Origin of the sequence: Halorussus aquaticus, from assembly GCF_024218795.1 — an archaeon.
GTDB lineage: Archaea > Halobacteriota > Halobacteria > Halobacteriales > Haladaptataceae > Halorussus > Halorussus aquaticus.
The window spans coordinates 1,161,644-1,272,135 of the sequence record NZ_CP100400.1 but is presented as its reverse complement, the minus strand read 5'-3'; the positions used below and the strand labels follow the sequence as shown (position 1 = coordinate 1,272,135).

Annotated in this window: 113 protein-coding genes, 2 tRNA genes, 1 other RNA gene and 1 pseudogene (2 of these 117 running past the window's edge); 66 read left to right on the top strand and 51 right to left on the bottom strand. The window is 67.0% G+C overall.

All coding sequences use genetic code 11. The features are described 5' to 3' along the window. Positions 1-323, top strand: partial view of a carbohydrate kinase family protein gene (locus tag NGM06_RS06610; RefSeq protein ID WP_254269516.1) — the 3' portion only. It extends 649 nt beyond the left edge of the window; 323 of the gene's 972 nt are visible here — the last part of the coding sequence; the start codon falls outside the window, past its left edge; its stop codon occupies positions 321-323. Here NGM06_RS06610 and NGM06_RS06605 read toward each other — a convergent pair. From NGM06_RS06605 to NGM06_RS06595, 3 genes are all read right to left on the bottom strand, one after another. Further along, positions 320-1,138, bottom strand: a complete 819-nt coding sequence (locus tag NGM06_RS06605) for a BtpA/SgcQ family protein (protein ID WP_254269515.1) — start codon at positions 1,136-1,138, stop codon at positions 320-322. The two genes, NGM06_RS06610 and NGM06_RS06605, sit on opposite strands and share 4 nt — an antisense overlap. Continuing rightward, positions 1,135-2,268: a DHH family phosphoesterase gene (locus tag NGM06_RS06600; RefSeq protein ID WP_254269514.1), complete on the bottom strand. Its 1,134-nt coding sequence runs from the start codon at positions 2,266-2,268 to the stop codon at positions 1,135-1,137. The genes NGM06_RS06605 and NGM06_RS06600 overlap by 4 nt, the downstream gene beginning before the upstream one ends. A gap of 67 nt (positions 2,269-2,335) precedes the next feature. Continuing rightward, entirely contained in the window at positions 2,336-2,767 is a 432-nt protein-coding gene (locus NGM06_RS06595; protein WP_254269513.1) for a universal stress protein, read from the bottom strand. Positions 2,768-2,986: 219 nt separating this feature from the next. On the opposite strand from NGM06_RS06595, the gene NGM06_RS06590 reads away from it, so the two are divergent. After that, positions 2,987-3,199 (top strand): hypothetical protein, encoded by a 213-nt coding sequence (locus NGM06_RS06590; protein ID WP_254269512.1) that lies wholly within the window; start codon positions 2,987-2,989, stop codon positions 3,197-3,199. Between the two features lie 122 nt (positions 3,200-3,321). On the opposite strand, the gene NGM06_RS06585 is transcribed toward NGM06_RS06590, so the two are convergent. Next, positions 3,322-3,789 (bottom strand): DUF5518 domain-containing protein, encoded by a 468-nt coding sequence (locus tag NGM06_RS06585; protein WP_254269511.1) that lies wholly within the window; start codon positions 3,787-3,789, stop codon positions 3,322-3,324. Positions 3,790-3,975: 186 nt separating this feature from the next. Here NGM06_RS06585 and NGM06_RS06580 point away from each other — a divergent pair, with 186 nt between their 5' ends. The 8 genes from NGM06_RS06580 (at position 3,976) to NGM06_RS24125 (ending at position 13,109) form a co-directional block, all read left to right on the top strand. Then, positions 3,976-6,471 (top strand): ABC transporter ATP-binding protein, encoded by a 2,496-nt coding sequence (locus NGM06_RS06580; protein WP_254269510.1) that lies wholly within the window; start codon positions 3,976-3,978, stop codon positions 6,469-6,471. A gap of 231 nt (positions 6,472-6,702) precedes the next feature. Next, entirely contained in the window at positions 6,703-8,469 is a 1,767-nt protein-coding gene (locus NGM06_RS06575; protein ID WP_254269509.1) for an ABC transporter substrate-binding protein, read from the top strand. Between the two features lie 124 nt (positions 8,470-8,593). Continuing rightward, on the top strand, positions 8,594-10,309 hold the full coding sequence (locus NGM06_RS06570) for an ABC transporter substrate-binding protein (RefSeq protein ID WP_254269508.1): 1,716 nt from the start codon (positions 8,594-8,596) through the stop codon (positions 10,307-10,309). A 98-nt stretch (positions 10,310-10,407) separates the two neighbouring features. Further along, entirely contained in the window at positions 10,408-11,421 is a 1,014-nt protein-coding gene (locus NGM06_RS06565) for an ABC transporter permease (protein WP_254269507.1), read from the top strand. Beyond that, positions 11,418-12,374, top strand: coding sequence for an ABC transporter permease (locus NGM06_RS06560; protein ID WP_254269506.1), 957 nt, complete (start codon positions 11,418-11,420; stop codon positions 12,372-12,374). Before NGM06_RS06565 ends, NGM06_RS06560 begins: the two co-directional genes overlap by 4 nt. 3 nt (positions 12,375-12,377) lie before the next feature. Next, positions 12,378-12,758 carry a DUF7268 family protein gene (locus NGM06_RS06555; protein ID WP_254269505.1) on the top strand — a complete coding sequence of 127 codons (381 nt, stop codon included), beginning with the start codon at positions 12,378-12,380 and terminating at the stop codon, positions 12,756-12,758. Positions 12,759-12,828: 70 nt separating this feature from the next. Beyond that, on the top strand, positions 12,829-12,987 hold the full coding sequence (locus tag NGM06_RS06550; RefSeq protein ID WP_254269504.1) for a hypothetical protein: 159 nt from the start codon (positions 12,829-12,831) through the stop codon (positions 12,985-12,987). After that, on the top strand, positions 12,984-13,109 hold the full coding sequence (locus NGM06_RS24125) for a hypothetical protein (protein WP_256568000.1): 126 nt from the start codon (positions 12,984-12,986) through the stop codon (positions 13,107-13,109). The genes NGM06_RS06550 and NGM06_RS24125 overlap by 4 nt, the downstream gene beginning before the upstream one ends. Positions 13,110-13,488: 379 nt before the next feature. Here the strand turns inward: NGM06_RS24125 and NGM06_RS06545 are convergent, their stop codons facing one another. The 3 genes from NGM06_RS06545 to NGM06_RS06535 all read right to left on the bottom strand — a co-directional run bounded on the left by NGM06_RS06545 (position 13,489) and on the right by NGM06_RS06535 (position 15,998). Beyond that, on the bottom strand, positions 13,489-14,814 hold the full coding sequence (locus NGM06_RS06545) for a dihydroorotase (RefSeq protein ID WP_254269503.1): 1,326 nt from the start codon (positions 14,812-14,814) through the stop codon (positions 13,489-13,491). 144 nt (positions 14,815-14,958) lie between these two features. Continuing rightward, positions 14,959-15,219 carry a hypothetical protein gene (locus NGM06_RS06540; RefSeq protein WP_254269502.1) on the bottom strand — a complete coding sequence of 87 codons (261 nt, stop codon included), beginning with the start codon at positions 15,217-15,219 and terminating at the stop codon, positions 14,959-14,961. A 74-nt stretch (positions 15,220-15,293) separates the two neighbouring features. After that, complete coding sequence (locus NGM06_RS06535; protein ID WP_254269501.1) at positions 15,294-15,998, bottom strand: lipoate--protein ligase family protein; 705 nt, start codon at positions 15,996-15,998, stop codon at positions 15,294-15,296. On the opposite strand from NGM06_RS06535, the gene NGM06_RS06530 reads away from it, so the two are divergent. Beyond that, entirely contained in the window at positions 15,997-16,917 is a 921-nt protein-coding gene (locus tag NGM06_RS06530) for a DUF8155 domain-containing protein (RefSeq protein WP_379793319.1), read from the top strand. The two genes, NGM06_RS06535 and NGM06_RS06530, sit on opposite strands and share 2 nt — an antisense overlap. Here NGM06_RS06530 and NGM06_RS06525 read toward each other — a convergent pair whose 3' ends face one another. Continuing rightward, complete coding sequence (locus NGM06_RS06525; RefSeq protein WP_254269500.1) at positions 16,918-17,490, bottom strand: cysteine hydrolase family protein; 573 nt, start codon at positions 17,488-17,490, stop codon at positions 16,918-16,920. Positions 17,491-17,638: 148 nt separating this feature from the next. Between NGM06_RS06525 and NGM06_RS06520 the strand changes: the two genes are divergently transcribed. Both NGM06_RS06520 and NGM06_RS06515 read left to right on the top strand, forming a co-directional pair. Next, on the top strand, positions 17,639-19,147 hold the full coding sequence (locus NGM06_RS06520; protein WP_254269499.1) for an Hvo_1808 family surface protein: 1,509 nt from the start codon (positions 17,639-17,641) through the stop codon (positions 19,145-19,147). Positions 19,148-19,252: 105 nt separating this feature from the next. After that, entirely contained in the window at positions 19,253-20,398 is a 1,146-nt protein-coding gene (locus NGM06_RS06515) for a nicotinate phosphoribosyltransferase (protein WP_254269498.1), read from the top strand. A gap of 96 nt (positions 20,399-20,494) precedes the next feature. Here the strand turns inward: NGM06_RS06515 and NGM06_RS06510 are convergent, their stop codons facing one another. Continuing rightward, the gene (locus NGM06_RS06510) at positions 20,495-21,097 is read right to left on the bottom strand and encodes a TIGR00296 family protein (protein ID WP_163523704.1); all 603 of its coding nucleotides are present in this window, start codon (positions 21,095-21,097) and stop codon (positions 20,495-20,497) included. A 195-nt stretch (positions 21,098-21,292) separates the two neighbouring features. Between NGM06_RS06510 and rnpB the strand changes: the two genes are divergently transcribed. Beyond that, positions 21,293-21,697: RNase P RNA component (gene rnpB, locus NGM06_RS06505), an RNA gene on the top strand. Between the two features lie 421 nt (positions 21,698-22,118). Next, positions 22,119-24,680 carry a heavy metal translocating P-type ATPase gene (locus tag NGM06_RS06500; protein ID WP_254269497.1) on the top strand — a complete coding sequence of 854 codons (2,562 nt, stop codon included), beginning with the start codon at positions 22,119-22,121 and terminating at the stop codon, positions 24,678-24,680. Between the two features lie 10 nt (positions 24,681-24,690). Here the strand turns inward: NGM06_RS06500 and NGM06_RS06495 are convergent, their stop codons facing one another. From NGM06_RS06495 to NGM06_RS06480, 4 genes are all read right to left on the bottom strand, one after another. Then, on the bottom strand, positions 24,691-25,710 hold the full coding sequence (locus NGM06_RS06495; protein ID WP_254269496.1) for a histone deacetylase family protein: 1,020 nt from the start codon (positions 25,708-25,710) through the stop codon (positions 24,691-24,693). Between the two features lie 137 nt (positions 25,711-25,847). Further along, the gene (locus tag NGM06_RS06490) at positions 25,848-26,279 is read right to left on the bottom strand and encodes a histone (protein WP_254269495.1); all 432 of its coding nucleotides are present in this window, start codon (positions 26,277-26,279) and stop codon (positions 25,848-25,850) included. A gap of 254 nt (positions 26,280-26,533) precedes the next feature. After that, a complete protein-coding gene (locus tag NGM06_RS06485) occupies positions 26,534-27,973 on the bottom strand; it encodes a single-stranded DNA binding protein (RefSeq protein ID WP_254269494.1) in 1,440 nt (479 codons plus the stop codon). Between the two features lie 234 nt (positions 27,974-28,207). Then, positions 28,208-28,750, bottom strand: a complete 543-nt coding sequence (locus tag NGM06_RS06480) for a hypothetical protein (RefSeq protein ID WP_254269493.1) — start codon at positions 28,748-28,750, stop codon at positions 28,208-28,210. 130 nt (positions 28,751-28,880) lie between these two features. Here NGM06_RS06480 and NGM06_RS06475 point away from each other — a divergent pair. After that, positions 28,881-28,953: transfer RNA gene (locus NGM06_RS06475), tRNA-Arg, on the top strand. A 284-nt stretch (positions 28,954-29,237) separates the two neighbouring features. Then, positions 29,238-29,855, top strand: a complete 618-nt coding sequence (locus NGM06_RS06470; protein WP_254269492.1) for a DUF309 domain-containing protein — start codon at positions 29,238-29,240, stop codon at positions 29,853-29,855. A 7-nt stretch (positions 29,856-29,862) separates the two neighbouring features. Here NGM06_RS06470 and azf read toward each other — a convergent pair whose 3' ends face one another. The 3 genes from azf to NGM06_RS06455 all read right to left on the bottom strand — a co-directional run bounded on the left by azf (position 29,863) and on the right by NGM06_RS06455 (position 31,817). Beyond that, positions 29,863-30,684, bottom strand: coding sequence for an NAD-dependent glucose-6-phosphate dehydrogenase Azf (gene azf / locus NGM06_RS06465; RefSeq protein ID WP_254269491.1), 822 nt, complete (start codon positions 30,682-30,684; stop codon positions 29,863-29,865). An 88-nt stretch (positions 30,685-30,772) separates the two neighbouring features. After that, positions 30,773-31,009: a DUF8151 family protein gene (locus NGM06_RS06460; protein WP_254269490.1), complete on the bottom strand. Its 237-nt coding sequence runs from the start codon at positions 31,007-31,009 to the stop codon at positions 30,773-30,775. A gap of 199 nt (positions 31,010-31,208) precedes the next feature. Then, complete coding sequence (locus NGM06_RS06455; protein ID WP_254269489.1) at positions 31,209-31,817, bottom strand: translation initiation factor IF-2 subunit beta; 609 nt, start codon at positions 31,815-31,817, stop codon at positions 31,209-31,211. A gap of 93 nt (positions 31,818-31,910) precedes the next feature. On the opposite strand from NGM06_RS06455, the gene NGM06_RS06450 reads away from it, so the two are divergent. Then, a complete protein-coding gene (locus NGM06_RS06450; protein ID WP_254269488.1) occupies positions 31,911-32,297 on the top strand; it encodes a dihydroneopterin aldolase family protein in 387 nt (128 codons plus the stop codon). A 115-nt stretch (positions 32,298-32,412) separates the two neighbouring features. Here NGM06_RS06450 and NGM06_RS06445 read toward each other — a convergent pair whose 3' ends face one another. Together NGM06_RS06445 and NGM06_RS06440 are read right to left on the bottom strand one after the other, a co-directional pair. Then, positions 32,413-32,817 (bottom strand): CBS domain-containing protein, encoded by a 405-nt coding sequence (locus NGM06_RS06445; protein WP_254269487.1) that lies wholly within the window; start codon positions 32,815-32,817, stop codon positions 32,413-32,415. Between the two features lie 131 nt (positions 32,818-32,948). Beyond that, a tRNA-Lys gene (locus NGM06_RS06440) sits at positions 32,949-33,022 on the bottom strand. An 82-nt stretch (positions 33,023-33,104) separates the two neighbouring features. Here NGM06_RS06440 and NGM06_RS06435 point away from each other — a divergent pair. Beyond that, positions 33,105-34,373 carry a M20/M25/M40 family metallo-hydrolase gene (locus tag NGM06_RS06435; RefSeq protein WP_254269486.1) on the top strand — a complete coding sequence of 423 codons (1,269 nt, stop codon included), beginning with the start codon at positions 33,105-33,107 and terminating at the stop codon, positions 34,371-34,373. A 10-nt stretch (positions 34,374-34,383) separates the two neighbouring features. Here NGM06_RS06435 and NGM06_RS06430 read toward each other — a convergent pair whose 3' ends face one another. Further along, positions 34,384-35,052, bottom strand: coding sequence for a DUF7119 family protein (locus tag NGM06_RS06430; RefSeq protein ID WP_254269485.1), 669 nt, complete (start codon positions 35,050-35,052; stop codon positions 34,384-34,386). 137 nt (positions 35,053-35,189) lie between these two features. On the opposite strand from NGM06_RS06430, the gene NGM06_RS06425 reads away from it, so the two are divergent. Then, complete coding sequence (locus NGM06_RS06425) at positions 35,190-35,336, top strand: hypothetical protein (RefSeq protein ID WP_254269484.1); 147 nt, start codon at positions 35,190-35,192, stop codon at positions 35,334-35,336. 4 nt (positions 35,337-35,340) lie between these two features. Here the strand turns inward: NGM06_RS06425 and NGM06_RS06420 are convergent, their stop codons facing one another. After that, positions 35,341-35,793 carry a hypothetical protein gene (locus NGM06_RS06420; RefSeq protein ID WP_254269483.1) on the bottom strand — a complete coding sequence of 151 codons (453 nt, stop codon included), beginning with the start codon at positions 35,791-35,793 and terminating at the stop codon, positions 35,341-35,343. An 84-nt stretch (positions 35,794-35,877) separates the two neighbouring features. On the opposite strand from NGM06_RS06420, the gene NGM06_RS06415 reads away from it, so the two are divergent. From NGM06_RS06415 to NGM06_RS06405, 3 genes are all read left to right on the top strand, one after another. Next, entirely contained in the window at positions 35,878-36,852 is a 975-nt protein-coding gene (locus NGM06_RS06415) for an oxidoreductase (RefSeq protein WP_254269482.1), read from the top strand. Between the two features lie 143 nt (positions 36,853-36,995). Further along, positions 36,996-37,748, top strand: coding sequence for a glycosyltransferase (locus NGM06_RS06410; protein WP_254269481.1), 753 nt, complete (start codon positions 36,996-36,998; stop codon positions 37,746-37,748). Continuing rightward, positions 37,741-38,172 (top strand): GtrA family protein, encoded by a 432-nt coding sequence (locus NGM06_RS06405; RefSeq protein ID WP_254269480.1) that lies wholly within the window; start codon positions 37,741-37,743, stop codon positions 38,170-38,172. The genes NGM06_RS06410 and NGM06_RS06405 overlap by 8 nt, the downstream gene beginning before the upstream one ends. A 48-nt stretch (positions 38,173-38,220) precedes the next feature. Here the strand turns inward: NGM06_RS06405 and NGM06_RS06400 are convergent, their stop codons facing one another. Continuing rightward, a complete protein-coding gene (locus NGM06_RS06400) occupies positions 38,221-39,363 on the bottom strand; it encodes a glycosyltransferase family 87 protein (RefSeq protein ID WP_254269479.1) in 1,143 nt (380 codons plus the stop codon). Between the two features lie 375 nt (positions 39,364-39,738). Between NGM06_RS06400 and NGM06_RS06395 the strand changes: the two genes are divergently transcribed. The 5 genes from NGM06_RS06395 (at position 39,739) to NGM06_RS06375 (ending at position 45,028) form a co-directional block, all read left to right on the top strand. Beyond that, entirely contained in the window at positions 39,739-41,040 is a 1,302-nt protein-coding gene (locus tag NGM06_RS06395) for a 5'-deoxyadenosine deaminase (protein WP_254269478.1), read from the top strand. A 348-nt stretch (positions 41,041-41,388) separates the two neighbouring features. Continuing rightward, positions 41,389-42,666 (top strand): COG1361 family protein, encoded by a 1,278-nt coding sequence (locus NGM06_RS06390; protein WP_254269477.1) that lies wholly within the window; start codon positions 41,389-41,391, stop codon positions 42,664-42,666. 142 nt (positions 42,667-42,808) lie between these two features. Further along, entirely contained in the window at positions 42,809-43,462 is a 654-nt protein-coding gene (locus tag NGM06_RS06385; RefSeq protein ID WP_254269998.1) for an ABC transporter ATP-binding protein, read from the top strand. Continuing rightward, positions 43,459-44,598 (top strand): ABC transporter permease, encoded by a 1,140-nt coding sequence (locus NGM06_RS06380; protein ID WP_254269476.1) that lies wholly within the window; start codon positions 43,459-43,461, stop codon positions 44,596-44,598. The genes NGM06_RS06385 and NGM06_RS06380 overlap by 4 nt, the downstream gene beginning before the upstream one ends. Before the next feature lie 151 nt (positions 44,599-44,749). Further along, the gene (locus NGM06_RS06375; RefSeq protein ID WP_254269475.1) at positions 44,750-45,028 is read left to right on the top strand and encodes a hypothetical protein; all 279 of its coding nucleotides are present in this window, start codon (positions 44,750-44,752) and stop codon (positions 45,026-45,028) included. Between the two features lie 47 nt (positions 45,029-45,075). Here NGM06_RS06375 and NGM06_RS06370 read toward each other — a convergent pair whose 3' ends face one another. Beyond that, on the bottom strand, positions 45,076-46,356 hold the full coding sequence (locus NGM06_RS06370) for an MBL fold metallo-hydrolase (protein ID WP_254269474.1): 1,281 nt from the start codon (positions 46,354-46,356) through the stop codon (positions 45,076-45,078). Between the two features lie 237 nt (positions 46,357-46,593). Here NGM06_RS06370 and NGM06_RS06365 point away from each other — a divergent pair, with 237 nt between their 5' ends. The 3 genes from NGM06_RS06365 to NGM06_RS06355 all read left to right on the top strand — a co-directional run bounded on the left by NGM06_RS06365 (position 46,594) and on the right by NGM06_RS06355 (position 48,967). Continuing rightward, complete coding sequence (locus tag NGM06_RS06365; protein ID WP_254269473.1) at positions 46,594-47,505, top strand: ABC transporter ATP-binding protein; 912 nt, start codon at positions 46,594-46,596, stop codon at positions 47,503-47,505. After that, complete coding sequence (locus NGM06_RS06360; RefSeq protein ID WP_254269472.1) at positions 47,502-48,482, top strand: ABC transporter permease subunit; 981 nt, start codon at positions 47,502-47,504, stop codon at positions 48,480-48,482. Before NGM06_RS06365 ends, NGM06_RS06360 begins: the two co-directional genes overlap by 4 nt. A 104-nt stretch (positions 48,483-48,586) precedes the next feature. Next, positions 48,587-48,967 carry a hypothetical protein gene (locus NGM06_RS06355; RefSeq protein WP_254269471.1) on the top strand — a complete coding sequence of 127 codons (381 nt, stop codon included), beginning with the start codon at positions 48,587-48,589 and terminating at the stop codon, positions 48,965-48,967. A gap of 15 nt (positions 48,968-48,982) precedes the next feature. Here the strand turns inward: NGM06_RS06355 and NGM06_RS06350 are convergent, their stop codons facing one another. The 3 genes from NGM06_RS06350 to NGM06_RS06340 all read right to left on the bottom strand — a co-directional run bounded on the left by NGM06_RS06350 (position 48,983) and on the right by NGM06_RS06340 (position 51,843). Next, complete coding sequence (locus tag NGM06_RS06350) at positions 48,983-49,882, bottom strand: RNA ligase family protein (RefSeq protein ID WP_254269470.1); 900 nt, start codon at positions 49,880-49,882, stop codon at positions 48,983-48,985. 112 nt (positions 49,883-49,994) lie between these two features. Then, the gene (locus tag NGM06_RS06345) at positions 49,995-50,948 is read right to left on the bottom strand and encodes a LolA family protein (RefSeq protein WP_254269469.1); all 954 of its coding nucleotides are present in this window, start codon (positions 50,946-50,948) and stop codon (positions 49,995-49,997) included. Positions 50,949-51,105: 157 nt separating this feature from the next. Next, the gene (locus tag NGM06_RS06340; protein WP_254269468.1) at positions 51,106-51,843 is read right to left on the bottom strand and encodes a sporulation protein; all 738 of its coding nucleotides are present in this window, start codon (positions 51,841-51,843) and stop codon (positions 51,106-51,108) included. A gap of 140 nt (positions 51,844-51,983) precedes the next feature. Between NGM06_RS06340 and NGM06_RS06335 the strand changes: the two genes are divergently transcribed. Next, the gene (locus NGM06_RS06335) at positions 51,984-53,456 is read left to right on the top strand and encodes an aldehyde dehydrogenase family protein (RefSeq protein ID WP_254269467.1); all 1,473 of its coding nucleotides are present in this window, start codon (positions 51,984-51,986) and stop codon (positions 53,454-53,456) included. Between the two features lie 39 nt (positions 53,457-53,495). Here the strand turns inward: NGM06_RS06335 and NGM06_RS06330 are convergent, their stop codons facing one another. Next, a complete protein-coding gene (locus NGM06_RS06330) occupies positions 53,496-53,690 on the bottom strand; it encodes a hypothetical protein (RefSeq protein ID WP_254269466.1) in 195 nt (64 codons plus the stop codon). 151 nt (positions 53,691-53,841) lie between these two features. Between NGM06_RS06330 and NGM06_RS06325 the strand changes: the two genes are divergently transcribed. After that, the gene (locus NGM06_RS06325; protein ID WP_254269465.1) at positions 53,842-54,594 is read left to right on the top strand and encodes a DUF8081 domain-containing protein; all 753 of its coding nucleotides are present in this window, start codon (positions 53,842-53,844) and stop codon (positions 54,592-54,594) included. Between the two features lie 18 nt (positions 54,595-54,612). On the opposite strand, the gene NGM06_RS06320 is transcribed toward NGM06_RS06325, so the two are convergent. Further along, positions 54,613-55,311 carry an SOUL family heme-binding protein gene (locus NGM06_RS06320; RefSeq protein WP_254269464.1) on the bottom strand — a complete coding sequence of 233 codons (699 nt, stop codon included), beginning with the start codon at positions 55,309-55,311 and terminating at the stop codon, positions 54,613-54,615. A gap of 171 nt (positions 55,312-55,482) precedes the next feature. Here NGM06_RS06320 and NGM06_RS06315 point away from each other — a divergent pair, with 171 nt between their 5' ends. The 3 genes from NGM06_RS06315 to NGM06_RS06305 all read left to right on the top strand — a co-directional run bounded on the left by NGM06_RS06315 (position 55,483) and on the right by NGM06_RS06305 (position 57,169). Beyond that, positions 55,483-55,887 carry a 30S ribosomal protein S6e gene (locus NGM06_RS06315; RefSeq protein WP_254269463.1) on the top strand — a complete coding sequence of 135 codons (405 nt, stop codon included), beginning with the start codon at positions 55,483-55,485 and terminating at the stop codon, positions 55,885-55,887. 60 nt (positions 55,888-55,947) lie between these two features. Further along, on the top strand, positions 55,948-56,391 hold the full coding sequence (locus tag NGM06_RS06310; RefSeq protein ID WP_254269462.1) for a DUF7112 family protein: 444 nt from the start codon (positions 55,948-55,950) through the stop codon (positions 56,389-56,391). A 151-nt stretch (positions 56,392-56,542) separates the two neighbouring features. After that, complete coding sequence (locus tag NGM06_RS06305) at positions 56,543-57,169, top strand: DUF7529 family protein (protein ID WP_254269461.1); 627 nt, start codon at positions 56,543-56,545, stop codon at positions 57,167-57,169. Positions 57,170-57,190: 21 nt separating this feature from the next. Here NGM06_RS06305 and NGM06_RS06300 read toward each other — a convergent pair. Further along, positions 57,191-58,140, bottom strand: a pseudogene (locus tag NGM06_RS06300) (NAD(P)/FAD-dependent oxidoreductase). Positions 58,141-58,362: 222 nt separating this feature from the next. Further along, the gene (locus tag NGM06_RS06295) at positions 58,363-59,202 is read right to left on the bottom strand and encodes a DUF5806 family protein (protein ID WP_254269460.1); all 840 of its coding nucleotides are present in this window, start codon (positions 59,200-59,202) and stop codon (positions 58,363-58,365) included. Between the two features lie 105 nt (positions 59,203-59,307). On the opposite strand from NGM06_RS06295, the gene NGM06_RS06290 reads away from it, so the two are divergent. Continuing rightward, a complete protein-coding gene (locus NGM06_RS06290; protein WP_254269459.1) occupies positions 59,308-59,676 on the top strand; it encodes a universal stress protein in 369 nt (122 codons plus the stop codon). Next, entirely contained in the window at positions 59,673-60,194 is a 522-nt protein-coding gene (locus tag NGM06_RS06285; protein WP_254269458.1) for a GNAT family N-acetyltransferase, read from the top strand. Before NGM06_RS06290 ends, NGM06_RS06285 begins: the two co-directional genes overlap by 4 nt. A 76-nt stretch (positions 60,195-60,270) precedes the next feature. Here NGM06_RS06285 and NGM06_RS06280 read toward each other — a convergent pair whose 3' ends face one another. Beyond that, a complete protein-coding gene (locus NGM06_RS06280; protein ID WP_254269457.1) occupies positions 60,271-60,726 on the bottom strand; it encodes a universal stress protein in 456 nt (151 codons plus the stop codon). A gap of 236 nt (positions 60,727-60,962) precedes the next feature. Here NGM06_RS06280 and NGM06_RS06275 point away from each other — a divergent pair, with 236 nt between their 5' ends. From NGM06_RS06275 to NGM06_RS06265, 3 genes are all read left to right on the top strand, one after another. Then, positions 60,963-63,320, top strand: coding sequence for an ATP-dependent DNA helicase (locus tag NGM06_RS06275; protein ID WP_254269456.1), 2,358 nt, complete (start codon positions 60,963-60,965; stop codon positions 63,318-63,320). Between the two features lie 139 nt (positions 63,321-63,459). After that, positions 63,460-63,627 carry a hypothetical protein gene (locus NGM06_RS06270; RefSeq protein WP_254269455.1) on the top strand — a complete coding sequence of 56 codons (168 nt, stop codon included), beginning with the start codon at positions 63,460-63,462 and terminating at the stop codon, positions 63,625-63,627. After that, positions 63,624-63,863: a hypothetical protein gene (locus tag NGM06_RS06265; protein WP_254269454.1), complete on the top strand. Its 240-nt coding sequence runs from the start codon at positions 63,624-63,626 to the stop codon at positions 63,861-63,863. Before NGM06_RS06270 ends, NGM06_RS06265 begins: the two co-directional genes overlap by 4 nt. 17 nt (positions 63,864-63,880) lie before the next feature. Here the strand turns inward: NGM06_RS06265 and NGM06_RS06260 are convergent, their stop codons facing one another. The 4 genes from NGM06_RS06260 to NGM06_RS06245 all read right to left on the bottom strand — a co-directional run bounded on the left by NGM06_RS06260 (position 63,881) and on the right by NGM06_RS06245 (position 69,215). Next, positions 63,881-64,858 carry a methyl-accepting chemotaxis protein gene (locus NGM06_RS06260; RefSeq protein WP_254269453.1) on the bottom strand — a complete coding sequence of 326 codons (978 nt, stop codon included), beginning with the start codon at positions 64,856-64,858 and terminating at the stop codon, positions 63,881-63,883. A gap of 62 nt (positions 64,859-64,920) precedes the next feature. Next, on the bottom strand, positions 64,921-65,997 hold the full coding sequence (locus NGM06_RS06255; protein ID WP_254269452.1) for an ABC transporter ATP-binding protein: 1,077 nt from the start codon (positions 65,995-65,997) through the stop codon (positions 64,921-64,923). Between the two features lie 121 nt (positions 65,998-66,118). Then, on the bottom strand, positions 66,119-67,999 hold the full coding sequence (locus NGM06_RS06250) for an ABC transporter permease (protein WP_379793584.1): 1,881 nt from the start codon (positions 67,997-67,999) through the stop codon (positions 66,119-66,121). Positions 68,000-68,069: 70 nt separating this feature from the next. Next, positions 68,070-69,215 (bottom strand): thiamine ABC transporter substrate-binding protein, encoded by a 1,146-nt coding sequence (locus NGM06_RS06245; RefSeq protein ID WP_254269451.1) that lies wholly within the window; start codon positions 69,213-69,215, stop codon positions 68,070-68,072. A gap of 103 nt (positions 69,216-69,318) precedes the next feature. Here NGM06_RS06245 and NGM06_RS06240 point away from each other — a divergent pair, with 103 nt between their 5' ends. Together NGM06_RS06240 and NGM06_RS06235 are read left to right on the top strand one after the other, a co-directional pair. Next, the gene (locus tag NGM06_RS06240; protein ID WP_254269450.1) at positions 69,319-70,323 is read left to right on the top strand and encodes an AI-2E family transporter; all 1,005 of its coding nucleotides are present in this window, start codon (positions 69,319-69,321) and stop codon (positions 70,321-70,323) included. Positions 70,324-70,394: 71 nt separating this feature from the next. After that, complete coding sequence (locus NGM06_RS06235) at positions 70,395-73,067, top strand: PAS domain S-box protein (RefSeq protein WP_254269449.1); 2,673 nt, start codon at positions 70,395-70,397, stop codon at positions 73,065-73,067. Between the two features lie 6 nt (positions 73,068-73,073). Here the strand turns inward: NGM06_RS06235 and NGM06_RS06230 are convergent, their stop codons facing one another. Then, a complete protein-coding gene (locus NGM06_RS06230) occupies positions 73,074-73,856 on the bottom strand; it encodes a sulfurtransferase (RefSeq protein ID WP_254269448.1) in 783 nt (260 codons plus the stop codon). 254 nt (positions 73,857-74,110) lie between these two features. Between NGM06_RS06230 and NGM06_RS06225 the strand changes: the two genes are divergently transcribed. The 4 genes from NGM06_RS06225 (at position 74,111) to uvrB (ending at position 78,641) form a co-directional block, all read left to right on the top strand. Then, positions 74,111-74,977, top strand: coding sequence for a sulfurtransferase (locus NGM06_RS06225; RefSeq protein ID WP_254269447.1), 867 nt, complete (start codon positions 74,111-74,113; stop codon positions 74,975-74,977). Between the two features lie 366 nt (positions 74,978-75,343). Next, the gene (locus NGM06_RS06220) at positions 75,344-75,976 is read left to right on the top strand and encodes a rubrerythrin family protein (RefSeq protein WP_254269446.1); all 633 of its coding nucleotides are present in this window, start codon (positions 75,344-75,346) and stop codon (positions 75,974-75,976) included. Positions 75,977-76,106: 130 nt separating this feature from the next. Then, the gene (locus tag NGM06_RS06215; RefSeq protein ID WP_254269445.1) at positions 76,107-76,472 is read left to right on the top strand and encodes a hypothetical protein; all 366 of its coding nucleotides are present in this window, start codon (positions 76,107-76,109) and stop codon (positions 76,470-76,472) included. Positions 76,473-76,577: 105 nt separating this feature from the next. Further along, positions 76,578-78,641, top strand: coding sequence for an excinuclease ABC subunit UvrB (gene uvrB, locus NGM06_RS06210; protein ID WP_254269444.1), 2,064 nt, complete (start codon positions 76,578-76,580; stop codon positions 78,639-78,641). Positions 78,642-78,714: 73 nt separating this feature from the next. Here uvrB and NGM06_RS06205 read toward each other — a convergent pair whose 3' ends face one another. Then, the gene (locus tag NGM06_RS06205; protein WP_254269443.1) at positions 78,715-79,860 is read right to left on the bottom strand and encodes an SPFH domain-containing protein; all 1,146 of its coding nucleotides are present in this window, start codon (positions 79,858-79,860) and stop codon (positions 78,715-78,717) included. 67 nt (positions 79,861-79,927) lie between these two features. Here NGM06_RS06205 and NGM06_RS06200 point away from each other — a divergent pair, with 67 nt between their 5' ends. Continuing rightward, on the top strand, positions 79,928-80,254 hold the full coding sequence (locus NGM06_RS06200; protein ID WP_254269442.1) for a hypothetical protein: 327 nt from the start codon (positions 79,928-79,930) through the stop codon (positions 80,252-80,254). Between the two features lie 12 nt (positions 80,255-80,266). Here the strand turns inward: NGM06_RS06200 and NGM06_RS06195 are convergent, their stop codons facing one another. Both NGM06_RS06195 and NGM06_RS06190 read right to left on the bottom strand, forming a co-directional pair. After that, positions 80,267-82,081 (bottom strand): excinuclease ABC subunit C, encoded by a 1,815-nt coding sequence (locus tag NGM06_RS06195; protein ID WP_254269441.1) that lies wholly within the window; start codon positions 82,079-82,081, stop codon positions 80,267-80,269. Between the two features lie 9 nt (positions 82,082-82,090). Further along, positions 82,091-82,699, bottom strand: a complete 609-nt coding sequence (locus tag NGM06_RS06190) for a hypothetical protein (RefSeq protein WP_254269440.1) — start codon at positions 82,697-82,699, stop codon at positions 82,091-82,093. A 210-nt stretch (positions 82,700-82,909) separates the two neighbouring features. On the opposite strand from NGM06_RS06190, the gene NGM06_RS06185 reads away from it, so the two are divergent. After that, on the top strand, positions 82,910-83,173 hold the full coding sequence (locus tag NGM06_RS06185) for a DUF7967 family protein (protein ID WP_254269439.1): 264 nt from the start codon (positions 82,910-82,912) through the stop codon (positions 83,171-83,173). 51 nt (positions 83,174-83,224) lie between these two features. Here the strand turns inward: NGM06_RS06185 and NGM06_RS06180 are convergent, their stop codons facing one another. Then, positions 83,225-84,151: a lamin tail domain-containing protein gene (locus NGM06_RS06180; RefSeq protein WP_254269438.1), complete on the bottom strand. Its 927-nt coding sequence runs from the start codon at positions 84,149-84,151 to the stop codon at positions 83,225-83,227. A 153-nt stretch (positions 84,152-84,304) separates the two neighbouring features. Between NGM06_RS06180 and NGM06_RS06175 the strand changes: the two genes are divergently transcribed. Together NGM06_RS06175 and NGM06_RS06170 are read left to right on the top strand one after the other, a co-directional pair. Then, positions 84,305-85,231 (top strand): ABC transporter ATP-binding protein, encoded by a 927-nt coding sequence (locus NGM06_RS06175; protein ID WP_254269437.1) that lies wholly within the window; start codon positions 84,305-84,307, stop codon positions 85,229-85,231. After that, entirely contained in the window at positions 85,228-86,106 is an 879-nt protein-coding gene (locus NGM06_RS06170; RefSeq protein ID WP_254269436.1) for an ABC transporter permease subunit, read from the top strand. Before NGM06_RS06175 ends, NGM06_RS06170 begins: the two co-directional genes overlap by 4 nt. A gap of 33 nt (positions 86,107-86,139) precedes the next feature. Here the strand turns inward: NGM06_RS06170 and ligA are convergent, their stop codons facing one another. Then, positions 86,140-88,215, bottom strand: a complete 2,076-nt coding sequence (gene ligA / locus NGM06_RS06165; RefSeq protein WP_254269435.1) for an NAD-dependent DNA ligase LigA — start codon at positions 88,213-88,215, stop codon at positions 86,140-86,142. Positions 88,216-88,354: 139 nt separating this feature from the next. Here ligA and NGM06_RS06160 point away from each other — a divergent pair, with 139 nt between their 5' ends. Continuing rightward, positions 88,355-89,155: a TraB/GumN family protein gene (locus tag NGM06_RS06160; protein WP_254269434.1), complete on the top strand. Its 801-nt coding sequence runs from the start codon at positions 88,355-88,357 to the stop codon at positions 89,153-89,155. 69 nt (positions 89,156-89,224) lie between these two features. On the opposite strand, the gene NGM06_RS06155 is transcribed toward NGM06_RS06160, so the two are convergent. Further along, complete coding sequence (locus NGM06_RS06155) at positions 89,225-89,461, bottom strand: DUF8593 domain-containing protein (protein WP_254269433.1); 237 nt, start codon at positions 89,459-89,461, stop codon at positions 89,225-89,227. 149 nt (positions 89,462-89,610) lie between these two features. On the opposite strand from NGM06_RS06155, the gene NGM06_RS06150 reads away from it, so the two are divergent. After that, positions 89,611-90,780 carry a pyridoxal-phosphate-dependent aminotransferase family protein gene (locus tag NGM06_RS06150; protein WP_254269432.1) on the top strand — a complete coding sequence of 390 codons (1,170 nt, stop codon included), beginning with the start codon at positions 89,611-89,613 and terminating at the stop codon, positions 90,778-90,780. A 59-nt stretch (positions 90,781-90,839) separates the two neighbouring features. Continuing rightward, entirely contained in the window at positions 90,840-91,013 is a 174-nt protein-coding gene (locus NGM06_RS06145) for a hypothetical protein (RefSeq protein ID WP_254269431.1), read from the top strand. Between the two features lie 54 nt (positions 91,014-91,067). Here the strand turns inward: NGM06_RS06145 and NGM06_RS06140 are convergent, their stop codons facing one another. After that, positions 91,068-92,276: an MFS transporter gene (locus NGM06_RS06140; RefSeq protein ID WP_254269430.1), complete on the bottom strand. Its 1,209-nt coding sequence runs from the start codon at positions 92,274-92,276 to the stop codon at positions 91,068-91,070. Between the two features lie 55 nt (positions 92,277-92,331). After that, entirely contained in the window at positions 92,332-93,396 is a 1,065-nt protein-coding gene (locus NGM06_RS06135; RefSeq protein WP_254269429.1) for a S66 family peptidase, read from the bottom strand. 92 nt (positions 93,397-93,488) lie between these two features. On the opposite strand from NGM06_RS06135, the gene NGM06_RS06130 reads away from it, so the two are divergent. Then, a complete protein-coding gene (locus NGM06_RS06130) occupies positions 93,489-93,728 on the top strand; it encodes a hypothetical protein (RefSeq protein WP_254269428.1) in 240 nt (79 codons plus the stop codon). 3 nt (positions 93,729-93,731) lie between these two features. Continuing rightward, the gene (locus NGM06_RS06125) at positions 93,732-93,941 is read left to right on the top strand and encodes a hypothetical protein (protein WP_254269427.1); all 210 of its coding nucleotides are present in this window, start codon (positions 93,732-93,734) and stop codon (positions 93,939-93,941) included. Here the strand turns inward: NGM06_RS06125 and NGM06_RS06120 are convergent. Continuing rightward, positions 93,938-94,990, bottom strand: coding sequence for a family 43 glycosylhydrolase (locus NGM06_RS06120; RefSeq protein ID WP_254269426.1), 1,053 nt, complete (start codon positions 94,988-94,990; stop codon positions 93,938-93,940). The genes NGM06_RS06125 and NGM06_RS06120 overlap by 4 nt on opposite strands. 60 nt (positions 94,991-95,050) lie before the next feature. Then, complete coding sequence (locus NGM06_RS06115) at positions 95,051-95,581, bottom strand: GrpB family protein (RefSeq protein WP_254269425.1); 531 nt, start codon at positions 95,579-95,581, stop codon at positions 95,051-95,053. 169 nt (positions 95,582-95,750) lie between these two features. On the opposite strand from NGM06_RS06115, the gene NGM06_RS06110 reads away from it, so the two are divergent. From NGM06_RS06110 to NGM06_RS06100, 3 genes are read left to right on the top strand one after another with little or no spacing between them, the layout of a single operon-like run. Next, complete coding sequence (locus NGM06_RS06110; protein WP_254269424.1) at positions 95,751-97,076, top strand: O-acetylhomoserine aminocarboxypropyltransferase/cysteine synthase family protein; 1,326 nt, start codon at positions 95,751-95,753, stop codon at positions 97,074-97,076. After that, the gene (metX, locus tag NGM06_RS06105; protein WP_254269423.1) at positions 97,073-98,335 is read left to right on the top strand and encodes a homoserine O-acetyltransferase MetX; all 1,263 of its coding nucleotides are present in this window, start codon (positions 97,073-97,075) and stop codon (positions 98,333-98,335) included. Before NGM06_RS06110 ends, metX begins: the two co-directional genes overlap by 4 nt. A gap of 54 nt (positions 98,336-98,389) precedes the next feature. Further along, positions 98,390-99,718, top strand: coding sequence for a S1C family serine protease (locus tag NGM06_RS06100; RefSeq protein WP_254269422.1), 1,329 nt, complete (start codon positions 98,390-98,392; stop codon positions 99,716-99,718). A 33-nt stretch (positions 99,719-99,751) separates the two neighbouring features. Here the strand turns inward: NGM06_RS06100 and NGM06_RS06095 are convergent, their stop codons facing one another. From NGM06_RS06095 to NGM06_RS06080, 4 genes are all read right to left on the bottom strand, one after another. After that, entirely contained in the window at positions 99,752-100,033 is a 282-nt protein-coding gene (locus tag NGM06_RS06095; protein ID WP_254269421.1) for a DUF7964 domain-containing protein, read from the bottom strand. An 80-nt stretch (positions 100,034-100,113) separates the two neighbouring features. Then, positions 100,114-101,160, bottom strand: coding sequence for an NAD(P)/FAD-dependent oxidoreductase (locus NGM06_RS06090; protein WP_254269420.1), 1,047 nt, complete (start codon positions 101,158-101,160; stop codon positions 100,114-100,116). 139 nt (positions 101,161-101,299) lie between these two features. After that, a complete protein-coding gene (locus tag NGM06_RS06085; protein ID WP_254269419.1) occupies positions 101,300-101,674 on the bottom strand; it encodes a hypothetical protein in 375 nt (124 codons plus the stop codon). 78 nt (positions 101,675-101,752) lie between these two features. Then, the gene (locus NGM06_RS06080; protein WP_254269418.1) at positions 101,753-102,442 is read right to left on the bottom strand and encodes an HAD family hydrolase; all 690 of its coding nucleotides are present in this window, start codon (positions 102,440-102,442) and stop codon (positions 101,753-101,755) included. 142 nt (positions 102,443-102,584) lie between these two features. Here NGM06_RS06080 and hisA point away from each other — a divergent pair, with 142 nt between their 5' ends. Beyond that, a complete protein-coding gene (hisA, locus tag NGM06_RS06075; protein ID WP_254269417.1) occupies positions 102,585-103,313 on the top strand; it encodes a 1-(5-phosphoribosyl)-5-[(5-phosphoribosylamino)methylideneamino]imidazole-4-carboxamide isomerase in 729 nt (242 codons plus the stop codon). On the opposite strand, the gene NGM06_RS06070 is transcribed toward hisA, so the two are convergent. Next, complete coding sequence (locus NGM06_RS06070) at positions 103,310-103,489, bottom strand: hypothetical protein (RefSeq protein ID WP_254269416.1); 180 nt, start codon at positions 103,487-103,489, stop codon at positions 103,310-103,312. The two genes, hisA and NGM06_RS06070, sit on opposite strands and share 4 nt — an antisense overlap. 110 nt (positions 103,490-103,599) lie before the next feature. Here NGM06_RS06070 and hisB point away from each other — a divergent pair, with 110 nt between their 5' ends. From hisB to NGM06_RS06040, 6 genes are all read left to right on the top strand, one after another. Continuing rightward, positions 103,600-104,187: an imidazoleglycerol-phosphate dehydratase HisB gene (gene hisB / locus NGM06_RS06065; RefSeq protein WP_254269415.1), complete on the top strand. Its 588-nt coding sequence runs from the start codon at positions 103,600-103,602 to the stop codon at positions 104,185-104,187. Positions 104,188-104,486: 299 nt separating this feature from the next. Next, positions 104,487-104,990 (top strand): TrpY family transcription regulator, encoded by a 504-nt coding sequence (gene trpY, locus NGM06_RS06060; protein ID WP_254269414.1) that lies wholly within the window; start codon positions 104,487-104,489, stop codon positions 104,988-104,990. Positions 104,991-105,502: 512 nt separating this feature from the next. Then, complete coding sequence (locus NGM06_RS06055) at positions 105,503-106,903, top strand: PQQ-dependent sugar dehydrogenase (protein ID WP_254269413.1); 1,401 nt, start codon at positions 105,503-105,505, stop codon at positions 106,901-106,903. Positions 106,904-107,029: 126 nt separating this feature from the next. Beyond that, on the top strand, positions 107,030-108,211 hold the full coding sequence (locus NGM06_RS06050) for an AI-2E family transporter (RefSeq protein ID WP_254269412.1): 1,182 nt from the start codon (positions 107,030-107,032) through the stop codon (positions 108,209-108,211). Continuing rightward, a complete protein-coding gene (locus NGM06_RS06045; RefSeq protein WP_254269411.1) occupies positions 108,204-108,848 on the top strand; it encodes an IMPACT family protein in 645 nt (214 codons plus the stop codon). Before NGM06_RS06050 ends, NGM06_RS06045 begins: the two co-directional genes overlap by 8 nt. 87 nt (positions 108,849-108,935) lie before the next feature. Beyond that, positions 108,936-110,138 carry a hypothetical protein gene (locus NGM06_RS06040; RefSeq protein WP_254269410.1) on the top strand — a complete coding sequence of 401 codons (1,203 nt, stop codon included), beginning with the start codon at positions 108,936-108,938 and terminating at the stop codon, positions 110,136-110,138. A gap of 63 nt (positions 110,139-110,201) precedes the next feature. Here NGM06_RS06040 and NGM06_RS06035 read toward each other — a convergent pair whose 3' ends face one another. After that, positions 110,202-110,492, bottom strand: partial view of a sodium:calcium antiporter gene (locus tag NGM06_RS06035; RefSeq protein ID WP_254269409.1) — the end only. Its footprint extends 1,026 nt past the window's final position; 291 of the gene's 1,317 nt are visible here — the last part of the coding sequence; its start codon lies beyond the right edge, outside the window; its stop codon occupies positions 110,202-110,204.

Here is a 110,492-nt window from a genome sequence, read left to right as displayed (position 1 = left end):
CTGACCCCCGGAACGCGATAGAGACGCTCCGCGAGCGGGGCGTCCGCCGGGCCGCGGTCACCCGCGGGACGGACGGCGCACTCCTGCTCGACGGCGAGACAATCGTAGAAATTCCGGCGTTCGAGGTCGAGACGGTGGACACCACGGGCGCGGGCGACGCCTTCACCGCGGGCCTCGTCCACGGGTGGCTTCTCGACGACCGAACGCCCGAGGACGCCGGACGCTTCGCGGCCGCGACCGCGGCGCTGAACTGCACCGCCGAGAACGCCCGGGGCGGTCTCCCGACCGAACCCGAGGTCGAGGCGTTTCTGAACGACCGCTAGCGCGTCTCGTCGGCGGCCTCGACGAGTTTCCGGACGCGCTCCTCGGAGACCGGGTTCGTCGTCTCGCCGCCCTCCTTCAGCGCCGTCCCGACGATGGCCCCGTCCGCGACGCCGAGTATCTCGGCGACGTTCTCCACGGTCGTCCCACTGCCGACGAAAATGGGCGCGTCCAGTCCGGCCTCGTCGCGGGCAGAGACGGCCGCGCGGAGGTGGTCGCCAGAGACCTCGTGGCCGGTCCCCGCGCCGGAGACGACGACGCCCTCGGCGAACCCGCGTTCGACGGGTTCGGCGACCGCTTCGGCGTCGAGCGGACGTTCGGCGAGCGGGGCCGAGTGCTTCACGTCCAAATCAGCGAGGATAGCCACGTCGCTGTCGAGGCGCTCGCGCAGGCGGACCGTCTCGTGGGCCCGCCCCTCGATGACGCCTTGGTCGGTCACGCGCGCACCCACGTGAACGTTCACGCGGACGAGCGCGGCCTCGACCGCGGCCGCGACCGAGAGCGCGGCGTCGGCGTCGTTCCGGAGGACGTTGATTCCCATCGGGAGGTCCACCGCCTCGCGAATCGCCGCGGCGACTCGGGTCATCGACGCGACGACGTGCTTGGGCACGTCCTCGGGGTAGAACGGCGCGTCCCCGAAGTTTTCGAGCATCAGCGCGTCCACGCCGCCGTCTTCGAGTCGGCGGGCGTCGCGCAGCGCGGCCTCCAGCACCTCCTCGAAGTTCCCGGAGAACTTCGGTGCGCCGGGGAGCGGCGGGAGGTGGACCATCCCGACGATGGGCTTCTCGGCGTCGATTGGGGCGTCTGCGGTCGTCATTCGTCGGTTCCGGCCGCTGTATCGTCGTCCGCCTCCGCTTCGGCGTCGCCTTCTGCCTCCGCTTCGTCCCACTCTAGATTCCAGAACGCCTCCAGAATCACCTGCTTGGTCGCGGCACCGCGGGTCGTCCAGTGGTGGGCGTAGTCGAGCATGTCGTCGTAGATGCTCGGCTTGCACCCCGCGGCCTTGGGGTGGCCGCCGCCGTTGACCTGCCGGGCGACCTCGTGAGCGCGCTCGAAGTTGTCCGTGCCCCGAATCGAGGCGCTTCCGGAGGGCTTGACGATGACCGCGGCGTCGGTGCCCTGCTGGCGGAGCGCCTCGGCCACCTCGTTCTGCGAACACCGGCCGTAGGTCACGCCGACCGTCCACGGGCCGATCTCCTCGATGTCGGCGCGGGCGACCGCCTTCTCGATGAGCGCCTCCTTCTCGACGCGCATCTCCGCGAGGAACTCCTCGATCTCCTCGGGCAGGTCCGCGCCGTGTTCGGCGACCGCCTCGATGTACTCCTCGGGTTCGGCCCAGTAGGAGAAGTCCGCGAGGTCGTCGCTCCGCGGGTCGTCTCGAATCCAGAGGTCGTGGTCGCGGGTGACCGCCGCGAGTTCCACCAGATACGCCGGGAAGTCGTAGTCTATCGCTCGGGCCGCCACGTCGGCGGTACACTCCTCCTCGCTGTCGCCGACGACGAGGTCCACGCCCGCGTCCCGGACCGCGTCGGCCACGGTGTCGGTCCACTGGTGGTGGTCGAACCACCTGACCGCGCCCGCCTGCTCGACGAGGGTTTCGAGGGCCTCGCCGACCTCGTCGTAGGTGTCCGGACAGAGGTCGCAGACGAAGATTCGCGCGCCGGGTTCGCTGTAGTCGGCGACGCGCTCCAGCGCGTCTTCGAGGTCGTGAGGCCCGGCGTCGATGAGCGCGCCCTCGCCGTAGGCCTCCCGGACGAGCGCGGTGCAGGCCAGACCGTCGGCGTCGGGGTCAGCCACGACCGCGACGTCCGCGCCGGTCAGCGTCGCTTCGGCCTCGGCTTCCTCCTTCGCCTCCTCCACGGAATCGGGCACGAAAAAGCCCTCTCCGGGTAGAATGGACTTGCGCTCGACAGAGAGAGTATCGTCGTCGATGACCCAGTCTTGCATACCCGTTCGTCCGGGTGCAGCGGGGAAGTAATCCCCGATTGTCGGTCGGTCTGGTCCTCGCGGAGTCTCACTCGTCGCCTTCGAGTTGCCGAACCGTCAGCACGGGGACGGGACACGACCGGACGACGCGCTCGGCCACGCTGCCGATGAGGAATCGGTTCTCACCGTGGCGGCCTCGCGTCCCGGTCGCAACGACGTCGGCGTCCTGTTCGCGGGCGTACTCGGTGATTTCGGCCGCCGGACGGCCCTCGCGGACGGCCGTCACCAACTCGCGGTCGGCGTGGTCTCGCACGGCGTCGAGCGCGTCCTCGCCCTGCGACTCCAGCGCGTCGCGGAGTTCGCCGCGGAGTTCGTCCGGCGAAGATTCGACTTCGCCGGTGTCCACGACGTAGAGGGCGTGAACGGCGGCGTCGAAGCGCTCGGCGAGGTCGAGGGCGATCTGCACGGCGCGAGTGACGCTCTCGGACCCGTCCGTGGCGATGACGACGGTGTCTATCATAGCCACCCCTACTGTCGGACGCCTCTTAAACTTCGGTGGGACGTTCGGTGGCGAGGCGAAAGCGGACGAGACGCGAGGTGGGAGAGCGCAAGGACGGACGGGCGGGAGAAAACGGTGTTAGCTGTGAAGAGCGGAGAAACGGGACGGCGTTGGCTACAGGTCCGAGATGGTGTCATCGGAAGAATACTTTTACCATCTGTCCCTGCGAACAACGAAAAGATGAGAAAGGACACGATACTTCTCCTACTGTTCGGCGGCACCGTGGTCGTTCAGTCCGCGTGGTTCCTCTCGTCCTCTGCGGAGTTGACGACGTTCGTCATGGGCGTGAATCTGGGCGTGGTACTCGTCGGGACCGGCCTGTCGGCTCTCAAGTTGCTTCGGCCCGGTACGTACCGGTTCCAATACGAGTCGGACCCGAGCGAAGAAACGTAGCCCGGTCCGTCTGCTTTGAGGGAACTCCGGAGCGTACCGAGTAAACGAGGACTACGACGCGGAGAAGGTCGAGAGCAAGGAGACGCGAACGCCCGCGACACCGATATCAAACGTGCGAGCCGTCAGTCTGGCTGCTGGCCGCTCCCAATCACGACTTTCGACGCGTAGCCGACGAGCGCACCGAGCGCGCCGCCCACGGCACCGAAGAGGACGAGCGCCGGATAGATGAGGAGGACGCTCCCGACAGCCCAAATCAGTACCCCACCGTCGATTGCGAGGGTGGGCAGGAACTCCACCAATCCGAACAGGTACGCGAGCGGTGCGAGAACGAGTATCGGGATGGCTCCGGCGAAGGCACCGACTTCTGTGGCGGCCCGCCAAGAGTCCGCGTAGAGCAGTCCCGCGACCGCGCCGGCGACGAGGAGTCCGTACTGGACGGTGTGACCGTCCGAGAGCATTTGGGACAGGTTGTACTCCACGATGACGGCGAGACAACCGACGACAGTGCCCCACAGTACGGACAGGGCGAACTCTCCGCTGCCGATCGAGCGTGCGATGGACTGCCTGAGCGAGACGTGGGGGTCAGCCATTATTTGACATCATACGTTCTTGTTGATATTTAAACCTTTTACTCGGTCCCGGAACTCTCGGAGTTGTCGGGATACGGTCAGGTGTCCAACGGGGCAACACGGCAGATATCACGACAGAGCTCCGCGAATCGGCGACCCGGAAAGTGGAAAGGTATTTGCCCGCGGACCTTCCACTTTCGACTAATTGTGAGTGACTTACTGTCAATCTCGAATCTGCGGACGCAGTTCAACACGGAGCGCGGTGTGGTCGAGGCGGTGGACGATTTCGATCTGTCGATCCGCGAGGGTGAGACTGTCGGTCTCGTGGGCGAGTCGGGGTCCGGCAAGAGCGTCAGCGCGCTGTCGTTGATGCAGTTGGTGGACGACCCCGGCGAAGTTGTGAGTGGCGAGGCCGCGTTCCGCCACGAGGAACTGACCGCCGAGTTCGCGGAGCGATACCCGGCGGGCGTCGGCGACTTCGTCTTCCCCGACGAAGGGTACATCGACCTGCTCGCAACGCCCGAGAACGCGATGCGCGAGATTCGCGGCGGGGAGATGAGCATGATCTTCCAAGACCCGATGACCTCGCTCAACCCCGCGCTGACCGTGGGCGAGCAGGTCGCCGAGAGCCTGCGACTCCACCAGTACGGCGGCCAGCGAAAGGACTCGTGGTGGAACGCGGTCCGGGAAATCGCACCGAGCCTCGGCGGGAAGGACATCGACGAGGAGGTCCTGCAGGACACCATCGACATTCTGGAGGAGGTGGGCATCCCCGAACCGACCGAGCGCGTCGAGGAGTACCCCCACGAGTTCTCCGGCGGGATGCGCCAGCGCGTCCTCATCGCCATCGCGCTGGCCTGCCAGCCGAAACTCCTCGTCGCCGACGAACCGACCACCGCGCTCGACGTGACGATTCAGGCCCAGATTCTCGACCTCATCAACGACCTGCAGGACGAACTCGGCATGTCCGTCTTCTTCATCACTCACGACCTCGGCGTGGTGGCCGAGACCTGCGACCGCGTGGCCGTGATGTACGCCGGAGACATCGTGGAGTTCGGCCCGGTCGACGAAATCTTCCACAACCCGAGCCACCCCTACACCTACGCGCTGCTGGAGTCCATCCCGCAGGAGGACAAGGAGCGACTCACGCCCATCGAGGGCAACGTTCCGGACCTCATCGACATGCCCGAGGGCTGTCACTTCGCGCCGCGGTGTCCGTGGTCCCAACCCGAGTGTACCGAGGGCGAGATTCCGAACCTCCAGCACGGTCCCGACGACGTTGACCACCGCGCGAAGTGCGTCCTCGAAGAGTTCGACGAGAGCCAGTACGGGTCGGACCTCGACGGCATCACCACCACCGACCACGACATCGGCGACCGAATCCTCGAAGTCGACGGGATGAAGAAGCACTTCTCGCGGGCCGACGGCCTGCTCGACGAGTGGCTGGCCGACGAGATAGAGAGCGTCAAAGCCGTGGACGGCGTGAGCTTCGACATCTACGAGGGCGAGACGGTCGGTCTCGTGGGCGAGTCCGGGTGCGGGAAGTCCACCGCGGGCCGGACCCTGCTCCACCTCGAAGAACCGACCGAGGGCCGCATCGTGTTCCAAGGCACCGACCTCTCGGAACTCGACCGCGAGGGACTGCGCGACAAGCGCAAGGACATGCAGATGATATTCCAGGACCCGCTGTCGAGTCTCGACCCGCGGATGACGGTGGGCCAGACAATCGCCGAACCCCTCAAGATTCACAACCTGCCCGAGGAGGCCCCCGAGGGCGACACGTCCAAGAAACAACAGCGCCGTAACCGCGTCGCCGAACTCATGGAGGCGGTCGGTCTCGAACCCGGCCAGTACGACCGGTATCCCCACGAAATCTCCGGCGGCCAGCGCCAGCGCGTCGGCATCGCACGAGCGCTCGCCGTGGACCCGGACTTCATCGTGGCCGACGAACCGGTGTCGGCGCTGGACGTGTCGGTGCAGGCCCAGATTCTCAACCTGCTGGAAGACCTGCAGGAGGAGTTCGGCCTGACGTACCTGTTCATCGCCCACGACCTGAGCGTCGTCCGGCACATCTCCGACCGCATTGCGGTGATGTACTTGGGCGAAATCGTGGAGATAGCCGACACCGACGAGTTGTTCGACGACCCGAAGCATCCCTACACGCAGGCCCTGCTATCGGCGATTCCCGAACCCGACCCCCGAATCGACACCGACGACCGCGTCATCCTCGAAGGCGACGTTCCCTCGCCCATCGACCCGCCGTCGGGGTGTCACTTCCGGACGCGGTGTCCCCAGATAATCCCGCCCGAGGAGATGGACATCGAGCAGGACGCCTATCGGGCGGTGATGGACTACCGCGAGCGCGTGGAGGACCGCGCCATCGACCTCGACGCCGCGTGGGAGAAGGCCGCGGGCGACGACGCGGCCCAGACGGAGACGGCGACCGCAGCGGACGGCGGTCGTCCCGACGCCACTACCTCGGCGTTCGAGGCCGTCCTCTGGGACGACCTCTTCGACGCGGAACCCTCGGGGCATCCCCGCGAAGTCGTCGCGGAGTCGTTCGAGCACCTCGCGAAGGAGGACTGGGAGGCCGCCGAGTCGCTGCTCCGCGACCACTTCGAGAGCGTCTGCGAGCGGAACGGCCCGGTCCTGCAAGACGAGGCCCACCCCGCGGCCTGTCACCTCTACGACCAGCCAGAATAACGACGGCTACGTCTCGTCTGGGTGAGGAGTCCCGCCTACCGCACCGTCGCTCCGAGAACTCCTGCCGGTCTCGTTCTTTCGGTCCCGTTCGCGCCGGGCGTCTCGACAGTCGGGCAGCGGCGGCGGTTCCCGCCAACTGGTTACACGCCGATTCGAGAATTGAACTAACGCGGCCGATGTTCAATGCGGTCCCGTAGCCTTATACTCTAAATGATTGATTGGTATCGTTGGATGACTTCAAACGACACATCCGTTTCGAGGCGGAGTCTGTTGAAAGCGGCCGGTGGGGCGGCGGCGTCGGCCTCGGTCGCCGGGTACGTCGAGACGGGCGAGGCGAACGACGTACAACAGCAAGGGAGCGGAACTGTCACCTACGCTCGGGGGAACGACTCGGGCACGCTCGACCCGCAGAACACCACCAGCGGGGAGGACGTGAAGGTCACTAACCAACTGTACGACACCCTCATCGAGTTCGAACCGAACAAGACCACACTGCAGGAGGGGCTGGCGACTCAGTACTCGATGGACGGGACCACGGTGACCCTCACGCTGCGAGAGGGCGTCACCTTCCACAACGGCGACGAGTTCACTGCCGAGGACTTCGTGGCGACCTATCGGCGGTTCACCGACTCGGACTACCAGTTCTATCCGGGCGACTCGTACGTCTCGGCCTACGGTCCGTTCACGCTGGGCAACTGGGTGGAGAGCGTCAGCACGGGCGGTTCCGCGTCGGCAACGACGACTGACGGCGGTCAGGCCAACGAGACCGACGCGGAGACCACGACGGCGCAGGGTGGCGGCGGACAGGGGAGCTACACGCTCACCATCGAACTCGACGAACCGTACGCGCCGTTCCTGCGGAATCTGGCGATGTTCGCGTCGAGCGTGCTGTCGCGGCGCGCCATCGAGCGCCACGCGCAGGACCAGAACTTCTCGCTCAGCAACCAACCCGTCGGGACCGGCGCGTTCCAGTTCGAGAGTTGGGACACGGGCAACCAGCGCATCCGCCTGAGCAGGAACCCCGACTACTGGGGCGAGGGACCGTACGTGAACGAAGTGGTGTTCACGGCTATCGGGTCGAACACGACCCGCGCGCAGACGCTCATCTCCGGCGGCGCGGACATCATCGACGGCATCGGCGCGCAGGCGTCTCAAATCGTGCGGAACGCCGACGCGGCCGAACTGGTGGAGACGCAGGGCATCAACGTCGGCTATCTGGCGATGAACATGGCTCGGCGCGAGGAGTTCCGCAGCAAGAAGGTCCGGCAGGCCATCAGCTACGCGGTGAACACCGAGGCCATCGTCAACACCATCTTCAGGGGCATCGCCGAGCAGGCCAGCCAACCGATTCCACAGAAGGTACTCGGGTACAACGAGAGCATCGACCCCTATCCGCACGACCCGGACCGGGCCCAGCAACTGCTCGAAGAGGCGGGGTACGGGAACGGTTTCGAGTTCGAACTGGCGACGTTCAAGAACCCGCGGACGTACAACCCGTCGCCGATTCAGGCGGCCCAGACGGTCAAGTCGAACCTGAACGAGGTGGGTATCACGGTCAACATCAACCAGCAGCCGTTCAACCCCTTCCTGACCTACACGGAACAGGGGAAACACGACGCGTGTTTCCTCGGGTGGATGACCGACAACGCCGACCCGGACAACTTCTACTACGCCCTGCTCCACCCGCAGGTCTCGGAAGACAAGCTTCAACAGGGCCAAGACTGGGTTAGCTGGGACACCGAGGGCTTCAACACCCTCGACGTGGCGGCGTGGGCGAACCGCGAGTTCATGCAGTTGACCGAGCAGGCCCAGTCGACGCTCGACCGGAACGAGCGGGCCGAACTCTACAAGCAGGCCGGTCAACTCGCGCACGACGAGGCCCCGTGGGTGTTCATCGACCACGCGAAGGAACTCCGCGGCGTCGCCAACCGGGTTCAGGACTTCCAGATAGCGCCCATCAGCGGGCCGCTTCTCAACCGGGTCAAGGTCGAGGGCTGACCGCGCCCTCGCTCCTCGACGCTCGGTGTGACTCCGAGAAGGTACTCAATATCGAGTGGTTGTTTTATTTTCCCATAGTTTCAGGTCCGGCATACTTATATAGACTGTATGAGCATGCTTGTCTATGGCGATAGACGATAGTCTCAAACGACGTAACTTCCTGAAGGCAGCTGGCGGTGCGACGGCCGCGGCCACGCTCGCCGGGTGTACCGGCGGTAACGGTGAAGGCGAGGCCACGACCACCGAAGACACGGGTGGAACGACCGAGGAGACCACCGAATCCCAGAGTTCGGGCGGGACGCTGACCTTCGCTCGCGGGAACGACTCGGGCAGCCTCGACTTCCAGAACACCACCAGCGGCGAGGACGCCAAGGTCACCAACCAGATTTACGACGGTCTCATCGAGTTCGAGCCGGGCAAGACCTCGCTCAAGGCCGGACTGGCGACCGACTGGAGCGTCGACGGCAAGACGGTCACCCTCACGCTCCGCGAGGGCGTCACGTTCCACAACGGCGACGAGTTCACCGCCGAGGACTACGTGGCGACCTATCGCCGCTTCGTCGACAAGGACTACAAGCACTACCCCGGTCAGGAGTACGCCTCGTCGTACGGTCCCTACGCGCTGGGCGACTGGATCGAGACGGTCGAGAAGAACGGCGAGTACGAGGTGTCCATCACGCTCAAAAAGCCGTACGCGCCCATCCTGAAGAACCTCGCGATGTTCTGTTCGAAGGTCCACTCGCTCTCGGCCATCGAGGAGTACGGCAAGGACCTCTCGAAGAACCCGGTCGGGACCGGCCCGTTCGAGTTCGATAGCTGGGACACGGGCAACCAGCGCATCCGCCTCACCAAGAACGAGAACTACTGGGGCGAGGAGAAGGCCAAGGTGGACGAAGTTGTGTTCACCGCGGTCGGGTCGAACACCTCCCGCGCCCAGACCCTGCTCTCGGGCGGCGCGGACATCATCGACGGCATCGGCGCACAGTCGTCCAAGATTATCGAAAACTCCGATAAGGCCGAACTCCTCGAAATCCCCGGCATCAACGTCGGGTACATGGCCTTCAACATGTCCAAGCGGAAGGAGTTCCGCAACCGGAAGGTCCGCCGGGCGATCAACTACGCGGTGAACACGAAGGCCATCGTGGAGACCATCTTCAAGGGCATCGCCTCTGAAGCCAGCCAGCCCATCCCCCCGAGCGTGATGGGGTACAACGAGAACATCGACCCCTACTCCTACGACAAGGAGAAAGCCAAGAAGCTCCTCGAAGAGGCGGGCTACGGCGACGGCTTCGAGTTCGAACTGGCGACGTTCAAGAACCCCCGAGCGTACAACCCGTCGCCGCTTCAGGCGGCCCAGACGGTCAAGTCGAACCTGAACGAGGTGGGCATCACGGTCAACATCAACCAGCAGCCGTTCAACCCCTTCCTCGACTACACTGACAGCTACAAGCACGACGCGTGTTTCCTCGGGTGGATGACCGACAACGGCGACCCGGACAACTTCTACTACGCCCTGCTGCACCCCGGCGTGGACCGCAGCGAAGTGCCGGACGGGAAAGACTGGATCAACCCGGACAACTTCGACAGCGTCAACACGCTCAACGTGGCGGCGTGGGCGAACACCGACTTCATGAAGCTCACCGAGGAGGCGCAGGCCTCCTACGAGACCAGCAAGCGCAAGCCCAAGTACCAGAAGGCCGGGCAGATATTCCACGACGAGGCTCCGTGGGTGGCGCTCAACCACGCGAAGGCCCTGCGCGGCGTCAGCAACGACGTCGAAGGCTTCACGGTGCCGCCCATCGGCGGCCCGTTCCTCAACCTCGTCTCGCTGAACCGATAGCCCCGATTCGCCGACCGCCCGTAGTCGCTCCTAAACGACCGACTGCGGGACGACGGTAGCGAGCCTTTTTTGACCCCTGCCGTTTTTTCTCCGAGTGAATGATTTCCAAGCGGTTCGTTGTCAAACGACTCCTCCTACTGGTCCCGGTGTTGTTCGGGGTGGCGACGTTCGTCTTCGCCATCCTGCACCTCGCGCCGGGTGACCCTGCACGGGTCATCGCGGGCCAGCGGGCGTCCGAAGAGTTCGTCCGACAGATTCGGGCGGACCTCGGGTTGAACGACCCTATCTGGGTACAGTACGGCCGGTTCCTGCTGGAGGCAGTCCAGTTGGACTTCGGCAACTCCTACCAGATTCAGAAGAACACCCCGGTCAAGCAGATTCTGCGGTACAAGCTTCCGGTCACGCTGGAGATGGCTATCTACGGCCAGTTCCTCGGCATCCTCTTCGGCATCCCCGTGGGACTCATCGGTGCCGTCAAGCAGGACTCCATCAGCGACCACGCGACCCGAATCGGCGCGCTGACCGGCATCAGCGTGCCCATCTACTACAGCGGTCCGCTCGTGATCCTACTGTTCGCCCAGATTCTCGGCTGGTTCCCGGCGAGCGGTCGCATCGCCTCGCGGTTCGACATCCAACCGATAACGGGCGTCATCACCTTCGACACCCTCGTCAGGGGTAACTTCGCGGCGTTCCAGTCGGCGGCGCTACACCTGTTCCTCCCCGCGGTCGTCATCGGTATCTACTCGATGGCGCTGCTCTCCCGGATGATGCGGTCGTCGATGCTGGAAGTCATCCGGCAGGACTACATGCGCACCGCCCGCGCGAAGGGGCAAGGGGCGAAGATAACCGTGCTGAAACACGGTTTCCGCAACGCCCTCATCCCCGTGGTGACCGTCATCGGCATCCAGTTCGGGACGCTGCTTGGCGGTGCGGTCCTGACCGAGACCGTGTTCGGCATCGCCGGTATCGGTACCCTACTGGTGGACGCGATCGAGGTCGGCGACTACCCGGTCGTGCAGGGCACCGTACTGATGTTCGCGTTCCTGTTCACGATGGTGAACCTGCTCGTGGACGTGACCTACTCGTACCTCGACCCGAGGATAGAACAATGAGTACCGAAACCCAAACCGAGGACGTGGGCCAGCGCGGAATCGTCGAGCGACTCCGCGCGTCCCCGTTTCTCACCGAACTGCTGTCGAACAGACTCGCCCTCGCGGGCCTGAGCATGATATTCGCCATGGTGGCCGTCGCCCTCTACGCGCGACTGTTCATCGACCTCGCGTCGGTCACCCAGAGCCAGATCGGGACGAACCCCAATCTCGCGCCGCCGAGTTGGTTGAGCAAGAAGACCGCCGTCGTCGGCGAGTACGGCACGTTCGCGTTCCCGTTCGGCACCGACATCCAATCGCGGGACATCTTCCAACGCGTCCTCTACGGGGCGTGGCTTGCGATGAAGTACGGCACCATCACGGTCGGTGCCTCGACGGTGCTGGGCGTCGGACTGGGCATCCTCGCGGCCTACAAGGGAGACATCACGGACAACGTCATCATGCGCACGATGGACGTGCTGCTGGCGTTCCCGAGCCTCCTGCTCGCGCTGGCGCTGGTCGCCATCTTCGGCACCGGTCTCTGGAAGGTCGTCATCGCGCTGACGCTGGTCTACACGCCGCGGTTCGCCCGCGTCGTCCGCGGCGCGGCCCTGAAGGTGCTGGAGGACGAGTACATCGAGGCCACCGAGGCGCTCGGGGCGAAGGACCCACGTGTCATCGTTAGACACATCCTGCCCAACTGCCTCGCACCGATTACCGTCCAGTCCACGCTCAACTTCGGTCTCGCTATCATCGACATCGCGGCCCTCTCGTTCCTCGGGTTCGGTGCCGAGGCGGGGACGCCGTCGTGGGGTCTGATGCTGGCTAACGGCGTCGATCAGGGACTGCTGACCGGCGACTGGTGGTGGTCGTTCTTCCCCGGTCTGTTCCTCGCGATAACCGTCCTCGGGTTCAACCTGCTCGGCGACGGGATGCGCGACGCGCTCGACCCGCGGATGCGCGAGACCGTGGACTGACCGATGTCCTCGGCTGAACCGTCCGACGGCGACAGCTCGTCGGGGCTTCGCGAGCGCGCCCGCGAGGTCTGGCGTGCGGCGCTGTTGGGTGCCGCCCTCGGCGCGTTCGGCCTCGTGGCCGTCGTCGTCGCTGGCGAGACGCTGCAGTTCGCCAGCGAGAAGTTGTTCGCGCTCGCGGCGCTCGTCTTCGGCTTCTCGCTGCTCGGGTGGTCGGGGTCGATGTTCGCCGGGCGAGGGATGGAGAACTTCCAGAAGCACCTCGGCGGGCGCTCGGACTGGTCGGCGGCCGACTCTCGGCAGGCGATGGCGGTCCTGGGCGGCGTCGGCGTCGGCGGGATGGTCGGCGTCAGCGTCGGGACGGCGGTGCTGGCGAACGTCGTCTGACGATCATTTCTTCGCCGTAGCAGCAATAATAACCGTTCGACCTTAGACCCGGGCGGTCGTCGCTTCTGCCGTGAACGAGACGACTCGCCAAGCCGTCGCCGTCGCACTCGGCGTCGGGGTGGTCGCGTGGCAGGCCTCCGTGGAACCGGGCCGGGCGTTCGCCGCGGTTCTGCTACTCAGCGCGCTCGGGTACGCGTTCGCGCCGGTCGTCCGCGACGGCGTGGTGTGACGCGGCCGCCAGACCCCCGGCTACAGGGCGCGATGCAGAAAGCCCCCGAACAGGTGTTCGCCGTGTCGAGAGTCAGCGATAGCTCCGCGGCCGCATCCAGCGGTGAGAGGTCGTCGGTCTGACTCTCGGAGACCCGACAGCGCTTGGGCGTGCCCGAGCGTATCAGACCGGCAGATACCATGGTGGTGGCCGAACGAGTCGGCCGAAAAGCGACGACGGGAGATGCCGAGCAAGCGTCCCCGTCGCAGGTTCCGTTGGCGGACGAGTACCCTTCGGTTGCGTTCGAGTAGCGGTGCATCAGTCGGCGGGGGTCCGCCGACAACACATTCTATGCCGGATTTCAATATAATGGCGACTGTGTAGGCAACTATTTCCATTCTTCGCCATAAAAATAGACGTTCGTATCGAATTCGAGTGGAAAGTTAGACGGGCGGCAACAATCCATTCAATATTCCCCGGTCAGTTTGAGAATCGTCTGCTTCCGACGGACGCGAGTCGCACTCACCCCCGGACGTTCCGTCCGACCGGGTCGCCGAACTCGCCGTCGGCGGACTCGTCGGTTCCGCCGGGCGGGACCAGTGGCGACTCCTCGTCGGCCCAGACCACGCTTCCGCGGACCATCGTCAACTCGGGGAAGACGCCGGCCATTCCCTCGAACGGCGTCCACCCGCACTTCGAGTGGAGGTCCTCGCCGCGAATCTCGCTGGAGTCGTCGGGGTCCACCAACACGAGGTCGGCTATCAGTCCCTGCTCGACCGCTCCCTTCCGGGTCAGGCCGAACACGTCGGCGGGGTTGGCCGCGGTCAGGTCCCGGACGCGCTCGTAACTCAGGTTCTCTTTTCGAGCTTCTTCGAGCAGGAGCGGCAAGGCCGTCTCGACGCCGGGCACCCCGCTCGGTGCGTCCCAGACGCTCGCGTCCTTCTCCTCGCGGGTGTGGGGCGCGTGGTCGGTGGCGACCATATCGACCGTCCCGTCGGCGACGCGCTCGAACAGGGCCTCCCGGCGGTCCTCGCTCCGGAGCGGCGGGTTCATCCGGCCGAAGGTGCCCAACTCGTCGTAGTCCTCGCGCGAGAGGAAGAGGTGGTGGGGCGTCACCTCGCAGGTCGCGCCGCCCGCCGTCGCGGCGTCCACGCCCTCGGGCGTACTGGTGTGTGCGACGTGGATACTGGCGTCGGCCTCCGCGCCGATTTCGACCGCGCGCTCGACCGCGGCGGCCTCGGCCTCCGCGGTCCGGTAGGCGCTCCACGCGTCGTAGTCGTCGCCGTCGCGCTCTCTGGCCGCCTCCGAGAACAGGTCGGCGTCCTCGGCGTGGACCGTCACGACCCGGTACTCGTCTGTCGCGCGCTCGACGGCCTCCCGGAACAGGTCCTCCTCGATGCCCATCTCGCCGGTCGAGTCCGCGAGGAACACCTCGCCGAGCGCCAGCACGGGCCGGTCGAACAGTTCGTCGGGGTCCCAGTCGGGCGTCACGCCGCCGTTGATGCCGTAATCGACGTAGGAGTCTGCCGCGAGGTCGGCCTTCCGGTCGAAGGCGTCGCCGTCCACGGTCGGCGGGTCGGTGTTCGGTTGGTCCACCACGGTGGTCACGCCGCCCGCCGCGGCCGACCTGCTTCCGGTCTCCCACGTCTCCTTGTGGTCGAAGCCGGGTTGTCGGAAGTGGACGTGCGCGTCTATCATCCCCGGGAGGAGGAGTTTGCCGGTGGCGTCGATGGAGTCGCCGGACTCCGTGAGCGTCGAACCGACGCCCGCGATGCGGCCCGCGGACGTGTCGATGCGCACGTCTACCTGTCGGCCGTCCGCGAGCGTCGCGTTCCGTATAGTGAGCATTAGTCGTCGGGCAGTTCGAGGGTGGGCGTCCTAAGCGTCCCGATTACGAGTCCCCGGACCGCGGGTTCTCGGGCCGGGAGTCGGTAGTCCCCCAGTTCGGTCTGGCAGTCGGTAGTCCCGCTCTCCGTTCCGCGGTTCGAGGAGTCACGCGCGGTACGACCAGACGGCCATGAACGTGAAGAAGACGCTGCTGACGAGCATCGAAACCGCGCCGACGAACCAGAACGCCCGGCGGGCGACGGTGCTGTCGTACAAGCCCACGAATCTGAACAACGGTCGGAACCGCCAGCCCGGGTCGAGGGCCTCGTGGCTCCCTCGCGCGGTTAGCCACAGTCCGTAACAGCCAGAAATCAGCAAGGTAACGCCGAAGAAGCCGAAGAGGGCCGTTCCGAGCATGCGAGTCACCCGCTCCCGATTCGAATCGGCCTCCGATAAACGTTCTCCTGTCTCCAGTCGACGAACCGCGTCTGAGAATCGCGTCAGTCGGCAGTCTCGGCGTCTGCGACGTCGGGAACCGACACGACTTCGGTCTCGGCGTCGCCGACCAGCAGTTCCTCGACGGTCCGGGCCACCTCGTCGGGGTCGCCGTTGCCGCCCGCGTCGGCGACGCTCCCGACCGACTCCGGGTCGAAGGGCATGTCGAGGCCGTCGTACACCGGGTCGAGAACGTCGGCGATTTCCTCGCGGTCACACGCGATGACGACGCCCGAGACCAGCGCGGCGTTCTTCCGGACGCGCTGGGCCACGCCGACGAGTTTCCCGTCGCGCTGGAGCGAGTAGTCGCCCGGACAGAAACTCGCCTCGGGTTCGCCGCGGGACGCCGGGACGCCGAGGTGCCACAGCGCGCGCTGGACCGCCCGCGTCACTCGCTCGTAGCGTTCGTCCATCCCGACGCGCATGTCCTCCAAGGGGAGGACCTTGGCGAACGCGACGGTGTTCCCGGTGTAGGCGACCGCTCGGCCGCCGACGGACCGCTCGACCGGGGGGAAGTCGTGGTCGGCGGCCACCGCCGTGGCCGCCTCGTAGCCGTCGGCCCGGGAGTCGCGTCGGCCGAACGCGAGTTGGCGGTGGGGGCGCCACGCCCGGACCGCCGCTTCACCGTCCTCGGCCACCTGTTCGAGCAGTCGGGCGACGACTTCGCGGTCGGCGTCCCGGTCGGCCGCCCGGCCGCGGAGTACGCGCATGCCCGCCCTTTCACATCCGGAGTACCTAAACCCTCGCGTCTCCGAGACGCGGACGATGGTCACGGTCGGTCCCGAGACGCTAGAACGGTTCCCGCGGTTCTCGCTCTACAACTCGCCCTACGCCGCCCACGACGAGGGGTGCGCTATCGACCTCTACCCGCACGAGGGCGACTGGCGTGAGACCGGAGACGACCACGAGACCCGTGAAACCGCCGCGCCGAGTCCCGTCGCGGGCGAAGTCGTGACGACGCGGACGGTCTCCGCGCCGCCGAAGGACTACGCCGTGGAACACGACCACCTCGTCGTCATAGAGACTGGCGAGTACCTCGCCCGAATCCTCCACGTCGAACCAACGGTCGAACCCGGCGACGAGGTGGCGGTGGGCGACTCGCTCGGCGAGATGGTGCGCTCGGGGTTCTTCGCGCCGTGGGTGGACAACCACATCCACCTCGGCTTTCGGTCGCTCGACGCGAACCCCTACCGGGCGTCGGGGTCGCTCCCGGTCGAGATAGCGCCGGAAGTCGAACTCGCGGGCGTCGCGTGGGACGGCCGGGGGACGGTCGTCGCGGCGGGCGACACCTTCGCCGTCCTCGACGCGCCCGACCACCCAGCGCCGGGCGAGCGGTTCGCGGGAATCTCCGCAGAAAGCGGTGGGATTCTCGACGGCGGACTCCCCCACTACGACGGCGGCGGGATTCTCCGCGGAACGGGCGGCGACGGGCCGGTCTCGCTCGCGGGTCGGCAGGTCGGCACCGCCGAGGGCCGGACGATTGCGTGGGACGACGTGACGGTGTTGGCGAACGGAACCCCGATTACCGGTCTCTCGCTGTTCGTCGCTCGGGAGGCGCTCGGCGCGAAACTCGTCTGCCCCGACACCGAGTTCGAGGTGGGAGAAACGGTGGACGTCGAAGTTCGCTGATTACTCGAACTCGATTTCGTCTTTCGTCGTCAGTTCGCCGAACAGGAAGTCCGAGTGTTCGACCGCGTACTCCTTGTGGTCTTCTTCGATGTAGCCCAGCGCGTCCTCGACGACGACGGGCCGGTAGTCCCGAAGCCCCGCGCTCCCCGCGGTGTGGAGGACGCAGACGTTCGCCAGCGTCCCGCAGAGCAGCAGGTCGTCGATTCCGTGCGCGTCGAGGTGTCCTTCGAGGTCCGTGCGGTAGAAGGCGTCGTACGTGTGCTTCGTCACGACGTGGTCCTCGTCGCGGACGTCGAGGTCCGCGACCAGTTCGGCGTCCCACGAGTCTTCGAGGACGTGTTCGCCCCAGCGCTCGAACTCGTCGTAGTAGTGGTTGCCCTCGAACTGCTCGGGCGGGTGGACGTCGCGGGTGTAGACGACCGACGCGCCCGCGTCGCGCGCGGCGGAGACCACGTCGGTCACGTCGGCGATTGCGTCCTCGCTGGCGGGTGCGTGGAGGCTCCCGTCGGGGTGACAGAAGCCGTTCTGCATGTCCACGACCACGACGGCGGTCGAATCCGGGTCGAAGCTCATGTCCGATAGTAGTCACTCGTCGCCGAAAACGTTTGCTGACAGTCCGGTCGCGTTTCACCGGCAATCGACGCCGCTCGGCGCGCAGGTTCGTTTCACCGTTTCATCAAGAGGTTTTTGTCGGTGTAGACCCACGTCACGGTCACAGGAAATGCGTACGACTATCGCAATCGCGGTCGCTCTGATGCTCGTCGTCGCGGGGTGTTCGCAGGCTCCCGGCGCGGGAACGACGACCGATACGACGGACGACGTGACGGGAGCGACGACCCAGCCCGGTTCGGGGACGGACGACCAATCGGGCCAGCAGGTCGTCAAGCCCGACGACCCAGAGTCCGACGTGCTGGGGTGGGAGGCGGGCTACTGGTACAACGAGACCATCGACGTGAACCCCGACGACGGGTTGAACGCGACCGAACTCAACGAGACGGTCGCCCGCTCGATGGCCCGCGTCGAACGAGTCCGCGAACTCGAATTCGAAGCGCAGGTCCCCGTGGACATCGTGACCCGCGACGAGTTCCGGTCGCGCCAGTCCAACGGTTCGACGCCCGACGACCGGCGGCTGCTCGACAACGTGAAGTACGAATCGCTGTTCATGATCAACGAATCGACCGACTCCCTCGCGGTCCAGAACAGCAACTCCGGGTCGTCGGTCGGCGGATTCTACAGTCCGGGCGAGGAGAAAATCGTCGTCATCTCCGAGAACGCGACGACGCCCAAACTCGACGAGATTACGCTCTCGCAGGAACTGTTCCACGCGCTTCAGGACCAGAAGTTCGACCTCTCGGGGTTCAACCAGTCCACGCGCGAACTCCACAACGCGAAGGACGGCATCATCGAAGGCGACGGTAACTACGTGGACCACCTCTACTCCCAGCGTTGCAAGAACGAGTGGAACGGCGACTGCCTGACCCCCGAATCGACCGCCGGGTCGGGGAGCGGTCTCGCCAACATCGGACCGTACCTCATCAAGTACCAACCCTACAGCGACGGTCCGCCGTTCGTTCGCGGCGTCCACAGGAGAGGTGGCTGGGAGGCGGTCAACGACCTCTACGAGAACCCGCCGGAGAGTACCGAGCAGGTCATCCACCCCGACAAGTACGGCACGGACGCCCCCGCGGAGTTCACCGTGGAGAACCGGGCCAGTAACGGCTGGGAGCGATTGAAAGTGCAGAACCGCCCCAACTACGGTAGCGTCGGCGAGGCCGGTATCTTCGCGATGTTCGTCTATCCCTACTACGCGAGTCAGGGCCGGACGCAGGTCGTCCCGGCCACGCAGTTCTTCAACATGAAGCAGGGCAGCGACCAGATTCGTGAGTTCGACCCGCTGAACTACAACAGCACCTACTCGACCGGGTGGGACGGCGACAAACTCGCCGTCTACACCAACGACGCCGCGGCGGTCAACGAGACCGGGTACGTCTGGAAGTCCGTCTGGGACTCCGAGCAGGACGCTCGGGAGTTCGCGGAGGGCTACCGAAAGGTGCTGAAGTACAACGACGCGACGAAGGTGGACGGTCGCGCGAACACGTGGCGCATCGAGGGCAACGAGTTCGCCGACGCCTTCTACGTCCGCCAGCAGGGCGACACGGTCGTCGTCGTGAACGCGCCGTCGGTCTCGGACCTCTCGGACGTTCGGCGGGGCGCAGCACCGACGCAGTAAGCGACCCGTACTGACCGCGGTTCCTCCTTTTCGACGGCCAGTAAACGGGACCTTTTTCGCTTCGGCGCGGGTACGTCCGCCCATGACTCACCCGAGGTGGTGGCGATGAGCGGTGGATTCGACGTTGTCTCGGAGTCGGCCATCCGTGACGGGACGGCGACCGACGCCTACTTCCTGCGGACCGAGGAGACGCTGGAGGCCGCCGACCGGAACCCCCGCGTCGTGGCGGAAGTGACGCAGGACCAGTTCCCATCCGGCGAGTTCGACCTGTTGGCGGGCGTGAAAGACGCCGCCAACCTGCTCGAAGGAATCCCCGTGGACGTGGACGCCGTGCGCGAGGGCCGATTGTTCGACGGCGGTCCGGTGATGCGAATCGAAGGCGACTACCTCGACTTCGCGCGGTACGAGACTTCGCTGCTGGGACTGCTCTCCCACCAGAGCGGAATCGCCACCGCGGCGCTGGAGGCCCGCCGGGCCGCCCCGGACTCGTCGGTGCTGAGTTTCGGCGCGCGCCACGTCCACCCGTCGCTCGCGGCCGTCGTGGAGCGGGGGGCGCTCGTCGCCGGACTCGACGGCTTCTCGCACGTCGCGGCGGGCGAGGTTCTGGGCCGAGAGGCCAGCGGGACGATGCCCCACGCGCTGGTCATCGCCTTCGGCGACCAAGAGACCGCGTGGGAGGCGTTCGACGAGTCGGTGGACCCCGACGTCCCCCGCATCGCCATCTGCGACACCTACTCCGACGAGAAAGACGAGAGCATCCGCGCCGCGGAGGCGCTGGGCGAGGCCCTCGACGGGGTGCGCCTCGACACGACGAGTTCCCGGCGCGGCGACTTCCGACACATCGTTCGGGAGGTGCGGTGGGAACTCGACGCCCGCGGCCACGAGGACGTGGAGATATTCGTCAGCGGCGGACTCGGTCCCGAGAATCTCCGGACCCTCCGGGACGTCGCCGACGGGTTCGGCGTCGGCGGCCACGTCAGCAACGCCGACCCGCTGGACTTCGCGCTCGACATCGTGAAACTCGACGGCGAACTCGCCTCCAAGCGCGGCAAACTCTCCGGGACGAAGCAGGTGTTCCGGACGCCCGACGGCGGCCACCACGTCGGACTCGCGGACCGCGCGGACCCCGAAGACGGCGAACCGCTGCTGGAACCCCTGATTCGGGACGGCGAAATCGTCCGAGAGTTCGACGTGGACGAGGCCGCCGAGCGCGCGCTGGAGGACGCCGAACTGGTCGGGTTCCGGGAGTAACTGGACGGTTCTCTCTGCCGACCGCTTCCGTCGTGAGGTTCAGACGGGTCTGCAGACGAGAGGCCAACGAGACGTAAGTATGGGAAAGGACGGCTTCTACAGTTCTTCGACCGTTCCTTCGGGTTCGCGCTCGCTGAAGACCTGCCCGTCGAACAGCGTCACCATCACGTCGTCGTCTTCCCACGCGCCCTTCGGGAGTCCGGCTTTCCGGCAGGTCCGGTCGAGGTACTCGAAGACGCTCCACTCGTTCTCGATGGGGAGCGTCGGGTACATCCACGCCTGCTCGCCCCGACCTTCGATTGCGACGCCGTGCGTGCCGAGTTCGATGTCCTCCACCGGGTCCTCCGAGAACTGGGTATCACGGACGACGCAGACCGAGATTTTCAGGTTGGGAAGTTCGGCTTCCTCCACTTCGGAACCGCACGAGGTGTCGCTCGCGGCGCTGATGGCCGAGTCCACGATGAGGTGGCCGAGTTGGTCGGTGCCTTCGTACGCACCGTCGCATCCTCGGAGACGGCCGCGTCCCCGCGTCGAGGAGAGACGGACGAACACTCCGGTTCGAGCGTAGAACGCTTCGCGCATGCTACCGGGCTGTTCGCGTTGCCCGTTGATAACGTAGGATTCGACGGATTCGCGTGCGAGTTCTACGGCCCGCGTACCATCCTCGTAGGAAAGAGTCACTGCCTGAGCCTGTGCCATACACAAATTCATTAGGCAGGAAGTACCTTCAAGTCTTCCCTTCAATACTAAACGCAGAAACGTCCCACTACGTTTCATGTGGGAGCGGTTATCAGGGCGTAACGACAGTGTTCCTGCCGGATAACGGCCTGTTTCGGCGGGCGTTCCGACCGTTCCACCGAACTTCTTAAACCCGACCGGGGGCTACGATAGGGTGGCAGAGGGAGCCGAGTTCCCGCGGGGGCGTCGGCACTCGCCGGTGCCCGCGTGAGGAAAGTCCCCCCACCGTCCGGGCGGGCGACCGGACGCAAGTCCGGAGCGGGAGACCGCTGGCTCTGGAACAGAAACGAGACCGCTCTCCTCGACCGATGAGGTGCGCGAACCCGAACCGAACGAAGGCTCGCGCCGAGTAAAGGAACGGGGAGTTGACCCACCGAGGGACGCGCGGCGGACGAATCGCCGCGCGAGCGTGCTGGCACTGCCAGTGCGCGGACGGGAGAGAACGGATGGAACGGCGAATCCTCGCCGGTGCAAGTCCGCGCGGATTAGGTAGCCCGGACGACCGCGCGGACGCTCAGCCGAATACTCGGACGAACAGAAGGGGGCTTACTCCCCTCAGCCGCTTTCAGTACGAACAGCACCGCAGGTGTCTCGTTTCGTCCCGCCGTCGCGTGCTACCCCAGTGCGACGATCAGGAGCGCGAGTGCCCCGAGTATCTCGGCGGCTACCACCGTGACGGCGGCCCCGATCTTCAGGACGCTCATCTCGACTCCCATCTCGATGGCGCTCATCAGCCTTCACTTGGGAGCCTTTCACAATAATACGGACAGATGGTTCGGTATTGTTTGCGATTACGACCGATGCGTAACGCAATGAACGCTGCTGAACTGTTCCGTGCCACCGGAAACGTGCACATAATATGATAGAACACGCGATTACCGCGGTTTTAATAACTGAATCGGCCTTAGTTGTTAATAACTCCTAGTCTAGACCGGTTTACTGACAGAGCAATTAATAACGCTTCGACGACTACTAGCGACCAATGACGACAGACGAACGCGAACGGACAGTCCGGGTATCCGTCCCCGAGATGGACTGCCCGTCCTGCGCCGGGAAGGTGACCGGCAGCGTCGAGCGACTCGACGGCGTGCGCGACATCGACCCGGCACCGACGACCGGCACGCTCACGGTCACCTACGACGGCGAATCGACCGACCTCGCGGCCGTCCGCGAGCGCGTGGAAGCCGCCGGGTACGCGGTCGAAGGCGAGACCGGAACCGACCGAGAACTCCGACTGTCGGTGCCCGAGATGGACTGCCCCTCCTGTGCGGGCAAGGTCGGGAACGCCCTCGACGGCGTGGCGGGCGTCGAGTACGAGACCCGGCCAGCGACCGGCGAAGTCCTCGTGACCGGCGACGCCGACCGCGAGCGAGTCGTCGCGGCCGTGGAGGCCGCGGGCTACGAGGTCGAAGGCGCGACGAGCGAGGGCAGCGGCCCCGACGTGGCCGAATCGGCCGAAGTCTGGACGAGTCCGCGCGCGCTCAAGACGTGGACCGGCGGCGTCCTCATGCTCGCGGGACTCGTCCTCGAATTCCTGCTGACCGGCGCCGACGCGCTGCTGTTCTCCGCGGTGGGCCGCGAGTTCCACGTCTCCTCGGTGCTGCTCCTGCTCGCTGCCGGGGTCGCGGGACAGGAGATTCTGCGGAACGGCTACTACTCCGCGAAGAACCTGAGCCTCGACATCGACCTGCTGATGGGCGTCGGCGTCCTCGCCGCGGTGGCGGTCGGCCTCTACTTCGAGGCCGCGACGCTGGCCGTGCTCTACAGCGTGGCCGAACTCCTCGAACGCTTCTCGATGGACCGCGCCCGGAACTCGGTCCGGGAACTGATGGACCTCTCGCCCGACACCGCGACCGTCAAACGCAGTGATGCGAGCGGCGGCGGCGTCCGAGAGGAGACCGTCCCCGTCGAGGACGTCGCGGTCGGCGAGACGGTCGTCGTCCGCCCCGGCGAGAAGATTCCCGTCGACGGCGACGTGCTGGAGGGAACGAGCGCCGTGAATCAGGCCCCAATCACGGGCGAGAGCGTCCCCGTGGACAAGTCGCTCGGCGACGAGGTGTACGCCGGGACGGTCAACGAGGAGGGCTACCTCGAAGTCGAGGCGACCGCGGAGGCCGACGAGACCACCCTCTCGCAGGTCATCGAGTTGGTCGGCGACGCCCAGCGCGACCGGACCGACCGCGAGCAGTTCATCGAGACGTTCGCGTCCTACTACACGCCGGTCATCGTCGTCGCGGCCCTGCTGACCGCCTTCGGGCCGCCCCTCCTGCTCGACGGTCCCTTCCGCGAGTGGTTCGTCCGCGGTCTCACGCTGCTCGTGGTGGCCTGTCCGTGCGCGTTCGTCATCTCGACGCCCGTCTCGGTCGTCTCGGGCGTCACGAGCGCGGCCCGGAACGGCGTCCTCGTGAAGGGCGGCCCGCACCTCGAATCCATGGGCGCGGTCGAGGCCGTCGCCTTCGACAAGACCGGGACGCTGACCGAGGGGAACCTCGCGGTGACCGACGCGGTCCCGCTCAACGGTACCGACGAGTCCGAACTGCTCCACTGCGCGCACGACCTCGAACGCCGGAGCGAACACCCCATCGCGCAGGCCATCGTGGCGTACGCTCACGAGACCAGCGACCCCCACGACGAGGCGGGCGAGGACAGACCCATCGAGAACTTCGAGAGTCTGACCGGGAAGGGCGTCCGGGCCGACCTCGGCGGCGTGACCCACTACGCCGGAAAGCCCGCCCTCTTCGAGGAACTCGGGTTCGACTTGGGCCACGTCCACCTCTCGACGGACGGCGGTGAGCGAACCACCGGTTCGCGAGCCTCGTCGGACCGCCGGTCCGACGGCGGCGAAGTCGTCGCGGAGGCGGCCGCCGGGAGCAAGTGCGACGACCGCGAGGACTGCCTCGACCTGCTCGCGGACGTGGTGCCCCGGTTCCAGCGCGAGGGCAAGACGGTGGTCCTCGTCGGCACCGAGGACGAACTGGAGGGCGTCCTCGCCATCGCCGACGAGGTGCGCCCGGCCGCGGCCCGAACGGTCGCCCGCCTGCAGGAGTTCGGCATCGAGTGCGTCATGCTGACCGGCGACAACGAGGGCACCGCTCGCGCGGTGGCCGAAGAAGTCGGCGTGGACGAGTTCCGGGCCGAACTCCTCCCGGCGCAGAAAGTCGAGGCCGTCGAGGAACTGACCGAGAAGCATGGCACGGTGGCGATGGTCGGCGACGGCGTGAACGACGCGCCCGCGCTGGCCGCCGCCACGGTGGGAGTGGCGATGGGCGCGGCCGGGACGGACACCGCAATCGAGACGGCCGACATCGCCCTGCTCGGCGACGACCTCCGGAAAGTGCCGTACCTCTACCGACTCTCGCGGAAAGCCAACCGCGTCATCCGGCAGAACATCTGGGCCAGTCTCGCGGTCAAGGCGGTGCTGGCGGTGGGTGCGCCCCTCGGACTCGTCTCGGTGGCGGTGGCCATCGTCGTCGGCGACATGGGGATGAGTCTGGGCGTGACGGGTAACGCGATGCGATTGGCGCGGGTCGAACCCGAGGAGTAGACCGCCGTCGCTACCCGTCCAACGCCGGATGGGAGTTCCGAATTTCTTCGATTAGTTCGCGCACGTCGTCGTTGGCCTCGTCGTCGGGCGTCAGCGGGCGCTTGCCGTCGAAAATCTCGTGAACTTCGGCCACGCTCTCGGCCAGCGTGTCGAGTCCGTACCCGCCTTCGAGGACGAACCCGAGGGCGGCGTCGGTCTCCGCGGCCGCGTCGCGGACGCGGTCGGTGAGCATCCCGTACCCGTCCGTCGAGACCCGCATCCGGGAGATGGGGTCGTGGCGGTGGGCGTCGAACCCTGCGCTCACCAGCAGGAGGTCCGGGTCGAAGTCGCGCAGCGCCGGAGCGACCAGTTCGTCGAAGGCGTCGCGGTACTCGGGGTCGCCCGCGCCCGCGGGGAGCGGAACGTTGAGCGTCGCCCCCGCCCCGTCGCCCTCGCCGGTCTCCTCGACTTCGCCCGTCCCCGGATAGAGACCCTCCTCGTGGAACGAGGCGTAGAACACGTCGCCCGCCTCGTAGAAGATGTCCTGCGTGCCGTTTCCGTGGTGGACGTCCCAGTCGAAGATGGCGACCCGAGCGGCGTCGGTGTCGTCGGCGTCGATGACGTGGCGGGCGGCGACGGCGACGTTGTTGAAGAAACAGAATCCCATCGCGTCGTCTTCGACCGCGTGGTGGCCCGGCGGCCGCCCGAGCGCGAAGGGGGTGTCTCGGCCGTCGTCGCCGTCGAGGGCGGTCTCCGCGGACCAGCAGGCCAGTCCGGCTGACTTGAGCGCCGCCTCCCACGTCGCCGCGACCGCCACGGTGTCGGGGTCCCAGTTCCCGCCGCCCGACTCGCAGAACTCCCGGAACTCCGCGACGTAGTCGGGGTCGTGGACCGCCTCGACGCCGTCCCGCGTGGCGCTATCGGCGTTTACGTACTCGACGCTGTGCTTGCGCGCCAGTCCCTCTTGGATGGCCCGGAGTCGGTCCGGATTTTCGGGGTGGCGCTCGCCGGTGTCGTGAGCGAGACATGTTTCGCTGTAGCCGAAGTTCATAATTACGGGTCGGTCGCTCCCGACCGGGGGAGGAACTCGGTAGTTGGTAGCACGTGTTTCATTGGTGCACAGTGGAATTTAACCGCTTCGCTCCCCGCGGCATTTCGACGCGCTCGAAACGAGGCGTCCGCGGGGACTCACTCGAACAGTTCGAAGTACGTGTCGATATCCTCGGCCTTAACAGTTCGCCGGTCGGCGTGGCGCGCGAGGACGGCGGCCGCTTCGGCGACGTTGTCCGCGTAGTCCTCGAGGATGTCCGCCAGCGCGATGCGGGCGTCCATGGCGACCCGGTAGCTGTCGTCGATTTCGAGTCGGGCGATGCGGTCCACCGGAGCGACGGGGAGTTCGAGACTCTCCTTGTCCACCACCTGCTCGACGCCGAAGTCCTGACTCATCAGCGTCTTGCGACCGTCTGCGGTGGCGTGTTCGGCGGCATCGACCGCGAGTTCGGCCCCGTGACGTTGAATCCGCCGGGCCAACTCCTCGGCGGCGTCCGCGCTGACTCTGAGTTCCCCCGCGTTCCGTCTGATTATCGTGTCTATCGGCGCGAACGGTAACTCGACGCTCATACCAGAATCCGGGAATCTCGCGCCCTTAGTTCTTTCCAAAGCGTCTTTCGAGGAACCAGAGACGGTTTTCGAACGCGGGGTGATTCCCGGCCGTAGAAACCGAACGACCGCCCGCGACCCGACGCGTCCGTTCGACCCGCGGGTCCCGTCTGTCTGCTCGTGTCCCATCAGTACAGAACCAGAGCGGTTCGCCCCACGCTCACCGGTCGGTCGGCCGAAACCACTCGGCTGTAAAGCAGGTCCGTAGTCCGCGGTTAGAACACGTCCTCGGCGTCGAGGGTCCCGTCTCGGAGTTCGCCGCGCGCGGTCACCTTCTGTCCGAGGGTCACGTCGGCGCCCGACTCGACGCTGACGGTCTCCTCGCCGTCGTCCAGAATTATCGGGTCGCCAGCCTGCACGACGGTTCCCGTGAACTCGACGAACTCGCCGTCGGCGTCGTCACCGTCCGCGCCGGAAGCGGCGTCTGCGCCAGCGTCGGTGCCGCCTCCGTCGTCGTCGCCGAAGGCGTCGAGACCCGTCCCGCTGCTCGCGCCGTCGCCGTCATCGCCGGTGTCGCTCTCGCCACCGCCGACGGACGGGTCGGCCTCGCCGAGGACGGTCACGGTGGACTGCCACCCGGCGGAGCCTTCGATGTCGTCCTCCCAGCCGTCCTGAATCTCGATGTCGGCCAACTGAATCTCGTCGCCGGGCGCGATGTCGATGTCGGCCTTCTCGCCCCAGAGCGCGACCCGGAGGTCGCCGGTCTCGTCCTGAACGCGGACGTTTCGGACCTGCCCCTCCGACCCGTCGTCGCGGTCGAAGGTGCGCTTGGGGTCGGTCGAGCGCACGACGCCGCCGATGTCCACCTCGTCGCCGATTTCGAGGTCGCCGATGTCGGCGGTCTCGGGCACGTACTCCACGTCCTCGTCTATCTCCTCGACCGCGCCGCGGTTACCGACGTGGAGTTCCAGACTCCCGTCGCGCTCCCGGACGTAGCCGTCCACGACCTCGACCGAGACGCCGGGGTCGAGTTCCTCGGCGCGGTCGGTGCGTTCGTCCCAGAGCGTCACTCGGATGCGGCCGGTGGAGTCGCCGAGTTTGAGGTTGGCGACCTTCCCCTCCGACCCGTCGTCGCGGTCGAAGGTGCGCACCTCGTCGGTGTCAAGCACTTTGCCGCGGAGGTTCACGTCGGAGAGACCCAGCGAGAGGTCCTCGACGCGGTAGGTGTCCTGAACCTGCACGTCGACGTCGGTCTCGTCGTCGGCCTCGGCGTCGTTGACGTTGACCTCCACGCCGTTGTACCCCTCTTTCGGTCGCCCGGAGATGCGGAGAGTGTCGCCGACTTCGAGTTCCTCCTCGCCCGCGTCGGCCTGCTTGTCCCAGAACGTGATGCGGATGGAACCGGTCTCGTCGGCCACCTCGACGTTCAGTACGCGGCCCTCGTCGCGGTCCTCGTCGTCGCGCTCGAACGTCCGAACGTCGCCGACGCCGACCACTTTGGCGACGAACTTCACCTCTTCCATGCCGGGTTCGATGTCGGCGATGCTCTCGACTTCGCCGCCCTCCTCGTCCATCTCGTGGGCGATGAGCATCGCGGCGGTCTCCTCGTCGGCGAGACCGCCCATCTGCTCGACCTTCTCCTCGACCGCCTCGCGGAACTCCTCCAGAGATACGTCGGCGTCGAGGTCGGCGTAAACGTCCTCTATCGCGCCCATAATCGTATTGCACGGAAGGGGTGGCCCGCGCTTAAGTATTGTCTTTGTCGAGAGCGCGCTCTCACCTCGGTCGCGTCGGTCGGTTTTCGACGCGAGGTCCGCCCGGGGTCGGGGACTGGTCGTCGATTGGTCACGGTCCGAGTTGGTCGCCCGTCCGGACATAAACCTTCGCTCGGCGCGGCGTCCGGCGTGCGGTCTCGGCGGCCCGACGCTACCCCGTCGCTGCGCTCGCCGTCACCCCGATTCAGCGGTCGTGACCGTCGTCGTGTCGCCCATCGCCTCGTGGACGACCGACACGCTCGCGGGCACAGCGCCGTCGAACGAGAACGTCGCCTCGTACTCGATTTCCACGATGCACTGGGCGCACGCGTCGGCCCCGCCCTTCTGCACCGAGGCGACGGTCACGTCGAGCGTCCCGCTCTCGGGGTCGTAGCTCGCGTCGGCGAGTTTCGCGGTGTAGCACGTGTTCGACCCCGAAATCGTCCCCGTGACGGTGACCGACCCCGGGGAGAACTGGACGCTGGCGTCGCCCGCGGGTTTCCCGCACTCGGCCGTCGCGGGTTCGAACGAGGAGTCGGTCAGCGACGATTGCTGGCCGTCCGTGGTTCGGTCGGCCGGTTCACCCTCCGTGGTCGTCTCCCCGGCCGTCGTGGTCGATTCGGTGGTGGTCGAATCGCCCTCGCTCCCGGCGAGGTCCTCGTACTGGCCGAGACAGCCACCGAGCGAAACCGCACCGAGAACTCCACCGAAACGTGTGAGCATCTCCCGTCGGTCCATACTGACTCCAACGCGACACGGTTTCAAAGTCTTCACGAATGCAAAAATAGCGATTTGTCTTTGCGTCTCTGTGTCACCCGCGTAAGCAGACCGTAACCCCTATTAGTGGAACCGGCCAACGTAGAGTTGAGTCCTGATAGGGTAGTGGACTATCCTCTTGGCTTGCGGAGCCAGGGACCGGAGTTCAAATCTCCGTCAGGACGTTTCTGCCGCGACGCAACGACGACGAGCGTAGCGAGGAGTCCGCGTCGCGGACACTCCAACTACGGAGATTCGAGCAGACCAGATGCATGCCCGCGCAGCGAAGCGAGCAGGAACATCTGGACGAGTTCAAATCTCCGTCAGGACGTTTTCACGGAGCAAGTCCGCGAGAGTCTTCTGTGGCTCTCGCACTGCTGCACCGCGGAACTACCATCTGTCGCTATCTGCACCACCTGCGGTTTCGAATCCCGAAGACCCTTGCTGTCGAATCCCGAACTCACCAGCGATGAGAGACCACCTCCGGGCCGGTATCGCCATCTACAACGACGGCGAGTACCACGCGGCCCACGACGCGTGGGAGGACCACTGGCTCGATTTGGAGTCGGGCACCGACGACGAGCGGTTTCTCCACGGCCTGATTCAGTTCACGGCCGCGGTCCACCACGCCCACGACGCGAACTGGACGGGCGTCCGCGGTCTCGCCGAGAGTGGCGCGGCGTACCTCGCCGCCCTCCCGGCGGACTACCGAGAGGTGAACGTCGGCGAGGTGCGGACGTACCTCCGGGCGGTCGCCGCCGACCCGGAACACGTCGAACGCGCCGCGCCGCCGCGCCTGACTCACGAGAACGTGGCGCTCAGACCCGAAGACCTGCGCTTCGAGGCGGCCGCGGTCGCCGCCGCGGTGCTGGCCGAGGAGTACGGCTACGACGAGGAGACCGTCGAGAAGGCGGTGACGTACGCCCGCGAGGACCTCGACGACGAGAAGGCGACCAGTCAGTTCGTGACGTTCGTGATGGACTTCGCACGCGACGCCGCGAATCGAGGGATAATCTTCCAGCGAATGGCGGGCGTGGTGGGCAAGCGCGACCACAGAGAATCGGACGTGGAAGGCCTGTTCGACTGACGCGCGGTCAGTCGTCCGTCTGGCTCTCGGCCGCGTTTCCGGTATCGTCGGCGTTCTCGGCTTCGTCTCCGTTCTCGGTCTCGTCGTCCGCGAATTCGGCAGAGTTGTCCTGCGGGTCGTACCCCAGCACCTCCTTCGTGCGCTCGATGGAGTAGTACTTCCGGTCGTTGTCCGAGATGCCGTAGACGATTTCGAAGTCGTAGTCGGCCCGGATACAGCGGTCGAAGAGGTGGGCGCAGTCCCGGTGGGAGAGCCACATCGCCTGCCCGCGCTCGTAGTCCTTGGGCGGGTGGTTCTTGGTGAGGTTGCCGATGCGGACGCAGACGACGCTGAGGTCGTACTCGTCGTGGTAGTACCGACCCAGCACTTCGCCGGTCGCCTTGCTGACGCCGTAGAGGTTGCTCGGTCGGGGGAACTCGGTGCCGTCGAGTCGGTAGTCGTCGTCGCGGCGGTACATCTCGGGGGTGCGCTCGTCGGTCTCGTACGCGCCGACCGCGTGGTTCGACGAGGCGAACGCGACCTTCTCGACGCCAGCGTCGATTGCGGCCTCGAAGACGTTGCGCGTGCCGTCGATGTTGTTCGTCAGGACGCTGTTCCACGGCGCTTCTGGACGTGGGTCGCCAGCGAGGTGTACGACCGCGCCGACGCCGTCCATGGCCTCCCGGACGGCCTCCTCGTCGGTGATGTCTGCGACGACGAACTCGTGGTCCGTGTCGCGGGTCGGCGGGTCCCGGTCGAGCAGTCGCCACTCGTACTCCGCCGAGAGGTCCGAGAGGATGGCCTGCCCGACGCGGCCTTCCGCGCCCGTAAGCAGGACTGGGTCGTCCATTCAACTGAAGGGAGGGAAGCAGGTGATAAGTAAGGTGCGATTCGCTCGGACCTGGACCGAGAACGTCTTGTCGATGGCCGTCCGCAGGTCAGTCGTCCGCCGCGAACTGCGGGAGCAACTTCTCGCGCCCGAGGTTCACCGCGAACGCGAGCGCGACGATGCCCATCACGGCGAACCAGCCAGCGAGCACTTTGTCTCCGGCGATAAGTTGCTGGAGACTGTTGTACTCCGCGAAGAGACCGAGGAGCGACAGCGCGAGGGTTCCGAGAGCGTAGGCGACCACCGCGAGCGCCTCCGACCCCAGTTCCGTCAGGAGTTCGTACATCACCCCGACGGACGAACTCGGCGTGTAAAGGGGTTTTGCGTTCGGGAGGTTCGGGAACCTTTTCTCGGCCGAACATGCTGTTCGTCGATTTGGAGATACTCGGCGCGCTCCTGCCGCCGCTGGTGTTCGGCGTTATTCTGCCGCTGACGGAGTGGGAATCGAGTAGAAGAACGGGTAGAAAAACCGAATGGAGAGAGTTTCAGGCGAGTCGCGCGAACGCCAGATTCCCGCTGATGTTCTTGATGTAGATCTGCACCACGTCGCCCTCCTGTGCGCCGGGGACGAAGATGGTGTACTTGCCTTTCTCGGCCACGCCGTCGCCCTTTCGGCCGGTGCCTGTAATCTTGACCTCGTAGGTGGCTCCCTCCTCGACGGCGTCCCGGTTCTGGTTCTGGGTCGAGGTCGAACGCTTGGTGACGGGGCGGAACGCACCGCAGGCGTCACACCGCAGCATCAGGTTGCGGTTCTCGCGGACGAGGCGGGTGTCCGGCAGGCCGCACTCCGAACAGAGGACGAACTCCTGCACGTAGCTCTCGAGGGCGGCGTCGAAGTCGGACCCCGAGAAGGTCCCGTTGTACCGGGCGCGGCCGTCTTCGAGTTTCCCGTTGGTCCCGAGTTCGCGCTGGAGCGCGCTGTGGAGGTGTTCGGTGTCGCGGCCGAGCGCGTCCGCGACGTCGCTCAGGTTGGTGAATCGCGTGAACGCGCCGTCCTTCTGGGCGTCCGCGTCGGGGTAGCTGAATCGGTCGCTCTGCTCTTCGAAGTCGGGCGTCGCGTCCATCGCTCTGTCGAGATTCGCTGAATAGTCCATGGGCGAATGAGGTGTTGGACGTTAAAAGGTATTCCGTGATGGTCCGGCGCAAAGACCGGGCGGCTTTTCTCGCAGGCCCGCTTGGTCACGACCATGGACTCCAGCGACGCCGATTCAGGGGGTCGAGAAGCCCCCACTTCGGACCCCACCGACCGCGACGCGGCCTGCTTCGAGGCGGGCATCAAGTTCGGTGCGCTCTACCACCAGTTCGCCGGGACGCCCGTCAGTCCCGAGAGCGCCCCCAGCCTCGAAACCGCGATGGAGGACGCCATCGAGAACCAACCGTTCTGCGAGCGCGTGACCGTCGACATTCTGACCGAGAAACTGGCGGCGGAGATGACCGGCGGGTACACGGAACTCACGGGCCGGTTCGTGGAGGTCGAAATCGTCGTGGACCACGAGGGCGTCGAAGTCGTCACCCGGATGGAGATGGAGGACGGCTACCCGCTGATGAGAATCGACTCAGTGAGCGAACCGTAGGACGCGAAGGCGTCCGCTCGTCCGGTTCTCGAAACCGCGCGGTAACTGCGAACGACGCTCGTCGCCGACTGACTTGACCGCGAGAGGAGGCCGACCGAATCCGTCTGGGCCCCGGTTACGACGGACTCGGCGTCTGAACGTGGGACAGGTACGCCGTGATGTCCGTCGTCGTGATGATGCCGACGACGCCCTCGGTCTCGTCCACGACCGGCATGTGGTGAAAGCCCTGTTCTATCATCGTGTCCGCGACGTCGCGTATCTCGGCGTTCGCCGTCGTCGTCGTCACGTCGGTCGTCATGTAGGTCTCGACCGTCGCGTCGGCGGCCCACCGCTGTTCGGCGGCGATGTGGACGAAGTCCGTTGCGGTCAGGATACCGGCGAGTTGGCCGTCCTCGTCCGTGACGAGGACCGACCCGATGCGCTCGTCTATCATCTTCTCGGCCGCGACGTGAACCTCGGTGTCCGGCGAGACCGTCTCGACGGGGGACGACATGAGTCGTCCGACGAAGATATCTTCCATGGGCGTTCCTTTTGCGGCCTCGCTGATAAGTATTCGGTCGATGGGGGTCAAATCTTTCGGCGTCGTCCCGTGCGAGTCACGGAGATACGAGCGCACGAGGCGCTCGCGGTGGTGCTCGTCACAAAAGGTAGCGGGCTGGAAGGGATTTGAACCCCTGACCGTCTGGTTAAAAGCCAGACGCTCTGCCTAACTGAGCTACCAGCCCTCACTCTCGCTTGCGGGCGACGCGGGTTAAACGTTTACTATTTCCCGGAAACTTTACCCGCACCCCGTCAGTCGATTCGCGCATGAACGAGTTCGCCCGTGAACGCGACGACGACCTCCGAGAGTTCGCCGAGGAACTCCTCCGATTCGACACCACCCAGCAGAACGAAGCGCCCGCGCAGGCGTACGTCCGGGAGCGACTCGACGAACTCGGCTTCGAGACCTACGAGTGGACTGCCGACGCCGAGGAACTGGCCGCCCACTCCTCGTTCCCGGACGACCCCAACGAGATTCCGGTCGCGGACCGGCCGAGCGTCGGCGGCGTCCTCGAACTGGGGGACCCTCAGAGGGGTCCCACGCTCGTGCTGAACGGGCACGTGGACGTGGTGCCGGTGGCCCGCGAGTCGTGGTCGAGCGACCCGTTCGACCCGACGTGGGACGGCGACGGCGACGAGGAGACGCTCACGGCGCGCGGCGCGGCGGACATGAAGTGCGGTCTCTCGGCGTGCGTCTTCGCGGCGAAACACCTCGAAGCGTCGGCCGACGAGTCCCTCGACGGACGAATCGTGGTCGAGAGCGTCGTCGGCGAGGAGGCGGGCGGCATCGGCGCGGCCGCGGCCGCGCTGTCGAACCCCTACCCCTTCGAGCGCGACGCCGCGATAATCGCCGAACCCACCGACCTCCGGCCGGTCACGGCCTCCGAGGGGAGTCTGATGAAGCGCCTCCGCCTCACCGGTCGGTCGGCCCACGCCGCGACACGGTGGCGCGGCGTGGACGTCCTCCCGTACTTCGAGGAGATTCGGCGGGCGTTCGCGGCGTTGGAGACCGAGCGCGGCGAGGACGTGACCCATCCACTCTACGAGGACTTCCCGGTGCCGTGGCCCGTGGTCGTCGGCCGGGTCGAGGCGGGCAGTTGGGCGTCGTCGGTCCCGGCCGAGTTGACGGCCGAGCTTCGAATCGGCGTCGCGCCGGGTGAGACTGTGGCGGAGGTCGAAGAGGTCTTCGAGCAGCGCCTCGCCGAACTCGTCGCCGACGACGAGTGGTTGACCGACCATCCGCCGGAGTTCGAGCGGTTCTCGGTCCAGTTCGAGGCGTCGGAAATCGACGCCGACGAACCGGTCGTCGGGGCGGTCCAGCGCGCGATGGCGGCGAACGGACTCGACGACGCCGACCCCCGCGGAGGGACCTACGGCGCGGACGCGCGCTGGTACATCGAGGCCGGAATCCCGACCGTGATGTTCGGTCCGGGGTCCATCGAGCAGGCCCACTTCCCCGACGAGACGATTCCGTGGGCGGAGGTGCTGACGGCGGGAGAAGTGCTGGCCGACGCGGCGGCGGAGTTCCTGCGGTAGCGTTCGACGCTCAGGAGAGGTTCTCGTCCAGCGCCTCGGCGACCAGTTCCTCGGGGGCGCGGCCCTCCATCGCCGCGGTCCGGCGGAGTTCCCGGTAGGTGTCGCCGGGGAGCGTGAGCGTGAGTTCGCCCGGCGTCACGCCGTGGTCTGCCAGTGCGTCCTCGACCGGGGTGCCGCCGTTGACCTCACTGGCGACCGACCGGACCTCCCGGACGGTCAGGTCGCCGTCGAGGACGGCCCACGCGAGTTGGAAGCGCTCCTCGCCGCCGACGCGGGCGATGTGCTTGGCCGCGGTCGGCGCGACGTGGCCCATGGCGACGTAGCGACGGATGGACTGGGGCAGGTCGTGGACGCGCGCCCACTTCCGGATGAACGCGACCGTCACGTCGCCGCCCGCGCGCTCGGCCGCGGCCTTGTACGACCCCTCGCCGCGAACGAGCGCGGCACACGCCGCCGCCCCCCGGAGCATGTACACGTTGTCCTCGCCTCCGGCGGTGTTCTCGGCGAACTTCCCGACAGTCTCGGCGGCCGCCGCGACGCTCTCGGGGTCGGTCGGGTCGAACGCCTTGGCCTGCTCGGCGTCCTGTCCCGTGACCGTCTCGTCGCCGCGGACGACCGGTTGGCCGACCGGCGACTCGCGGTCGGTCGGCGGCCCGTCGTCGCCTCGCTGTTCGCTCATCGGTCCTACGGTAGTTCTCACCGGGCAAAAATCCGCGGGTCGGAACAATGGTCGCCAGTGGCGCCAAAACCGCAAGCGGGCAGACAGGTCAGCGACCGGCGGAAACCGCTTTCCGCGTCCGTCGCGTCGCCACTCCCGTGGGACTTTTCAGCCGACTCACCGAGCGACGCCGTACCGGCGACGAGGGGGACTACGTCTGCACGCTCTGCAGGGCGACGTTCGAGGAGCGCTCGGTGGTCGTGTGTCCGAAGTGCCGGGGGTTCGTAGTGAAGCGCCGAGAGTAGGTCCTCAGTCCTCCCGCCAACGCTCGCCGTCGGCCCGGTCACGCCACTCGCGCTGGTACTTCTGCTCGGTGACGTGGTTCTCCCCGTCGGCCAACTGCTCGCGGACGGACGCCTCGAACGCCGAGACGGTCGCGAGGAACTCCGCCTCGAAGGCCTCGACCAGTTCGTAGGTCCACTGGTCGCCGACCACTCCCGCGGGGAGGTGGACGTCTCTGAGTTCGTCCGCCAACTCGTCGTGGCCCGCCGCTCGAAGTTTCTCGCGCGCGGCGTCGAACCGGTCCATCCCGCGGCCGACCTGATGGTGGCAGTCGAGCAGGCGGCCGTACCCCCGGCGGACGTGTTCGATGCCGACCTGTAGTTCGTGGAGCGCCTCGCGTTCGGCGTCGGTCAGGTCCCGAGCGGTCGAGTCGCTGTCGGACGGTTCTCGCTCGCTCGTCCCGGAATCGTTGCCCGGCATACTCGACTCGGGGGTCCGTATCGCCATAGAGGTTCTTGCCGCGGCGGCGATGCCTTTCAGTGACTGCCGACCATACACGGACTCATGTCACCGAATCGCGGCGAGTGGGCGGCGGAACAGATGCCCGAGATGGACGACCGGACCGTCGTCGTCACCGGCGCGAACAGCGGTCTCGGCTACGAAGCGACCCGCGCGTTCGCCCGGAAGGGTGCCCACGTCGTCATGGCCTGCCGGAGCGAGGACCGCGGCGAGGACGCCAAGCGACGACTCCGGAGCGAGGACACGGAGGGCGGCCACCGCGGGTCGCTCGAAGTGGCCGAACTCGACCTCGCGGACCTCTCGTCGGTCGAGTCGTTCGCCGAGTCGTTCGGCGACACCCACGACGAGTTGCACGTCCTCTGCAACAACGCGGGGGTGATGGCGATTCCGCGGCGCGAGACCGAGGACGGGTTCGAGATGCAGTTCGGCGTCAACCACCTCGGCCACTTCGCGCTGACCGGCCTGCTCCTCGACCGCCTTCGCGAGACGCCCGGCGAGACGCGGGTCGTCACCCAGAGCAGCGGCGTCCACGAGAGCGGCGACATCGACTTCGCGGACCTCCAGCACGAGGACTCCTACGACGAGTGGGACGCCTACGCCCAGAGCAAACTGGCGAACGTGCTGTTCGCCTACGAACTCCAGCGCCGACTCGAGGACGCGAGCGCGGACGTGACCAGCGTGGCCTGCCACCCGGGGTACGCCGCCACGAACCTCCAGCGCCGCGGTCCCGAGATGGCGGGGTCGACCCTCCGACTCTGGGCGATGAAGGCCGCGAACGCCGTCCTCGCCCAGTCGGCCGAGCGGGGCGCGCTCCCGATGCTGTACGCCGCCACCGCCCCGCAAATCGAGGGCGGAGAGTACGTCGGTCCCGGCGGGTTGATGAACATGCGCGGTCCGCCGAGCGTCCAGCAGTCCAGCGACGTCTCCTACGACCGGGAGCGCGCCGAGCGACTCTGGGAGGTGTCCGAGGACCTGACCGGCGTGACCTACGACCTCAAAGCGGCCACGTCAGCGGGGTGAGAGAGGTATCGAACCGCAAACCGACGGCACGGAAGGAAGAGAGACCCGACCGTGATAGTTTTTCCCAGTTCCCTCAGCGATGTTCTAAGAACGACGTGTAGTAGACCAAAATAACTATACTCGCAGTCTTTATCGGAACACGTATGGACTGCTCTGTAGGACTGGTCATCCCTGCCTACAACCCCGATTCTGATATTCTTCGGGACTACATTGTCGAGGTCACTTCGGTACTCGCTCCGGACGAGATACGGGTCGAACTCGACGGCGACATCGAGGCTCCGATCGACGACCTCGACGTGACGGTCAATCACTCGGCGACGCGGCGGGGGAAAGGTGCCGCTATCGTCGATGGGTTCGAGAGTCTGTCTCCCGACGTGGACATCGTGCTGTTCGCCGACGCCGACGGAAGCACTGCCGTGGAGTCGCTTACGGAGTTGGTTCGCACGCTACAAACGACGGACGTCGACATCTGCGTCGGGTCGCGTCGTCATCCGGACGCCACGATAGCGTCCCACCAGTCGGTTTTCCGACGCCACCTCGGTGACGTATTCGCGTGGACCGCTCGCCGATTCCTCGACGTTTCACTCTACGACTACCAGTGTGGCGCGAAGGCGCTCACCACCGACGCTTGGCGGGACGTGAGGGACTACATCAACGAGCGCGGGTTCGCGTTCGACCTGGAACTGATCGCGATAGCGGCGGCACTCCGACTGACTATCGAAGAGGTACCGGTGACGTGGGACGATAATCCGGACTCGACGGTGGATCCCATTCGAACGACCGCAGACATGCTCCGGTCACTCGTCTCCGTCCGAAACAGGTCGAAACGGATCGGTAGCGACTCCGCTTCCGTGAGCGGCGGGAGAGACGACACGGCGGCACTCACCGATGATTGAGGCACGGCGGGTCGTTCGGTCGCTTCTCGCGGGGAGACGCTTCGGGCAGTTCCTGTCGGTCGGAGCCTTCGGTGCGGTCGTCGATAACATCGTACTCGCCAGCGTCGTCGAGATGACGACGGTCCCGACGTTGGCCGCGAAGGTGCTGAGTGCCGAGACGGCGATCGTCATCATGTTCCTGATAAACGATTCGTGGACCTTCGACGAGTACGGCCGCCGCTCGTTCGGTTCGCTCGTCCGTCGGTTTCTGAAATCGAACGTCGTCCGGACCGGCGGAGTCGGGGTCGCGGTGTTGGTACTCCACGTCCTCCACAACGTGTTCGGACTCTGGTACCTGCTGGCGAACGTCGCCGGAATCGGAGTCGGGTTCGTCGTCAATTACGTGTTCGAGTCGATCTTCACGTGGCGAGTGGAAGAGACGTAGCGACGGACGGAGATGAAGTGCCGAATGACCGGACGCGACGGGCGGTCGTCACGCCGTCGCGCGATGGACGACGCAACCCAGCAGTGCCGCGAGAAACCCGAGCAGGGGGACCGACGCGAACCCGAGGAGCGGGCGAACGACTCCGATCACGTCGGCGACGAACGGCGACGGAAGCGAGAGGGCTTGGAGCGCAGTGGCGAACTGTTCCGGCACGAAGATGACGTTGATGAGGACTAGCGAGACTCCGAATATTGCGCGGCGGCGATGGTCGTGCGTCAGGTAGTAAAGTACCACGAGTGGGAAGTAGATGAACACCCCGTAGATTAGCTGAGGCGGGACGAGAATCACCATTACGACCAGTGTCGCGAGAAACGCGACGAGGTCGTCGCGTACCCCCGACACACCCGCGTAGACGTATCCCAACACCGGAAGCAGCAACACTAGAGAGAGGACGAAGTAGCCCGAAACGTCCAGCGACGGGAAGACGTTCGCGAGCGGCCGCATCAGCGTGACGATGTAGAGGTCCTCGGAGGGAGGCGTCGACGCAGAGAGCGTCCCCGTCTTGATACCGCGGTTGGTTACCAACCAGACGAAGTAGTTCCGGGTCAACTCGTAACCGAAGACGAGGGCGCCGACGAGCATCCCACCCACGCCGACGGCGATGGCCGAGAGGGCCGCCCGCCACGCTCGGCGGGAGAGCAGATAGAGACCGAGAAGTCCGGGGAACAGCTTCGGGATAGCGGCGACGGCGAAGGAGGCCCCGGCGGCCAGTTGCTCGTTATCGGCGAGTCGTCGGTAGCCGAACACGAGCAGCGCGAGCAGGAGGAGGTTGATTTGGCCTAACGAGAGGGCAGCGAGCGAGCAGGCCGAGAACAGGAAGAAGAGTCCGATGAGGACCGAGTCAGTCCGAGAGAGCGAACGGTGGGTCCGAATCGTTTGGACCGCCGCCCACGCGGCGTAGCTAGCGGCGACGAGCGAGACGACCAACTGAATACCGTACGCGATGGTGAACGGGAACAGCGTGTAGACGGCGAAGTAGAGGAGCGTCACCGGCGGGTAGATGAATTCGCCGTGTTGACTGGAGTACTGTTCGTTCAAGTAGAGTGCGTCCCCGTCGAGAGCCGCCTTCGTACCGTAATAGTAGGCCTCGAAGTCACCGGCGACGACGTCCGAAAAGAGAACGTGCCCCACGAGTGCAGCCAGTCCGAGGCCGAGACTGAGAACGAGCGGAATTCGAACGAGCCAGCGACGCAGCGCAGGATTCCGAAGCCAGCTGTTCACTGACGTAGTGTTTCGGGGAAACATCTATTCTGACAGTCCGAGATTCCTTCATGGATAGTTTAAGTAATTTGGTTTCGAGCCGGGCGAAACGAACGGAGCGCGACGAGAGGTCCGGAACGGGAACGACGTTCGTCGTGCGGTAGCAGACACCGGAGCTAGCCCCGAATCGGTCCGACGTTTCGGCGGGTCGAAGGCGAAGGAACCGGTCGAAGAGGACCGACCCGAGAGTCGCCGACGGGCGGAAATCAGCAGGTATTTTGCGGACTCCCCCATAGACGCGCCGGGATGTTACTACAGGGAACGGTCGTCGCGGACGCCGAGACGGTGGTCGAGGACGGCGCGGTGGTCGTGGAGGGCGACGAGATTGTCGCCGTCGGCGACCGCGAAGAACTGGTCGAGACGTACTCCGGGCACGAGCGCGCGGAGTACGACCTGCTCGCGCCGGGCGTGGTCGGCGGACACGTCCACTCCGTCCAGTCGCTCGGCCGCGGTATCGCCGACGACACGGCCCTGCTGGACTGGCTGTTCGACTACGTGCTGCCGATGGAGTCGTCGCTCGACGCCGAGGGGATGCGGGTCGCCGCGGAACTTGGCTACCTCGAACTGCTCGAATCCGGCGTCACGACCGCCATCGACCACCTGTCGGTTCGCCACGCCGACGAGGCGTTCGAGGCCGCGGGCGAGTTGGGCGTCCGCGCCCGGATGGGGAAGGTGCTGATGGACACCGAGTCGCCCGACGGCCTGCTGGAGGACACCCGAGAGGGACTGGACGAGACCGAGCGCCTGATTCGGAAGTACCACGGCACGCACGGCGGGCGCATCCAGTACGCGGTCACACCGCGCTTCGCGGTGAGTTGCACCGAGGAGTGCCTGCGAGGGTCGCGCGAACTCGCCGACGAGTACGACGGCGTGCGCATCCACACCCACGCCAGCGAGAACCGCGACGAGGTCGAGACGGTCGAGGAACGGACCGGCCGCCGGAACATCCACTGGCTGGACGAGGTCGGCCTGACCGGCGAGGACGTGGTGCTGGCCCACTGCATCTGGACCGACGAGTCCGAGCGCGAGGTGCTGGCCGAGACCGGCACCCACGTCACCTACTGCCCGTCCTCGAACATGAAACTCGCGTCGGGCATCGCGCCGATCGTGGACTACGTGGACCGGGGCATCAACGTCGCGCTGGGCAACGACGGCCCGCCCTGCAACAACACGCTCGACCCCTTCACCGAGATGCGACAGGCCAGTCTGCTTCAGAAGGTCGAACACCTCGACCCGACGACGACCCCCGCGCAACTCGTCTTCGAGATGGCGACCGAGAACGGTGCGAGAGCCGCGGGCTTCGAGAACGTCGGCCGCCTCCGACCGGGGTGGAAGGCCGACGTCGTGGGCCTGACGACCGACGTGACCCGCGCCGTTCCCCTCCACGACGTGTTCTCGCACCTCGTCTTCTCCGCCCACGGCGACGACGTGGAGTTCACGATGGTGAACGGCGACGTCGTCTACGAGGACGGCGAGTTGCGGACGGGCGACGCCGAGGCGATTCGGCAACGGGCGCGCGAGTACGAACTGCCAATCAGTGCGGAGTAGCTCCGTATCGTCCGAACGCTCCGGCGTCCGAACCCGGAGTTCCGTCTGCTCCGACTCCCGTCCGCGCGTACTGCCTTCCGACTCGGAGGGGTGTCGGATAACCTGTACTCCGATTCGGACTGTTCCATAGATTCTCCTCCGATTCGAAACGTCGTTGCGTCTGCTGGTTAGGAGCGTCCGAAGTCGAATCCTAAGATTATTAATGATAGCATCGGGACTGGACTGATACGATATGTATCTAACCAGAGACTATGAGAGCGGTGTCAAAACCGGCTCGCGACCGGCGCGCGAAGTCGGGTCCGGTGACGACCGCTTCCAGCCCTCCGACACGGACGCACCCTCCGAAGGATGGAGTTCAGAGCGACCGGCCGACCGGAGGGCGGCCAGATGACGAAGACGCAACTGTTCACCTGCCTCGTAGTCCTGCTTTCGGCGGTCGGTACCGGTATCGTCCCCCACGCGGTGAACGCTACGCCGACCGACGACGCCGCGGCCGTGGACGCGCCCGCCGCACAGACCGCCGCCCCGACGCTCGTGACGGTCCGGACGGAACTCAACGAGACCCAACCCGAGGTCGGGTCGAACTTCACCCTGACGACGCACGTGGAGAACGTAGACGACGGGGAGGGGAACGTCTTCGTCGAGAGCGTCGAAATCCGCCGAACCCCCGACGGCGACGGCGACGACGTGGTCGCGGAGGATACCCCGAGAAAACGCCTCTGGTCGGGCGACAAACTCCAGAACCGTCAATCGCTCAAACTCGACGAGACGGGCGACCACTCGCTCTACGTTCGCGTCGAGTTCCGACACGAGAACGGTGAGAACTACGAGGTCGTCCAACCGGTCGACATCACGGTGTTCGACCCCCATCCCCTGATGGCCGTCGAAGCCGAATCGACCCTGCCCGGCAGTCGGACGACGCTGAACGTCTCGCTGACGAACGGCGTCCGAGAGCCGATTCGGAACGTCGAGCTACAGGTTCGGAGCGACGGGGTGTCGGTGAAGGACAACCGGCGAAACGTCGCCCAGCTAAAGGGAACGGCGACCGAGACGTTCTCCTTCGAGGTGAGCGGCGAGACGTCCGGGACGGTGAACCTGACGGCGGACCTCGAATACACGACCGCCAACGGGACCCACCGGTCGGTCACTCGGACCCTCACGCCGACGCTGACGGAACTCTCGAACCCCGGAGCCGTCAATCTCACCGGCATCTCCGTCTCCAAGCGGGGCCAGACCCTCCAGGTGACGGGGAGCGCGAGCAACGTCGGCACGACCGACGTGCTGAGCGTCGTCGTCAGCGTCCAGTCGAACCCGAACGTCGTCCCCGGTCAATCGACCGCGGAGTACTTCGTCGGAGAGATTCCGTCGAGCGACTTCAGTTCGTTCAAAGTGCAGGCGAACCTCGACTCGAACGCCTCGACGGTGACGGTTCCGCTTCGCGTCAGCTACATCGTGGACGACGTGCGTCGCGTGCGGACGGTCTCGCTGACCTACGACGTGCCCCGGACCGCTCCGACGAAGTCGTCCGACTCGGACTCGTCGCTTCCGCTGACGGCGATAGGCGGCGTCGCCCTCGTCGGAGTGGTCGCGCTCGTCGGCGGGTGGAGGTGGTTCGGTGGTGACTGACGACGGTCCCGTTACGGCCGACGATAGTTCGGCCACACCCGAGAGCGGCCCTGTTACGGCCGACGACGGCTCCGTCCCCTCCGAAAGCGGTCCGGTCGCGGACGCGGCCGAGGCCGAGACCGACCGGCAGGGGTCGGCGGTCATCCGGTCGCGCAACCTCGTCAAGGAGTACGAGTCCGGCGGAGAGGTGTTGCGAGCGCTGAAGGGCATCGACCTCACGGTTCGGTCGGGCGAGTTCGTCGCCATCGTCGGTCCGAGCGGGAGCGGTAAATCGACGCTGCTGAACCAACTCGGCCTGCTCGACACTCCCACGGAGGGCACCGTCACGGTCGAGGGCACGGCAGTGAGCGACCTCTCCGTCGCCGAGCGGACGCAGCTCCGCAAGCGGACCGTCGGGTTCGTGTTCCAGAACTTCTACCTCATCCCGACGCTGTCCGCCGTCGAGAACGTCAAGGTTCCCCGGCTACTGGAGCGCGACCGGCGAACCACCCACCGGCGGGCCACGGAACTGCTCGAACGAGTGGGACTGGGCGACAGACTCGACCACCTGCCGAACCAACTCTCCGGCGGACAGAAACAGCGTGTCGCGGTCGCCCGGTCGCTCGTCAACGACCCCGACCTCCTGCTCGCCGACGAACCGACCGGCAACCTCGACCGCGACACGGGGTCGCAGGTACTCGGGGAGTTCGGTCGCATCACCGACGAGGGCGTCGCCGTGGTCGCCGTCACGCACGACGAACAGGTGACCGAGTTCGCCGACCGAACTATCGAGCTCGTGGACGGGAATCTCCGATGATCGACTGGCTGTTCGAGCGCTTCCCGCTGGCGATGCTTGCCCGCAGGAACCTCGCTCGCGCCAAGACCCGGTCGGCGCTGGCGATGCTCGGCGTCGTCATCGGCGTCGTCGCCATCGCCTCGCTGGGCGTGTTCGGCGTCGCGTTCAAACTCTCGTTCCTTCAGGGTGCGACGTTCGGAAACACGGTCCTAGTGTTCCCCGGCGAGGACGCCGACAGGGTCCTCTCCCAGAGTCAGGTCTCGAAGGTGAAGTCGTACGTGGACGGCGACGACGACGTGTACGCGCTGAAGCAGCGCCGAGAGAGACTCACGCACCTCCGGCAGTCCGGCACGGTCTCGGTTTACGGCGTGGAGGGCGCCCGAGAGCGCCTCTCGCCCGAGCGGGGGACGATACCCGACGCGTGGCGCAAGCAGGTGTTGGTCGGCGCGGAGACGGCCGACACCTACGATATCGGTCCCGGCGACAGCATCACGCTCGGCGGGGAGTCCCACCGCATCGCGGCCGTCCTCGAAGACCAACCGCGCGGCGGCGCGTTCCAGAGTCTCGACGACGGCGTTCTCGTCCCGATATCGACGTTCCCGGGCGACAACTACACGCAGGTCCAGATTCGAGCGGACTCCCCGACGGAGGCGAACCAGACCGCGGTGATGCTCCGCAACCGACTCGGGTTCGGCCGCGAGGACCGCTACCGCATCATCGACTTCAAGGACTCCATCGAGCGGTTCAACCAGCAGATGTCCACTATCAACCTCTTCCTGCTCGGCGTGGGCGGCATCTCGCTGCTGGTCGCGGGCATCTCCATCCTGAACGTCCAGTTGATGAGCGTCATCGAGCGCCGCGAGGAGATCGGCGTGCTCCGGGCGGTCGGCTACGGCCGGTACGACATCCTGCGACTCATGCTCGGGGAGTCGGCGCTCCTCGGACTCGTCGGCGCGCTCGTCGGTGCCGCGCTGAGCGTCGCGCTCGGCCTGCTCATCAACCTGCAACTCCTCGGCGACCCGTTCGCGTTCACGTCAAAGGGGTTCTGGTACATCGGTCTCGGGTTCGCGTTCGGCGTCGGCGCGGCGGTGATAAGCGGTCTCTACCCCGCGTGGAAGGCCGCCAACGAGCGCCCGGTCGAGGCGCTCCGAGACTGACCGGCGACGGTTCGGCGTCGCCCCTCGGTCGGTCGCCCGAACGGACTCACGCGCCGTTTCTGGCGAGAGCCGAAGATTCGGGTCGGTGGAGTTCGTCAGACAACCGCTAATTTGGACAAAACATTTGCGCCGCGGTTCACAACGGTTCGACATGAGGATACGACGGTTCGCAACCGAGAATCTCGGGTACGCTCTTCTCGGTGGCCCGGTGTTGGGTATCGCGACGTTTCTCGTCGGAGCGGCTCTCTTCGGCACGGTGCCCGGAATCGGGTGCGCCGTCGTCGTGTACGGTCTCGGCTGGGCGCTGGCAGTTCGGCAATCCGAACGAGAGACCGAGAAACCGACACCGGACTCGGACGACGAGCGAACCCGCCGCGAAAAGGAACTGGAGATGCAGAAAGGGAGCTTCGGTGGGGACGGCGGCGGGTAGCGTTTCCGCATATTGTCTATTGAGCCGCCGATTCTGCGCCCTACGCGTTATTCTGCGGTAACGCGCTCCCCGAGTTCCGGGGCGGTCGCGTCGAACCCCGCCTCGCGGAGTTCCTCGGCGAACGCCTCGCACCGGTCGCCGTGGTTCACTAGAATCTCGGCGTCGCGGTACGAGTCGAGGAAGTCGCGCAGACCGTCCCGGTCGGCGTGCGCCGAGAAGTCGTACGCCTCGGTCTGCGCGCTGACCGGCATCACCCGGCCGTCGATTTCCGCACGGCCCCTGTCGAGCAGTTCCCGACCGGGCGTCCCCTCGACCTGATACCCGGTGAAGGTAATCTTGTTCGTCGGGTTCCCGCGGATTTCGGGGACGTACGTCATCGCCGGACCGCCCGAGAGCATCCCGCTCGTGGTCACTATCGCCGTGTTCTTCTCGGCGATGCGCTTGCGCTGTCCGTCTCGTCCGGTCACGAATCTGGCGTGGGACTTCGCCCGTTGGAGCGCGTCCCCGTCGCGCAGGAAGTCGGGGTACCGGCGCGCAATCCGAGTCACTCTCTGTCCCATTCCATCGACGTAGCAGTCGATGTCGTGGGTCTCGCAGACCATGAGCATCTCCTGCGTCCGACCGATGGCGAACGCGGGGACGACCACGGTGCCGCCCTCCCAGATGGTCGTGCGCACGCTCTCGGCGAATCGCTCCTCGACGGCCTCGCGGGGGTCGTGGTCCACGTCGGAGTACGTCGATTCCGTGATTACCACGTCCGCCTCCGGCCGCGCGGTCGTTCCCGACAGGAGTTGGGTGTCCTCGGTGTGGAAGTCGCCGGTGTAGAGCAGGCGGGTCTCGCCGTCGTCATCGGACTGCGTCCGATTGCCCGAGGGACTGCGTCCCTCGCTGTCGACGAGGACGTGCGCGCTCCCCGGGATGTGGCCCGCGTCGTAGAAGGTGACCTCGTACCCGGCGGCCTCGAAGGTCTCGCGGTAGCCGTGGGTCTCCGAGACCTGCGAGAGGCGTTCGATTTCGGCCTCGGTGAACGGGCAGTCGTAGCTCCCGCCGTGGAGTTTGAGGGTGTCGCGGGCCAGCACCGTAGCGAGGTCCCGCGTCGGCGGCGTCCAGTGGACCGGCGGCCGGGCGTCGCCCGACAGCAGGGAGGGGACCGCCCCGACGTGGTCGAGGTGGCCGTGGCTCACGACCACGGCGTCCGGGTCGGGGTCCCCGACCGGGAAGGAGGGCGGGTTGCCGGTGGCCATCCCGTAGTCGAGCAGGAGCGAGTCGTCCACGAGGACCGCGCTCCGCCCGATTTCGCGGGCACCACCGAGAAATTCGACGTTCATTACCGGGGGCTACTCGGTGCGAGCCTTTTCGTCCGTCGGTTCCGACACGCGAGCAAGCAGACGCACTCTCGAATGGGGAACTGTACCCTCGAAAGTCCTCGGCCCTTTCAGTCCGCCAAGAAGGTGCGTCCCTCACCCAGCGAGAGCAGGCGGTTGCGTAGATTTGCGACCGAAGACTGCTTCGAGACGGTGAGAAGACTTATTCCGCGCCGCTGTGCCAACGATACCAAGACCCCAATGTCAGTCATCGAGATAGATAATCTGTCCAAACGGTTCGACGACGTGACGGCAGTAGACGGTCTCTCGCTTACGGTCGAGGAGGGCGAGGTGTTCGGCTTCCTCGGCCCGAACGGCGCGGGCAAGTCCACGACCATCAACGCGATGCTCGACTTCACGAAACCGACGAGCGGCGAGATTCGGGTGTTCGGCCGCGACGCCCAGCGCGACTCCGTGGCGGTCCGCGAGCGGTCGGGGCTGTTGCTCGAAGGCTACGGAGCCTACCCGAACCTCACGGGCCGCGAACACGTCAAGCACGCCATCGACACGAAGGACGCCGGCGACGACCCCGACGCGCTCCTCGAACGCGTCGGACTCGCGGACGCCGCGGACCGGCGCGCCGGTGGCTACTCGAAGGGGATGCGCCAGCGGATGGCGCTCGCCGTCGCGCTGGTCGGCGACCCCGACCTGCTCGTCCTCGACGAACCCTCCACCGGACTCGACCCGAACGGCGCGCGGACCCTCCGAGAGGTCGTGACCGAGGAGGCCGAACGGGGCGCGACCGTCTTCTTCTCCAGCCACATCCTCGAACAGGTGGACGCCGTCGCCGACCGCATCGGTATCCTGCTCGACGGGTCGCTCGCGGCCTCTGGTGGTGTCGAGGAACTCCGGCGAGAACTCGGCGCGGGGACGACGCTCTCGGTGCGGGTGTCGGCCGTCCCCGACGCGCTGGTGGCCGACCTCCGGGAACTCGACGGCGTCCGCGAGGTCCGAGCGCGCCACGGTCGGATCGAAATCGACTGCGACGACGGCGGCGAGGCGAAACTCCGCGCGCTGAACGCGGTGGCCGACGCGGGCGTCTTCGAGGACTTCGAGGTCCGGGACGCCTCGCTCTCTGACGTGTTCTCGAAGTACACGGAGGGGACCGCGTGAGCCGAGCAGACGTGTTCCGGCGCGACCTGACGAGCGTCTACCGCTCGCGGACCGGCACCGCGGTGAGCGCCATCGTCGCGCTCACCACCGTGGTCGCAGTCGGCCTGTTCGCGCTGGCGTCCGACGTGGCCGCGCTCGCCGGGGTGGGCGGACTCCTCACCGTCGGGTCCATCGCCGCGCTCGTCTTCCTCGGCAACCCGAAGCAGATAGCGGGCGTCGTGGTCGCGTTCACCGTCCTCGCCGTCGCGGGGGCGCTCGCGCTCTCGGACCCCCGAACCGGAGTGCGGCCGGGGATGGAACTCGCCGTCCTCGCGGTCGGGTCCGGGCTGTCGTTCGTGCTCCCGCTGGTCTGTCTCGTCGGGAGCTACGCCGCGCTGGTCGGCGAGCGCGAGACGGGGAGCGTCCGCTTCCTGCTGGGCCTGCCGAACTCCCGCGACGAGGCGTACGTCGGCAAGTACCTCTCGCGGTCGGCGGTCGTGGTCGTCCCGCTGGTGGTCTGCCTCGCGCTGACGGGCGTCGTCGTCGCGTTCACCTTCGAGAGCGGTTCGCTGCTCGGGATGGTCGGTCTCACGCTCGTCTCGGTCCCGTACGCGCTGTTGTTCGTCGGCATCGGACTCACCGCGTCGGCGTACGCCGACAGCTCGAACCGAGCCGTCGCGGTCGTCATCGCCGTGTTCGCCGTCCTCCGGGCCGGGTGGCCCGCGTTCCAGTTCGTCCTCCTGCAGGGCGTCGAGGACCAGTTCCCGCTACCCGAGTGGTACTTCTGGGTCGGACGACTCAACCCAATCAACGCCTACGTGAAGCTCACGACGCTGTTCGCACCGGTCGGGGACGGCCATCCGCTCCTCTCGACACCGTTCGAGGGAGTCTCGACGGTGGCGACCGGCTACCCGTTCGCGGCGGTGGTCCTCCTCGTCTGGACGGTGCTCGCGCCGGTCGCAGGTATCCTCTACTACAGGAACCGCGACCTGCTCTGAGTGCGTTCCACGCAAGATAGCTGGCGGGTCCGCCGTCACAGGACGAACGGGCGCTCCTCGCGGGAAATCCTCAAGCGTCCGGCGCTCTAACTATCCTCCAACTAATGACTCGGACCCTCGAACTCCCGAACGGCGACACCGTCACGTCCGACGACGTGTTCCTCTACAACGGCTACCCCTACCGCGTCGTGTTCCCGGGCGGTGACGAGTCCGCGAACGAGGACGCCGAGTACGAGTTCTGGCTCTCGCCGCTCCACTGGGGCGGCGGCGAGATGGACATCCCGTTCCGGGAGCGCGAGGCGCTGGTCGAGCAGTGGGGTCCCGAGTCGCGGGGCACCCTGACCGAGAGCGAGTGGGAGGGATGGTTGCGCGAGGCCCGCGCCGACGACAGGTTCGGCGACGGCGAACTCGACGCGCTGGCCCGCGAACTCCCCACCTCCGACAGCGGTCTCGTGACGCGGCTCCGGCGGACGCTCGGGTTCTGAGTCGCCGACCGCCGACTACTCCGCGTCGAGGCGCTCCTGCGTCCGCGCCGCCACCGCCGAGCGGAACGCCGACGTATCGACAGACCGGTCGCCGTCGAAGAGGTCGGCGTACTCCTCGCGCGCGATGTCCCTGACGAGTCGGTCGAATACGGCGTCGAACGCGACCGGACGCCCGCGGGTTTCGAGTTCGCGGGCGACGCTCCGGATTCGCTCGTCGGTCGCGTACGCCGCGGCGAGTTCGTCGGCGGACGCCTCGGTCGGAACCGGGTCGTCCGCGGGTGACCCGTCGTCGCTCCCCCGAACGTCCGGGTGCGGAATCACCGCGCGCTGGCCGGTCTTGTTCCGGACCACGACGCCCGCGGCGGGACCGTCGTACCACGCCGAGTCGGGCACCTCGTAGCTCTCGGGGTCGAAGTCGGTCGCACGGACCTCCTTCTCGAAGGCGTTCACGGCGTCGAGACCGAGGCGGTCGTACGCCCGCTCGACCGCATCGGGCGGCAGGAAGCGCCCGCCGTCCGCGTCGTCGCCTTCCGTCCGACTGCCCGCCGAGTCTCGCTCGGCGGCGTCCCACGCGTCGAAACCCAGAAACGGAGGCGTCCGGTCCCAGTCGTAGTCGATGGCGCGGCGCACCGTCGCCACGCCGAAGAAGACGACAGAGGAGGGGTCCTCGCGCGCCGCCCGGAGCGCCTCCCGGTCGAACGCCTCGCGGACGTGCCGGACCGCGCGGCGGTATCCGAGCGGAATCTCGTCGGCGTCGTAGGTCCGACGCCGGTCGCCGAACTCGAGGAGACCGGACTCCCGGAGTCTGAAACGGAGGTGTACACCGTCCACCTGCTCCTGAATCCAGAGGTGGCCCGAGTCGAGGAGGTCCGAGGGGGCGTCTTCGGCGCGAGGAACGGCCGGGAACTGCTTCATGGGACGTGGGTTGTCGGCGGGCCGAGGTAAGCGTTTGGCAGCGAACGCCGCCGGAACCGAACCGTCGGCTGCCAGTGAGTGGAGACGAAGAAATCCGGCACGCGGTGAAACGCTACTCGTCGTCTTCCGGTTCGTCGTCCTCGGGCGCGCCCACCGGTTGAGCGTCCTCGGGCGGTTCGAACTCGAAGGTTCCCGACTCGAAGTCGGGGTTCACCGTCAGGTTCGAGAGCTGCGTCGTTCGTACCTTGTGTTCGAGGTAGACCGCGTCGTCCCCGTTATCGTCGCGGAGTCCGCCGGTGTCGTTGCGGGGGTCTCGGTACTCCGACATCGCCTGATTGAACCGCCGGACCGGCTTGTGGGCGACGTGCTTCAGCAGGATGCCGGTCTCGGTGTCGAACCAGTAGGTCTGCTCGGCGAAGTACGCCGTGGCGGTCGATTCGGGGCCGTTCGGGTGTTCCTTCGCCTCGAACGTGACGACGTACGCCTCGCGGCCGTTCACCGTCTCGGTGCCCTCGTAACTCGCGTGGTTCTCGCGCGTGAGGACTTCGGGGTCGCCCGCCCTGTCCACTTCGTCGAGCGTGTAGTGCTGCCCGAAGTGGTCCTCGCCCGACCGCTCGGTGTACCGATACCGCTCGCTGGTCACGTTGTAGGAGACGAACTGGTCGGCGTTCGCCACTTCGACTCGGCGTCGGTCGCCGTCGGAGAGCGAGACCCGGCGGTAGGACGACGGCGCGCTGTCGTTCCCGTATCTCACGGCGAGTCGCTCGCTGTGCTGGCGCGAGAGCGAACTCCCGTTCGTCAGGGAGATGTTCGTTCCGTAGGAGAGCGTCGCGCTGTAGCCCTCGACCGACCGCTGTTTCTCCTGCACGCGCTGGAGGATTTCGGCGGCCGAGGGAGTACCGGCCGAGTCGGCGGTCGAAGTCGCGTCGCTCGTCGGGACCGCGGAGTCGGGCGCGTCTGTCGTCGTCCCGGTCTCACCCGAGAGACCGCCCACGCACCCGGCCGCGACGAGCAAGAGCGCGAGAGCGGCGCTCGCCGCGACCAAGCGCGACCGGCGTTCAGTCATCACGACCACCTCGCTGGCGGTCGATTCGTTCGCGGCGTCGATACTCGCTGTTCCGTCTCGGAGGGGACCAACGGGGCATATTTCGACCGTACCTTCGATTACGTATTGACATTCGTGTTTGGAAAATGTGTTCGGACGGCGGGCCGTCTCGGCCGACTCAGGCGTACTGCTCCAGCACGCGCTCCAAGTCGTCACGAATCGTCGCCGCGTCCGGGTCTCGAATCGTCAGACTCGTCTTCGACTCGTCGGTCTCGGCCATCTCGCTCAGGAGACCGCCGCGGCGGTCTATCTCCACGAACAGCGTGAGTTCGTCGGCGTTCTCTCGTGCGACCAGTTCCACCTCGTCCAACTCGCCGCGGAAGGGACCCGACTGCGGCCGGAACTCGAACTCCTGTACGAACCGGTTGCCGGACCCGTATCGGTCGTAGGGGTCGGCCTCGCACTCGGCCGACCGGAACGAGAACCCGAGGTCCTCCATCGCGTCGAAGACCGCTTGCAGGCGCGGGGTCGGTTTCACTTCGAGGTGGTCCTTGTCCTCGGGGTCCACCGCCCAGTCGATGTCGAGTTCGGTCTCGACCCACACGTCCACGTTCCCGAGCGTCACGGGCGTTCCGTAGGGAACGTCGATGGAGACCGAGCGCGTCTCCTCGTGGTCCGGCGGGATGGTCAGATCGTCGGTCAGCGTGAACCGGTCGATGTCGGCGTCGTCGTAGCCTTCCTCGGTGGCGTACCGGGTCTCCAACTCGAACCGAATCGCGCCGACTTCCTGTTCGGCGGACCCGCCGCTGACGTTGACTTCCGCGTCGATGGTTTCGCCGGGCGTGACGGTCGCAGAGGGCAGGACGGTATCGACGCTGGCGTTGCCGATACCGACGCTCGCGAGAACTTTCTTCATGTCCACGTGACAGGTCACGCGCGAGTGCTGAGTATCTTTGGGTGTCTCTGCGTCCCCTCCCTCCCTCGGTGGCACACGTCTGGCCCTGCTTCCGGTCGCCGTCCGACCGTATTTTCACGTTGGAACTCCAACAGCAGAGCGTGACTGAGAGAACCTTCACTATCGACGGTGATTGGAACGCGATGTACCTCGACGGCGAGTGGGTCGCCGCGGCCGACGGCGAGACCATCGCGGTCGAGAACCCGGCGACCCGCGAGCGAGTGACCGAGGTTCCGGCCGCCACCGAAGACGACGTGGACCGGGCCTACGAGGCGGCCGCGGCCGCGCAAGCGTCGTGGAGCGAGCGGTCGGCCGAGGAGCGCGCGTCGGTAATCGAGGACGCCATCGACGTTCTGGACGACCGGCGCGACGACGTTCTGGAGGCGCTGGCCGTCGAGTCCGGGAGCGCCAACGCCAAGGCGTTCGCGGAGTGGCAGACCGCGCAGGGGATGTGCCACCACGCGACGACGCTGGCCGGACGGATGGAGACGGAAACGTCCGACTCGATGATTCCCGGCAAGCAGAACGAAATCGAGCGCGTCCCCGAGGGCGTGGTCGGGGTCATCTCGCCGTGGAACTTCCCGTTCAACCTCTCGATGCGGGCGGTCGCGCCCGCGCTCGCGACCGGCAACGCCGTGGTCCTCAAGCCCGCCTCCTCGACGCCCGTGACGGGGGGTCTCCTGCTCGCGCGCATCTTCGAGGAGGCCGGACTCCCCGACGGTCTCCTGAACGTCGTGACCGGCCGCGGGTCCGACGTCGGCGACCGGATGGCCTCCCACCCGGAACTCGACGTGATGGCGTTCACCGGTTCGACCGAGGTCGGCAGGCGGGTCGCCGCGCAGGCCGCGGAGAACCTCGCGCTCCCGGCGATGGAACTCGGCGGGAACAACCCCTACGTCGTCACCGCGGACGCCGACGTGGACGCCGCGGTCGATTCGGCGGTGTTCGGGTCGTTCCTGCATCAGGGCCAGATCTGCATCTCCATCAACCGCCACCTCGTCCACGAGGACCTGTACGACGAGTACGTCGAGCAACTGGCCGAGCGCGCCGGGAGTCTCCCCATCGGCGACCCGCGCGAGCGCGAGAACGTGGTCGGCCCGGTCATCGACGAGGACCAGCGCGACCAGATTCTGGCGTACGTCGAGGAGACGGTCGAGCAGGGCGCGACGCTCGAAACCGGCGGGGGTCACGAGGACCTCTACGTCGAACCGACGGTCCTCTCGGACGCCACCAACGACATGGCCGCGGCCTGCAACGAACACTTCGGCCCGGTCGCGCCGGTGATTCCGTTCGCCGACGAGGACGAGGCCGTCGAGATGGCGAACGACACCGAACACGGTCTCGCGGCCGCGATTCACGCGGGGGACCTCGACCGCGGACGCCAACTCGCGGACCGAATCGAGGCCGGGATGGTCCACGTCAACGACCAACCCGTCAACGAGGAGCCGTCGGTCCCGTTCGGCGGCATGAAGGCGTCGGGTATCGGCCGGTACGACGGCGACGCGATTCTCCACGAACTCACCCAGACGAAGTGGATTTCGACCCAGACCGAGAAGCGCAACTACCCGTTTTAGGGCCGAAGGTCTCCGAAGCGCCATCTGAAAGCGGTCTCATTACGCGGACCGCTTTTCGGTGAAACTGAAGAAGAGATAGACGAGGCTTCCGACTCCGGCGAGTAGCAGGACCGCGAAGAGTCCGGCAATCTCACCGCCGGTCGCAACGACCACCGTCCCGATTACTTGGACGAGAACAATCAGCGCGCCGACCCGCCGGACTGTCCGAGCCGCGTTCTCTCCATCGTCGCTCATACATCGGGGTTACGCGGCCTCGGCAAACGTGTTTTGATTCCAATGATTTTGCGAGTAGTCAGACTCGGTTCGTCTGGAAACCGGACGACCGAACGCGGACCGGGAAAACGGATGTTCAGATACAAATACCGCGCCCGAGACCACTCCCGTGATGACCTTCGACTCCGACCCGTTCACCGTCGCCGTCAAGGAGAGCGCGCGGGACGCCAACCGGGCGGTCCGGCGGTTCGCGCGCTCGGAGAGCGACCGCGTGGCGTTCGACTCCGAGGCCGACGCCCACCGCCGGGCCAGAGAACTCTCGGACGACGGCGACTCGCCGGTCAAGGTCCAGCGGGCGGCACCGCAGGACCCCGACGACGTGGACGGCTATCTGGTCGCGTGGCCCGAGCGCCGGACGCGGACCCCGGAGGGGTCGCCGACCGAGGGACTGACGTTCGACACCGAGGCCAACCAGTACGGCGCGCTGGGGGAGGCGCTCGTCTGCACGCCCGCGGTGAACCCGCCGCTGCTGACCCACTTCGCGCAGGTAGACGCCGACCTCGCCGAGAGCGAACTCGACGCCGAGGACCTCCGGGTCGAACTCGACACCGACCCCGACCCGGTGTCGGTCCGGTCGGACCGGCGGTGGGAACCCGACTGCCGCGCGGTCGTCCGGTCGGGACCCGACCGACCCGTCCTCACCGAGTACTGGTGCGAGGTCAAGGCCGGGGACGGGTCGTTCGAGCGGAGTCAACGCGAGGCCATGCGGGCGAAGGCCCGCGAGGCGACCGTCCTCAAGATTCGCGTGGAGTTGGACGACCTGCCCGACAGGTACACCGCGTGGGTCAGAAAGGTGAGTCCCGAAGGCGGCGACGCAGACGAGAGCGAACGCTATCGCGTCAACGCCAGTCTGGACCGTTTCTGAGGTTGGTCGCCCGCGTACTCACCGGTTCTCCTCGCCGAGTTCCACCTCGACCGCGACCTCGTTGCGGCGCATGAACGGCGGGGTCCACGGGTCGTCGTACTGGAAGACCACCGGACGCCCGCGGGGGTCGACCTCGCGGCCGTCGAGGGCGTCGCGCATCTCCCGGAGGTTCCGCTCGACGCGGTCGTCGGTCACGTACCACGAGAACTGCCGGACCGCGAGCGTTCGGGGCGGTTCGACCACGAGTCGGACTCTGGGGTCGGTCGGCGTCGGCGCGCTCCCGGGCGTGTACTCGGCCGGGAGGTAGAACGCCATGGTGACGCCGCCGTCCCGCCCGTCCGACCCGGCGGTCGTGCGGACCGGCGCGGTCATCGGCACGTTCTCGCCGCCGGTCAGCGCGGTGCGGACCGGGGCCGTCGTCGGCACGTCGGTCCCCGCCGCGTCGGTCGCCACGGGCGCGGTCATCGAGAGTTCCTCGTCGGCCGCGTTCTCGCCCGAGATGTACCTGAAGAGGCGACCGAAGGCGGTGGACTGGTCGTCGGCCGTCGTCTCCACGAGGACCGTCCGGGGGTATCGCCGGAGTTCCACGCCGTCGAACGTGTCGATGGTCTCTGCGGGCACGCGCTCGGTCGTGCGACCGACGTAGGCTCCCCATCCGACCCACGCGGCGAGGAGTCCGCCAGCGCCCGCCAGCAGCGCCTTGGTTCTGGTGCGCATACGTCGGGTACGACCGAGAGGGTGAAAAGTTCGCGCGACGAGTTCACGCCGACCGGAGCGAAATCTACGCGCCGCCGAGTCGCCCGTCGCCCTCCCCGTCCGACCCGGGGACGGACCCGAGACCCGTGGCACTTCGACGTATTTTTAGGTAGCGTCCTCTTTCTGACCCGTATGGCAGACTTTCAGGTCGTCGTCGCGGACCCCGACTCCGGGGCGACCTACCAACGCGACGTGGACGGACAGGACGCGAACCGATTCCTCGGCAAATCCATCGGCGAGGAAGTGGACGGCGGCGCAGTCGGTCTCGACGGCTACACGGTCGAGATTACCGGCGGCTCCGACGACGCGGGTCGCCCGATGCGCGGCGACGTCTCGGGTCCGAACCTCAAGGAAGTCCTCCTCGACGGCGGCGTCGGCTACGAACCCAAGCGCGACGGCGAGCGCAAGCGCGTGACCGTCCGCGGCGGGGAAGCCAGCGACGCGACGGCCCAACTCAACGTCAAGATCACCGAGCGCGGCGACGAGTCCGTCGAGGACCTCTTCGGCGAAGGCGACGACGAGGAAGACGACGAGTAGAGCGCGGTTCGACCGTAGCGGTTTTCTCTCTCACGCTCGAATTCTCGGTCAGCACTTGCTATGGCAGACCGCATCTCCAGCGACCACTCCTCGCTGACGACAGTCCGCGCGACGCTCGTCCGAAGCGGCGGCCTCGACCGCCCGAAAGTCGAGATTCCCGCGGACCACGCCGACGACCGGTTTCCGGACGGCGAACTCGTCCGCGTCGTCGCCGACGACACCGAGTACCGCGCCCGCATCGAATCGCCGCTGACCGACGACGGCCGCGAGATTCGCGGCCTCTACGAGTCGCCGACCCTCGCGCGCAACCCCGAAGACGGCGAGAACCACCTCTCGACGTGGGCCGAGGGGACCGGCGTCGAGTTCGGCCAGTCGGTCCTCGTGGACGTCATCGAACCCGGATTCAAGTACGGCCTGCGCGAACCCGGCGAACGGACCTTCTACGAGGCCACGGAGTCGCCCGAAGAGAGTCTGAGCGACATCGCAGAGCAACTGGACGGGTGAGCGGGGGGAAACCGCGACCGACGGGAGACGCGCGCCGGATTTCTCGCGGAAGTCTGATTCTCGTGCGTACTCCGTCCTGAAAGGCCGTCCCGGAGCTTCGTCCCGACACCGAGTACCAAGACTTTTAGCCCGTAACGTCCCGTGTCAAACCATGAGCGACGACGCCGAGGACCACGACGAGTTGGCGGACGACGGGTCGGTTTCCGAGGACCTGACCGACGAGGAACTCGAAGCACTCGCCGAGGAGGACCCGGCCGCGGCGTTCGAGCAGACGGGCGACGTTCCCGGCACGCACCTCCGCGCGGCGGAGTTCTGGGACGACATCCTCGCGGACATGGAGGCGACGGCTGGCGAGTACGAGAACGACGGGTGGGACACCCTGCAACTCCACCCCGGCGACGTGACCGCGCTCGTGCCCGACGAGGACGACGAGCGGTTCGGTATCGACGTGCTGGTCCCGGACGACGAGTTCGGGGAACTCGAAACGCTGCTCGAAGCCGAGGTTACCTTCGACGCCTACGAGGTGTTCCGAGCGACGGGAGACGGACTCGTGTTGTTCGTGGTCGCCATGGAGGACTCCGACGCGGAGACGGCCGTCCTCTACCCGGCCTACTACGACGCCCAGAACGCACAGGGGATGCTCGCGGCCGCCCAGACCGCCGGAGAGATGCGGACCTACGTTCGGACGCTGACGAACGAGCAAATCGAGTTCACCCACGACGAACCCGGGAACTTCGGACCGCCGACGGGCGAGGAAGGCGACGCCGTCGAACAGTGACGCTCCGGTAGCGACCCCCGTTCAGTTTTCCGTAGTCGAAGTCTCCGATAGCTGTTCCGCTCGCCGACGAATCGTCTCGTCGTCGAGTGCGTCGAGCAGTGCGTCGTCGTCGAGATGCTCGGCGAGTCGTCGCTGGCCGCGCTCTCGACGGGTCGCTATCTCGTCGGCGTCGAGGTACGTCTCGAGCGAGCGGTCGATGACCTCCTCGCGGACGCGTTCCACCGTGGCCTCGTCGCGGTCGAGGTCGTCGGGGACTCGGTGGGCGTCGAACCACTCCACCCATCGGTCGCGGTCGTCCCACTCGTCGTCGAGTTCGGCGGCGCGACGCCGCCAGTCGTACGGTTCCAGCGCCTCGTCCCAGTATCCTCGCTCTCGGCGGACGTCCCTGATGACGTTCTGGCCGACCGCCGCCCCGTGACCGGCGGCGACGACGGCTTGGTCGGTGCGGTCCGCGAGTACCCCGGCGACGTAGAGATTCGGGACGGGCGTCCGCCCGTCGTCGTCCGGGTAGTCGCAGGCGAATCGGTCGCGCCCCTCGCCGTGGTGTTCGTCTCGTTCGAACAGCGCCGCGTCGTCGTCCAGACCCCGGAGGTACTCGCCGTCGTACTTGGTCGCGGCGATAACCCGACGCGCCGTCACCTCGCGTCCCTCCGCCGTTTCGACGCGAAAGCCTTCGGAGTCAGAATCGACGCGACCGACGGTCGTCACGCGTTCGGAGACGAGGGTGCAACCGACCTCCCGGACGTGGTCGTGCATCAGCGCGTACAGCGTCTCGACGTCGATACCCGCGGGGAACCGAGGTAGTTCTCCAGATGCGCGCAACTGGCGATGGACGACCGGCCGCGGTCGAAGAGGACCGTGTCGAGACCGTACCGTGCCGTGAAGACGCCCGCGGAGCAACCCGTCGGGCCGCCCCCGACGATGGCCACGTCGTACTCGAAATCCGCGTCTGAGCCTCCAGAATCTGTCATACGATGTAGCTGGGCCGAATAGCTACTTAGATATTTTGGTCGGCCTAAAAAACGGCGCGGCTGCGCTCCGTGGTCTCGACGCGGCGGCCGCTTCGCTAGCAGGTTCGTCGGTAGCGGTTCCGAGTGCGGACGAACGGGACCATCGCTCGGCGGGAGAATCCCGTCGAGAGAGCGTCGCCGAGCGTAGTAACCCCCCTCGTTCCCGGTTCGGCGACGGCGCGCTCAGTCGTCGGCCTGTGCGCTCGCGTCGGCGTCGTCTTTGGCTTCCATCTCGTGGCCGCAGTTCGGGCACGCCAGTTCGTCGTGACGGAGCTCCTCGCTGGCCGACCGGACCTCGCGCATCACGTCGGAGATGCGGTCTTCGGCCTCCAACTCCTCCTCGACCGAGAGGTCCACGCCCTCGACTTCGAGCAGGAACTTGGCGACTTCGGTCACTTCGTACATCATGTCGTCGAGTTCCTCGGCCGTGAAGAACCCCGACATCGCGCCGTAGAGGAACGTGGCACCGGCCTGCCGCACCTTGTCCTCGAACGAGGACCGGGCCTGATTGACCGCCTGCGGGGTGTAGGTGTCGGTCATGAACGGGACGAGTTCCGGCAGGTTCTCGCCGATTTTGGTCATCTCGACGCCGGTCTCGGTCCGGAAGTCGGCGCAGAGGCGGGCGATGGCCCACTCGCGGGCAGTGATGTACGTCCGCTCGCGCAGGAACTCGTTGACCCGGTCGTACTGCGCGCCGTCCATCTTCTGGAACCTCGCGTACTTCTGGACGTCGGCGGGGACGTCCGCGGACGGCGTTTCGGCGGGTTCGTCGCGCTCCTGCTCGGGCCGAGTGGTCTCGGGTCCGTCAGTCTCCGCGCCGGTGTCGGGTTCGTCGCGCTCCTGTTCGGTGTCGTCGGTCTCAGTGTCGGCGGTCGCAGCGTCGGCCGGTTCGGTCTCCGAGTCGGTCGCGGAGGAATCGTCGTCGGGTCGTCGGACCTCGCTGTCGGTTTCCGGGGTGCGAGGCGTTTCACCGCGGGCGTCCTGGTTGTCGTTTTCGGTCGGACGCGGTTGGTCGTCTGCCATGAATCGGGGTTACGAGTGGAGGTGGAAAAGCGTGTCGTCTGGCGGTGGTTCACACACTGTAGCGCCCACACAACTGTTTTGACGCCGGGGCCGGTTGGGGGAGGTATGAACGTCTTACTCGGCATCGGCGGCAGCGAAGACTCCCTCCGCGCCCTCGACGAGACCATAGAGCGCGCGAAGGCCACGGGCGACGACCTGACGGTAGTCATCCTCGAAAATCCCGAGAGCGACCGCGATACCGAGGCCATCGAATCGGCGGTGTTCGACGCGCTCGAATCCGCCGAGTTCACCGCCGGGGTCCGGCACCTCTCGGGCGACCCCGGAAGCCAGCTCGTGGACCTCGCCGAACGCGAAGGGTTCGACCAGATCGTCCTCGGCGGCGGCCAGCGCAGTCCGATGGGGAAGATACAGTTGGGCCACATCTCGGAGTTCGTCCTGCTGAACTCCCCGGTCAGCGTCAAACTGGTACGATGACTCGCGAGGACCGCGAGTACCCCGACGAGGAGGCCGACTCCTTCCGGGAGCCGCCGGTGTCGTTCACCGACAAGGAGGACCGCGAGATAGAGATCCGACCGTACGAGGACGGGGACTTCGAGGCCCTCGTGGAGATGTACACCGACTTCGACCCCGCGGACCGCGCGCAGGGCATCCCGCCAGCCACGGAGTCGCAGGTCCGCGACTGGTTCGAGAACCTGCTGGAGGGCCTGAACGTCGTCGCGTGGCACGACGACCGAGCGGTCGGCCACGCCACGCTAGTCCCCGACGAAGACTCCTACGAACTCGCCATCTTCGTGCATCAGGAGTACCAGCGCGCGGGCACCGGGTCGAGACTCATCCGGGCGCTGTTGGGTCACGGACAGGCCAACGGCGTGGAGCAGGTCTGGCTGACGGTCGAACGCTGGAACCACGCCGCCGTCAACCTCTACGAGTCGGTCGGATTCGAGACCCACGGCACCGAGAGCTTCGAGTTGGAGATGGTGCTGCGGTTGTGAGACGACCTTTCGCTCGCACTGTTCGTTCCGGTCCTCTGGCTCCGCTCTCACGTTCGTCCGCTCGCGGTAGAACGGCCTAAACAGACAGTACGGGCTGGCTCGCGTACAACAGGACGTACTCGGCGGCCTTCTCCAGCACTTCCCCGGGTTCGCCGCTGAGGGGTTCGCGGGGGATGACGAGGAAGTCCGCGTCGATGTCCTCGGCGGCGTCGAGGACCGCGCTTCCGGGGTGCTGGGTCTTTCTGACGGTCGAGAACCCGTACGCGTTCGAAGTGGAGACGCTCACGTCGGAGTCCGCCGCGAGGTCCCGCACGCGGTCCAGAAACGTCTCGGTCTCCGAGACGACGTCCTCCTCGGCGACCGCTCCGCTCTCGATGCTCCGGACGAGTTCCTCGCCGAGGACGTACATCGCGTGGACCGAAGCGCCGTACTTTTCGGCGACGGCGACGGCGTACTCGACGGCGTCGGCCGACTCGTCGCTCCCGTCGACTGGGACGAGGACGCTATCGACTTCGAGCGGCGGTTCGGTCATGTGCGTACGTGTGAGGCCGCCCGGCAAAAATCCTCGCTTCGCAATCCGCCCGGAACTGCCCCGGCTTGCCCGGAACTGACACCGTTCCGACGAGTCGAAGGCCCGGCGAACGGGTCCGAAACCGTCGAAGCGTAGCACCGAACCGCCGTCGGCGGCGCGCGTTCCGGGCGGGCGGTTCGGCGCTTCGATTCCGCGATTCCAAACGTTCAAACCCGAAGACGACCAACCCCGGGCCAGTGACGTCCAGCGATTCGTGGCGCGACGTGTTCGGTCACCCGGACCCCTACGACGAGCAGGTGGACGGCATCGAGACGGCCATCGACACCGCCGGGGAGGGCGGGTTCACGGTCGTGGAAGGTGCCTGCGGAACTGGCAAGACCATGCTGGCGCTGACCGCGGGCATCCACCTCGTCCGCGACCCGGACAGCGACTACGAGCGGGTGGTCGTCCTCACCAGCGTCAAACAGCAACTCCGGCAGTTCGAGACGGACCTCCGGACCATCAACTCGAACCTGCCGGACGACTGGGACCCCGTGACCGGACTGACCCTCGTCGGGAAGGCCGACGTCTGCCCCTACAACCGAGAGAACGCGGGCGGCATCGACGACGGCAACGTCTACGAGCGGTGCGAGTCGCTCCGGGAGGACACCCGCGCGATAACCGGGGAGGGCGGTTCGACCACCGCGGAGAACCTCGTCTCGCGCGCCCGGAGCCAGCAGACCGGACTGGCCGACTCCGGCGCGCAGGGCCGGGCCGCGGCGTCGTACCTCGAAACGGCGGGGGAACCGACGCCCTACCCGCCGGAGATGCCCGAGTACGACGGCGTGGAGTACTGCCCCTTCTACGCCCAGTTCCTCGAAGACGTGCCTGAGGACGGCGACCCCGTGGAGGCGGTCCCCTTCGACTTCGACGGGATGGGACACATCGACACCGAGGAGTTGGTCTCGCTCTCGGTCCAGCACGGCACCTGCCCTCACTCGATGATGGGCGCGATACTGGGCCACGCCGAGGTCGTCGTCGGCAACTACTACCACGCCTTCGACCCCGTGACGACCGGCGGGTTCACGGGGGCGCTGCTGGACGACTCCACGTTCGTCGTCTGCGACGAGGCCCACATGCTGGAACCCCGCGTCCGGGACCTCGTGAGCGACGCGGTGGGCGACAAGACGCTGCGAGACGCCGAGTCGGAACTCACGCGAGTCATCCAGCCCGTCAAGTTCGACGGCGACAAGGAGACCCACACGACCGCCGACGCAGACCTCGTCCGGGGCGAACTCGAAGACAGCGACGTGTCGCTGTCGGACATCGAGGCGACCCGCGACTTCGTCCGGGACCTCCGCGAGGAATTGGATCGCCGGGTCACGGCCCACCTCGAACGCGAGCATCGGGGCTGGAAGTCGAACCTCCACGACCTGCCCGACGACGAGATTCCCCTGCGCGACCCCACGGAACCCCAACCCGACGAGATTTCCGAGTGGGCCGAGTCGGCGGGCCACCACGACGGCGTCTGGGTCAAGGCCGAGGCCGTGGGCGCAGTGGTCGCGCGCATCCTGAACGAGGCCGAGGACGAGGAGAAAGAGCGCGCCGCCCCCGCCGCGGGCAGGGTCCTCGGCGAGTGGTACCGCAACGACCACGAGCGCTACTTCCGGGAGATAGAACTCGAACGCACGTGGAACGAGAAGGAACCCGACACCTCGTGGCGGCGCGCGTACAACGCCAGCCTCGCCATGCAGAACTGCGTGCCCAGCGACGCCATCGGCGAGCAGCTCGCGGAGTTCGGCGGCGGCGTCCTGATGAGCGCGACCCTCGAACCCATCGACGTGTTCGAGGAGGTGACCGGCCTGAACCACATGGCGAGCGAGGAAGGCCGCCCGGTCGTCGAGCGGACGTACGGCCTCAACTTCCCCGAGGAGAACCGCGAGAGCTTCGCGGTGGACGCCCCGAAGTTCACCTACGACAACCGGGGCGCGCCGGGCGAGGAGACACAGGCCCGGCGGATGTACGCCGACGCGCTCCGCGAGGTGGCGACCGAGACGCCGGGCAACGTCCTCGTCGGGATGCCCAACTACGCCGAGGCCGAGTGGGCCGCCGAGACCCTCCGGGAGAACCCGCGCGTCGAGAAGGCGGTCCTGCTGGACGCGAGTACCGACGACGACGTGACCGAGGACCTCAAGGCCGAGTTCTTCGGCGGCGACGGCAAGGTACTGGTGACGAGTCTCCGGGGGACGCTCACCGAGGGCGTCGACTACGAGGGCGACAAACTCCACGCCGCGGTGGTCTGTGGCGTCCCCATCATCAACACCGCCAGCCCACGGACCAAGGCGGTCCGCACGGCCTACGACCGCGCGTTCGGCGACGGCTTCGAGTACGCGCTCACGGTCCCCGCCGTCAGGAAGGCCCGGCAGGCGCTCGGCCGGGTGATTCGCGGCCCGGAGGAGGTCGGCGTCCGCGTCCTCGTGGACTCGCGCTACGCCCGCGACTCGTGGGACAGCGTCCGGAAGTACTTCCCCGAGACCGAGCGCGAGGAGTTCCAACCCGTGAGTCCCGACATGCTGTCGCTCGGACTGGAGCGGTTCTGGCGCGGGCGGGAGTAGGGAGTCCGACCGCTTCTCGCGTACTCGCAGTCGGCCGCCTCGTCCAGTTTCACTTTCACCGCGCCCATGGCTCGCTTTTAACCCCACGAGACGACAATTCGTAACTCAGTCGTCCCGTTCAGACGGGAGGGACTCGACCATGAAGCCACGCGCCACCCCGACCGACGACACCCCCGACCGAATCGAGGCGTACGAGCGTACCAACAGCGACGGGAACCCGGAACTCGTCCTGTACAACCCCGACGAGAGCCACGAGTGGATAAACGCCCCACCGGCGAGTACCGTCGAACTGGAGGACTGGCGATGAGCGCGGAACGCGACACGCGCGACGGCGTCGGAGACGCCGAGGGGTACTACGTCGTCAGTCCGTCGCCGACCACGAAGAAGCGCCACCGGCCCGACGAGACCGGCGACGAACCCGCGTGTCGCGCGTTCCTCCACCGGGACGACGCCGAGTGGCGGAAACTCACGCCGCGCCAGACGGTCTTCTACGACGACTGCACGAACTGCTTCCCCCGCGACAGTGATTCCGCCGAAAGCTAACCCCGTTCGTACTCCGGTCAGTCCTCGACGAGTTCGTCTACCTGTCGGTTGATGTCGGACACTTGGTCGGTCTGGTCGTCGAGTTGGGCGGCGATGCTGTCGGTGCGGTCGGCGATGTCCTCGGCGTTGCCGGTGGTCTGGTCGACCATGGCGGCTATCTCCTCGGTACTCGCTGCCTGCTGGTCGGTGGCGGACGCGACTTCCTCGATACCTTGGTCCACTTCGCGGACCGAGACGGCGATTTCGTCGAGGCTCCCGACGGCCGACTCGACGGTCTCGATTCCCTCGTCGATGCGCGAGTTGCTCTCTTCGAGACTCTCGACCGCGTTCTCGGTGTTGGACTGAATCTCGTCGACCTTCGTCTCGATTTCGTCGGCCTGCTCCTGTGACTCCTCCGCGAGGTCCTTGATCTCGTCCGCCACGACCGCGAAGCCGTCGCCGCCGTCGCTGGCGCGAGCGGCCTCGATGTTGGCGTTGAGCGCGAGCAGGTTGGTCTGCTCGGCGATGTCGTTGATGACGTCGATGATGGCGTCTATCTCCCGGACGCTCTCGCGGATGGTCTGGACGTCCTGCGTCACGCTCTCGGCGGCCTCCTGTATCTCGGCCATCGTCTCGCCCGCCTCGGCGGCGGCCTCCTGTCCCTGTTCGGCCTGTCGGTTGGCCTCCTTACTGGCGCTCGCGACCTCCTCGGAGGAGGACGCTATCTCCTCGACTGCGGCGCTCAGGTCGGAGACTTCCTCCGAGACCTGTGACATCCCTTGGGACTGCTCCCGAGCGAGTGCGGTAATCTCGTGGGTGCGTTCGGCGATGCTCTCCGAGGAATCCTGCAGTTCCGCGAGTGAGGTCTGTATCTCGCTGGCCGCTTCCCGGTCGTAGTCGGCGTCGGCCTGGACGTTCTGCTCTATCTCTTCGACCTCCGTCTCTAACGACACGTCCTCGTCGAGGTCCTGTGCGCGTGCCGCGTCGTCTCCGAGCGCTTCGTCGGGGTTGGTCACGCTCTCCGCTTAAGGGGCATTATTAGTAAACGTAGTTGAACCTGATAAAACTCGTTAGAAGTTTACGACGGTTCGGAGGTGCTATCGGAAGCCCCGTCGATAACCTCGCGTTCCTGCCTACTTCCTGAAACGACGTGTGCGTCCTCGGGGTCGAACCCGACCAGCAGGCGTTCGGCTTCGGGTCGCTCGGCCATCCGGAGGGTCACGTCCCGGCCCCGCCAGTCCAGATGCACGCGGAACGACTCGCCGAGGAACTCGACGGTCTCCACGTTCGCCTCGAAGGCGTTTCGATTGGCGTCGCGGACCAGATGCTCCGGGCGGACGCAGAAGACGACCTCGCGCCCGTCCGGGGCGTCGAGGCCGAGGTGGAAGGAGGCCCCGCCGACGCGGACCGCTCCGTCGTCGGTCTCGCCCGCGAAGACGTTGTTCTCGCCGAGGAACTCGGCGACGAACCGGGTGTCCGGGCGGCGGTACACGTCCTCGGGCCGACCGACCTGCTCGACGCGGCCGTCGTTCATCACCGCGACCCTGTCGCTCACCGCGAGGGCCTCCTCCTGATCGTGGGTGACGTAGACGGTCGTAATCCCCAACTCCGACTGGATGGCCTTGACCTGCGTCCGGAGGGTCTGGCGGAGTCTGGCGTCGAGCGCGCTCATCGGTTCGTCGAGCAGGAGGACGTCCGGGCCGGGCGCGAGCGCCCGCGCCAGCGCGACGCGCTGGCGCTGTCCGCCCGAGAGTTCGCCCGGGGCGCGGTCCTCGAACCCCGGCAGGTCCACCAGTTCGAGCAGGTCGGCCACGCGGGCCGCCTTCGACTGCCCGCCGGGTGGCTCCCGGAATCGCAGGCCGTAGCCGACGTTCTCGCCCACGGTCATGTGCGAGAACAGCGCGTAGTTCTGGAAGACGATGCCCACGTCGCGGTCCTCCGGGGGAACGCCGGTCATCTCCCGCCCGCCGAATCGGACCTCGCCCTCGTCGGGCGACTCGAACCCGGCGATGGCTCTGAGCGTGGTCGTCTTCCCGCACCCCGAGGGACCGACGAGCGTGAAGAACTCGCCGTCGTCCACGTCGAGGCTCACGTCCCGCAGGGCGGTCACGCCGTCGAACGACTTCGAGATGCCGTCCAATCGCAGGTCAGTCACGGCTCCCACCTCCGGCGGCGTTCGTGGCTTGCGCCGCCTCGCTTCGGGAGACCTTCGACGGTCGTACCGACCGTCTCACGCCTCCCACGACTCCGGAGGCCTTCGGCGCTCGGGGAGCGTCTCACGCCTCCCACCTCCCACCGAGTCGGTCCACGACGACGAAACTGAGGCTGGTGACGACGAGCAGGACCGTCCCCATCGCGGTGGCCGGACCGAGAGTACGGTTGCCGATGTAGCGCTCGACGGCGACTGGCATCGTGTAGCTACTGCTCCCGGTGGCCAAAATCACCGTCGAATCGAACTCGCCGATGCTGATTGCGAAGGCGAAGGCGGCCCCGGCCGCGACGCCGGACGCCACGAGTGGCAGTTCCACGTCGAGCAACGCCCGGACGCGGGTCGCGCCGAGCGCCCGCGCCGACTCCACGACCGAGCGGTCCACGCCCGCCAGCAGGGGCGAGACGTTCCGGACCACGAAGGGGTAGGCCGCGACGGCGTGGGCCGCGACGATGGCGACCGGACCGGTGACCTGCAGGCGGTGGCCGAACAGTTCGACGCCGAAGACGAGACCCCGGAGCATCCCGAGACCGACGACGACGCCGCTGACCGCGAGCGGGGCCATCGCCGCGGCGTCCGCGAGTCTGCCGCGCTCGCCGCCCCGCGAGGTGAGGACCGAGACGGTGACGCCCATCGGGAGCGCGACCAGCAGGGCGGCGACGCCGAACAGGAGGGAGTTGCGGACCGCGACGCCGGGTTTGGTCTGGAACGACGCCCCCTCGACCTGTCGCTGGACGAGGAACTGGTAGTACTGGAGGGTGATACCGTTCGGACCGGTCAGGCTCTCGGTCACCATGGTCGCTATCGGGCCGACGAACACCACGGCGACCACGAGCGCGTAGGCGACGACGCCCGCGCGTTCGAGCGCGGCGAGCGCCGAGGGCGACTCGGGGAGGAGTCGCTTGCGGGGCGGCGGGTTCGCGGCCCGGCCGCCGCCCGACTGGCGCGCCTCGTACCGGAGGTAGGCGTAGGTCAGCGCCAGCGAGACGACGGTCTCTGCCACCGCGAGCGTCGCGGCCTCTGCGTACTCCAACTCCTGCACCAGCGAGTAGACCCACACCTCGACCGTAGCGAGTCGGAACCCGCCGAGCGCCAGCACGATGGGGAACGACATGAACGTGAAGACGAACGTCAGGAGCGCGCCCGTCAGCACCGCGGGCAGGAGTTGTGGGGCCAGCACGTCCCGGAACGCGCGCCACGGGTTCGCGCCGAGCGACCGAGCGGTCTCGACCATCCGGGCGTCCACGCTCTCCCACGCCGCCGTCGTGACGCGGGCGACCAGCGGCGCGTTGTAGAAGGCGTGGGCGACCACGATGGCTTCGAGCGTGAACAGCAGGTTCACGCGGCCGACCCCGAGCGCCGCGAGCAGGTCGTTCAGCGGGCCGTTCGTGCCGAAGAAGGCGACGAAGCCGATGGCGACCATGATGGAGGGCATCACGAACGGGAGGATGGTCAGCGACCGGAGCGTCCGCCTGCCGGGGAACTCGTAGCGCGAGAGGACGTAGGCACCGGGCAGGCCGAGCAGGACGCTCGCTATCGTCGAGAGGAGCGCCTGATACGCGGTGAACCCGAACAGGCCGAGGGGCGTGTCGGCGGCGACCGCCGCCACGTCGCCGAACTCCCCGGCGAAAACCGGCGCGAGCGCGCCGAAGTAGAACGGGTCGGTCAGCACGTCGGCGACCACGTCCGGGGTCCACTCGCCGCCGACCCGGACCGCGTCGGCGAACACCGTGAGGACCGGATAGTAGAAGACGACCGCGAGGACGAGCGCAGTCGCGACTCCGAGGAGACCGATGGCGTGACGTTCGAACCACCGGGCCGATGCGGCCCGGCGCGGCGTCCCGCGAGGGTCGGCGGAGCGGGGCGTTCCGGAGCGGTCGGCGCGTTCGGCGGCGTCGCCACTCCCGTCCGCGAGCGCCTCACGACTTCCGTCTGCAGTCGCGTCCACGCCGACATCGTCTTCGGACGCGTCCCCGCCGACCCCGTCTCCGGGTCCGCCGCCTCGGGTCACGCGCCGCTTACGACCCGCCCGCTATCTGGCGCGCCCACTGGTCCACCCACTCGTCCACGTTCCCCTGCAGTTCCTCGTAGGTGAACGTGACGGGGTTCTCGGGTACCTTGGCGTACTTCTCGAACTCGTCGCTGAGCGGTGCCCAGTCGGTCGCGGGGAACTGGACGTTGAGTTGGGCTATCTTCTTCTGGGCCCGCTTCGAGAGCAGGAAGTCCATGAACGCCTCGGCGAGGTCCGGGTTGTCGGTGTCCGCGAACTTCGCCATCCCCTCGGGGTTGGCGTACCCCTGGTCGTTCAGGAAGCCGACCTGATGCTTCGACAGGTCCTTGTCTTGACGGTTCGCGTACACTTGGTCGGTCGAGTACGAGACCACCATCGGGGCCTCGCCGTTCTCGTAGGCGGTGTAGGCGTCGCTCCACGACCCCAGAATCGTGACGCCGTTGTCGTCGAGTTTCTTCCAGTAGTCGAGGTACTGGTCCTCCCCGACGGTGTTGACCGTCCACAGCAGGAACGCCCGGCCCGTGGCGGCGGTCTTGGCGTTCTGGACGATGAGGTCACCCCGATAGCGGTCCTTCAGCAGGTCCTGAAAGGTCTCGGGGGGTTTCTGTATCTCGTTGCCGTCGTAGACGAGGCTGATGTACCCCGTGTCGTAGGGAATCGCCCTGTTCTGCGGGTCGAACTTGAGACCCTCCTTCACGTGGCCGTAGTGCGAGAGGCCGTCGGCCACGGGGTCGAACAGGCGCTTCTGGCCGAGTTTCTCGTCGATGCGGATGAGGTGGTCCACGTTGAGGCCGACGTACACGTCGGTGCCGATATCGACGCCCTGCGAGGCGCGCTGGATGTAGTAGTTGAGTTCGTTCTCGGGCGTCTCCCACTCGACGGTCACGTCGGGGTGGCGCTCCTCGAAGGTGTTCTTGAGCCACGCGCCCGGCGAGGAACTCGGCGCGTCCACGAACGAACTGTAGGTCGCCACCTTCAGCGTCCCGCTCAACTCGTTCTGCGTCGTGGTCTCGGTGGTCGTCTCCTCGGTCGTCGTCTGCGTCTCCGTCTCCGTAGTGGTCGTCGCCTGTTCGCTCTCGCCGCCACCCACACACCCGGCGAGACCGACAAGCGTCGTCGCCGCGCCGCTCTTGAGCACCGTTCGTCGTTTCATTACCCGGTGGTTACAGCCGGTGATACTTAATTGGCGTCATCCGTGCCGAGGGCGCGCTGTCGATAGCCGAAAGACTTTGACACGCGGGTTCGACGTGCGGAGTATGTCCGCTCGGCGACAATGGGTGTTAGCAGGCGTCCTCGTGCTGCTAGGCCTGCTCTCCGCCGCAGTGCTGTTCGACGTTCTCGGCACCGTCTTCTTCGCCGTCACGGTGGCGTACGTCCTCGTACCGCTTCACCAGCGCTTCGTCGAGCGCGGGATGCCGTCGTGGTGGGCCAGCGCCGCCTCGACCGCCGTCGCGTTCGTCGGCGTCCTCCTGTTCTTCGCGTCGTTCGGCTTTCTGGTCTACCGGCGACGGGACGACCTGCTCCGGTTCCTGCTCGGACTCCCCGAGAGTTTCACCGTCGAACTACTCGGGGCGGCGTACACCATCGACGCCGGGGTCCTGACGGAACTCGCCCGCACGTACCTCGGGGCCGGAGTGATAGCACTGGCGCGACTCGCTCCGGTGCTGGCCCTCAAGGGGACGCTGTTCGCGCTGTTGGTGTTCGCACTGCTGGTGCGACGTCGGGAGGCGCGCCGTGCCCTGCTCGCGCCGATTCCGCACGCCTACAGGGACGTCGTGGCCGCGCTACACGAGCGCACCCGGGAGACGCTCTCGGCCATCTACGTACTGCAGGCCGCGACGGCCGTGGGCACCTTCCTCGTCGCGCTTCCGGTCTTCTACGTGCTGGGCTACGAGTTCGTCTTCACGCTCGCGCTGGTAGCGGGGTTCCTCCAGTTCCTGCCCATCGTCGGCCCGTCGTTTCTGGTCGTCCTGCTGGCGGTCTACCGCGTGACTGCCAACGACGTGGTGGGGGCGGTGCTGGTCCTCGTCCTCGGTGGGGTCGTCGTCGGATGGCTCCCGGACGCGGTCATCCGGACGCGTCTGGCGCGCCAGACGGCCAACCTCCCGGGGAGCCTCTACTTCATCGGGTTCACCGGCGGTCTGCTCAGCGTCGGTCCGATCGGGTTCATCGCGGGACCGCTGGTGGTCGCGCTCCTCGCGGAGGCCACCGAGTTGCTCGCCGCCGAGGTCAACGGGCACGGCCACGCGCGGACCGAGTAGCACGCGCCGAGGCATCGACGCAACGCCTCGTAGAGAGATTCTTTTAAGCGTACAGCGCTCTACTACGGGACATGGGAACGTCAGGGCCGCCGCCGCAGCACACGCTCGACGAGACGCGGACCGTGTTCACGCAGGGAGACACGCCCGGGCGACCGCTGACCACGGCGGAGGTCGCTGACGTGTTGGACTGCACGGAGGCCACGGCCCTCGACAAACTCGAAGAACTGGCCGACCGCGGAGAACTCGAAACCAGAGCGGTGGGGAGGGACGAACGAATCTGGTGGCGACCGACCGCGAAATCGTCCGCCGTTCGGTCGAGCAGCGAGTCCAAACTCGAACGGGCGCAGTTTCGGGAACTCGTCGAGTCGGTCACCGACTACGCCATCTTCGTCCTCGACCCCGACGGTCGCGTTCAGACGTGGAACGAGGGCGCGGAACAACTGAAGGGGTACGAAGAGGACGAAATCATCGGGCAACACTTCTCGACGTTCTACACCGAGAACGACCGCGAGGCGGGCGTCCCCGACCGGAACCTCGAAGCGGCGAAGGAGAACGGGCGCACCGAGGACGAGGGGTGGCGTCTCCGGAAGGACGGGGGGACGTTCTGGGCCAACGTCACCATCACGTCGATTCGGGACGACGACGGCGACCTCCGCGGATTCGTCAAAGTCACTCGCGACATGACCGAGCGACACGAGTACGAACAGCGACTCCGCGAGCAGAAAGAGCGGTTCGAGACGCTCGTGCGCGAGGTGAAAGACTACGCCATCTTCCTGCTCGACTCCGACGGAATCGTCCAGACGTGGAACGAGGGCGCGAGGGAGTTGAAAGGGTACGAGGAGGACGAAATCGTCGGGCAACACTTCTCGACGTTCTACACCGAGGACGACCGCGAGGACGGTCGCCCCGAGAGGAATCTCGCGGCCGCGGTCGAAGACGGCCGTATCGAGGACGAAGGCGAGCGCGTCCGCAAGGACGGGAAGACGTTCTGGGCCAACGTCACCATCACCGCCCTCCACGACGACGACGGGAACCTCCGCGGGTTCGCGAAGGTCACCCGCGACATGACCGAGCGCCACGAGTACGAACAGCGACTCCGCCAGCAGCGCGACGAGTTGGACGAACTCGACCAGATAAACGCGGTCATCCGGGACATCGACCAAGCGCTGGTCACGGCCACCTCGCGCGAGGAGATAGAACAGGAGGTGTGCGACCGACTGGCCGCGTCGGACACGTATTCGGCCGCGTGGACCGCCGAATACGCGGAGGACCACGAGGAGATAACGCCCAGAACGTGGGCGGGGGTCACCGACGAGTACCTCGACGCGATTCGGACCGCGGACGCCGGGACCGCCGAGGATACCGAGCGCGGCGTCGGGGCGACGGCGCTCCGGACGAAGTCGGTCCAACCGGTCCAGCGGTTGCAGAACGACCTCGCGGGCGAACCGTGGCGAGACGCCTCGCTCGGGGAGGGGTACGGGTCGGCGGTGACGGTCCCGCTCCAGTACGAGGAGGTCGAGTACGGCATCCTGACGGTGTACGCGGACAGCGAGTCGGCCTTCGACGAACGCGAAGTCGCCGTGATGAGCGAACTGGGCGAGACCATCAGCCACGCTATCGCCGCGATTCGGCGCAAGGAGCGCGAGCAGACGCTCACCGCACTGCAGGAATCGACTCGCGAGTTGCTCCAGACGGAGACGCCGACCGAGATCGGCGACATCATCGTCGAGACCCTCACGGGCGACATCGCGCTGGCCGACGCGGTGGTGTACTCCTTCGACGCCGACGAGGACGTCCTCGAACCGACGAGTTCGTCGTTCGAGGCCGAGTCAGAACTCGAACAGTCGGTATCGCTCACCGACGGGACGGACTCGCCCGTCCGGACGAGTTTCAGAGACGGCGAGACGCGCTTCGCCGACGCTGGCGTCCCGGCGGGACGGACGGGCGCGCGCCGGAGGATGATAGTTCCGCTCGGTGACTACGGCGTCCTCACCGTCGCCGCGACGGAGCAGGAGACGTTCGACGACGACATGCAGAGCCTCGTGGAACTGGTCGCGGCGACGGCGGAGGCCGCGCTCAAGCGAACTGACCGCGAACGCCGCCTGCAGGAGCAGAACGACCGCCTCGATAGCTTCGCCAGCATGCTCGCGCACGAACTCCGCAACCCCGTCACTATCGGCCAGATTTACGGCCAGCAGTTGCGGACCGGGACCGACTCCGAGGCGGTCGAGTACGTCACGGAGGCGTTCGACCGCATCGAGGACATGATAGACGTGCTGTTGGTGTTAGCGCGGGGCCGCGAAGTGGTGGACGAGGACAGCGTGGTCCGACTCGCGGACGTGGCGCGAGAGGCGTGGGACGAGGTAGACGACCACGACGCGACGCTCGACGTCGCACTCGGCGGCACGATACGGGCCGACGAGACGTACGTCCGACACATGTTCCAGAACCTCTTCGAGAATGCGGTAGAGCACGGCGGAAGGGGCGTCACGATTACGGTCGGCGAACTCCCGTCGGGGTTCTACGTGGCAGACGACGGGCGCGGTATCCCGGCCGACGAACGCGACGCCGTGTTCGAAGTCGGCTACACGACCGCCGCCGAGGAGGGAGGGACGGGACTGGGACTGGCGTTCGTGCGAGAGTTAGCCGACGTGTACGGGTGGGAGTGCGCGGTGACCGAGAGCGAAGACGGCGGCGCGCGGTTCGAGTTCACGAACGTCACAGCGGGCGAGTCGAGTCGCTGACCGGGTTCACGGCCCCGTCTCGATGGGGCCGCCGACCGTCTCCCACTCGGTCAGACTCCCCTCGTAGAACCCCACATCGTCGTATCCCAGCGACGAGAGGACGACGTAGGTGTGGCTGATGCGCCGGGCGGTGTTGCAGTAGAGGACCACCCGCTTGTCGGGCGTGATGCCGTGTGCGCCCAGAATCTCCGCCAGTTCGTCGCGGAATTTCAGCCCGCGGGTCTCGTCGTCCACGAGTTCTTTCCAGTCGAGGTTGACCGCGCCGGGGACGTGGCCCTCCTCGTACTCCCAGTCGTCGCGGGTGTCCACGATGACGCTGTCCGAGTCCTCGATGGCCGCCTCGACGTCCTCGTGGTCCACCAGCGGCGAGTCGGTCGGGTCCCGAACCTCGTAGTCAGCGGGTTCGACTTCGGGCGCGTCGCTGCTCGTCTCGTACTCGCGCATCCACGAACTGAAGTCGCCGTCGAGCAGGTGGAGGTCGGTGTGTCCGTACAGTTCCGCGGTCACGAGGAACCGCGCCGCGAACACGCCGTGGGTGTCGTCGTAGGCGACGACCGTGTCGTCGGCGGTGACGCCCGCCGCGCCCAGCAGGTCGGCCCACGCGTCTGCGCCGGGCAACATCCCCTCGCTCTCGTCGGTGTCGCTCCGGAACTCGTCGAAGGGGGTGCTGACCGCGCCGGGGACGTGGCCGATGCCGTCGTACTCCCACGCGTCGCGCACGTCCACCACCGTCACGTCGTCGAGGTGGTCCGCGAGCCACTCGGCGCTCACTACGACGTTCTCGTTCATGCCCGGGACGTAGACGTGCGGAGAGTAAATGCACCCGGGTTCGGTCGTCTCTCGCCCGAACTCACAGCTACCGGAAGGAGTTGCCGGTTCCCGGCGCGGCGGTCCAGAGCGTTCGCGCCGGTGACTGTATCAGTTCGAGGATACTTCTCGGGCGGGAGCGACAACCGGCAACAGTTTCCGGTAAAGACGACAGAAGGCGTTACCTACCGTAAGTAAAGAGAATATAACCGAAGGACGTGTAGTACTAGACGGTTATGAGCAACTCAGAGTACGCAAACGACGTTCTCGTCTCCGCCGATTGGGTGGAGAATCACCTCGACGAGTTCCAGAGCGACGACCCCGAGTACCGACTCGTGGAAGTCGACGTAGACACCGAAGCCTACGACGAGGCCCACGCGCCGGGCGCTATCGGCTTCAACTGGGAGACCCAGTTGCAGGACCAGACCCAGCGCGACATCCTCGAGAAGGGCGACTTCGAGGACCTGCTCGGGAGCCACGGCATCACCGAGGACTCGACGGTCGTCCTCTACGGTGACAACTCGAACTGGTTCGCGGCCTACGCCTACTGGCAGTTCAAGTACTACGGCCACGACGACGTGCGCCTGCTCGACGGCGGCCGCGAGTACTGGCTCGACAACGACTACGAGACAACCGACGAAGTGCCCGAGTTCTCCGAGCAGAGCTACGACGCCGGCGGTCCGCGCGAGTCCATCCGCGCGTACCGCGACGACGTGGAGAAGGCCATCGACCGCGGCGTTCCGCTCGTGGACGTTCGGTCGCCCGAGGAGTACAGCGGCGAGGTCCTCGCCCCGCCGGGACTCCAGGAGACCGCCCAGCGCGGCGGCCACATCCCCGGCGCGAAGAACATCTCGTGGGCCGCGGTCACTAACGAGGACGGCACGTTCAAGACCCGCGACGAACTCGCGGACCTCTACAGCGAGGAGGGCATCGACGGCGAGGGCACCACCGTCGCCTACTGCCGCATCGGCGAGCGCTCCTCGGTCGCGTGGTTCGCGCTCCACGAACTGCTCGGCTACGACGACACCGTCAACTACGACGGGTCGTGGACCGAGTGGGGCAACCTCGTGGACGCCCCCATCGAGACCGGCAGCGGCGAGTAGGAGCGAGCGTTTCAGCGCGAGCGACTCCTCCTCGGCTCTGACGCTGGTAGCGGCGAGTAGCGGCCGAGCGTGCCGACAGGCCGCGAGGTAACGTACTTTCCGCTGAGACTGGCAGTGGCGAACGATTTTCGACGTCGGTTTTCTTTCCGGACATCGTCTGGGACCGTACGCTCTCGGTCCGACGGCGACCGACCGCACGTGTTCGGGCCAAAGACGAAGGAATTTACGCGACATCTACCAGATGGGCGACACGCCCGGCTTCTACCATTCCCTTCCATCGTCTGCGGAGCAGGTCGTACTCCTCGACCGCTCCGACGTTTCGCCGCAGACGCTACTTACAAGCGACTGGTGTCCGTAGACCGGGACATGAACGCCGACGAGTTCCTCGACACCGTCCGTGACGAGAACGAGACCGCGCTCTCGCGACTCGGGTCCTCGAAGTCGCTCTACGCCGAGACCGAGGGCGAAATGGAACCGGAGACCGTGTTCCGCGCCGCCGCGGAGGCCGAGTACGCCGCCAGCGAGACGTTCCAGCAGTGGGCCGACGACGAGGCGAGCGACCAGCAGGTCCGCGACGCCTTCGAGGAGTTCGCCGAGCAGGAGCGCGACCACTACGAGCAGGTCGTGGCGAAACTCGACGAGGACCACGAACCGAGCGAGGTGCCCGCGATTCACGAGTACCTCCGCGGCGTCGAGGACGACCCCCGCCGCGTCGGCGGCTTCCTCGGGCGGACGCTCGCCAGCGAGAAGTCCAAAGAGCAGATGGTCGGTTTCTTCGTCGGGCAGGCCGACCCGCAGACCGCCCAACTGTTCCGCGATTTGGGCGACGACCTAGACGGGCAACTGGAGCGCGGGAGGGAACTTCTGGAGTCGGTCTGCGAGAGCGACGAGGACCGTGACGCCGCGCTGGAGGCCGCCAGCGGTGCGATTCAGGCGGCCTACGAGGAGTACACCGAGACGCTAGAAGGGATGGGCGTGAATCCGAAGCCGGTCTGTTGACGCATTCCTATCGGCCAGCGTCCGATTTACTCTAGCAATATTTTGATATTTTCCCGTTCGACCCCCAATTTACTAGAGAAACGTGCCGGAATACGAGACTTAATCAGGATACCCGCGTCTCGCTCGTAACGTGACAGGTTCAGACTGGGAGCTATACACCGAAGAGAACGTCTTGGTCGCGAAGTTCCCCGAAGGGATGCCAGCGGACGAGGAGGAGTTCGCGAAGGTCAACGAACGCTTCGAAGAACTCGCCGCGAGAGACGGCGTGACGTCGCACATCTCGTTCGTCCAGATGGACGACGCGTTACACGAGGGCGTGTACGAGAAGGCGGCCGAGGCCGCACGCGTCGGCAAAACCTACGGTATCACGAAGTGGGCGATGGTCTCGGAGGGCATCAAGAAGATGGCCGTCGCGAGTTCCATCAAGGAGATAGATGGCGTCGAGACGACGACGACGTCGAGTTTCGACGACGCGATGGAGTGGGCGCGGGAGTGACGGCGGTCTCTCGGTAACCCTGCGTGAACGGTCCTCTCGCAGGACGTCACCCCCTGAAGTTGCGACGAGAGGGTAAAGTAGCTTCAATCCCTACCTCGCGTTACAATGAGCGACGCCGACTCCGGGCCGCTTTCGCCGGACAGACCCGAGGCCGAGAGCGACTTCCGGGTCGATGCACCCTTCGACCCCGCGGGCGACCAACCCGACGCCATCGAACAGTTGGCCGAGGGGTTCGAATCGGGCATGGACAAGCAGACGCTGCTGGGCGTGACTGGGTCCGGGAAGACCAACACCGTCTCGTGGGTGGTCGAGGAGATTCAGAAGCCCACGCTCGTCATCGCGCACAACAAGACGCTCGCGGCGCAGTTGTACGAGGAGTTCCGCAACCTCTTCCCGGACAACGCCGTCGAGTACTTCGTCTCCTACTACGACTACTACCAACCGGAGGCCTACGTCGAGCAGACCGACAAGTACATCGAGAAAGACGCCTCCATCAACGAGGAGATAGACCGCCTGCGCCACTCCGCGACCCGGTCGCTGCTGACCCGCGACGACGTCATCGTCGTGGCCTCCGTCTCGGCCATCTACGGTCTAGGCGACCCGCGCAACTACGAGGAGATGAGCCTCCGCCTCGAAGTGGGCGACGAGATCGGCCGCGACGAACTCCTCGCCCGACTCGTGGACCTGAACTACGAGCGCAACGACGTGGACTTCACGCAGGGCACCTTCCGGGTGCGGGGCGACACCATCGAAATCTTCCCGATGTACGGCCGGTACGCCGTGCGGGTGGAGTTGTGGGGCGACGAGATAGACCGCATGATGAAAGTGGACCCCCTCGAAGGGGAGGTCCAGTCGCAGGAGTCGGCGGTCCTCGTCCACCCCGGCGAACACTACTCGATTCCGGAGCAGACGATGGCCGACGCCGTCGCCGAAATCGAGTCGGACCTCGACGACCGCATCCGGTACTTCGAGCGGAACAACGACCTCGTCGCGGCCCAGCGCATCGAGGAGCGCACGACCTTCGACTTAGAGATGATGAAGGAGGCGGGTTACTGCTCGGGCATCGAGAACTACTCGGTCTACCTCTCGGACCGCGAACCCGGCGACGCGCCGTTCACCCTGCTCGACTACTTCCCGGACGACTTCCTCACGGTCATCGACGAGTCCCACCAGACCGTGCCCCAGATAAAGGGCCAGTTCGCGGGCGACAAGTCCCGGAAGGACAGTCTCGTGGAGAACGGCTTCCGCCTACCGACCGCCTACGACAACCGGCCGCTCACGTTCGAGGAGTTCGAGGAGAAGACCGACAAGACCCTCTACGTCTCGGCGACTCCCGCCGACTACGAACGCGAGCAGAGCGACCAGATAGTCGAGCAGATCGTGCGTCCGACCCACCTCGTGGACCCGAAGGTGGAGGTGTCGGACGCCGAGGGCCAGATAGACGACTTGATGGACCGCATCGAGAAGCGGACCGCGAACGACGAGCGCGTCCTCGTGACCACCCTGACCAAGCGCATGGCCGAGGACCTGACGGAGTATCTGGAGGAGGCGGGCGTGGCGGTCGAGTACATGCACGACGAGACCGACACGCTCGAACGCCACGAACTCGTCCGGGGCCTGCGCCTCGGCGAGTTCGACGTACTGGTCGGCATCAACCTCCTCCGCGAAGGACTCGACATCCCCGAGGTCAGCCTCGTCGCCATCCTCGACGCCGACCAGCAGGGGTTCCTGCGCTCGGAGACCTCGCTCGTCCAGACGATGGGCCGGGCCGCCCGAAACGTCAACGGCGAAGTAGTCCTCTACGCCGACGAGGTCACGGACGCGATGGACGCCGCAATCGGCGAGACCCAGCGCCGCCGCCGCATCCAGCAGGAGTACAACGAGGAACACGGCTTCGAGGCGACGACCATCGAGAAGGAGGTCTCGGACGCCAACTTGCCGGGGAGCAAGACCGACACCTCCGGCGTCACCGACGGCGAACCGGAGACCGACGAGGAGGCCGAGCGCAAAATCGAGGAACTGGAGACGCGCATGAACGAGGCCGCGAACAATCTGGAGTTCGAACTCGCGGCCGACATCCGCGACCGCATCCGGGAACTCCGCGAGGAGTTCGAGGTAGACGTGGACGTGGAGGGCGACGGAGTCCCGGAACCGACCGACGGGTTCTGACAGTCTTCCCGGCTAACGTCGGACTGCGGTCTGCAGTTGTCGAAGATAGGTAGTCCGGTCGCTCGACCCGACCTCACTCCGACTCGGGCGCGTTCGTCAGTTCCTCGTCCGCGTCGTCCAGATCCATATCGTCGTCCACGCCCGCGCCATCGAACTCCGCCAGCATCTCGTCCACGTCGTCCAGTCCGAGCAGTTCCGCCGTCTCGGCGTCGAAGTCGAGGCTCTCCAGCGACTCGCCGTCGCCGACCGGACTCACGTCGCTCCCGGTCAGGTGCTTGCCGTACCGACCCACGAGCGAGGTGAGTTCCTGAGGCAGGACGAAACTCGTCGAGTCGCCCTGTCCGATAGCGTCCAGCGTCTCCATCCCCTTGTCGATGACCGCCCGCTCACCCATCGACTCGGCGGACTTCGCGCGGAGGACCGTCGAGACCGAATCGCCTTGGGCTTCGAGAATCTGGCTCCGCTTCTCGCCCTGCGCGCGGATGACGTTCGAGGCCCGCTCGCCCTCCGCGCGCTCGACGGTGCTTCGGCGCTCGCCCTGCGCTTCGAGAATCATCGCCCGGCGGCGGCGCTCGGCCGCGGTCTGTTGCTCCATCGCGCTCACGACCGTCGGGGTGGGCATCACCGACTGCACCTCCACGGCCTCGACACGGACGCCCCAGTCGTCGGTCGGCCGGTCGAGTTGCTCGTGGATGCGGGAGTTTATCTCCTTCTGCTCCCGCAGCGTGTCGTCGAGTTCCATGTCGCCGACCACCGCACGCAGCGTGGTCTGGGCGAGGTCCGAGACCGCCTTCTCGTAGTTATCGACCTCCAGATACGCCTTCTCGGCGTCCATCACGCGGATGTAGATGACCGCGTCGGCGGTCACGGGCGAGTTGTCCTCCGTGATGGCCTCCTGCTCGGGCACGTCGAGCGTCTGGGTCCGCATGTCGAAGGTGTGGGTCTGGCTCACGAGCGGCGGAATCACGTTCAGACCGGGACCCAACAGTCCCCGGTACTCGCCGAACACCGTCAGCGCGCGCTTCTCGTAGGGGCCGACGATTTCGACGGCGCTGGCGAGGACCGCGAGGACGAGTCCCAGCGCGAGGAGTCCCAGTACGGTCACGAGATTCAGGGACGGGAGGAGGAAGAAGAGGACGAGGACCGCGAGGACGCCCGCCAGCGCGCGCGAGAGGTTCGCGCCCGCGGTGAGTCGCCCCAGTTCGTAGAAGGGATTCATGTTTCTCAGTCGATGCTATAGGGGCTTAACGTTTGACGTTTATGTTGCTCGCCGGACAAGGGGAAGTATGGCGAACACGCGCGTCGCCGTCGCGAAGGGGTTCTCGGTCGCGGTGGTCGTCCTGCTCGCGGTCATCGGAGCGTACGTCCTCCTCGCGCTCGGCGGGTTCTCGGAGTCGGGGCTGTTAGCCTACCTGCTGACGCTCTCGTTCGCACTCACCGGCACTCGGGGCGTCTGGACCGGCCGGTACAAGATTGCGGCCGTCGGCGCCGTCGGGATGGCGGTCGCGGCGGCGCTGCAGGCCGCGTTTCTGGTCGGTCTGGCGGCCATGCTGGTGGTGGCGGTGGTGCTGGGGTACTCCGGCCGGGCGCGAGAGCATCTGGACTCGGAGTAGTCCGGGAGCGACCTACAACCGCGTCTCGATGGTCTCGGCCGTCTTTTCGCCGACGCCCTCCACTTCCCGCAACTCCGCGACCGACGCGGCCCGAATCCCCTCGACGCTCCCGAACCGCCGGAGGAGGTTCCGGCGGGTCTCCGGGCCGATACCCGGTACGTTGTCGAGTTCGGTCGAGACGTCGTCGCGAAGGGTCTGGTGGTACCGGACCGCGAATCGGTGGGCCTCGTCGCGGACGCGCTGGAGGACGTGGAGGTGGTCGGCGTCGCTCGGCCAGTCGAAGGTTCCGTCCGGCGTAATCACGACTTCCTCGTCCTTGGCGAGCGCTATCGCGGGCACGTCCCAACCGGCGTCCGCGAGCGCCTCGCGGGCCGCGCCGAGTTGGCCCTCGCCGCCGTCGATGAGCAGGAGGTCGGGGTCCGGTCGGTCGTCGCGACCCTCGACCGCACGGGACGCCCGCCACCGGACGAGGTCGTACATGTTGGCGTAGTCGTCGTTCCGGTCGTCGAGTTTCTTCCGTCGGTAACCCGACTTGTCGGCCGAACCGCCCTCGAACACCACGTCGCTCCCGACCGCGTGCTTGCCCTGCGCGTGACTCACGTCGAAGCCCTCGATTCGTCTCGGAATCGTGTCGAGGTCGAGAGCGTCGCGGAGCGCCGCGAGGGCGTCGGGTTCGCTCGCGCCGCGCCGAGCGTTCTTCAGCGCGAGGTCCACCAGCGTCGCCTCTCGACCGGCACCGGGGACGCGGGCCGCGACGCCCTCGCGTTCGAGCCAGTCGAGGACGTCCGCGTCGTCCGGTCGGTCGGAGAACAGCAGCGCGTCGGGCAACTCGCGCTCGGTGTAGTACTGGGTCACGAACGCCGAGAGGACCGCGCCCGGCCGGGTGTCGGCGTCGGGCGCGTCGGTCTCCGCGTCTCCCTCGGGGACCGTCACGGCGTGGCGCTCGCGAGCGACGAGTTGACCCGCCTCGCTGTGGAGTCGCGCCACGGTCGCGGTGTCGCCCTCCACCGCCACGCCCAGCACGTCCACGGTGCGCTCGTCGCTCTCGCTGGCGACCGCCTCGCCCGCGCCGCCGTGGAACCCCTCGACGGCGTCGAGTTTGTCCCGGAGGTTGGCCGCGCGCTCGAACTCCCGATTCGCGGCGGCGTCCTCCATCTCCCGGCGGAGCGGGTCGGCGAGGACGCCGGTCTCGCCCTCGAAGAACCGGACGACGGACTCCACGTCGGCGACGTAGGAGTCGCGGTCGATTTCGGCGGTACACGGGGCGGTACAGAGGCCGATGTCGTAGTCGAGACAGGGTCGGTCGCGGTTGGCGAACTTGTGGTCCGAACACCCCCGGACGCCGTAGGTCTCCCGGAGCGCCTTCACGACCGTCTCGACCCGCGTCTTCTGAGTGAACGGGCCGAAGACGCGCGGACCCGCCGCGTCCGGACCGCGGACGCCGCCCCCGTCGCTCCGGGCGCGGGCCTCCGGGTCTGGGTCGCGGGTGATCTCGATGCGGGGGAACTCGTGGTCGGTGAGTTGGACCAGCGGGTAGGACTTGTCGTCCTTCAGTCGGACGTTGTACTTCGGCTGGAACCGCTTGATGAGGTTGGCCTCCAGCAGGAGCGCCTGCGTCTCGGTGTCCGTGACCGAGTAGTCGATGCTGTCGGCACGCTCTACCATCCGGCGGATGCGCTCGCCCCGCGGGTCCGCGTACGACCGGACCCGGTCGCGGAGGTCCACGGCCTTGCCGACGTAGACGACCGTCTCGCCGTCCTGAAACTGGTAGACCCCCGGTTCACGTGGCAACTCCGCCGCGCGCTCGCGGACCGCGTCCCCGTCCATCGAACGCGGCTAGTCGCTACGTGACTTTGAACCTGTTCCTACTGCCGCCCGAAGCCGTCGGGCGACGTCCTCGGCGTCGTCGTCCCGGACCGGCACTCGCATCGGGTCGTCGCCAGCGCGTTCGATGACGAGTTCGCGTTCGCGGGAACTGAGGTAGAGCGCGACCAGCGCGAGGGCCGCGAGGACGAGTAACGCGCCGCCGACGAGCAGACCGGTCGTGAGGGTGCCGAGCGCCTGCGGGAGAAGAGAGACGAGTTCCGTGACGCCGGTCTCCGGCGCGTTTTCGGGCGGGTTCGCCGCCCCGAGTTGGTCGAGGATGCCGCTGGTCTTCAGGAGGAAGCCGCCGCCGAACAGGACCGCACCGTAGACGCCGGTCCGGACGCCCCACTCGACGTAGGAGTCCTGTCCGGTGGTCTCGACGGTGGCGTCGAGGACGTTGGGCCGGTCGGCATGGTCGAACCGCCGCCCGTCGCCGTCGGGGGTGAACACGAGGACCCGGTGGGTCGTGACCGCGACGCGTGCGCCTTCGACGGTGAACTCCTCTTGGACCTCCTCCCCTTGGAACAGCATCTCCGAGAGGCGGTCGTCCGTGGCCTGAGACAGCGGAGACTGGCTCATCTTCATTACGTCGCCGAGAGAGAACTACGACGGTCGTGGCCGATACTTCGTACTCCGTGTCCCCAGCGTTCCTGCCACCCGTAGTCCATCATTCACAGACTAATACGCCACTTTCCGTCTTAACACTACTGGCACGTCAGGAGCAAAAAGTCGAGACGCGTCGGCGCGTGAACCCGGTGGATTCAACTCGCTCGCCGAGAAGGTGAGGACATGGACGACGAGCGACTCTGGCTCGTAGAGCGCACGTACACCGACAAAGGACTGGTCTCGCTGGTGTACGCCACGACCGACGGGGAGTACAGCGTTCAGCGCCAGCGCTCGATGAACATGCTCCGACAAGGAGCGGGCGTGACCGCCGCGACCGAGGCCGACCCAGAGAGCCTGAACCCCGTCGAGGACGACGAGACCCGCGACCGGTACGCCGACGAAGCGACTCGGATGGCCGAGAAACACGACCCCGACGCGACGGTGTGAGAGCCGACGCTCCGGACGACTGCGAAGAAAGAGACTGCGGCCGCGAATCGGTCAGTACGACCGACTATCCACTTCGTTTCCGTTCTCGTCGTAGACGTACGCCGTGTCGCCGTAGTCGTTCCAGATTTCGTGACCGAACGCGGCGTAGAGGTCGTCGGAGTCGTCGGAACCGCTCCCGGAGTGGACCCAGACGGACGCGCCGGACGCGAGCGTGAAACCGTTCGGGAACGTGTAGGTGTTCCCGGCCTCGTCCACGAGGGTGTAGCCCGAGAGGTCGAGTTCGCCGCTTCCGGTGTTCTTGATCTGGACGCGCTCGTCGTTCGTGCTGCTGGCCTCGGCGTAGACCCACTCGATGGAGGCCGTGCCGCTGTCGCTACCGCCGTCGCCGCCGTCACCGCCGTCGTCGACGGTCCGGCAGTGCCAGAGACCGCGGAGGTTGGCCTGCGACTCGTTCTCGGCGCTGTAGAACGACTCGCTCTGGCTGAACGTGCTGTCGTAGACGCGGGCGTGACCCCTCTCGACGAGACCGAGGTTGAAGTTCTGGCCGTCCACGTAGACGTACGCGAGCAGGCGACCGTAGTCGCCGCGCCGGTCGGACTGGCTGTCGAACTTCAGCGTGACCGTCCGTCCGACCAGCGTGTTCTTGGTGTACTTACTCGCGTTCTCGCCCGCACTGCGGAGACAGTCCTTGCCTGCCTGCGTGTTCGGAACGCCCTCGAACTCGCCGGGCGTGTTCTCGACGTTGACTTCCGGGGTGTCCACGCCGAGGAGTCGGACCGTCTCGGTGGTGCCGTTCTCGTAGCGGACGTCCACCGTGTCGCCGTCCGCAGCGCCGGTGACGGTCACGGTAACTGAGCCACTGATACTACTCGCTGTCGCGTCTTCGGTCGTCGAAACGACCGCCGCGCCCGCGGGAAACGCCATGCTCCCGACGAGCGCGACGACCAACATCGCCGTAAGGAATTGTTTTCGTCCCACACCCATCAGAAACCACTATTAATTTAAAGTCCTTTCTAATAAATTTATTTTTGATAAGTTAGAGTATAGTTCGCAAACCGACTGTCGCCGAATCCCGTCTCGTCTCGTGGGATAAGACAAGGGTTTACGTAGGGGAACGCAAAAAGCGCGACTATGGCTGCCATCGAAATTGACGGCGTAACAAAGCGGTACGGCGACGTGGTCGCCGTCCGCGACCTCTCCTTCGAGGTCGAAGAAGGCGAGGTGTTCGGCTTCCTCGGGCCGAACGGCGCGGGCAAGTCCACGACTATCAATATGCTGTTGGACTTCGTGCGCCCGACCGAAGGAGAGATACGGGTACTCGGCAAGGACGTGCACGACGAGAGCGTCGCGGTCCGCGAACACCTCGGCGTCCTCCCCGAGGGGTTCTCGGTGTACGACCGACTGACCGGCAGACAGCACCTCGAGTTCGCCATCGAGTCGAAGGACGCCGACGACGACCCCGACGCCGTCTTGGAGCGCGTCGGCCTCGACGGCGACGGCGACCGGAAGGCCGGTGGCTACTCGAAGGGGATGGCCCAGCGTCTCGTCCTCGGGATGGCGCTGGTCGGCGACCCCGACCTGCTCGTCCTCGACGAACCCTCGACGGGACTCGACCCGCAGGGCGCGCGCCAGATGCGCGACATCGTCCGCGAGGAGGCCGACCGGGGCGCGACCGTCTTCTTCTCCAGTCACATCCTCGGGCAGGTCGAGGCGGTCTGTGACCGCGTGGGCATCCTCCGTGACGGTCAACTCGTCGCCGAGGACTCCATCGAGGGTCTCCGCGAGACGACCAGCGCCGACACCGTCCTCCGAATCACGGTGGGCGACGTGCCCCAGCAGGCCATCGCCGACATGGGCGCGCTCGACGGCGTCTCGGAGGTCGAACAGAACGAGAGCGGCGACCGCCTGACCGTCTCCTGCCAGAGCGACGTGAAGACCACCGTCCTCTCGACGCTGGAGGAGGCGGGTGCCGAGGTCGTCGACTTCGAGACCGAGGAGGCCTCGCTGGAGGACCTGTTCATGGCCTACACCACCGACGGACAGGAGGTGACAGCATGACGTGGCAGGCCATCGCTCGGAAGGACTTCCGGGACGCGGTGCGCTCGAAGTGGCTGTGGGGCCTGTCGGCCGTCTTCTTCGGCCTGTTCGTCGGGAGCGCCTACCTCATCGGGTCGAACGCGAGCGGCGGCCAGTCGCTCACCTCCGAGGTGTTCGTCCCGACGCTCGGCAACCGCGTCGTCGCGCTCGTGGTGCCGATAGTCGCCATCGTGGTCGCGTACAGTTCCATCATCGGCGAGCGCGAGTCCGGGTCGCTGAAGTTGCTGCTCTCGCTGCCCCACTCCCGACAGGACGTCGTCGCCGGGAAAGCGACCGGCCGGAGTACGGTCCTCGCGCTCCCAGTGCTCGTCTCGATGCTGCTCGCGGCCATCGTCCTCGCCATCTACGGCATCGACGTGGAACCGCTGAAGTATCTGGCGTTCGTGGGCCTGACGCTGCTGCTCGGGGTCGTGTTCGTCAACCTCGCGGTGGGCGTCTCCGCGGCGGCGTCCTCGAACCGCCGAGCGATGCTCGGCACGGTCGGTCTCTACGTCGTCCTGACGATGCTCTGGACGCAGGTCCGACGCGCCCTGCTCGTGTTCAACGACAAACTCGGTCTCGGGTGGGAGCAGATGACGCTGGTGAAGTACGGCCTGTTCATCAAGTACTTCAACCCTGTCCGGGCCTACGAGAGCCTCGTCACCCGCCTCTACACCGACAGCGTCCTCGGTGCGCGACTCTACGGGGTTCCCAGCATGCAACAGCAGATAATCACCCAGCGAATCGGCGAAACGCCGTTCTACCTCTCGGACTGGGTCGTGCTGGCCCAGTTCTTGCTGTGGTTGCTCGTCCCCGTCGCGCTCGGGTATCTGGTGTTCCGGAACTCGGACCTCTAATTCGGTCGGTAACTCCCCGTCAGCGACGAACTCCTATCTCTCGATGCCGCGCTCCGCCAGCAGTCGCTCGAACGCCTCCACTCCGTCCAGCACCGGCACGTCGTTCTCTTCGGCCGCGTCGAGTTTCGTCTGCCCCGGACTGTCGCCCGCGACGAGGTAGTCGGTGTTGCCCGAGACGCTGCTCGTCGCGTTTGCGCCGTGGTCCTCGACCAGTTCTTGGGCATCGCTCCGAGTGTAGTCGGCGAGCGACCCCGTGAACACGAAGGTCAGGCCCGCCAACTCGTCGTCGGTCTCGGTCTCGCTCGAAGTCTCCAGCGGACCCACTGCGTCGAGCAGGTCGTCGATGACGCGCTCGTTCTCCGGCGAGTCGAAGAACTCCGCTATCTGGTCGGCGACTTTCGGGCCGATGCCGTCGACCGACTCCAGTCGTTCGCGCGAGGCCGACCGGACGGCGTCCAACTCGCCGAACTCGCGGGCGAGGTCGGCGGCCGTCGCCGGGCCGACCTTCGGGATGCCGATGGCCGAGAGGAACTCGCGCAGGCGGGGGTGTCTGGAGTCGTCGAGTTCGTCCAGCAGATTGCGGGCGCTAGTCTCGCCCCAGCCTTCGAGGTCGGTCAGGTCCGCCTCCTCGATTCGGTAGAGGTCCGCGAGACTGTCTTCGATTAGCCCGGCGTCGATGAGTTGGTCCACGCGCTCGCCGCCCAGACCCTCGATGTCCAGTCCGTCCTCGCTGGCGTAGTACTCGACCGCGCGCCGCAACTGGGCGTCGCAGGCCAGACCGCCGGTGCAGTAGGCCATGGGACCGTCGAACTCCACCGCGCTCTCGCAGACCGGGCACTCCTCGGGGAACTCGTAGTGATCCTCCGCGCGCTTCTCGACCACCTCGGCGACGTAGGGAATCACGTCGCCCGCGCGCTCGACTTTCACCTCGTCGCCGACGCCGACGTTCATCTCCGCGATCTCCTCCGGGTTGTGAAGGCTGGCGCGCGAGACGGTGACGCCGCCCACGTCCACGGGGTCAAGGAGCGCGACCGGAGTGAGGCGGCCGGTCCGACCGACCTGTACCGTGATGTCGGTGATGGTCGTGACCTCCGAGCGCGCGGGGAACTTGTAGGCGTACGCCCAGCGGTAGTGGCGCTCGGTGGTCCCCAACTCGGCGCAGGTGTCGAGGTCGTCCACCTTGATGACGGTGCCGTCTATCTCGTAGTTGAGGTCCGGCCGGTCGGCCATCAGGCGGTCGCGGTAGTCGAGCGCGTCCTCGATGTCGTCGGTGCGTTCGGAGCGGTCGTTGACCCGCAGGCCCCACTCCGGCAGGGTCTCGTGTTGCTCCCAGTGGGAGTCGAAGTCGTAACTGGAGTCGAGCACGTCGAAGAAGAACACGTCGAGCGGTCGCCCGGCGGTCACGGAGGGGTCCAACTGCCGGAGGGTGCCCGCCGCCGCGTTCCGTGGGTTGGCGAAGGGGTCCTCGCCGCGCTCGACGCGCTCGCGGTTGAGTCGCCGGAACGCGTCCTCCGGGATGTGGACCTCGCCGCGGAGAACCAGATAGTCGGGGTAGTCGCCCCGGAGTCGGTGGGGGACGCTGGCGATGGTCCGGACGTTCTCGGTCACGTCGTCGCCCTCGTACCCGTCGCCGCGCGTGGCGGCCCGGACGTACTCGCCGTCCTCGTAGACTACTTCGACCGAGAGACCGTCGAACTTGGGTTCGCAGACGTAGGTCACGTCGTCGCCGACCGACCGGCGAACCCGGCGGTCGAACTCCCGCACGTCCTCGGCTTCGCCGCCGGAGTCGATGGAGAGCATCGGCGCGACGTGTTCGACCGTGTCGAGTTCGTCCAGCGGTTCGCCCCCGACCCGGCGGGTCGGACTGTCCTCGGTCCGAACGTCGAAGGCGTCTTCGAGGTCCTGCAGGCGGGTGAACAGCGCGTCGTAGGTCCGGTCGGCGATTGCGGGGTCGTTCTCGACGTAGTAGCGGTAGTCGTGGTACCGGATGGCCTCCCGTAGCTGTTCTGCCTGCTCGGCGGCCGCCTCCTCGGTCAACTCCTCGACGGGGTCGAAGTCGGTCGGCGGGTCCTCGACGTAGGAGTTCTCGTCGGCGGTGACGGTGGTCATTACCGGGAGTTTGTCGGGTATCCCGTAAAAGTTCCAGTCTTCGGCCACCGTCGAGCGGACCGGGTTTTTCTCGGTCGGATTCCCGTCCCACCGAATCCAAAAGGACTATCACTGGTGCGTGAAAGCACCATCCAAGCCGATGCCCTCCCCGGATTCGACCGACTCCGCGAACCCCTCCGACGACCGACCTGACTCCCCGGACGACGGAACTGAATCGCCAGACGACCGGCCCGACTCCGCCGACCCCCGGATGAACGACGAGTACGTCCGCAGACTCCCCGACGCGGGCGTGACTCTCGTCGGCGTCGTCCACGACCACCCCGCGAGCGTCCACCGCGCCCGTGAGGTCGTCCGCGAGCGCGACCCCGCGGTCGTCGCGCTCGAATCGCCGCCGCTGGCGACGCCGCTCTACGAGACCTACGCCCGCGAGTCGCGGACGCCGCCCTCGTTCGGCGGCGAGATGAGCGCCGCGGCGCAGGCCGCCCACGAGTTCGACGCCGAGGTGGTCGGCATCGACGCGCCGACCGGCGACTTCTTCGTCAGACTCGCCCGCAACTGCTGGCGCGACGGCGCGTCGCTCGGGACGCTCCGGAAGGTCGTCTCGGGCGTCACGTCGGTGACCCGCCACGCGCTGGTCTGCCGGGTCGCGGCCGCCGTCGCCGACCGCACCGCGCTCCGAGTCGAAGTGGACGACCCCGTCGAACACGACTGCGACGTGACCGACCCGCCCGCGGTGCAGGCCCGCGACGAGGTGTCGCAGGCCCGGCGGTCTCAATCGCTCCTCCGGGCGTTCGACCCGCCGCGACCCGTCCGCCTCCGCGACGAGACCCGCGAGGAGTGCATGGCCGAGAACCTCGACTCGCTGCGGAGTCGGGGCGAGACGGTCGCCGTCGTCGGTCTCGACCACCTCGACGGAATCGCCGAGCGACTCGAAGAGTAACCGAGCGACTCGGAAACGGTCGAGCGGTCGCGAAAAACGAGAGCCTGCGGTCGCGCGTGACGGAGCGCGCTACATCTGGCTTCGGAGGCGGACCTCGTCGTCGGTGATTGCGTCGACCCGACTCTCTTCGAGCGGGTAGGTGTCCTCGTCGCGGTCGCCCCAGTCCAGCGTGGCCTTTATCTTGTCGGTGATACTGGCGTCGGGGTCCACGTAGGCGGTGCCACCTTCGACCTGAGTTATCATTCCGACCTTCTCCTCGCCCATGACGACGGGCTTCCCCTCGTCGCTGTCACTGAATTGTGCCATAGCAACGGTGATACCACGAGGCTCGTGATGACTGCTGTGGCCTTCGGCTGTCAGGTTCGCCTCGCCCCCGAGTCAAACGTCGCCTACGGAGTTGGCGGGAATTGTGAAGACCCCGCTTATTTAAGCCGAATCCGACGTAGTGTGTACGTATGCGTGAGGACTTCCTCCTCCTGAACCCCGGACCCGTCCCCGTGACCCGCGACGTACGACAGGCGATGAACGAACCGATGGTCTCGCACCGCTCGGCCGAGTTCGAGGCGGTGTACGAGCGAGCGCAGGACGCGCTCGACTACGTCTTCACCGAGTCCACGCTCGACGGGTCGTCCACCGCGAGCGACGGCACCAGTCTCATCTTCAACGGGACCGCGACGATGGCGATGGAGGCCGCGGTGGCCAACCTCGTCGGCGACGGCGGGAACGTCGTCCCGCTGGTCAACGGCAAGTTCGGGCGTCGGTTCAAGCGAATCGCCGACCGCTACGCCTCGGTGGACCCCGTGGAGACGACGTGGGGCCAGTCCATCGACCTCGACGCGGTCGAGGCCACCGTGGACGACGACACCGACGTGGTGACGATGGTCCACAACGAGACCAGCACCGGTCTGCTGAACCCCGTCGAGGAGGTCGGCGAAATCGCCGCGGAGTACGACGCCACCTTCGTCGTGGACGGCGTGACCTCCATCGGCGGCGACGAGTTCCGCATCGACGACTGGAACGTGGACGTGGCGGTCACCGACGCCCAGAAGTGCCTCGCGGCACCGCCGGGCACCTCGGCGATGTACGCCACCGAGGCCGCACAGGAGCGGTTCGACGGGGACGCCGCGCCGTTCTACGAGGACCTCGACTGGCACCTCCGGAAGGCCGACTCCCACCAGACCCCCTTCACGAGCGCAGTGCCGCTGTTCCGGGCGCTCGCGGTGGCGGTCGAGAACATCGAGGAGGAGGGAATGGCCGAGCGAATCGAGCGCCACCGACGCCAGTCGCGGGCGTTCCGCGAGGCGTTCACCGCGATGGGTCTCGACCTCTTCGCCGAGCGCAACGAGGCGACCGAGTACTCCAACACCCTGACCGGGGTGGCGCTCCCGACGCACACGCGCGAGAACCCCGACGCCTTCTTCGACGCCATCGAGGAGCGCGGCGTCTCCATCTCGGGCGGGCAGGCCCACCTCGGCGGCGAAATCTTCCGGGTGAGCAACATGGGCAACCTCTCCAGCGAGCAGATTCTCCGCGGCGTGCGCACCATCGGCGAGGCCTTCGAGGAGACCGGCGAGGACGTGGATACCGAGGCGGGCGTCGAGGCGGCGCGCGCGGAACTGCGGTAGACCTGCGACTGCGGGCCGAAGAGCGGCTTTTTTCAACGCGGTCTGTGAACCGTACGCCGATGTCCCGAGACGGTTCCCCGGACCTCGCCGCGAAACTCGACCGCATCACCTACCTGCTGGTCGTCGTCGTCGGCCTCCAACTCGTGAACGTGCTCGACCTCGGCGCAAACGGACTCGCCCTGCTCGCCGTCGTCGGGTTCTTCCTCGGCATGCTGTACAACGCCGACCTGTAGCCGAGAGAGCGGGAGTTTCGGACCGGGTTCGACTCCCCACCGAGTGGCGTTCGACTACCCGCCGAACACGCTCGCCCCGCCGGTGTCGATTCGGAAGAACGCCGGAATCGAGACCAGCGCGATGGCGGTCTCCAGCGCACCGGCGACCACGAACGCCGCGAGGAAGCCGAACTCGTCGGCGACCGTCCCGCCGACGAGGATGCCCGCGAGGAAGCCCAGACTTCCGAAGACGTTGAACCCCGCCATCGCGGTCCCGCGGGCGGTGTCCGACGCGAGGTCGGTCACGAGCGCCATCGTCGCGGGGGCCATCAGCGCGCCGATGACGCCCACGACGACCATCGCCGCCCCGGCGACTTCGACGGTGGGCGAGAGACCGACGCCGACCACCGCGATGCCGTAGAGCGCCGACCCGGCCGCGATTGGAATCGCTCGCCCGATGCGGTCCGAGAGGACGCCGAAGGGGTACTGCAGCAGGGCGAACGGGCCGAAGAACAGGCCGAGCATCAGCCCCGTCGCCGCGGCGTCGAGACCGAACGCCTCCCGGAAGTAGACAGTGCCGACGAGCGCGAAGAACCCCGCGGTGAACCGGTCGAGGAACCCGAACACGTACGGAATCCCGAGCGAGGGCCGGTCGGAGAGGGTGGCGAGGGCGCGTGAGACGCGTCCGCGGCGGTCCGAGGACGCGCCGTCGGCGGGCGCGCGGTCGGGAATCAGGAGCGCCAGCCCCGCGGCGCAGACCAGCAGGACGCCCGCCGCGTAGAGGGGGACGAGCGGCCCGAACCCGTAAATTTGACCGCCGAGCGGCGCGCCGACGGCGGTACCGAGACCGATGGCGATGCCCGCCGCGCCCATGTTCTTGCCGTGGCCGCCCTCCAAGTCCATCAGCATCGTCATCGACAGCGAGAACGCGCCGATGGTGGTCGCGCCCTGAAGCACGCGAATCGCCAGCACCGCCGGGAACGACAGCGACAGCGCCGCGGGCAGCAGCGCCAGCGCGAAGTATCCCGCGGCACCGCCGAGCGCGCCCGCGACGACGAACGGGACGCGGCGTCCGGCGGTGTCACTGAGCGCGCCCCAGAGACCCGCGCAGACGACGAACGCCGCGAACTCCGCGGCGAGGAACCACATGCTCGCGTCGAGGGCGGTGGTCGCGCCGACCGCCGCGACGAGGTCCGGGACGCCGGGGTAGAGGAGTACCTGCGCGAGCAGGACGGCGAACACCACGGCGGCGAGTATCGGTCGGTCGCGTCGGACGGAGGTCACTGTGAGACGGTCGGAGATGGGGACCGCTCGGCCTTATATGCCGGTGAATCCGGACTCATCCGCCGAACGCGACGGTCTCCTCGGTCGGGTCGAGTTCGACGCGCCCGCCGACCGGAACCGGCGCGACCGGTGCGGTGTGGCCGAACTCCGCGTCGAAGACGACGGGCGCGTCCGGGTTGTACTCCGCCAGCACGTCCGCGATGGTCTCGCGCTGTCGCTCGCGGTACTCGGCGCGGGCCTCCGGGCCGGGGTCCTCGAAGAGGTTGCGGGCCTTGGCGCGACCGACGAGGACGCCCGCGAACCGCTCCAGCAGGCCGCGCTCCCCCATTCCGATGAGGAACTGCCGAACGTCCATCGCGGAGGGGAGTTCCTCGGAGGTTTCGAGCAGGAGGATTCGACCGTCGAGGTCCTCGGCCGGAGGGAGGTAGCGGTCGGTCCGCAACTGCATGTCGAGCGTGCTGACGCACCCGCCCCACGTCCGGCCCGAGACGGCGCGGTCGCCGCCCCGCCACGTCCGCCCCGGACTCGGTTCCGTCTCGCGGTACTCGTCCAGATTGTCGGGGTCCGCCCAGTCGAGGTCCTCGTCGGTGAACTCGTCGGCGGGGCGAATCTCGCCGAACGCGTCGAGGTCGTCGGCGAAGAACGCCGTTTCGAGGTACTCGACGGTGTAGTCGTGCATCGACCCCTGCATGGCGAAGTCGGTCATCACGGTGCCGCCGTAGAACGAGACGACGCCGAGGTTCCAGAGGTAGCACGCGAGGTTGGTGTTGTCGCTGATACCGTAGAATCTGGTGGGGTTCTCCCGGAGGACTTCGGGGTCGAGGTGCTTCAGGATGCGAACCTGTTCGAAGCCGCCGATGACGGTCACGACGCCCGAAATCTCGGGGTCGGCGAAGGCGTCCATCACGTCCCGGGCGCGCTCCTCGGGGTGGTCGTAGAGGTAGTCGCTGTCCTCCGTCGCGGTCGGGAACTCGACCGGTTCGAGGTCGAACACCTCCCGCAGGCGCTTCAGGCCGAGGTCGTAGACGTGCGGGTACTCGGTGGCTCGGTTGGACCCGGGCGCGACGACTGCCACCCTGTCGCCGCGGTCTAGCGCGGGCGGGACGACGAAGTCGTTCATGACTGGGAGTTGGGTGTCGGGCATGCTATGATTTTCGGAGGGGAGAGAGCGAACCCCACACGTTGATGTTGGGTCGCTGCCAGCACTCGCGCATGGCCGACCCCGAACTGCTCGCCCCGCTCACGGTTTCACCGTTCGCGTTTCGAGACGCTTCGCGTCTCGCCCGCCTCGACAGAATCGCCCTCCTCCTCCTCGTCGCGCTCCTCGCGGTCGAACTGCTCAAACTGCTAGACGTGGACGCCCTGCTGGCCGGTGTCGCAGTGTTCGTCTTCGGGTTCGCGTACCTCTGGGGCAGGTCGGTCGTCGGACTGCTGTCCGGGGAGGGCGTCTGACCGATGACGGATTCGGACGACCTCGCGGCCGAGATAGACCGACTCGGAGGCAAACTCGACCGCGTCACGGCCCTGCTGGTGGTGTTACTGGTGGTCCAACTGTTCCACGTCCTCGGTGAGGCACAGGTCACCAGCCTCGTCCTCGCCGGGTTGTTCGGACTCGTGGGTCTGTTCGTCGTCCTCGTCGCGTACGGAGTCGCCCGGTCGTTCTAACCCTCGACCGGCGGGACTCTCCCCGTCGCGCTCGGCGTGCCGTCCTCGCCGACCACGGGCCACCCGTTCTCCCACCGAATCCGGTCGAGCATGAGGACCCGGCGCGGGGTGTCGCCGACCCACGCGTTCCCGGCGACGTAGGCGTGGTAGAGCATCCACCACCCGCCGCGCTCGTCCCGAACCACCGCACAGTGGCCCGGCGCGAGGAACCGCTCGCCGCCCTCCAGTATCGTGGTCCCGGTCGCGTCTGCGAGCGTGAGTCGTTTCCCGGCGCGGTTGCGGTACGGTCCCCGGAGGGTCTCGGACCGGCCGACGACGACGTAGTAGGTGCTCTCTGCGCCCGCACAGCAGGTGCCCCGAGAGCCGAAGAAGTAGAAGTAGCCGCCGCGCTCGACGACGTAGGGCGCTTCGACGCCCCGGCCCGCAATCTGGAACGTGTCGCCCGCCACGGAGAGTCCGTCCCCGGCGAGTCGGACGCCGTAGATGCCGCGGTGGCTCCCCCAGAACAGGTACGGCGTCCCGTCGCGGACGAACAGCATCGGGTCGATGGAGTTGGGCACCCCGATTCGCTCGCTCCGGAAGAGACCGCCCCGCGGTTCGAAGGGTCCCGCGGGGTCGGGCGCGGTTGCGACCCCGATTCCGGGGTTGTCGGCCCCGAACTCGGAGTCGGAGTAGTAGAGCGCCGTCCGGCCGTCGAGTCGTCCCACGCCGGGTGCCCAGAGACCGCGGTACTGCGACCACGGGGGTTCCTCCTCGAAGGCGGGACCGACCGGCGTCCAGTCCACGAGGTTCGGCGACCGCAGGACGGGGACGAGTTCTCGGTCGGGACCGACGCCCGGTTTCCACGGGTGGTACGTTCCGTAGGCGTAGTAGGTGCCATCGACGCGAAGCACGTCGGGGTCCGGGAAGACGTAGTCGTAGACGGGATTACGGTAGGTGTCCTGTCGGTCCTCCCTGCGCCGCGTTCGCTGTCGGAGCCTCGTCCCGCGGGCGAGGTCCGGCGCGAGCGCACTAACACCCACGCGCGAGATGAAGTCGCGTCGGTCCACGACGGGGGTACAACGGGGAGTCGCTAAAGCGCTGGGTCCCTCGGGAGGCGGGCAGATACGTCAGATGTCCGGCTCGTACCCCGCTTCCCGCGCCCGCCCGAGGATGGACTCGATGACCGCGGACTTCGCCCGGGTGTACGCGTCGGGGTCTTCGGGGTGCTTCGCCGCGGCCTCGCGCTTCACCCGTGCGTACTCCTCGTGAGCGTCCGGGTGGTCCCGGAGGTAGTCCCGCAGCAGGAGGTTCCGCCGCAGACGTTCGGAGTCGCGCGGTCGTATGTGCACGTTGAACTCCTGACCGTCGTCAGCCTCCCGGCCGAGTTCGATCCAGTCGTCGCCCCGGTCCTTGTGGCTCCGGTAGTATCCGGCCTCCGCCAGTCGTCGCGCGCAGACCTCGCCGTCGTCCACGTCGGCGACGACCGGGACGATGTCGACGATGGGCTTGGCGGCCAGCCCCGGGACGGCGGTGCTCCCGATGTGCTCGATGCTGACGACGCGGTCGCCGAGTATCTCGGCCATGCGGTCGGCCTCTCGCTCGAACCGGACCGGCCACGCCGGGTCGTAGTCGACGATTTCGATAGTCACGTCGGCCATGGGAGAGTTCGCTTCACCCCCGTTCGTCAATACGGTTATGGATTCGCGACGTTCGTTCGCCGGTCCCCGGACGCCACTGAGACACGACCGAGTCGGAGACTGCGCCCGCTTCTGCAAGCCTTGCCGTAACTCTCGGTTATAACTCTCCGTAGAAATATGAGTGTAGTACATGACCTCCGAGGACGACCAGCCGCGCTTCGACACGCGAAGCCTCCACGCGGGGTACGGGGCCGACCCCGCGACCGGGGCGCGAGCGCCGCCCATCTACCAGACGACCTCCTACCAGTTCGGCGACGCCGACCGCGCCGCGGACCTCTACGCGCTCGACGCCGAGGGCGACGTCTACTCGCGCATCTCGAACCCGACGACTCGCGCCCTCGAAGAGCGCGTCGCCTCGCTGGAGGGCGGCGCGGGGGCGGTCGCCACCGCGAGCGGGATGGCCGCCTTCGACTCGCTGGTCCTCGTCCTCGCCGGGCAAGGCGACAACGTGGTCTGCTCGACCGACACCTACGGCGGGACCACTGCCCACCTCAGCCACAACGCGAGCAAGCGCGGGGTCGAACCCCGGTTCGTGGACACCCTCGACTACGAGGCCTACGAGGAGGCCGTGGACGAGGACACCGCGTTCGTCCACGTCGAGACCATCGGCAACCCCTCGCTGGTGACGCCGGACTTCGAGCGCGTCGCCGACATCGCCCACGACGCCGGAGCGCCCCTTGTCGTGGACAACACCTTCGCCACGCCCGCGCTCTGTCGGCCCCTCGAACACGGCGCGGACGCGGTCTGGGAGTCCACCACGAAGTGGCTCCACGGGAGCGGTACCACGGTCGGCGGCGTCCTCGTGGACGGCGGAAGCTTCGACTGGCAGGCCCACGCCGACGACTACCCCGAACTCGCGGGAGAGAATCCGGCCTACAACGGCACCGACTTCTCGGCGGACTTCCCGGACGCGCCGCTCGCGGCCGCGGCCCGGTTCCGCGCGCTCCGGAGCCTCGGCAACCAGCAGTCGCCGTTCGACGCGTGGCAGACCATACAGGGCATCGAGTCGTTCCCGCTCCGGATGGCGCGCCACTGCGAGAACGCCGCGATTCTGGCGGAGTACCTCGCGGACCGCGACGACGTGGCGTGGGTCGCGTACCCCGGGCTAGAGAGCCACGAAACGCACGACAACGCCAGCGAGTATCTGGAGGGCGGCTACGGCGGCATGATAGCGTTCGGACTCGAAGAAGGATTCGAGGCGGGCAAGCGGTTCTGCGAGAACGTCGAACTCGCCAGTTTCCTCGCCAACGTCGGCGACGCCAAGACCCTCGTCATCCACCCCGCAAGCACGACCCACGCCCAGTTGTCGCGCGAGGAACAGCGCGACGCCGGGGTCTCGCCCGACCTGATTCGGCTCTCGGTCGGCATCGAGGACCCCGCCGACCTGCTGGCCGACGTGGAGCGCGCCATCGAGGAATCGACGAGCGACGCGACAGGAGCGACAGACGGAACATGAACCGCACCCGCGACACCGCCGACCTCGGGGCGTTCGAGTTCGAGTGCGGCCGGTCGGTCCCGCTCGAAGTCGCCTACGAGACCTACGGCGAGTACGACGGCGACAACGCGGTGCTGGTCTGTCACGCCCTGACCGGGAGCGCCCACGTGACCGGGCCGAAGCGGGGCGACCCCGCGGACGGAAACGGCACGGGCGGACAGGCCGCGGCGTGGTGGAGCGACGTGGTCGGTCCGGGCAAGGCCATCGACACCCGCGAGTACTACGTCGTCTGCGCGAACGTGCCGGGGTCGTGCTACGGCACGACCGGTCCCGCCAGCATCGACCCCGAGACCGGCGAACCCTACGGCACCGACTTCCCGGCCGTGACCGTCGGCGACTGGACCCGCGCGCAGGCCCGCCTGCTCGACCACCTCGGGGTCGGCCCGCTCCACGCCGTCGTGGGCGGGAGCGTCGGCGGCATGAACGTCTTGGAGTGGGCCAAGCGCTACCCGGAGCGCGTGGACCGCGTGATTCCGGTCGCCACCGCGGCGCGACTCGACCCCCAGATGCTCGCCATCGACGCCGTCGCGCGCCGGGCCATCACGACCGACCCGAACTGGAACGGCGGCGACTACTACGACATCGCCGGAGACGAAGCGACCGGGGACTCCTCGGGCGAGTCCGAGGCCGAGGAACGGGGCGAACCGGACGAGGGCCTCGCCGTCGCGCGCCAGTTGGGCCACGTCAGCTACCTCTCGAAGGAGTCGATGGACCGGAAGTTCGGCAGGCGGTCGGCGGGCCGGGCCGCGATGGCCGACGCCTTCGCGCCGGGCGACCCCGCGGGCGACTTCTTCCCCTACCGCGAAGTCGAGTCGTACCTCGACTATCAGGCCGAGAAGTTCGTCGAGCGGTTCGACGCCAACAGCTACCTCTACCTGACGCGGGCGATGGACGACTACGACCTCTCGTCGGGCTACGACTCGGACGCCGACGCGCTCGCCGGGTTCTCCGGCGAGGCGCTGGTGGTCAGCTTCACCGGCGACTGGCACTTCACGGTCGAACAGGCCGAGCGCCTCTCGGCGGCGTTCGAGACGGCGGGCGTGGACGTCGCCAACCACGTCGTCGAGAGCGACCACGGCCACGACGCCTTCCTCGTGGAACCCGAGGAAGTCGGCCCGCCGATTCGGGACTTCCTCGCGGCGGGCGTCGAGGGCCGGGCGGTCAGCGACGCCGACGAGCGCGAGTTCGCGCCGGTCCACGCCAGCCTGTTCGGCGATTAACCTGTTCGGGGTCCCGTACTTTCATTACCGTCGCCGTCGCGTCGTTCGTCGGGAATGGGGAACCGACTGTTCGCGGGACTTCTCGTCCTCGCACTGATGAGCGCGGGGTCCGTCGGCGGAGTGACGAGTCCGGGAGCACAGCACGCGCAACCGAGCGACGCGTCCGAGAGAGCGGGAGCGAGCGCGGACGTCGCATCGCAGGCACCGGCGAGCGACGCGGCGGTATCTTCCGGTGCGTTCCGTGCGGACGCGGCGGTAAACCGGCGGCAAGCGACCTGTAACTACCGGCAGTTGTACGACAGGGTGTCGAACGGGACCGTCGCCATCAACGCCTCGAACGAGACGGGCGTCCTCGGTGGCGGGTCGGGGTGGGTGTACCGAATCGAGGGCTCGACGGCGTACGTCGTCACGAACTGGCACGTCGCGTTCAACGCGACCGAGTACGACGTGCAGTTCGCCGGCGGTCGGTGGCGCGAGGCCGAACTCGTCGGGGCGGACCTATCGACGGACCTCGCGGTACTCAGCGTCGAGAACGCGCCCGAATCGGCCACTGCGCTCGAACTCGCGCGACAATCGGTCGAGCGCGGGCAACCCGTCGCGGTGTTCGGGAACCCGCTCGGCCTCGAAGAGTCGATAAGTACCGGCGTCGTCAGCGGCACCGAGCGGGCCGTCACGGTCCAGTACCAGCACAACCTCACCAGCGTCATCCCGAACACGATACAGGTAGACGCCGCCGTGAATCCGGGGAACAGCGGCGGGGCGCTGGTCAACTGCGAGGGGCGGGTCGTCGGCGTGAACTACGCCGGTGCCGGTCCCCTCGACGCGGGCATCAACTTCGCCATCGACGCCAGCGTGGTTCGGGAGGTCGTTCCGGCGCTCGTCGAGACCGGGACCTACCGTCACTCGTTCCTCGGGATTCGACCCGTCTCCGTCGGGCCGACGCTCGCCGAGGTGAACAACCTCAGCGTGGTCCGGGGCGTGATGGTGGCCGACGTCGTGCCGGACAGTCCGGCCGCCGAGGTGCTGCGACCGGCACCGGCCATCGACAAGCGGACCGGTCTGCCGTACGACGGCGACGTCATCCTCGCGGCCGACGGGCGGACCATCGAGGACACGGAGGACCTGCTGACGTTCCTGCTGCTCGAAACGCGACCGGGCGAGACGGTGAACCTGACAGTGCTTCGGGACGGCGCGAATCGGACGGTGCAGGTGACGCTCGGCGAACGGCCGTCGATTCCGGCGCAACCGCGGACGACCACGCCGGGGACGACCACGACGCAGACGACTACGACGACCGAGACCACGACCGAAACGCCCACCACCACCGTCGTCCAACCCGCGTCGGCGGCGGACGCCGCGCGGACGAACGCCACGGGACCGTAGACCGCCGAGTGAGAACGGAAACCGCCGACGGACTCAGAAGTCCAGCACGTCTTCGCCGCGTTCGAGTTTCTCGTCGGCGGTCAGCCCATCTGGGTCGAACGACCCCTGCGAGACCCACCCGTCGAGTTCGTACAGCAGGACGTGTGCGGTCCCGCTGGTCTCGATAATCCACGCGTTGACCATGTTTCGTCGCGGACCGTTTCCGGTCCGGAGAACCGCGACCCAATCGACCGCGTCGCTCTCGCCGAGTTCCTCCACTTCGGACCGCTTCATCGAACGGTCGGGGAGCGACTCCAAGACGCCGGGTTCGGACATGGCCGTCGATTGACGCGGCGTCCCAAAAAGGTCCGCCATTCCGAACGGTTCCGAGCGGAGTCGAGACTGAAAGGAGCCGTTCAGAGCGTCTCGGCGATTCGCTCGCCGGTTTCCAGTCCGGACCGGAGCGCGGCGTGAACTCGACCCTCGCCCACTACCCAGTCGCCAGCGAAGAAGAGGTCGGCGTCGGCCCCGCGGTCGAGGGTCGCGCGGTCGGCCCCCGAATCCGGGAGCGCGTCGCGCCACCGCACCACGTCTGCCCAGTCGAACTGGTAGCGGTCGGGGTCGTCCAGCAGTTCGGCGACCCGGTCGGCGGCCGCCACCGCGATTTCGTCGTCGGCGTCGTCGTAGCGGTTCCGCGACCACTCGGGGGAGGGCTGGACGACGAGCAGACTCTCGCCTCCGGGGACGTGACCGGGCTTGCACTCCTCGCGGGAAACCCAGCCGAGGTCGTGGTCCTTGTCGGCGTTCACGAGAGCGTAGTAGGGCAGGTCCGCGCGGTATGGGTAGTGGAGCGCGACCGAGAGCAGGGTCCGGTAGGGCACGTCCGCCGCGGCGTCCACGAGGTCCCCGCGGAGCGGGTCGTTCCAGTCGGCCCGGTCGAGCAGGTAAGCGGTCGTCGGCGCGGGCGGGGTCAGGACGAGTCCGTCGGCCGCGAGTTCGTCGCCGGAGTCGGTCTCGACGCGCCAACCGTCGCTCTCCGACCCGGTGGCCGCGCTTTCGCGGGCGAGCGCCGCGACCTCGGTCCCCGTCCTGACAGTCGCTCCGCTGGCTTCGCGGAGTCGGTCGCCCAGCGCGGCCAGTCCCTCGCGGTAGGTCCACTTCGGGGCGTCGTCGCCTCGGCCCTCGGATATCTCGCCGTCGGCGTCGAAGGTCCAAACCGGTCCCTCGGTCTCGACGAGTCCGTCGGCGAGTTCCCCGGCCAGCAGGCCGGTGACGCGCTCGTCGTCGTCCTTGCAGTAGTTTGCCCCCACGTCGTAGACGCAGTCGTCGCGGCGGCGGGTCGCCGCCCGGCCGCCGACCGACTCGCGGCGCTCGAAGACGGTAACCTCGGCGTCGGTCTCGCGGAGCGCGTACGCGACCCCGAGTCCGGCCACGCCCGCGCCCACGACGGCGATTCGGGTCATGAATCGTGGGTTCGGCCCGACCGAAGAAAAGTTGCGTGTCTGTCGGCGCCGAACTCGGACGGTTCCGAGTCGGTCCTGCCGTGAGATGCTCGTCCGATTTGCATCAGGGCCACGTGGCGCGTCGTTCGTGGACCGAACGCTATACACACGTCCCGTCTAACAGGGTGACGTAGCCGTCCGTTCCGACATCGACGGAGAACTCTCGGGACGAACACGACGGACCGGAGGTGTACGTCCTCTCGAACGCTATCGAACCGTTCACGAACACCTTGGCGTGTACCCCGCGGTACCGCGGGAACGCGGAGAGTTCGGCGACGTCGCCCGCCGCGACGGTGATTTCCTCGCTAAAAGTCCGGTCACTCTCTACCTCGTCGAGGACGATACGGACTCGATACGGGTCCGTTCCGCTGTTACGGACGGTGAGTTCGATCGGGTCCGGCCGCGGGCGTGAGGAACAGCCAGCGCTGACAGTCGCCGCCAGCAGGGAAATCAGAAATGCGCGTCTAGATCGCATTCCGGGTACGTTATCGGCGGACCATATTTGTAACCTCGCTAACCCGACGAGCGATGAGGACTTCGTATCGACCGCGCGTCAGTCCAGCAGTCCCTCCTCGTCGAACACCTCTCGGAGTCGCTCCATGGTGGAGACCGTCACGTCGCAGGAGGGCCGAACCGCGGGCTTGGGCGAGAACCCGACCGCGAGACCCGCGACCTCCAGCATCGGGAGGTCGTTCGCGCCGTCGCCGACCGCGACGGTGTCGCGGATGTCGATTTCGCGCTCTCCGGCGAGGCGTTCGAGCGCGTCGTCCTTCGTGCCCTCGATGAGCGGGCCTTCGACCTCGCCGGTGAGTGCTCGCGGGCGTTGCCCGCTCGCGTCGCCCGAGGCGCTTCCCGCCTCGCTTTCGCCGTCCGCGACCGGCAGGCGGTTGGCGACGATGGTATCGACCGAGACGCCCTCGCGCTCCAGCGCGACTTCGACGCCGCGCTCGAACCCGCCGGTCAGGATGGCGGTGGTCACGCCCGCCTCGTTCAACTCACGGATGACCGTACCAGCGTCGGGCCGGAGGTACACCTCCTCGAAGGCGTCCTCGGCGTCGGCTTCCGGGAGGCCCTCCAGCAGGGCGGCCCGGTCGCGGAGGCTCTCGGCGTAGCTGATTTCGTCGTTCATCGCTCGCTCGGTGATGTCGGCCATCTCGTCGGCGACTCCCTTCTGTTCGCCGAGCAGGACCGTCATCTCCGAGTCCGACAGCGTCCCGTCGAAGTCGAACGCGACCAGTGACATGGCCGGGGGTTCGTCTGCCGGGGGCTTGAAACGACCGGAAGGCGCAGGTAGCGCGAGACGGAAGACGACGGGCGAATAGCACGGGAAGAAGGACGACGGGCGAAGGGTGAGCCTTTAACCGCCGCTCCGCCTATCGACCCCCATGACACACTTCCCCGAGTTCGAGGTCGTCCCCGCCGTCGATATGCAGGACGGCGAGGTCGTCCAGTTGGTGCAGGGCGAGCGCGGCACCGAGAAGACCTACGGCGACCCCGTCGAGGCGGCCCGGCGGTGGGTCGAGCAGGGCGCGGAGACGCTCCACCTCGTGGACCTCGACGGCGCGTTCGAGGGCGAGCGAGCGAACGCCGACGCGGTCGAGGCGGTCCTCGACGCCGTCGGAGAAGATATCGACGTGCAGTTAGGCGGCGGTATTCGGACCGCCGCGGACGCCACGGACTTGCTCGAACGCGGCGTGGACCGCGTGATTCTAGGCACCGCGGCGGTCGAGAACCCGGAGATAGTCGAGGAGATTTCCGCGGAGTATCCCGGGTCGGTGACGGTCAGCCTCGACGCCAAGGACGGCGAAGTCGTCGTCTCGGGGTGGACCGAGGGGACGGGTCTCGACCCCGCAGAGGCCGCGGCGCGCTACGAGGAACTGGGCGCGGGCGCGATTCTGTTCACCGACGTGGACGTGGAGGGGCAACTCGCTGGCGTCCAGACCGACCGGGTACGCGAGGTGGTCGAAGCGGTCGATATCCCGGTCGTGGCGTCGGGCGGCGTCGCCACGCTCGCGGACGTTCGCGCGCTCCGCGACGCGGGGGCCGCGGCGGTCGTCGTCGGGACCGCGCTCTACGAGGGCGAGTTCACGCTCGAAGAAGCGAAGTCGAGTTAGCGCGAGAGTGCGGCCGCGGCGCTCGTCACGCGCTCCCGAGTCGGTCGCGCTCGCCGCTTCGCCAACATGTACGCGCTGGCGGCGAACAGCGGAACGCCCACGACCGCGCCGTCGCCGAGCGACAGCAGACTCCCTTGCAGTAGGCCGAGCAGCGTCAGTACGTCGATTTTTCGCATCGTTACTGGACAACTGTACCGTGAGCAGCCACATATAACTTTGTCAGACGTTCGTCATCTCCGACGCGCCCGAAGGTAACGACCTTGTGGCTGGGGGCTAACTGTCGGGTATGAGCGACCGAACCGCCGCGGTGACCCGCGAGACCGCCGAGACGGACATCGAGGTGACCCTCGACGTGGACGGCGACGGCGACGCCACGGTCGAGACGGGCGTCGGCTTCTTCGACCACATGCTCGAAAGCTTCGCCAAGCACGGCCTGTTCGACCTGACGGTGCGCTGCGACGGTGACCTCGAAATCGACGACCACCACACCGTCGAGGACGTGGCCATCACGCTCGGCGACGCCCTCGAAGAGGCGCTGGGCGACAAGCGCGGCATCGTGCGATTCGCCGACCGGAAGGTCCCGCTGGACGAGGCCGTCGCGGGCGTCGTCGTGGACGTGAGCGGCCGCCCGCTGTTCGAGTTCGACGGGGAGTTCTCGCAGGCCAGCGTGGGCGACATGACCAGCCACATGGCCAAGCACTTCGCGCGCTCGCTGGCCACGAACGCCGGACTGACGCTCCACGTGAGCGTCGAGGGCGAGAACGCCCACCACGAAATCGAAGCGATGTTCAAGTCGCTGGCGCGAGCGCTGGACGACGCGACGCGCATCGACGATAGGCGGAGCGACGTGGCGAGTACGAAGGGGAAGTTGTAGCGCGCTATCGAGTTTCCGAACCGGCGCGCGCTGGCGCGACCTCGTGTCGCGCCAATTCCGTGCGAGGGATGAGGACCGCAGGTCGGAGCGGAGCGAAGACCGAGGACCGCAATCGGTTGGGGAGGGTGTGGCCCGCGGTGGCGGTGCAGTTGGCGGTATGATAGGCTCAAGCCTGTAGCTAGCCTACGTTCACCGCTCGACTTCTTGTGCGACGGTCAGGCTACTGTGGAGTACGTCCCACAAGCCCAGTTCCGAGAGACAACGACTAAACCCCTCCCTACCCCATACCTACCAGATAGATGTTCGACGAGATAATGCAGAAGTTCGAGGGAAGCCCCTCCCAGCAGGCGGTCATCCGCCTGCTCCTCGAACGCGGGTTCTCGGTCAACGACGACGGGCGGGTCGTCTCCGGGTCCATCGAGATTCCGAACACCCAAATCGCCCGCGAAATCGACGTGGACCGCCGGGTCGTGGACTCGACCACCGACGCCATCCTCGCCGACGAGGAGTTGCGCCGCATCTTCCAGAACATCTCCTCGATTCCGAGTCTGATGGACCTCGCGCCCGTCCTCGACCTGAACGTCCTGACCGTCAACGTGAACGACGCCGACCAACCCGGCATCGTCGCGACGGTCACGACCATGCTGGCCGAGAACGACATCTCGATTCGCCAGACAGTCAGCGAGGACCCGGAGTTCACCGACGAACCCCGCCTCTACATCGTCACCGACGACGACGTGCCCGGCGACGTGCTGAACGAGTTGAAGAACCTCGACTTCGTTCACAAAATCGAACTGAAGTAGTTCCGACAGTACTTCCTCGTCCGCGGTTCTAACTGCAGGGCTTCTCATCGAGGGAAAGATATTCATCAGGAGAATGTCGAGAAAGTGGTGATGGAACCGCTCGCCGTCCCCGTAATCGTCCTCGGACTAGTAGCAGTTCGGCATCCGGAACCGTTCGCAAAGATGCGGAACGTCGGTGCCAAAGACCCGGAGCCGAGTAGCGGTCAGGTGTGGTTTTCCGATACATCTGGAGTGCGATGCTCGTCATCCCCGGCCTTCTGTGGCTCGTTTCGGGGTGAGGCGCACAGTTCACGAGGTCGGACCGATATTCGGACGGGAGAACCAACTTCACGGCGGAGAGGACGGGCGCAAAGACGCTAGCTATCGGCAACTCCAAGGAGCGACAGCAACCGTACCGCGACTCCAAACCGCACCGATATGTGCCTAACGGAGGGTCCTACTGAGCGTTTCGAGCAGTCAGTGTCTCACCCAGCGCGCCCAGCTATTTCCGTTTTCGTCCCTAGACCACTGGCATGACCTTCGATTCGAACAGACGACAGTTCCTCGCGCTGGCGGCCGGGAGCGCGGCGACGGGACTCGCCGGGTGCTCGCAGTCGGCCGACGGACCGGCAGGGAGCGGGCAGGCGACGACCGATTCGGGCGCGGGCGGAACCACGACCGCAGTCGAGTCGCTCCCCGAGTCGGTCGGTTTGGAAACGCTGGCGACCGGGTTCGAGGTGCCCCTCGACGTGGCGTTCGCGCCCGACGCCGACTTGCGGTACGTCGCCGACCAGCGGGGCCGCGTCTTCGTCCACGGGTCGGACGGCCTGCGCGACGACCCGTTCCTCGACCTGCGCGAGACGGTCACGGTCGGGAGCGAGACCGGTCTGCTCGGTATCGCGCTCCACCCGGAGTTCGCCGAGAATCGCCGGGGGTTCGTGCGCTACAGCGCGCCCCCGCGCTCGGGCACGCCCGACGACTACGACCACACGTTCGTCCTCTCGGAGTTCGAGGCGACCGGCGACGGGACGCAGGCCGACCCGGACTCCGAGCGGACGATTCTGGAGATTCCCGAACCGCAGGGCAACCACAACGCCGGGTCCGTCCTCTTCGGACCGGACGGCTACCTCTACGTCGGCGTCGGCGACGGCGGGTCCGGCGGCGACCGAGGGGCGGGTCACGTCGAGGACTGGTACGACGCCGTCCCCGGCGGCAACGGGCAGGACGTGACCCAGAACCTGCTCGGGAGCGTCCTCCGACTCGACGTGGATAGCGAGGCGTCGGAGACGCCTCGAAACGGAGGCGGTGAAACCGCAGACGGCGAGGCGTCGGGGAGCCGAAGTTACGCCATCCCCGAGGACAACCCCTTCGCGGGCGGCGGCGCTGGACTCCCCGAACACTACGCGTGGGGGTTCCGGAACCCGTGGCGGATGGCGTTCGACCGCGGGCGGTTGCTCGTCGCGGACGTGGGCCAGAGCGGCTACGAGGAGGTGAGTCTGGTCGAGAAGGGCGGTAACTACGGCTGGAACGTCAAAGAGGGCACCCACTGCTACTCCGCCGACGACTGCCCGGACCGCACGCCCGACGGCGTCCGCGGCGGCGAACCGCTCGTCGACCCCGTCATCGAGTATCCCCACTCGGGCGACGGCGTCAGCGGCGTCTCGGTCATCGGCGGCCACGTCTACCGCGGGTCGGCGCTCCCGGACCTGACCGGCGCGTACGTCTTCGCCGACCTGTCGGCCGACGGGCGACTGTTCGCCGCGACGCCCACCGAGGGCGGTCTCTGGCCGACCCGCGTCCTGCCGGTGGCCGGGGACGACGCCGAGAAGGTCGGCCGGGTCTACTCGTTCGGCCGCGCCCCCGACGGCGAACTCTACGTCCTCGGAAGCGGGAGCGACGGCGGCGGACTCCACCGGGTCGTCCCCGCCGAGTGAGGGACCGCGCCGAACCGGTGACGTTCGCTGAGTCCGTTCCGGGTGCTCGGCCCACCGCCCCACGCTCGGCGCGCTACCCGGGAGTCGGCCCGCGCTCCTTTACCGCTCGACTGACAACAGTAGCACATGGCGATTCTCCCGGAGGACCGAGAGCGCCTCGCGTGGTGGGCGTTCACCGCCGCGATGCTCGGACTCCTCGCGTTCGTCCTCTGGTCGTTCGTCGGGACGGTCGTGTTCGGCGTCTTCCTCTACTACGGGATGCGACCGCTCGACAGGCGGTTGCGCCGCCGCCTCTCCTCGGACACCGCCGCGGACCTGACCATGGTTCTGGTGACGGTGCCCGTGGTGTTGCTGGTCGGCTACACCGCCGTGGTCGGGATACAGGAGCTGAGTCAACTGACGGAGAGCGACCCCTCGTCGTTCGCGCGGTTCGTCCCGTGGTCGCCCGAGAAGCCGACGGCGTTGGTCGAGGACCTCCAGAAAGTCCTCGGTCCCGGACCCGCCCAGACCAACAGTCAGGAGTTGCTCTCGGCGGTCGTGTCGGGGCTCTCGACGGCGGCGACCGCGCTGGCGCACTTCTTCCTGTCGCTGCTGCTGGCGTTCGTCCTCCTGCGCGAGGACGGCCGACTCGCGGCGTGGTATCGCGACCAGTTCGGGTCCGAGGGGTCGGCGGCCTACACCTACGCGCTGGCGGTGGACCGGGACCTCCACTCGGTCTACGTCGGGAACGTCCTGACCGTCTTCGCGGTCACGGTGCTGGGTCTGGTGGTCTACAACGGCCTGAACGTCGTCGCGCCGCCGGACCTCGCGGTTCCGGCCCCGGCGCTTGTCGCGCTGTTGACCGGGTTGGCGACGCTGGTTCCGCTCGTCGTGGGGAAGATAGTCTACGTGCCGGTCGGACTCCTCCTGACGTATCAGGCGACGAGAGGACCGGGGTCGGGACCGCTCTGGTTCCCGATGCTGTTCTTCGCGGTCTGCTTTCTCGCCCTCGACCTGCTCCCGGTGGCGATACTCCGGCCGATAATCGCGGGGCGGAACGTCCACGGCGGACTCATGGTGTTCGCCTACATCGGCGGCACCATGCTGTTCGGCTGGTACGGACTGTTCCTCGGTCCACTGTTGGTCGTCCTCGGCGTCCAACTCGCGCGAATCGTGGTGCCGGAACTGATTCACGGCGACCCGGTCACCCGGGAGGTCGAGGCGGCCGAGTCGCTCGGGACGACGCCCGAGAACGCGGCGTCCGACGACGTGACGACCGACGGAGGCAAGTCGGACGAGACCGAAGCCGACGGCGAGACGAATGGGTGAAGACACGTTCAGGACGGTCGCTGGCCGGGGCCGGGCGGCGTTCGAGATTCGCGGGTCGGAGTTCGTCGGCCACGCCGCGCCCGCCGCGGACCGCGAGGCGGCCGAGGCGTTCGTCGCCGAGGTTCGAGCGGAGTACGACGACGCGACCCACAACGTCCCGGCCTACCGGGTGCGTGAGTCCGGCGACGGCGGCGAGCGAGCGTCCGGCGGCGGACTGCTCCGGGAGTGGGCCGACGACGACGGCGAACCCTCCGGGTCGGCGGGCAAACCCGCGCTCAACGTCCTCCAGCAGGAGGGCGTCGAGAACGTCGTCGCGGTGGTGACCCGGTACTACGGCGGGACGAACCTCGGCGTCGGCGGTCTCGCGCGCTCGTACTCCCGCGGCGTCAAGGACGCCATCGAGGACGCCGGACTCGTCGAGGAGCGCCCCCACGAGCGGTTCTCGGTCGCGGTCGAGTACGACGACTCGGGGACCGTGCGCGGGATTCTGGAGAGCGCGGACGGTGCCGAGTTCGACGCCGACTACGCCGAGCGCGTCGCCTTCGCGGTCCGAGTGCCGGTCGAGGAGGCCGAACCGCTCCGGGACCGCATCCGGAGCGCGACGAGCGGCCGGGCCGACATCGACGGCGACGCGTGAGCGAGAATTTCCGGCCCGAGATCCATGGCGGTCTCGAACCCGAATCGAGACAGAAACGTTTTGTTTAGACGGTTACTGGTCGCACGCATGAGAACACCCGGCCTATCGCAGGTTCTCCTCGCCGTCGTACTTGGGAGTGCCGTCGCAACTGGGGCAGTCCTCGGCTTCGACGCCGACCGAGATGGCGTTCCGACCCACGAGGAGTTCGGCGAGACTGACCCACTAGCGGCCGACACGGACGGCGACGGCCTCGACGACGACCGGGAAGGAGCGTTCGAGTCGGACCCGACGCGGACCGACACGGACGGCGACGGACTAACCGACGACGAGGAGTACCGAGGCGCGGGAGAACGTGAAACCGGAGCGGTCACGGAGGAGAGCGCCGTGGAATGGGAGCGCTCGGACCCCACCAGCCCGGACACCGACGGTGACGGCATCGGGGACGCGACGGAGGCCGAAGCGAAGATGGACCCGACAGCCGAGGACGGCGACGGCGACGGTCTGTCGGACCCCAGAGAGCGAGACGGCCCGACGGACCCGACGAGGGGCGACACCGACGGCGACAATCTCCGGGACGGCTGGGAAATCCGCGGCACGACCCCGAAGGGGGCGAGTATCGCGGAGGCCGACCCGCGCCACAAGGACGCCTTCGTCCACGTTCTCTATCTCCAGGGCGCCGACGAGGAACTCCCGTCGTCCGTGGTCTCACAGGTGAAACAGTGGTACGCCGGGATGCTGGTGGAGAATCCCGACGGTGAGACGGGGATTCGCGTCCACCTCGCGGACGAGCAGCGAACCGACCGCTCCATCGACGAGTGGGTTCACGACGACGGTTCCACGACACACGGCGTCAGCGGCTTCATGGCGATGCGGGAGTTTTACAACCGCGAGACCATCGGGGAGAACACCGGGAGTCACTTCCTCGTCGTGATTCCGGGGGAGGACGTTCCGGTGCGGGGCGGCGGTAACGCGGGCGGGACGAAGACCGCCATCGTCCGGCCGTGGCAGGGTACCGACCGCTCCAGCGAGCGAAGCTACGCCCGGACCATCGTCCACGAGATGCTCCACAACATGGTCCGGCGGGTCGGCGGACAGGACTGCAACGGCGAGATGCACACCTGCAAGGGGTTCCTCTCCTACACCGACGACACGCACCTCTCGAACGTCGCGGCAGAAAAGTTGAATCGGGAGGGGTTCGCCGACCCCGCGTATCCCCAACAGATGAACGCGACGACCTGCGGAGAGACCATGGTTTACGAAGACCAGTGCGGTCTCGAATCGTCGTCGTAACCGGGTTCGGAACCCGAGCGCTCGGAATCCGACTCCGAGGAGCGGAACCGGCGGCCGACCGATTTATCCGCCCAGCGGAACCCCGCCGAAGACGACGAGTGCGACGGCCCAGTAGGCGACGTAGCACCCGGCGAGGAGGAGACCGTGCCACCGCTTCATTCGACCTCCGCGGAGGAAGTAGGCCGCGAGCGCGGTGACGACGACGACCGCGGGGAGGTGGAACGTCAGCACCGACCGCGAGATGGTGAGGTCGCTCACCAGCATGATGACGCCGACGTTGCCGGTCAGCGAGAAGAGGACGCTCCCGAGGACGTTTCCGACGCCGATTTCGGGGACGCCGCGCCGGACGGGTTC

Excerpts from the sequence above, each read along its gene's own strand:
- NGM06_RS06605 (WP_254269515.1), bottom strand. The coding sequence starts at position 1,138 with ATGACGACCGCAGACGCCCCAATCGACGCCGAGAAGCCCATCGTCGGG.
- NGM06_RS06600 (WP_254269514.1), bottom strand. The coding sequence starts at position 2,268 with ATGCAAGACTGGGTCATCGACGACGATACTCTCTCTGTCGAGCGCAAG.
- NGM06_RS06595 (WP_254269513.1), bottom strand. The coding sequence starts at position 2,767 with ATGATAGACACCGTCGTCATCGCCACGGACGGGTCCGAGAGCGTCACT.
- NGM06_RS06590 (WP_254269512.1), top strand. The coding sequence starts at position 2,987 with ATGAGAAAGGACACGATACTTCTCCTACTGTTCGGCGGCACCGTGGTC.
- NGM06_RS06585 (WP_254269511.1), bottom strand. The coding sequence starts at position 3,789 with ATGGCTGACCCCCACGTCTCGCTCAGGCAGTCCATCGCACGCTCGATC.
- NGM06_RS06575 (WP_254269509.1), top strand. The coding sequence starts at position 6,703 with ATGACTTCAAACGACACATCCGTTTCGAGGCGGAGTCTGTTGAAAGCG.
- NGM06_RS06570 (WP_254269508.1), top strand. The coding sequence starts at position 8,594 with ATGGCGATAGACGATAGTCTCAAACGACGTAACTTCCTGAAGGCAGCT.
- NGM06_RS06565 (WP_254269507.1), top strand. The coding sequence starts at position 10,408 with ATGATTTCCAAGCGGTTCGTTGTCAAACGACTCCTCCTACTGGTCCCG.
- NGM06_RS06560 (WP_254269506.1), top strand. The coding sequence starts at position 11,418 with ATGAGTACCGAAACCCAAACCGAGGACGTGGGCCAGCGCGGAATCGTC.
- NGM06_RS06555 (WP_254269505.1), top strand. The coding sequence starts at position 12,378 with ATGTCCTCGGCTGAACCGTCCGACGGCGACAGCTCGTCGGGGCTTCGC.
- NGM06_RS06545 (WP_254269503.1), bottom strand. The coding sequence starts at position 14,814 with ATGCTCACTATACGGAACGCGACGCTCGCGGACGGCCGACAGGTAGAC.
- NGM06_RS06530 (WP_379793319.1), top strand. The coding sequence starts at position 15,997 with ATGCCCGCCCTTTCACATCCGGAGTACCTAAACCCTCGCGTCTCCGAG.
- NGM06_RS06535 (WP_254269501.1), bottom strand. The coding sequence starts at position 15,998 with ATGCGCGTACTCCGCGGCCGGGCGGCCGACCGGGACGCCGACCGCGAA.
- NGM06_RS06525 (WP_254269500.1), bottom strand. The coding sequence starts at position 17,490 with ATGAGCTTCGACCCGGATTCGACCGCCGTCGTGGTCGTGGACATGCAG.
- NGM06_RS06520 (WP_254269499.1), top strand. The coding sequence starts at position 17,639 with ATGCGTACGACTATCGCAATCGCGGTCGCTCTGATGCTCGTCGTCGCG.
- NGM06_RS06515 (WP_254269498.1), top strand. The coding sequence starts at position 19,253 with ATGAGCGGTGGATTCGACGTTGTCTCGGAGTCGGCCATCCGTGACGGG.
- NGM06_RS06510 (WP_163523704.1), bottom strand. The coding sequence starts at position 21,097 with ATGGCACAGGCTCAGGCAGTGACTCTTTCCTACGAGGATGGTACGCGG.
- NGM06_RS06500 (WP_254269497.1), top strand. The coding sequence starts at position 22,119 with ATGACGACAGACGAACGCGAACGGACAGTCCGGGTATCCGTCCCCGAG.
- NGM06_RS06495 (WP_254269496.1), bottom strand. The coding sequence starts at position 25,710 with ATGAACTTCGGCTACAGCGAAACATGTCTCGCTCACGACACCGGCGAG.
- NGM06_RS06490 (WP_254269495.1), bottom strand. The coding sequence starts at position 26,279 with ATGAGCGTCGAGTTACCGTTCGCGCCGATAGACACGATAATCAGACGG.
- NGM06_RS06485 (WP_254269494.1), bottom strand. The coding sequence starts at position 27,973 with ATGGGCGCGATAGAGGACGTTTACGCCGACCTCGACGCCGACGTATCT.
- NGM06_RS06480 (WP_254269493.1), bottom strand. The coding sequence starts at position 28,750 with ATGGACCGACGGGAGATGCTCACACGTTTCGGTGGAGTTCTCGGTGCG.
- NGM06_RS06470 (WP_254269492.1), top strand. The coding sequence starts at position 29,238 with ATGAGAGACCACCTCCGGGCCGGTATCGCCATCTACAACGACGGCGAG.
- azf (WP_254269491.1), bottom strand. The coding sequence starts at position 30,684 with ATGGACGACCCAGTCCTGCTTACGGGCGCGGAAGGCCGCGTCGGGCAG.
- NGM06_RS06460 (WP_254269490.1), bottom strand. The coding sequence starts at position 31,009 with ATGTACGAACTCCTGACGGAACTGGGGTCGGAGGCGCTCGCGGTGGTC.
- NGM06_RS06455 (WP_254269489.1), bottom strand. The coding sequence starts at position 31,817 with ATGGACTATTCAGCGAATCTCGACAGAGCGATGGACGCGACGCCCGAC.
- NGM06_RS06450 (WP_254269488.1), top strand. The coding sequence starts at position 31,911 with ATGGACTCCAGCGACGCCGATTCAGGGGGTCGAGAAGCCCCCACTTCG.
- NGM06_RS06445 (WP_254269487.1), bottom strand. The coding sequence starts at position 32,817 with ATGGAAGATATCTTCGTCGGACGACTCATGTCGTCCCCCGTCGAGACG.
- NGM06_RS06435 (WP_254269486.1), top strand. The coding sequence starts at position 33,105 with ATGAACGAGTTCGCCCGTGAACGCGACGACGACCTCCGAGAGTTCGCC.
- NGM06_RS06430 (WP_254269485.1), bottom strand. The coding sequence starts at position 35,052 with ATGAGCGAACAGCGAGGCGACGACGGGCCGCCGACCGACCGCGAGTCG.
- NGM06_RS06420 (WP_254269483.1), bottom strand. The coding sequence starts at position 35,793 with ATGCCGGGCAACGATTCCGGGACGAGCGAGCGAGAACCGTCCGACAGC.
- NGM06_RS06415 (WP_254269482.1), top strand. The coding sequence starts at position 35,878 with ATGTCACCGAATCGCGGCGAGTGGGCGGCGGAACAGATGCCCGAGATG.
- NGM06_RS06410 (WP_254269481.1), top strand. The coding sequence starts at position 36,996 with ATGGACTGCTCTGTAGGACTGGTCATCCCTGCCTACAACCCCGATTCT.
- NGM06_RS06405 (WP_254269480.1), top strand. The coding sequence starts at position 37,741 with ATGATTGAGGCACGGCGGGTCGTTCGGTCGCTTCTCGCGGGGAGACGC.
- NGM06_RS06395 (WP_254269478.1), top strand. The coding sequence starts at position 39,739 with ATGTTACTACAGGGAACGGTCGTCGCGGACGCCGAGACGGTGGTCGAG.
- NGM06_RS06390 (WP_254269477.1), top strand. The coding sequence starts at position 41,389 with ATGGAGTTCAGAGCGACCGGCCGACCGGAGGGCGGCCAGATGACGAAG.
- NGM06_RS06380 (WP_254269476.1), top strand. The coding sequence starts at position 43,459 with ATGATCGACTGGCTGTTCGAGCGCTTCCCGCTGGCGATGCTTGCCCGC.
- NGM06_RS06375 (WP_254269475.1), top strand. The coding sequence starts at position 44,750 with ATGAGGATACGACGGTTCGCAACCGAGAATCTCGGGTACGCTCTTCTC.
- NGM06_RS06370 (WP_254269474.1), bottom strand. The coding sequence starts at position 46,356 with ATGAACGTCGAATTTCTCGGTGGTGCCCGCGAAATCGGGCGGAGCGCG.
- NGM06_RS06365 (WP_254269473.1), top strand. The coding sequence starts at position 46,594 with ATGTCAGTCATCGAGATAGATAATCTGTCCAAACGGTTCGACGACGTG.
- NGM06_RS06355 (WP_254269471.1), top strand. The coding sequence starts at position 48,587 with ATGACTCGGACCCTCGAACTCCCGAACGGCGACACCGTCACGTCCGAC.
- NGM06_RS06350 (WP_254269470.1), bottom strand. The coding sequence starts at position 49,882 with ATGAAGCAGTTCCCGGCCGTTCCTCGCGCCGAAGACGCCCCCTCGGAC.
- NGM06_RS06345 (WP_254269469.1), bottom strand. The coding sequence starts at position 50,948 with ATGACTGAACGCCGGTCGCGCTTGGTCGCGGCGAGCGCCGCTCTCGCG.
- NGM06_RS06340 (WP_254269468.1), bottom strand. The coding sequence starts at position 51,843 with ATGAAGAAAGTTCTCGCGAGCGTCGGTATCGGCAACGCCAGCGTCGAT.
- NGM06_RS06330 (WP_254269466.1), bottom strand. The coding sequence starts at position 53,690 with ATGAGCGACGATGGAGAGAACGCGGCTCGGACAGTCCGGCGGGTCGGC.
- NGM06_RS06325 (WP_254269465.1), top strand. The coding sequence starts at position 53,842 with ATGACCTTCGACTCCGACCCGTTCACCGTCGCCGTCAAGGAGAGCGCG.
- NGM06_RS06320 (WP_254269464.1), bottom strand. The coding sequence starts at position 55,311 with ATGCGCACCAGAACCAAGGCGCTGCTGGCGGGCGCTGGCGGACTCCTC.
- NGM06_RS06315 (WP_254269463.1), top strand. The coding sequence starts at position 55,483 with ATGGCAGACTTTCAGGTCGTCGTCGCGGACCCCGACTCCGGGGCGACC.
- NGM06_RS06310 (WP_254269462.1), top strand. The coding sequence starts at position 55,948 with ATGGCAGACCGCATCTCCAGCGACCACTCCTCGCTGACGACAGTCCGC.
- NGM06_RS06305 (WP_254269461.1), top strand. The coding sequence starts at position 56,543 with ATGAGCGACGACGCCGAGGACCACGACGAGTTGGCGGACGACGGGTCG.
- NGM06_RS06295 (WP_254269460.1), bottom strand. The coding sequence starts at position 59,202 with ATGGCAGACGACCAACCGCGTCCGACCGAAAACGACAACCAGGACGCC.
- NGM06_RS06290 (WP_254269459.1), top strand. The coding sequence starts at position 59,308 with ATGAACGTCTTACTCGGCATCGGCGGCAGCGAAGACTCCCTCCGCGCC.
- NGM06_RS06285 (WP_254269458.1), top strand. The coding sequence starts at position 59,673 with ATGACTCGCGAGGACCGCGAGTACCCCGACGAGGAGGCCGACTCCTTC.
- NGM06_RS06280 (WP_254269457.1), bottom strand. The coding sequence starts at position 60,726 with ATGACCGAACCGCCGCTCGAAGTCGATAGCGTCCTCGTCCCAGTCGAC.
- NGM06_RS06270 (WP_254269455.1), top strand. The coding sequence starts at position 63,460 with ATGAAGCCACGCGCCACCCCGACCGACGACACCCCCGACCGAATCGAG.
- NGM06_RS06265 (WP_254269454.1), top strand. The coding sequence starts at position 63,624 with ATGAGCGCGGAACGCGACACGCGCGACGGCGTCGGAGACGCCGAGGGG.
- NGM06_RS06245 (WP_254269451.1), bottom strand. The coding sequence starts at position 69,215 with ATGAAACGACGAACGGTGCTCAAGAGCGGCGCGGCGACGACGCTTGTC.
- NGM06_RS06240 (WP_254269450.1), top strand. The coding sequence starts at position 69,319 with ATGTCCGCTCGGCGACAATGGGTGTTAGCAGGCGTCCTCGTGCTGCTA.
- NGM06_RS06235 (WP_254269449.1), top strand. The coding sequence starts at position 70,395 with ATGGGAACGTCAGGGCCGCCGCCGCAGCACACGCTCGACGAGACGCGG.
- NGM06_RS06230 (WP_254269448.1), bottom strand. The coding sequence starts at position 73,856 with ATGAACGAGAACGTCGTAGTGAGCGCCGAGTGGCTCGCGGACCACCTC.
- NGM06_RS06225 (WP_254269447.1), top strand. The coding sequence starts at position 74,111 with ATGAGCAACTCAGAGTACGCAAACGACGTTCTCGTCTCCGCCGATTGG.
- NGM06_RS06220 (WP_254269446.1), top strand. The coding sequence starts at position 75,344 with ATGAACGCCGACGAGTTCCTCGACACCGTCCGTGACGAGAACGAGACC.
- uvrB (WP_254269444.1), top strand. The coding sequence starts at position 76,578 with ATGAGCGACGCCGACTCCGGGCCGCTTTCGCCGGACAGACCCGAGGCC.
- NGM06_RS06205 (WP_254269443.1), bottom strand. The coding sequence starts at position 79,860 with ATGAATCCCTTCTACGAACTGGGGCGACTCACCGCGGGCGCGAACCTC.
- NGM06_RS06200 (WP_254269442.1), top strand. The coding sequence starts at position 79,928 with ATGGCGAACACGCGCGTCGCCGTCGCGAAGGGGTTCTCGGTCGCGGTG.
- NGM06_RS06195 (WP_254269441.1), bottom strand. The coding sequence starts at position 82,081 with ATGGACGGGGACGCGGTCCGCGAGCGCGCGGCGGAGTTGCCACGTGAA.
- NGM06_RS06190 (WP_254269440.1), bottom strand. The coding sequence starts at position 82,699 with ATGAGCCAGTCTCCGCTGTCTCAGGCCACGGACGACCGCCTCTCGGAG.
- NGM06_RS06185 (WP_254269439.1), top strand. The coding sequence starts at position 82,910 with ATGGACGACGAGCGACTCTGGCTCGTAGAGCGCACGTACACCGACAAA.
- NGM06_RS06175 (WP_254269437.1), top strand. The coding sequence starts at position 84,305 with ATGGCTGCCATCGAAATTGACGGCGTAACAAAGCGGTACGGCGACGTG.
- NGM06_RS06170 (WP_254269436.1), top strand. The coding sequence starts at position 85,228 with ATGACGTGGCAGGCCATCGCTCGGAAGGACTTCCGGGACGCGGTGCGC.
- ligA (WP_254269435.1), bottom strand. The coding sequence starts at position 88,215 with ATGACCACCGTCACCGCCGACGAGAACTCCTACGTCGAGGACCCGCCG.
- NGM06_RS06160 (WP_254269434.1), top strand. The coding sequence starts at position 88,355 with ATGCCCTCCCCGGATTCGACCGACTCCGCGAACCCCTCCGACGACCGA.
- NGM06_RS06155 (WP_254269433.1), bottom strand. The coding sequence starts at position 89,461 with ATGGCACAATTCAGTGACAGCGACGAGGGGAAGCCCGTCGTCATGGGC.
- NGM06_RS06150 (WP_254269432.1), top strand. The coding sequence starts at position 89,611 with ATGCGTGAGGACTTCCTCCTCCTGAACCCCGGACCCGTCCCCGTGACC.
- NGM06_RS06145 (WP_254269431.1), top strand. The coding sequence starts at position 90,840 with ATGTCCCGAGACGGTTCCCCGGACCTCGCCGCGAAACTCGACCGCATC.
- NGM06_RS06135 (WP_254269429.1), bottom strand. The coding sequence starts at position 93,396 with ATGAACGACTTCGTCGTCCCGCCCGCGCTAGACCGCGGCGACAGGGTG.
- NGM06_RS06130 (WP_254269428.1), top strand. The coding sequence starts at position 93,489 with ATGGCCGACCCCGAACTGCTCGCCCCGCTCACGGTTTCACCGTTCGCG.
- NGM06_RS06125 (WP_254269427.1), top strand. The coding sequence starts at position 93,732 with ATGACGGATTCGGACGACCTCGCGGCCGAGATAGACCGACTCGGAGGC.
- NGM06_RS06115 (WP_254269425.1), bottom strand. The coding sequence starts at position 95,581 with ATGGCCGACGTGACTATCGAAATCGTCGACTACGACCCGGCGTGGCCG.
- NGM06_RS06110 (WP_254269424.1), top strand. The coding sequence starts at position 95,751 with ATGACCTCCGAGGACGACCAGCCGCGCTTCGACACGCGAAGCCTCCAC.
- metX (WP_254269423.1), top strand. The coding sequence starts at position 97,073 with ATGAACCGCACCCGCGACACCGCCGACCTCGGGGCGTTCGAGTTCGAG.
- NGM06_RS06100 (WP_254269422.1), top strand. The coding sequence starts at position 98,390 with ATGGGGAACCGACTGTTCGCGGGACTTCTCGTCCTCGCACTGATGAGC.
- NGM06_RS06095 (WP_254269421.1), bottom strand. The coding sequence starts at position 100,033 with ATGTCCGAACCCGGCGTCTTGGAGTCGCTCCCCGACCGTTCGATGAAG.
- NGM06_RS06090 (WP_254269420.1), bottom strand. The coding sequence starts at position 101,160 with ATGACCCGAATCGCCGTCGTGGGCGCGGGCGTGGCCGGACTCGGGGTC.
- NGM06_RS06085 (WP_254269419.1), bottom strand. The coding sequence starts at position 101,674 with ATGCGATCTAGACGCGCATTTCTGATTTCCCTGCTGGCGGCGACTGTC.
- NGM06_RS06080 (WP_254269418.1), bottom strand. The coding sequence starts at position 102,442 with ATGTCACTGGTCGCGTTCGACTTCGACGGGACGCTGTCGGACTCGGAG.
- hisA (WP_254269417.1), top strand. The coding sequence starts at position 102,585 with ATGACACACTTCCCCGAGTTCGAGGTCGTCCCCGCCGTCGATATGCAG.
- NGM06_RS06070 (WP_254269416.1), bottom strand. The coding sequence starts at position 103,489 with ATGCGAAAAATCGACGTACTGACGCTGCTCGGCCTACTGCAAGGGAGT.
- hisB (WP_254269415.1), top strand. The coding sequence starts at position 103,600 with ATGAGCGACCGAACCGCCGCGGTGACCCGCGAGACCGCCGAGACGGAC.
- trpY (WP_254269414.1), top strand. The coding sequence starts at position 104,487 with ATGTTCGACGAGATAATGCAGAAGTTCGAGGGAAGCCCCTCCCAGCAG.
- NGM06_RS06055 (WP_254269413.1), top strand. The coding sequence starts at position 105,503 with ATGACCTTCGATTCGAACAGACGACAGTTCCTCGCGCTGGCGGCCGGG.
- NGM06_RS06050 (WP_254269412.1), top strand. The coding sequence starts at position 107,030 with ATGGCGATTCTCCCGGAGGACCGAGAGCGCCTCGCGTGGTGGGCGTTC.
- NGM06_RS06045 (WP_254269411.1), top strand. The coding sequence starts at position 108,204 with ATGGGTGAAGACACGTTCAGGACGGTCGCTGGCCGGGGCCGGGCGGCG.
- NGM06_RS06040 (WP_254269410.1), top strand. The coding sequence starts at position 108,936 with ATGAGAACACCCGGCCTATCGCAGGTTCTCCTCGCCGTCGTACTTGGG.